The sequence below is a fragment of the Roseovarius confluentis genome (assembly GCF_002917925.1).
GTDB lineage: Bacteria > Pseudomonadota > Alphaproteobacteria > Rhodobacterales > Rhodobacteraceae > Roseovarius > Roseovarius confluentis.
The window spans coordinates 679917-789967 of sequence record NZ_PPFE01000001.1 but is presented as its reverse complement, the minus strand read 5'-3'; the positions used below and the strand labels follow the sequence as shown (position 1 = coordinate 789967).

At 64.4% G+C, this 110051-nt stretch carries 117 protein-coding genes and 1 pseudogene (1 of these 118 only partly in view); 73 read left to right on the top strand and 45 right to left on the bottom strand.

The annotated features are described in order from the left end of the window. Positions 1-37 precede the first annotated feature (37 nt). Positions 38-793, top strand: a complete 756-nt coding sequence (locus tag C2I35_RS03865) for a MipA/OmpV family protein (RefSeq protein ID WP_170067106.1) — start codon at positions 38-40, stop codon at positions 791-793. A gap of 17 nt (positions 794-810) precedes the next feature. Here C2I35_RS03865 and C2I35_RS03860 read toward each other — a convergent pair whose 3' ends face one another. The 5 genes from C2I35_RS03860 to ctaD form a co-directional block, all read right to left on the bottom strand. Further along, on the bottom strand, positions 811-1053 hold the full coding sequence (locus C2I35_RS03860) for a putative antibiotic biosynthesis monooxygenase (RefSeq protein ID WP_103761664.1): 243 nt from the start codon (positions 1051-1053) through the stop codon (positions 811-813). After that, a complete protein-coding gene (locus tag C2I35_RS03855) occupies positions 1050-1490 on the bottom strand; it encodes a MarR family winged helix-turn-helix transcriptional regulator (protein ID WP_103761663.1) in 441 nt (146 codons plus the stop codon). The genes C2I35_RS03860 and C2I35_RS03855 overlap by 4 nt, the downstream gene beginning before the upstream one ends. A gap of 12 nt (positions 1491-1502) precedes the next feature. Beyond that, positions 1503-1790, bottom strand: a complete 288-nt coding sequence (locus C2I35_RS03850; RefSeq protein WP_103761662.1) for a putative quinol monooxygenase — start codon at positions 1788-1790, stop codon at positions 1503-1505. Between the two features lie 226 nt (positions 1791-2016). Further along, positions 2017-4485 carry a 5'-nucleotidase C-terminal domain-containing protein gene (locus C2I35_RS03845; RefSeq protein ID WP_103761661.1) on the bottom strand — a complete coding sequence of 823 codons (2469 nt, stop codon included), beginning with the start codon at positions 4483-4485 and terminating at the stop codon, positions 2017-2019. Positions 4486-4736: 251 nt separating this feature from the next. Beyond that, complete coding sequence (ctaD, locus tag C2I35_RS03840) at positions 4737-6413, bottom strand: cytochrome c oxidase subunit I (RefSeq protein ID WP_103761660.1); 1677 nt, start codon at positions 6411-6413, stop codon at positions 4737-4739. A 368-nt stretch (positions 6414-6781) separates the two neighbouring features. On the opposite strand from ctaD, the gene C2I35_RS03835 reads away from it, so the two are divergent. The 5 genes and pseudogenes from C2I35_RS03835 (at position 6782) to C2I35_RS03815 (ending at position 10372) form a co-directional block, all read left to right on the top strand. Continuing rightward, complete coding sequence (locus C2I35_RS03835) at positions 6782-7414, top strand: ATP-dependent Clp protease proteolytic subunit (protein ID WP_103761659.1); 633 nt, start codon at positions 6782-6784, stop codon at positions 7412-7414. 193 nt (positions 7415-7607) lie between these two features. Beyond that, positions 7608-8870: an ATP-dependent Clp protease ATP-binding subunit ClpX gene (gene clpX / locus C2I35_RS03830; protein ID WP_103761902.1), complete on the top strand. Its 1263-nt coding sequence runs from the start codon at positions 7608-7610 to the stop codon at positions 8868-8870. Positions 8871-9118: 248 nt separating this feature from the next. Continuing rightward, entirely contained in the window at positions 9119-9502 is a 384-nt protein-coding gene (locus C2I35_RS03825) for an NADH:ubiquinone oxidoreductase subunit NDUFA12 (protein WP_103761901.1), read from the top strand. 27 nt (positions 9503-9529) lie between these two features. Then, a pseudogene (gene mlaD / locus C2I35_RS03820) lies at positions 9530-9998 on the top strand (outer membrane lipid asymmetry maintenance protein MlaD). Then, a complete protein-coding gene (locus C2I35_RS03815) occupies positions 9995-10372 on the top strand; it encodes a DUF2155 domain-containing protein (RefSeq protein WP_103761658.1) in 378 nt (125 codons plus the stop codon). The pseudogene mlaD and the gene C2I35_RS03815 overlap by 4 nt, the downstream one beginning before the upstream one ends. Here C2I35_RS03815 and aat read toward each other — a convergent pair. Then, positions 10336-10986, bottom strand: a complete 651-nt coding sequence (gene aat, locus C2I35_RS03810) for a leucyl/phenylalanyl-tRNA--protein transferase (protein WP_103761657.1) — start codon at positions 10984-10986, stop codon at positions 10336-10338. The two genes, C2I35_RS03815 and aat, sit on opposite strands and share 37 nt — an antisense overlap. A 95-nt stretch (positions 10987-11081) precedes the next feature. Between aat and C2I35_RS03805 the strand changes: the two genes are divergently transcribed. Continuing rightward, complete coding sequence (locus C2I35_RS03805) at positions 11082-11786, top strand: class I SAM-dependent methyltransferase (RefSeq protein WP_103761656.1); 705 nt, start codon at positions 11082-11084, stop codon at positions 11784-11786. A 217-nt stretch (positions 11787-12003) separates the two neighbouring features. Here the strand turns inward: C2I35_RS03805 and accC are convergent, their stop codons facing one another. Further along, entirely contained in the window at positions 12004-13356 is a 1353-nt protein-coding gene (gene accC, locus C2I35_RS03800) for an acetyl-CoA carboxylase biotin carboxylase subunit (RefSeq protein WP_103761655.1), read from the bottom strand. 10 nt (positions 13357-13366) lie between these two features. After that, on the bottom strand, positions 13367-13882 hold the full coding sequence (gene accB, locus C2I35_RS03795) for an acetyl-CoA carboxylase biotin carboxyl carrier protein (protein WP_103761654.1): 516 nt from the start codon (positions 13880-13882) through the stop codon (positions 13367-13369). A gap of 281 nt (positions 13883-14163) precedes the next feature. On the opposite strand from accB, the gene C2I35_RS03790 reads away from it, so the two are divergent. Next, a complete protein-coding gene (locus tag C2I35_RS03790) occupies positions 14164-15633 on the top strand; it encodes a class I adenylate-forming enzyme family protein (protein ID WP_103761653.1) in 1470 nt (489 codons plus the stop codon). 126 nt (positions 15634-15759) lie between these two features. Here C2I35_RS03790 and C2I35_RS03785 read toward each other — a convergent pair whose 3' ends face one another. Both C2I35_RS03785 and C2I35_RS03780 read right to left on the bottom strand, forming a co-directional pair. Beyond that, positions 15760-16176 (bottom strand): hypothetical protein, encoded by a 417-nt coding sequence (locus C2I35_RS03785; RefSeq protein ID WP_103761652.1) that lies wholly within the window; start codon positions 16174-16176, stop codon positions 15760-15762. Positions 16177-16225: 49 nt separating this feature from the next. Beyond that, positions 16226-17428: a pyridoxal phosphate-dependent aminotransferase gene (locus tag C2I35_RS03780; RefSeq protein ID WP_103761651.1), complete on the bottom strand. Its 1203-nt coding sequence runs from the start codon at positions 17426-17428 to the stop codon at positions 16226-16228. A gap of 99 nt (positions 17429-17527) precedes the next feature. Between C2I35_RS03780 and C2I35_RS03775 the strand changes: the two genes are divergently transcribed. From C2I35_RS03775 to C2I35_RS03765, 3 genes are all read left to right on the top strand, one after another. Then, a complete protein-coding gene (locus C2I35_RS03775) occupies positions 17528-17923 on the top strand; it encodes a helix-turn-helix domain-containing protein (protein WP_103761900.1) in 396 nt (131 codons plus the stop codon). Positions 17924-17931: 8 nt separating this feature from the next. After that, positions 17932-18189: an FAD assembly factor SdhE gene (locus C2I35_RS03770; protein ID WP_103761650.1), complete on the top strand. Its 258-nt coding sequence runs from the start codon at positions 17932-17934 to the stop codon at positions 18187-18189. A 108-nt stretch (positions 18190-18297) separates the two neighbouring features. Further along, positions 18298-18798 carry a MarR family winged helix-turn-helix transcriptional regulator gene (locus C2I35_RS03765; RefSeq protein ID WP_103761649.1) on the top strand — a complete coding sequence of 167 codons (501 nt, stop codon included), beginning with the start codon at positions 18298-18300 and terminating at the stop codon, positions 18796-18798. On the opposite strand, the gene C2I35_RS03760 is transcribed toward C2I35_RS03765, so the two are convergent. From C2I35_RS03760 to C2I35_RS03750, 3 genes are all read right to left on the bottom strand, one after another. After that, on the bottom strand, positions 18792-19538 hold the full coding sequence (locus tag C2I35_RS03760) for a DUF1194 domain-containing protein (protein WP_103761648.1): 747 nt from the start codon (positions 19536-19538) through the stop codon (positions 18792-18794). The genes C2I35_RS03765 and C2I35_RS03760 overlap by 7 nt on opposite strands. Beyond that, positions 19535-20239 (bottom strand): DUF1194 domain-containing protein, encoded by a 705-nt coding sequence (locus tag C2I35_RS03755; RefSeq protein WP_245890380.1) that lies wholly within the window; start codon positions 20237-20239, stop codon positions 19535-19537. Before C2I35_RS03755 ends, C2I35_RS03760 begins: the two co-directional genes overlap by 4 nt. A 109-nt stretch (positions 20240-20348) precedes the next feature. Next, complete coding sequence (locus tag C2I35_RS03750; RefSeq protein WP_103761647.1) at positions 20349-20777, bottom strand: VOC family protein; 429 nt, start codon at positions 20775-20777, stop codon at positions 20349-20351. A 340-nt stretch (positions 20778-21117) separates the two neighbouring features. Between C2I35_RS03750 and C2I35_RS03745 the strand changes: the two genes are divergently transcribed. The 4 genes from C2I35_RS03745 to C2I35_RS03730 all read left to right on the top strand — a co-directional run bounded on the left by C2I35_RS03745 (position 21118) and on the right by C2I35_RS03730 (position 23427). Next, entirely contained in the window at positions 21118-21909 is a 792-nt protein-coding gene (locus C2I35_RS03745) for a thymidylate synthase (protein ID WP_103761646.1), read from the top strand. Beyond that, positions 21909-22397, top strand: coding sequence for a dihydrofolate reductase (locus C2I35_RS03740; RefSeq protein WP_103761645.1), 489 nt, complete (start codon positions 21909-21911; stop codon positions 22395-22397). The genes C2I35_RS03745 and C2I35_RS03740 overlap by 1 nt, the downstream gene beginning before the upstream one ends. A 279-nt stretch (positions 22398-22676) precedes the next feature. Next, positions 22677-22955 carry a hypothetical protein gene (locus C2I35_RS03735; protein WP_211286106.1) on the top strand — a complete coding sequence of 93 codons (279 nt, stop codon included), beginning with the start codon at positions 22677-22679 and terminating at the stop codon, positions 22953-22955. 175 nt (positions 22956-23130) lie between these two features. Further along, on the top strand, positions 23131-23427 hold the full coding sequence (locus tag C2I35_RS03730) for a hypothetical protein (protein WP_103761644.1): 297 nt from the start codon (positions 23131-23133) through the stop codon (positions 23425-23427). Positions 23428-23460: 33 nt separating this feature from the next. Here the strand turns inward: C2I35_RS03730 and C2I35_RS03725 are convergent, their stop codons facing one another. Next, positions 23461-23667 (bottom strand): cold-shock protein, encoded by a 207-nt coding sequence (locus C2I35_RS03725; protein ID WP_103761643.1) that lies wholly within the window; start codon positions 23665-23667, stop codon positions 23461-23463. Positions 23668-23876: 209 nt separating this feature from the next. Here C2I35_RS03725 and C2I35_RS03720 point away from each other — a divergent pair, with 209 nt between their 5' ends. Both C2I35_RS03720 and C2I35_RS03715 read left to right on the top strand, forming a co-directional pair. After that, positions 23877-24188 carry an arsenate reductase family protein gene (locus C2I35_RS03720; protein ID WP_103761642.1) on the top strand — a complete coding sequence of 104 codons (312 nt, stop codon included), beginning with the start codon at positions 23877-23879 and terminating at the stop codon, positions 24186-24188. A gap of 18 nt (positions 24189-24206) precedes the next feature. After that, the gene (locus tag C2I35_RS03715) at positions 24207-24575 is read left to right on the top strand and encodes a hypothetical protein (protein ID WP_103761641.1); all 369 of its coding nucleotides are present in this window, start codon (positions 24207-24209) and stop codon (positions 24573-24575) included. A 76-nt stretch (positions 24576-24651) separates the two neighbouring features. On the opposite strand, the gene thrS is transcribed toward C2I35_RS03715, so the two are convergent. Then, positions 24652-26631 (bottom strand): threonine--tRNA ligase, encoded by a 1980-nt coding sequence (gene thrS / locus C2I35_RS03710; protein ID WP_103761640.1) that lies wholly within the window; start codon positions 26629-26631, stop codon positions 24652-24654. A gap of 331 nt (positions 26632-26962) precedes the next feature. On the opposite strand from thrS, the gene C2I35_RS03705 reads away from it, so the two are divergent. From C2I35_RS03705 to C2I35_RS03680, 6 genes are all read left to right on the top strand, one after another. After that, the gene (locus C2I35_RS03705) at positions 26963-27148 is read left to right on the top strand and encodes a hypothetical protein (RefSeq protein ID WP_103761897.1); all 186 of its coding nucleotides are present in this window, start codon (positions 26963-26965) and stop codon (positions 27146-27148) included. 24 nt (positions 27149-27172) lie between these two features. Next, a complete protein-coding gene (locus C2I35_RS03700) occupies positions 27173-28408 on the top strand; it encodes an MFS transporter (RefSeq protein ID WP_103761639.1) in 1236 nt (411 codons plus the stop codon). 164 nt (positions 28409-28572) lie between these two features. Continuing rightward, entirely contained in the window at positions 28573-28752 is a 180-nt protein-coding gene (locus C2I35_RS03695) for a hypothetical protein (RefSeq protein WP_103761638.1), read from the top strand. Positions 28753-28823: 71 nt separating this feature from the next. Next, a complete protein-coding gene (locus C2I35_RS03690; RefSeq protein WP_103761637.1) occupies positions 28824-29576 on the top strand; it encodes an alpha/beta fold hydrolase in 753 nt (250 codons plus the stop codon). Further along, on the top strand, positions 29573-30544 hold the full coding sequence (locus C2I35_RS03685; protein ID WP_245890379.1) for an alpha/beta hydrolase: 972 nt from the start codon (positions 29573-29575) through the stop codon (positions 30542-30544). Before C2I35_RS03690 ends, C2I35_RS03685 begins: the two co-directional genes overlap by 4 nt. Before the next feature lie 94 nt (positions 30545-30638). Beyond that, the gene (locus C2I35_RS03680; RefSeq protein WP_103761636.1) at positions 30639-31367 is read left to right on the top strand and encodes an alpha/beta fold hydrolase; all 729 of its coding nucleotides are present in this window, start codon (positions 30639-30641) and stop codon (positions 31365-31367) included. Positions 31368-31604: 237 nt separating this feature from the next. On the opposite strand, the gene phaZ is transcribed toward C2I35_RS03680, so the two are convergent. Beyond that, positions 31605-32903, bottom strand: a complete 1299-nt coding sequence (phaZ, locus tag C2I35_RS03675) for a polyhydroxyalkanoate depolymerase (protein ID WP_103761635.1) — start codon at positions 32901-32903, stop codon at positions 31605-31607. Between the two features lie 159 nt (positions 32904-33062). Between phaZ and C2I35_RS03670 the strand changes: the two genes are divergently transcribed. Both C2I35_RS03670 and C2I35_RS03665 read left to right on the top strand, forming a co-directional pair. Beyond that, positions 33063-34871: a PHA/PHB synthase family protein gene (locus C2I35_RS03670; protein ID WP_103761634.1), complete on the top strand. Its 1809-nt coding sequence runs from the start codon at positions 33063-33065 to the stop codon at positions 34869-34871. 160 nt (positions 34872-35031) lie between these two features. Continuing rightward, positions 35032-35490 (top strand): phasin family protein, encoded by a 459-nt coding sequence (locus C2I35_RS03665; RefSeq protein WP_103761633.1) that lies wholly within the window; start codon positions 35032-35034, stop codon positions 35488-35490. A gap of 176 nt (positions 35491-35666) precedes the next feature. On the opposite strand, the gene C2I35_RS03660 is transcribed toward C2I35_RS03665, so the two are convergent. The 6 genes from C2I35_RS03660 to C2I35_RS03635 form a co-directional block, all read right to left on the bottom strand. Beyond that, on the bottom strand, positions 35667-36947 hold the full coding sequence (locus tag C2I35_RS03660; RefSeq protein WP_103761632.1) for an amidohydrolase family protein: 1281 nt from the start codon (positions 36945-36947) through the stop codon (positions 35667-35669). Next, on the bottom strand, positions 36947-37891 hold the full coding sequence (locus C2I35_RS03655; RefSeq protein WP_103761631.1) for an ABC transporter permease: 945 nt from the start codon (positions 37889-37891) through the stop codon (positions 36947-36949). The genes C2I35_RS03660 and C2I35_RS03655 overlap by 1 nt, the downstream gene beginning before the upstream one ends. Before the next feature lie 3 nt (positions 37892-37894). Continuing rightward, positions 37895-38944 carry an ABC transporter permease gene (locus tag C2I35_RS03650; RefSeq protein ID WP_103761630.1) on the bottom strand — a complete coding sequence of 350 codons (1050 nt, stop codon included), beginning with the start codon at positions 38942-38944 and terminating at the stop codon, positions 37895-37897. Further along, positions 38934-40481, bottom strand: a complete 1548-nt coding sequence (locus C2I35_RS03645) for an ABC transporter ATP-binding protein (protein ID WP_103761629.1) — start codon at positions 40479-40481, stop codon at positions 38934-38936. The genes C2I35_RS03650 and C2I35_RS03645 overlap by 11 nt, the downstream gene beginning before the upstream one ends. Continuing rightward, a complete protein-coding gene (locus tag C2I35_RS03640; RefSeq protein WP_103761628.1) occupies positions 40482-41513 on the bottom strand; it encodes a BMP family protein in 1032 nt (343 codons plus the stop codon). It lies immediately after the preceding gene. Between the two features lie 301 nt (positions 41514-41814). Further along, on the bottom strand, positions 41815-42324 hold the full coding sequence (locus tag C2I35_RS03635) for a Hint domain-containing protein (RefSeq protein WP_103761627.1): 510 nt from the start codon (positions 42322-42324) through the stop codon (positions 41815-41817). A gap of 836 nt (positions 42325-43160) precedes the next feature. Here C2I35_RS03635 and C2I35_RS03630 point away from each other — a divergent pair. The 3 genes from C2I35_RS03630 (at position 43161) to C2I35_RS03620 (ending at position 45648) form a co-directional block, all read left to right on the top strand. Then, positions 43161-43868, top strand: coding sequence for a L,D-transpeptidase (locus C2I35_RS03630; protein WP_245890378.1), 708 nt, complete (start codon positions 43161-43163; stop codon positions 43866-43868). Positions 43869-44094: 226 nt separating this feature from the next. Further along, a complete protein-coding gene (gene phaR / locus C2I35_RS03625; protein WP_103761625.1) occupies positions 44095-44673 on the top strand; it encodes a polyhydroxyalkanoate synthesis repressor PhaR in 579 nt (192 codons plus the stop codon). Between the two features lie 9 nt (positions 44674-44682). Beyond that, on the top strand, positions 44683-45648 hold the full coding sequence (locus C2I35_RS03620; protein WP_103761624.1) for a LysR family transcriptional regulator: 966 nt from the start codon (positions 44683-44685) through the stop codon (positions 45646-45648). On the opposite strand, the gene C2I35_RS03615 is transcribed toward C2I35_RS03620, so the two are convergent. The 9 genes from C2I35_RS03615 to C2I35_RS03575 form a co-directional block, all read right to left on the bottom strand. Then, complete coding sequence (locus C2I35_RS03615; RefSeq protein ID WP_103761623.1) at positions 45645-46880, bottom strand: DegT/DnrJ/EryC1/StrS family aminotransferase; 1236 nt, start codon at positions 46878-46880, stop codon at positions 45645-45647. The genes C2I35_RS03620 and C2I35_RS03615 overlap by 4 nt on opposite strands. A gap of 189 nt (positions 46881-47069) precedes the next feature. Next, positions 47070-48374 carry an NAD(P)/FAD-dependent oxidoreductase gene (locus tag C2I35_RS03610; RefSeq protein WP_103761622.1) on the bottom strand — a complete coding sequence of 435 codons (1305 nt, stop codon included), beginning with the start codon at positions 48372-48374 and terminating at the stop codon, positions 47070-47072. Next, the gene (locus tag C2I35_RS03605; RefSeq protein ID WP_103761621.1) at positions 48371-49522 is read right to left on the bottom strand and encodes a hypothetical protein; all 1152 of its coding nucleotides are present in this window, start codon (positions 49520-49522) and stop codon (positions 48371-48373) included. The genes C2I35_RS03610 and C2I35_RS03605 overlap by 4 nt, the downstream gene beginning before the upstream one ends. Further along, positions 49515-50876 (bottom strand): glutamine synthetase family protein, encoded by a 1362-nt coding sequence (locus C2I35_RS03600; protein WP_103761620.1) that lies wholly within the window; start codon positions 50874-50876, stop codon positions 49515-49517. Before C2I35_RS03600 ends, C2I35_RS03605 begins: the two co-directional genes overlap by 8 nt. 1 nt (position 50877) lies before the next feature. Further along, a complete protein-coding gene (locus tag C2I35_RS03595; protein WP_103761619.1) occupies positions 50878-51555 on the bottom strand; it encodes a type 1 glutamine amidotransferase in 678 nt (225 codons plus the stop codon). Positions 51556-51759: 204 nt separating this feature from the next. After that, positions 51760-53076, bottom strand: a complete 1317-nt coding sequence (locus tag C2I35_RS03590) for a glutamine synthetase family protein (protein WP_103761618.1) — start codon at positions 53074-53076, stop codon at positions 51760-51762. Between the two features lie 91 nt (positions 53077-53167). Next, on the bottom strand, positions 53168-54061 hold the full coding sequence (locus C2I35_RS03585; protein WP_103761617.1) for a fructose bisphosphate aldolase: 894 nt from the start codon (positions 54059-54061) through the stop codon (positions 53168-53170). Positions 54062-54271: 210 nt separating this feature from the next. Next, positions 54272-55870 (bottom strand): hypothetical protein, encoded by a 1599-nt coding sequence (locus C2I35_RS03580; RefSeq protein WP_103761616.1) that lies wholly within the window; start codon positions 55868-55870, stop codon positions 54272-54274. A gap of 119 nt (positions 55871-55989) precedes the next feature. Further along, on the bottom strand, positions 55990-57174 hold the full coding sequence (locus tag C2I35_RS03575) for a phosphoglycerate kinase (RefSeq protein ID WP_103761615.1): 1185 nt from the start codon (positions 57172-57174) through the stop codon (positions 55990-55992). A 129-nt stretch (positions 57175-57303) separates the two neighbouring features. Between C2I35_RS03575 and C2I35_RS03570 the strand changes: the two genes are divergently transcribed. Genes C2I35_RS03570 through C2I35_RS03560 form a run of 3 tightly spaced genes read left to right on the top strand, consistent with a single transcriptional unit; the run spans position 57304 to position 59151 of the window. Then, the gene (locus C2I35_RS03570) at positions 57304-57810 is read left to right on the top strand and encodes a peptidylprolyl isomerase (RefSeq protein WP_103761614.1); all 507 of its coding nucleotides are present in this window, start codon (positions 57304-57306) and stop codon (positions 57808-57810) included. Continuing rightward, positions 57803-58348, top strand: a complete 546-nt coding sequence (locus tag C2I35_RS03565; protein WP_103761613.1) for a peptidylprolyl isomerase — start codon at positions 57803-57805, stop codon at positions 58346-58348. Before C2I35_RS03570 ends, C2I35_RS03565 begins: the two co-directional genes overlap by 8 nt. 5 nt (positions 58349-58353) lie before the next feature. After that, positions 58354-59151, top strand: coding sequence for a DUF4336 domain-containing protein (locus tag C2I35_RS03560; RefSeq protein WP_103761612.1), 798 nt, complete (start codon positions 58354-58356; stop codon positions 59149-59151). Between the two features lie 50 nt (positions 59152-59201). Here the strand turns inward: C2I35_RS03560 and C2I35_RS03555 are convergent, their stop codons facing one another. The 7 genes from C2I35_RS03555 to C2I35_RS03525 all read right to left on the bottom strand — a co-directional run bounded on the left by C2I35_RS03555 (position 59202) and on the right by C2I35_RS03525 (position 64405). Beyond that, positions 59202-60008, bottom strand: a complete 807-nt coding sequence (locus C2I35_RS03555) for an ABC transporter permease (RefSeq protein WP_103761611.1) — start codon at positions 60006-60008, stop codon at positions 59202-59204. Next, complete coding sequence (locus tag C2I35_RS03550) at positions 60008-60892, bottom strand: ABC transporter permease (RefSeq protein WP_103761610.1); 885 nt, start codon at positions 60890-60892, stop codon at positions 60008-60010. The genes C2I35_RS03555 and C2I35_RS03550 overlap by 1 nt, the downstream gene beginning before the upstream one ends. Before the next feature lie 138 nt (positions 60893-61030). Further along, positions 61031-61753: a transporter substrate-binding domain-containing protein gene (locus C2I35_RS03545; protein WP_103761609.1), complete on the bottom strand. Its 723-nt coding sequence runs from the start codon at positions 61751-61753 to the stop codon at positions 61031-61033. Positions 61754-61782: 29 nt separating this feature from the next. Continuing rightward, positions 61783-62559: an ABC transporter ATP-binding protein gene (locus C2I35_RS03540; RefSeq protein ID WP_103761608.1), complete on the bottom strand. Its 777-nt coding sequence runs from the start codon at positions 62557-62559 to the stop codon at positions 61783-61785. Positions 62560-62705: 146 nt separating this feature from the next. Continuing rightward, positions 62706-63446 carry a phosphate/phosphite/phosphonate ABC transporter substrate-binding protein gene (locus C2I35_RS03535; protein ID WP_103761607.1) on the bottom strand — a complete coding sequence of 247 codons (741 nt, stop codon included), beginning with the start codon at positions 63444-63446 and terminating at the stop codon, positions 62706-62708. Continuing rightward, complete coding sequence (locus C2I35_RS03530) at positions 63443-63880, bottom strand: tellurite resistance TerB family protein (RefSeq protein ID WP_103761606.1); 438 nt, start codon at positions 63878-63880, stop codon at positions 63443-63445. The genes C2I35_RS03535 and C2I35_RS03530 overlap by 4 nt, the downstream gene beginning before the upstream one ends. Before the next feature lie 57 nt (positions 63881-63937). Continuing rightward, positions 63938-64405: a tellurite resistance TerB family protein gene (locus C2I35_RS03525; protein ID WP_245890377.1), complete on the bottom strand. Its 468-nt coding sequence runs from the start codon at positions 64403-64405 to the stop codon at positions 63938-63940. Positions 64406-64600: 195 nt separating this feature from the next. Here C2I35_RS03525 and C2I35_RS03520 point away from each other — a divergent pair, with 195 nt between their 5' ends. Further along, positions 64601-65224: a hypothetical protein gene (locus tag C2I35_RS03520; protein WP_103761605.1), complete on the top strand. Its 624-nt coding sequence runs from the start codon at positions 64601-64603 to the stop codon at positions 65222-65224. Positions 65225-65288: 64 nt separating this feature from the next. On the opposite strand, the gene C2I35_RS03515 is transcribed toward C2I35_RS03520, so the two are convergent. The 4 genes from C2I35_RS03515 to C2I35_RS03500 form a co-directional block, all read right to left on the bottom strand. Then, a complete protein-coding gene (locus C2I35_RS03515; protein WP_170067105.1) occupies positions 65289-65861 on the bottom strand; it encodes an outer membrane protein in 573 nt (190 codons plus the stop codon). A 132-nt stretch (positions 65862-65993) separates the two neighbouring features. Next, on the bottom strand, positions 65994-67637 hold the full coding sequence (locus C2I35_RS03510; RefSeq protein ID WP_103761603.1) for a CTP synthase: 1644 nt from the start codon (positions 67635-67637) through the stop codon (positions 65994-65996). 170 nt (positions 67638-67807) lie between these two features. Then, positions 67808-68173: a preprotein translocase subunit SecG gene (secG, locus tag C2I35_RS03505; RefSeq protein ID WP_103761602.1), complete on the bottom strand. Its 366-nt coding sequence runs from the start codon at positions 68171-68173 to the stop codon at positions 67808-67810. Positions 68174-68298: 125 nt separating this feature from the next. Then, a complete protein-coding gene (locus tag C2I35_RS03500) occupies positions 68299-68697 on the bottom strand; it encodes a DUF6524 family protein (RefSeq protein WP_103761601.1) in 399 nt (132 codons plus the stop codon). A 140-nt stretch (positions 68698-68837) separates the two neighbouring features. Between C2I35_RS03500 and C2I35_RS03495 the strand changes: the two genes are divergently transcribed. Both C2I35_RS03495 and C2I35_RS03490 read left to right on the top strand, forming a co-directional pair. Then, positions 68838-70133, top strand: coding sequence for an adenylosuccinate synthase (locus tag C2I35_RS03495; protein ID WP_103761600.1), 1296 nt, complete (start codon positions 68838-68840; stop codon positions 70131-70133). 25 nt (positions 70134-70158) lie between these two features. Continuing rightward, positions 70159-70389, top strand: a complete 231-nt coding sequence (locus tag C2I35_RS03490) for a DUF2842 domain-containing protein (protein ID WP_103761599.1) — start codon at positions 70159-70161, stop codon at positions 70387-70389. A 1-nt stretch (position 70390) separates the two neighbouring features. Here the strand turns inward: C2I35_RS03490 and ribA are convergent, their stop codons facing one another. After that, complete coding sequence (ribA, locus tag C2I35_RS03485; protein WP_103761598.1) at positions 70391-71473, bottom strand: GTP cyclohydrolase II; 1083 nt, start codon at positions 71471-71473, stop codon at positions 70391-70393. Between the two features lie 172 nt (positions 71474-71645). On the opposite strand from ribA, the gene C2I35_RS03480 reads away from it, so the two are divergent. The 10 genes from C2I35_RS03480 to C2I35_RS03435 all read left to right on the top strand — a co-directional run bounded on the left by C2I35_RS03480 (position 71646) and on the right by C2I35_RS03435 (position 79750). After that, a complete protein-coding gene (locus C2I35_RS03480; protein WP_103761597.1) occupies positions 71646-72332 on the top strand; it encodes a response regulator transcription factor in 687 nt (228 codons plus the stop codon). Between the two features lie 201 nt (positions 72333-72533). Then, positions 72534-73520, top strand: coding sequence for an alpha/beta fold hydrolase (locus C2I35_RS03475; protein WP_103761596.1), 987 nt, complete (start codon positions 72534-72536; stop codon positions 73518-73520). A gap of 10 nt (positions 73521-73530) precedes the next feature. Then, positions 73531-74319 (top strand): exodeoxyribonuclease III, encoded by a 789-nt coding sequence (locus tag C2I35_RS03470; protein WP_103761595.1) that lies wholly within the window; start codon positions 73531-73533, stop codon positions 74317-74319. Between the two features lie 196 nt (positions 74320-74515). Continuing rightward, positions 74516-76003 carry an FAD-binding oxidoreductase gene (locus tag C2I35_RS03465; protein WP_103761594.1) on the top strand — a complete coding sequence of 496 codons (1488 nt, stop codon included), beginning with the start codon at positions 74516-74518 and terminating at the stop codon, positions 76001-76003. After that, the gene (locus C2I35_RS03460) at positions 76000-76413 is read left to right on the top strand and encodes a DUF4383 domain-containing protein (protein WP_103761593.1); all 414 of its coding nucleotides are present in this window, start codon (positions 76000-76002) and stop codon (positions 76411-76413) included. Before C2I35_RS03465 ends, C2I35_RS03460 begins: the two co-directional genes overlap by 4 nt. Continuing rightward, complete coding sequence (locus C2I35_RS03455; protein WP_103761592.1) at positions 76413-77477, top strand: hypothetical protein; 1065 nt, start codon at positions 76413-76415, stop codon at positions 77475-77477. The genes C2I35_RS03460 and C2I35_RS03455 overlap by 1 nt, the downstream gene beginning before the upstream one ends. Next, the gene (locus C2I35_RS03450; protein ID WP_146049953.1) at positions 77467-77763 is read left to right on the top strand and encodes a hypothetical protein; all 297 of its coding nucleotides are present in this window, start codon (positions 77467-77469) and stop codon (positions 77761-77763) included. The genes C2I35_RS03455 and C2I35_RS03450 overlap by 11 nt, the downstream gene beginning before the upstream one ends. A 209-nt stretch (positions 77764-77972) precedes the next feature. Next, the gene (locus C2I35_RS03445; RefSeq protein WP_103761590.1) at positions 77973-78887 is read left to right on the top strand and encodes a thioredoxin family protein; all 915 of its coding nucleotides are present in this window, start codon (positions 77973-77975) and stop codon (positions 78885-78887) included. Between the two features lie 27 nt (positions 78888-78914). Next, positions 78915-79559, top strand: coding sequence for an LON peptidase substrate-binding domain-containing protein (locus C2I35_RS03440; RefSeq protein ID WP_103761589.1), 645 nt, complete (start codon positions 78915-78917; stop codon positions 79557-79559). Next, entirely contained in the window at positions 79556-79750 is a 195-nt protein-coding gene (locus C2I35_RS03435) for a Trm112 family protein (protein WP_103761588.1), read from the top strand. The genes C2I35_RS03440 and C2I35_RS03435 overlap by 4 nt, the downstream gene beginning before the upstream one ends. Positions 79751-80039: 289 nt before the next feature. Here the strand turns inward: C2I35_RS03435 and C2I35_RS03430 are convergent, their stop codons facing one another. Then, positions 80040-80780 carry a FadR/GntR family transcriptional regulator gene (locus C2I35_RS03430; RefSeq protein ID WP_103761587.1) on the bottom strand — a complete coding sequence of 247 codons (741 nt, stop codon included), beginning with the start codon at positions 80778-80780 and terminating at the stop codon, positions 80040-80042. Between the two features lie 68 nt (positions 80781-80848). Here C2I35_RS03430 and C2I35_RS03425 point away from each other — a divergent pair, with 68 nt between their 5' ends. From C2I35_RS03425 to murD, 17 genes are all read left to right on the top strand, one after another. Next, entirely contained in the window at positions 80849-81652 is an 804-nt protein-coding gene (locus C2I35_RS03425) for a DUF2182 domain-containing protein (RefSeq protein ID WP_103761894.1), read from the top strand. 3 nt (positions 81653-81655) lie between these two features. Continuing rightward, the gene (locus C2I35_RS03420) at positions 81656-82360 is read left to right on the top strand and encodes a DUF1326 domain-containing protein (RefSeq protein WP_103761586.1); all 705 of its coding nucleotides are present in this window, start codon (positions 81656-81658) and stop codon (positions 82358-82360) included. A gap of 11 nt (positions 82361-82371) precedes the next feature. Next, positions 82372-82881 (top strand): DinB family protein, encoded by a 510-nt coding sequence (locus tag C2I35_RS03415; protein ID WP_103761585.1) that lies wholly within the window; start codon positions 82372-82374, stop codon positions 82879-82881. A gap of 4 nt (positions 82882-82885) precedes the next feature. Further along, positions 82886-83134 (top strand): hypothetical protein, encoded by a 249-nt coding sequence (locus tag C2I35_RS03410; protein WP_103761584.1) that lies wholly within the window; start codon positions 82886-82888, stop codon positions 83132-83134. Then, positions 83134-84237 carry a dimethylsulfoniopropionate demethylase gene (locus tag C2I35_RS03405; protein ID WP_103761583.1) on the top strand — a complete coding sequence of 368 codons (1104 nt, stop codon included), beginning with the start codon at positions 83134-83136 and terminating at the stop codon, positions 84235-84237. The genes C2I35_RS03410 and C2I35_RS03405 overlap by 1 nt, the downstream gene beginning before the upstream one ends. A gap of 210 nt (positions 84238-84447) precedes the next feature. Continuing rightward, positions 84448-85437, top strand: coding sequence for an acryloyl-CoA reductase (acuI, locus tag C2I35_RS03400; protein ID WP_103761582.1), 990 nt, complete (start codon positions 84448-84450; stop codon positions 85435-85437). Then, positions 85424-85930 carry a GNAT family N-acetyltransferase gene (locus tag C2I35_RS03395; protein ID WP_103761581.1) on the top strand — a complete coding sequence of 169 codons (507 nt, stop codon included), beginning with the start codon at positions 85424-85426 and terminating at the stop codon, positions 85928-85930. The genes acuI and C2I35_RS03395 overlap by 14 nt, the downstream gene beginning before the upstream one ends. A 45-nt stretch (positions 85931-85975) precedes the next feature. Then, a complete protein-coding gene (locus C2I35_RS03390) occupies positions 85976-86665 on the top strand; it encodes an imm11 family protein (RefSeq protein ID WP_103761580.1) in 690 nt (229 codons plus the stop codon). 740 nt (positions 86666-87405) lie between these two features. Then, entirely contained in the window at positions 87406-87909 is a 504-nt protein-coding gene (locus tag C2I35_RS03385) for a division/cell wall cluster transcriptional repressor MraZ (protein WP_103761579.1), read from the top strand. Between the two features lie 3 nt (positions 87910-87912). Then, positions 87913-88902 (top strand): 16S rRNA (cytosine(1402)-N(4))-methyltransferase RsmH, encoded by a 990-nt coding sequence (rsmH, locus tag C2I35_RS03380; RefSeq protein ID WP_103761578.1) that lies wholly within the window; start codon positions 87913-87915, stop codon positions 88900-88902. Next, positions 88902-89246, top strand: coding sequence for a cell division protein FtsL (ftsL, locus tag C2I35_RS03375; RefSeq protein ID WP_103761577.1), 345 nt, complete (start codon positions 88902-88904; stop codon positions 89244-89246). Before rsmH ends, ftsL begins: the two co-directional genes overlap by 1 nt. Beyond that, positions 89243-91027, top strand: a complete 1785-nt coding sequence (locus tag C2I35_RS03370) for a peptidoglycan D,D-transpeptidase FtsI family protein (RefSeq protein ID WP_103761576.1) — start codon at positions 89243-89245, stop codon at positions 91025-91027. The genes ftsL and C2I35_RS03370 overlap by 4 nt, the downstream gene beginning before the upstream one ends. A 24-nt stretch (positions 91028-91051) precedes the next feature. Beyond that, positions 91052-92551: a UDP-N-acetylmuramoyl-L-alanyl-D-glutamate--2,6-diaminopimelate ligase gene (locus tag C2I35_RS03365; protein WP_103761575.1), complete on the top strand. Its 1500-nt coding sequence runs from the start codon at positions 91052-91054 to the stop codon at positions 92549-92551. After that, positions 92548-93990 (top strand): UDP-N-acetylmuramoyl-tripeptide--D-alanyl-D-alanine ligase, encoded by a 1443-nt coding sequence (locus tag C2I35_RS03360; RefSeq protein WP_103761574.1) that lies wholly within the window; start codon positions 92548-92550, stop codon positions 93988-93990. The genes C2I35_RS03365 and C2I35_RS03360 overlap by 4 nt, the downstream gene beginning before the upstream one ends. Continuing rightward, positions 93991-95073 (top strand): phospho-N-acetylmuramoyl-pentapeptide-transferase, encoded by a 1083-nt coding sequence (gene mraY / locus C2I35_RS03355; protein WP_103761573.1) that lies wholly within the window; start codon positions 93991-93993, stop codon positions 95071-95073. Further along, positions 95073-95480, top strand: a complete 408-nt coding sequence (locus tag C2I35_RS03350) for an ACT domain-containing protein (RefSeq protein ID WP_103761572.1) — start codon at positions 95073-95075, stop codon at positions 95478-95480. The genes mraY and C2I35_RS03350 overlap by 1 nt, the downstream gene beginning before the upstream one ends. Before the next feature lie 70 nt (positions 95481-95550). Further along, a complete protein-coding gene (murD, locus tag C2I35_RS03345) occupies positions 95551-96948 on the top strand; it encodes a UDP-N-acetylmuramoyl-L-alanine--D-glutamate ligase (protein WP_103761571.1) in 1398 nt (465 codons plus the stop codon). Positions 96949-97095: 147 nt separating this feature from the next. Here the strand turns inward: murD and C2I35_RS03340 are convergent, their stop codons facing one another. Further along, positions 97096-98277, bottom strand: a complete 1182-nt coding sequence (locus C2I35_RS03340; protein ID WP_103761570.1) for a BaiN/RdsA family NAD(P)/FAD-dependent oxidoreductase — start codon at positions 98275-98277, stop codon at positions 97096-97098. Positions 98278-98404: 127 nt separating this feature from the next. Here C2I35_RS03340 and C2I35_RS03335 point away from each other — a divergent pair, with 127 nt between their 5' ends. The 12 genes from C2I35_RS03335 to ftsZ form a co-directional block, all read left to right on the top strand. Then, on the top strand, positions 98405-99349 hold the full coding sequence (locus C2I35_RS03335; RefSeq protein ID WP_103761569.1) for a phytanoyl-CoA dioxygenase family protein: 945 nt from the start codon (positions 98405-98407) through the stop codon (positions 99347-99349). Positions 99350-99459: 110 nt separating this feature from the next. Next, positions 99460-100626: a putative lipid II flippase FtsW gene (gene ftsW, locus C2I35_RS03330; RefSeq protein WP_103761568.1), complete on the top strand. Its 1167-nt coding sequence runs from the start codon at positions 99460-99462 to the stop codon at positions 100624-100626. After that, on the top strand, positions 100623-101726 hold the full coding sequence (locus C2I35_RS03325) for a UDP-N-acetylglucosamine--N-acetylmuramyl-(pentapeptide) pyrophosphoryl-undecaprenol N-acetylglucosamine transferase (protein WP_103761567.1): 1104 nt from the start codon (positions 100623-100625) through the stop codon (positions 101724-101726). The genes ftsW and C2I35_RS03325 overlap by 4 nt, the downstream gene beginning before the upstream one ends. Positions 101727-101755: 29 nt before the next feature. Then, the gene (gene murC / locus C2I35_RS03320; protein WP_103761566.1) at positions 101756-103153 is read left to right on the top strand and encodes a UDP-N-acetylmuramate--L-alanine ligase; all 1398 of its coding nucleotides are present in this window, start codon (positions 101756-101758) and stop codon (positions 103151-103153) included. A 107-nt stretch (positions 103154-103260) separates the two neighbouring features. Continuing rightward, positions 103261-104448 (top strand): APC family permease, encoded by a 1188-nt coding sequence (locus C2I35_RS03315; RefSeq protein ID WP_103761565.1) that lies wholly within the window; start codon positions 103261-103263, stop codon positions 104446-104448. Continuing rightward, positions 104445-104696, top strand: a complete 252-nt coding sequence (locus tag C2I35_RS03310) for a DUF2484 family protein (RefSeq protein WP_103761564.1) — start codon at positions 104445-104447, stop codon at positions 104694-104696. The genes C2I35_RS03315 and C2I35_RS03310 overlap by 4 nt, the downstream gene beginning before the upstream one ends. Then, a complete protein-coding gene (locus C2I35_RS03305) occupies positions 104693-104962 on the top strand; it encodes a DUF2484 family protein (protein WP_103761563.1) in 270 nt (89 codons plus the stop codon). Before C2I35_RS03310 ends, C2I35_RS03305 begins: the two co-directional genes overlap by 4 nt. Positions 104963-105029: 67 nt before the next feature. Then, positions 105030-105962, top strand: a complete 933-nt coding sequence (gene murB, locus C2I35_RS03300) for a UDP-N-acetylmuramate dehydrogenase (protein ID WP_103761562.1) — start codon at positions 105030-105032, stop codon at positions 105960-105962. A 96-nt stretch (positions 105963-106058) separates the two neighbouring features. Then, the gene (locus tag C2I35_RS03295) at positions 106059-106937 is read left to right on the top strand and encodes a D-alanine--D-alanine ligase (protein WP_245890376.1); all 879 of its coding nucleotides are present in this window, start codon (positions 106059-106061) and stop codon (positions 106935-106937) included. Next, entirely contained in the window at positions 106925-107803 is an 879-nt protein-coding gene (locus C2I35_RS03290) for a cell division protein FtsQ/DivIB (protein ID WP_103761560.1), read from the top strand. Before C2I35_RS03295 ends, C2I35_RS03290 begins: the two co-directional genes overlap by 13 nt. A 1-nt stretch (position 107804) precedes the next feature. Beyond that, positions 107805-109139 (top strand): cell division protein FtsA, encoded by a 1335-nt coding sequence (ftsA, locus tag C2I35_RS03285; protein WP_103761559.1) that lies wholly within the window; start codon positions 107805-107807, stop codon positions 109137-109139. A gap of 179 nt (positions 109140-109318) precedes the next feature. Next, positions 109319-110051: the 5' end (the start) of a cell division protein FtsZ gene (ftsZ, locus tag C2I35_RS03280; RefSeq protein ID WP_103761558.1), read on the top strand. Its footprint extends 917 nt past the window's final position; the window shows 733 of its 1650 coding nt (coding positions 1-733); it begins with the start codon at positions 109319-109321; the stop codon falls past the right edge of the window.

Genomic DNA, 110051 nt, shown 5'->3' with positions numbered 1-110051 from the left:
CCGCCTTTGCCCCCACCGCAAGACATTAGGACCGCATATGAAATCCACATTCCTGATCGCCGCCATGACGTGTGTTCCCGGCATGGCCCTGGCCCAGTCCGGCCCCAGCCTGTCCTTCTCGGCGGGCATCGGCGGGATTTACCAGCCCGAGTATTTCGGCTCGGACGACTACGAGGCGGACGTGACCGGCGGGTTCAAGTTCGGCCACCTCAAGATCGGCCGGCTGGAATTCGGCGACCCCGATCCCAACGCCGTCGATCTGGGATGGCGGCCCCGCGGCTCGCTTCGCGTGATCCGCGAACGCGACAGCTCGGACCACGTGGAACTTACCGGATTGCGCGACGTCGATTTCAGCCTCGAGATCGGCGGCGGCGTCGGCTACACCGCCGAGAATTTCCAGGCCTTCGCGGATGTGCGCTATGGCGTGGTCGGTCATGAAAGCTGGGTGGGCGAGCTGGGGGCCGACGCGATCTTCCGCCCCTCGGACGACTGGACCGTCACCGTGGGGCCACGGGTGCTGTGGGGGGCGGATGATTACACGTCGACCTATTTCGGCGTCACCCCGGCCGAAGCGGGGCTGTCGGCCTTTCCCGCCTACGCGCCCGGCTCGGGCATCGTCAGCGCGGGGATCGAGGTCGGCGCGCAGTATGAACTGTCGCAGAACTGGTACCTGGATGGCACGCTGGCCTGGAACCGGTATGTCGGCGACGCGGCGGACTCGCCGATCGTGCAGGACGATGACAGCTTTCAGCTGTCGCTGATCGCAATGCGGCGGTTCAACTTCGGGCGCTGACGCAAGGCATTGCGGTTTTATCTGTCAAAGGACCCCGGTGAAGCGGGGCTCTTTGCGTTATTGCCGGTGGAGCGGTCCAGTAGCCAGGCCACCAAGGGCGCGATCCCTAGCGAGATCAAGGGGACGAGTACGCCGGTCAGAACCAGCGTGCGCAGGGGCATTGGCCAGTCCGGGCCGATGGCCCGCAACACAGCCAACCCCACCATGACCAGCGGCCAGACCGCCAGCCACACCAGGAAGATCCGCAAAGCGGGCCTCATGGATCTTCGCCTTCCATCTCGTTCGCGATAATGCGGAAATAACCGGGCAGGATGGTCGTCAGCCTTTCCCGCCCCTCGGGTGTCAGTGCGATATGGCGGATGCGGCTGTCGTTCTTGTCCGTCACCTTGGTCACCAACCCATCGTCGAGCAGCGTCCGAAGGGTCCTCGCCACCACCGGGCCGGACACGTCCAGCCGCTCTGTGATCTCGCCCACGGTCAGGCTGTCGCGATCTTCCTCGCGGTCGATCACGATCAGGAACAGGAACCGAAGCTGCGAGAACCCATGCCGCGCGAAATAGGCGTCCAGCCGCCGGATCAGCAGGCTGGCCCGCCGCAGCAGGGTAAGCCCGTCGCGGATCGTCTCCGGGCCGGTATCATAATGGCCGGAATAGCTTTCGATCATGCGCCGCGTGGGCAGGTCCTTGAGAAAGAACATGGGCCGGCAGTCTCAGGCGATCGGGTGCATGAACGTGAGTTCGACGGGCGCGGCCAGCAACTGCTCGTAACGCTCGAACACTTGCCTCGTGTAGGGTTGAGCATGATGCGCGTCGAAGGCGGCCTGATCGTCCCAGATCTCGGTCAGGTGCAGGCTACCGCTGTCGACATTGCGGTGCAGGGTGAAATGCTGGCATCCTGCTTCGGCGCGGGTCTCGGACAGGATGCCCAGGATGGCATCGCGGGCCTCGTCCAGACAGTCTGGCTTGGGGTGGATGGTGGCGAAAACGCTGAGGGACATGAGGTGGCTCCTGTGATTCTGCATTTTTATTATCATGGTATGTATCATGCTAAATGTAAACCATTTCACATCGAGGCGTCATCCTCGGGCCTGATCCGAGGATCTCTTGCGCCATGAGATCCCGGATCAAGTCCGGGATGGGCCGGGGGCAGAGCGGCGGGCCGTGACGTGAAGATGAAAAAGGCCCCGGATTGCGCCGGGGCCTTATTGCTCGTTCTGCGGTGGATCAGGCGAAAAGGAAATCGTCCACGGCCGAATCCAGCGCCGCACCGTCGTGGAAGGCCAGGTTCTGAATGCGCATGTCATCCTCGGGGCCGGTATCGACCTCGGAAAACGCCGTGGCGGCGGTGTTGTGATTGTCCAGCAGATACTCGGCCAGCGCGTCCTGCTCGGTGCCGTCATCCGCGAAGGTGGCATCTCCGGTCTGGACGTCTTCCTGTTCGAGTGGCACGAAATCAAAGTCCTCGGGGAAGGGGTAGCCATCCCCGCCACCGATGAAACTGCCATCGTCGTCAAAGCGCGGCGCGGCCAGGAAGCCCAGCGTCACGACGCCGTATTCCTGGTCGGGATTCACGATCACACCGTCATCCACCAGCACCGCGCGGATCTCGCCGGTGTCGGGGCCGACAAAGGCCGCGTCGTCGATCCGCGCGCCCGACGGGGCATCGGGGTCAAAGCTGAACTCGACACCCGCCACCTGGATGAACTGGCCCGCAACGCCGGGCAGGGCGGCGACGCCATGTTCCAGAACCGCCACCAGCTCGGTCGCGGTCAACTGGCCGACCACAAGGTCGTTGTTGAACGCGAGCGTGGTCTGGATGTCGTTCTGGCTTATACCGCCCGTGGGCTTCACCACGGTGCCGTCGCTGTCGAGGATCTGCTCGTTCACGACCCGCACCGGCTCGGTCCCGCCGGCGGGCACCACCGTCTGGCCGATCGAGGCGCGGATACCGCCGCCGTTCTTGACCGACACCCAGATGTCGTCGCCATCACCGAACATCTCGTTGGCATAGTCCAGGTTGGCATCTGCCGTCAGGTTGCCCAGGTTGGTTTCCTGCGTGCGCACCCCGTCAGGGTCTTCGCCTGTGCCGGTGCCCGACCGGTTGCCGTTCAGGAATACCTCCGAGATACCGAATACATTGCCTTCGGTCGCCAGGATCTGGTCCTGGATCGCATCGGCGATGGCCTGTATTTCAGGGTCGATCAGCGCACCTGCATTCAGGTCCGCCACGCCCTGGTCGTCGGTGGCATAGGCGCCCGAGACATCCGCGTCATAGCTTTCGGGGATGATGTTGCCATTGGCGTCGAACTCGATCACCAGCCGGCCCACGTACTTGTAGCTGCCATCGGTGTTGACGACCGCCGTGGTGGTGCCGCCCGCGTTGTCGATGAAGGCCGGGTACTGGCCCTGATCGCTGTCCCCGTCGCGGGCACGGTCGTTGTCGTCGAATAGCCGGGTGTTCGAGCCGCCGGCGACGATGACGTCCACGTCGGTCAGGCGCTCGGCCAGTCCGAACTCGATGCCGATCTGCTGCATGTGGCCCAGCATGATCACCTTGTCCATGGTTGGGTTCGCGGCCAGCAGGGCGTCGACCTCGGCCTGGATCTCGGCGGCCAACGCATCCAGCTCGGCCTCGGTGGGGTCGGTGCCGGCCCAGCCGGGGGTGATGCCCACGTCGCCGGGCGACGAGATCGAGCCCAGCGTCGGCGTCGTGGCGCCGACGACGCCGATGCGCTCGCCGTCCTGTTCGATCACGGTCGAGGAGGTGACGACGTTTGCCTGCGGCGCCTGCCCACCCTCGACGGCCAGCGGTGCGAGGTTGGCATCGGTCGAGAAATCGAGGTTGGTCGACAGGTAGGGAAACAGCGCCCCGGCGAAATCCATGCCGTCCAGATCGGTGCCTGACAGGACGGCGAAATCCCCCTCCGCGTCGCCCGAGATCAGGTCGGCCAGCGTGCCGGTGCCGAAATCGAACTCGTGGTTGCCCAGGGCCACCGCTTGCACGCCCAGCTCGTTCTGGATCTGGATATCGGCGATGCCGGCCGAGCCGAAGACCTCTGCAGAGGCGTCATAGAACAGGCCGGGGATGAACGCGTCGCCCGAGGACAGCGTCAGCGTCGCGTCGGCGCCCACATCCTCGTCGCGCAGCGCGTTCAGCACAGCCGACAGGTTGGGCGCATCCTCGACCGCGGCGGCACCGGCCTCTTGGTCGGCGAAATGCAGCAGGTTCAGGGTGAATGTATCGTCGCGGTCCAGCATCTCGACCGAAACGCTGGCTTCCTCGCTTTCGGTCTCGCCGTTCGAGACGCGGTAGGTGAAATCCAGTTCGCCGTCGAACCACGGGAAGGCCTTGACCTTGACGGTGCCGTCCTTGTTGATCTTGACGAAGCCTTCAAGGTGGCCGCTGTCCTCGTCGCGCAGCAGCACCAGCTTGCGACGGCCCACATCCTGGCCGTTGATCTCTGACACGAAGAGGTCATCGGCATCGCTTTCCTCGCCCGGCAGGTCATTCGCCAGAAGGTCCAGCGTGGTCTTGCGACCAACTACGCGCGCCACGTCGTTCGTGGCGGTGGGTGCGGGTGCCGGGTCATTGTCCTCCTGCGGATTGGACCAATCCCAGAAGCCGGGAAACTTGTCTTTCCATGAAAACCCGCGGTTGCCCCACGGCGTACCGAAATCGTGTCTGAAAAACATCTGAAGACTCCCCTTGCCCGATTGGTTCCACGTCGCAGCGACGCGGCATCGGACAAAGAAAAGCCCCGCGTAGGTAACAGGGACGCAGCGGGGGTGTTAAATTTTTGTGAATGGCGACGGGCCGTGGCGAGGCCGGGCGCAACGGAAAGGTATCGGCACAACTCGAAACAGATGCGACGCCGCAGACGAAAGAGAAAGGCCCCGGATTGCTCCGGGGCCTTTCGAAAAGTTTCAGGCTGGTCAGCCGGCGCTTAGTGATGCGCGGGCTGCTTGTCCCAGTCTTCCCGCTTCGGCAGCTGCTCGAACGTGTGTTCGGGTGGCGGGCAGGGCAGGGTCCATTCCAGCGTGTCGGCATATTCGTTCCAAGGGTTGTTCTGGGTCACTTTCGCGCCGCGGAACAACGCGTAGAACACCACGCCGAAGAAGAAGAGGAAGCTGGCGAAGGACAGGAACGCGCCCAGCGACGACCAGTAGTTCCAGACCGCGAAGGCCTCGGGGTAGTCGATGTAGCGGCGGGGCATGCCCTGACGTCCCAGGAAGTGTTGCGGGAAGAAGGTCAGGTTCGCGCCGATGAACATCGCCCAGAAGTGCAGCTTGCCCATCCATTCGGGGATCATGCGCCCGGTCATCTTGGGGAAGTAGAAGTAGACCCCCGCGAAGATCGCGAAAACGGCACCAAGGCTCATCACGTAGTGGAAGTGCGCCACCACGTAGTAGGTATCGTGATAGGCCCGGTCGATGCCCGCTTGGCTGAGGACGATGCCGGTGACGCCGCCCACGGTGAACAGGAACAGGAAGCCGAACGCCCAGAGCATCGGCGTCTTGAACTCGATCGCGCCGCCCCACATCGTGGCGATCCAGCTGAACACCTTCACGCCTGTCGGGACCGCGATGACCATCGTGGCCAGCATGAAGTAGGATTGCTGGGTCAGCGACATGCCCACGGTGTACATGTGGTGCGCCCACACGACGAAGCCGAGGAAGCCGATGGCGATCAGCGCCCAGACCATCGGCAGGTAGCCGAAGATCGGCTTGCGCGCGAAGGTCGCGATCACGTGGCTGATGATGCCAAAGCCGGGCAGGATGATGATGTACACTTCCGGGTGGCCGAAGAACCACAGGATGTGTTGGTACAGAACCGGGTCACCGCCGCCCGCGGGGTCGAAGAAGGTCGTGCCGAAGTTGCGGTCGGTCAGCAGCATCGTGATGGCGCCCGCCAGAACCGGCAGCGACAGCAGGATGAGCCACGCGGTCACGAAGATCGACCACGAGAACAGCGGCACCTTGAAGAGCGTCATGCCCGGTGCGCGCATGTTCAGGAAGGTGGTGATCATGTTGATCGCGCCCAGGATCGAGCTTGCGCCTGACACGTGCACGGCAAAGATCGCCAGGTCCATCGACATGCCCGCCTCGTTGGTCGAAAGCGGTGGGTAGAGCACCCAGCCCACGCCCGAACCGAGCTGCCCATTGCCACCCGGCGCCAGTAGCGAGGCGACACCCAGCGACGTGCCGGTGACATAAAGCCAGAAGCTGAGGTTGTTGAGGCGCGGGAACGCCATGTCCGGCGCGCCGATCTGCAGCGGCATGAAGTAGTTGCCGAAGCCGCCGAAAAGGGCGGGGATCACCACGAAGAACATCATCAGCACACCGTGATAGGTGATCATGACGTTCCAGAGGTGGCCGTTCGGGGTACATTCGCCGGCGGCCGCCGCGGTGAACCGCGCGCCTTCCATGCACATGTACTGAACGCCCGGCTCCATCAGTTCGAGCCGCATGTAAACGGTGAACGCCACCGAGATCAGGCCGACGAATGCCGACGTGATCAGGTAGAGAATCCCGATATCCTTGTGGTTGGTGGACATGAACCAGCGGGTGAAGAACCCGCGATTGTCTTCATGTCCGTGGCCGTGAATGGCTGCGTCTGCCATCTGGGTGCCTCCTGCTGGTCATTTATACAGGGACACCGCATGGCGAAGGGGTCAGACAGACTCCCCCGCGACGTGTCCCGCAACACGAGAAAGGTTCTAGAATGACCCGCGACAATGAGCAATGCGCCAGATTGACATATGCGGATATTTTTTGTCGCAGCCGGACGGGCAGTGAAACGCGGCCAGAGCCCCGCAAAAATTAACGATTTCTTCACCAAAGCGGTGTTTCGGAGGCGCGGGCCAACGGGCCCCGAAGCCGCAATCGAAAATCGCCGGTCGCTCTTGAAGCCCCCCCGGCCCACGCATAAGGTTCACTCCGACGCGGGCCGATCCACGGTCCGGACCATGCGCATCAAGAGGCAGGCAACATGACAGACCCGATGGAAACCTACATGAACACGCTCGTCCCCATGGTGGTCGAGCAGACCAGCCGCGGCGAACGGGCCTACGACATCTTCTCGCGTCTGCTTAAGGAGCGGATCATCTTCGTGAACGGCCCGGTGCATGACGGCATGTCCAGCCTGATCGTGGCGCAGCTTCTGCACCTCGAAGCCGAGAATCCCTCCAAGGAAATCTCGATGTATATCAACAGCCCCGGCGGCGTCGTGACCTCGGGCCTGTCGATCTACGACACCATGCAATACATCAAGCCCAAGGTCAGCACGCTGGTCATCGGCCAGGCCGCCAGCATGGGCAGCCTGCTGCTGACGGCGGGCGCGGCGGGGATGCGGTTCTCGCTGCCCAACAGCCGAATCATGGTGCACCAGCCTTCGGGCGGCTACCAGGGCCAGGCGACGGATATCATGATCCACGCCGAGGAGACGCTGAAGCTGAAACGGCGTCTTAACGAAATTTACGTAAAACACACAGGACAATCGCTGAAGAAGGTCGAGGACGCGCTGGAGCGCGACAACTTCATGTCGCCCGAGGACGCGAAGGAGTGGGGCCTGATCGACGAAATCGTGGAAAACCGTGCAAAGGGTGAAGAAGACGGCAAGTGATCCGCCCGAGTGCGGTGGAAGGCGGGGCAGGAGCGATTTTGACATTGAGGTGCCAAACGCTCTGCCCTAAGCTGCTTCGAACGGACGAGAAACAAGGGACCCGCGCCAGGGCCGGCTGACCCGGTCGCATACATCCACAGTGGCGCAAATCGATGGGCCCAAAACGCGGCGCGACACGCCGAAAGGTGCAAGAATGGCGAATAATTCCGGTGGCGACAGCAAGAACACGCTCTACTGCAGCTTCTGCGGCAAGAGCCAGCACGAGGTTCGAAAACTGATCGCGGGTCCGACGGTGTTCATCTGCGACGAATGCGTCGAGCTTTGCATGGACATCATCCGCGAAGAAACCAAGACCGCCGGGCTGAAGGCGACCGACGGTGTGCCCACCCCGCGCGAGATCTGCGATGTGCTGGACGATTACGTGATCGGCCAGTTCACCGCCAAACGTGTGCTTTCGGTCGCGGTGCACAATCACTACAAGCGGCTCAATCACTCCGGCAAGAACGACATCGAACTGCAGAAGTCGAACATCCTGCTGATCGGCCCCACGGGCTGCGGCAAGACGCTCCTGGCGCAGACGCTGGCGCGGATTCTCGACGTGCCCTTCACCATGGCCGACGCCACGACGCTGACCGAGGCCGGGTACGTGGGCGAGGATGTCGAGAACATCATCCTCAAGCTGTTGCAGGCGTCGGAATACAACGTCGAACGCGCGCAGCGCGGCATCGTCTATATCGACGAGGTCGACAAGATCACCCGCAAGTCGGAAAACCCCTCGATCACCCGCGACGTGTCGGGCGAGGGTGTGCAGCAGGCGCTTCTGAAACTGATGGAAGGCACCGTGGCCGCCGTACCGCCGCAAGGCGGGCGCAAGCATCCGCAGCAGGAATTCCTGCAAGTGGACACGACCAACATCCTGTTCATCTGCGGTGGGGCCTTTGCCGGGCTCGACAAGATCATCAGCCAGCGTGGCAAGGGCTCTGCCATGGGCTTTGGCGCCGATGTGCGCGACGAGGAATCGCGCAACGTGGGCGAGGTGTTCAAGGACCTCGAACCCGAAGATCTGCTGAAATTCGGCCTGATCCCGGAATTCGTCGGCCGCCTGCCGGTTATCGCGACGCTGGAGGACCTCGACGAGGATGCACTGATCACGATCCTGACCCAGCCGAAGAACGCGCTGGTCAAACAGTATCAACGCTTGTTCGAGCTGGAGAACGTGACGCTCAGCTTCACCGACGATGCGCTGAGCGCGATTTCCAAGCGGGCGATTGCACGCAAGACAGGCGCGCGCGGTCTGCGCTCGATCCTCGAGGATATCCTGCTCGACACGATGTTCGAACTGCCCGGCATGGAAGATGTCGAGGAAGTGGTCGTCAACGAGGAAGCCGTCAGTGCCGAGGCCGCACCGCTGATGGTGCATGCCGAGGCCAAGAAGGAAGGCACCAGCGCGGGCTGACCCGACGGCGGGCCTTTGGAGGCACAAATTTTCACAAAAAATTTGGGCAAGAAAATTCGAATTTTCTTGCCCATTTTCTTTGAAAGAAAATGGTCCAGTGCCGGATCGCACGACAGGAATACGGCCCGGCGTCTCGTTGCCGGCCAACACCAACCAATGGCGAAGACAGGCCGGCAGGGCCGCGTCCGGGCTGGACCTTGGCGGCAATCTGCGGCATATCGGGACCAAGCATAGTCCGGAGGATCATGATGGGTCTGCTCACCTCGCTTCTGCGCGCCGTCACATGGTGGAACGGCGCCACGCTCAACACGATGATTCACACCCGCCGCAATGGCATGAAGGTCGGTGAGGACGATCAGGGCAACACCTTTTACCAGACAAGCGACGGCAAGCGCCGCTGGGTGATCTTCAACGGTGAGGCCGAGGCCAGCCGCGTCAGCCCCGAGTGGCATGGCTGGCTGCACCACACCTACAAGGAGCCGCCCACCGAGGCGCCGTTCAAGCGCAAGCCTTGGGAAAAGCCGCACGAGGAAAACCTTACCGGCACCGCGCTGGCTTATGCGCCCGCCGGCTCGATCCGCCGCGCCGATCCGGCCGAGCGCCGCGACTACGAGGCCTGGAGCCCCGAGTAACCCCGACCCACCAGCCAGGAGCCGCCCATGGCCAGCGAGAACATGACCGAGGTCGCCGTCGGCGGGGCCGTGCTGGCGATTGCCGCGGGTTTCGTGATTTATGCCGGACAAGTCAGCGGCTTTTCGGGCGCCGCGCCGGAGTACGAGCTGCGCGCCAGCTTTCGCAGCGCCGACGGCATAGACGTCGGAACCGATGTACGCCTGGCCGGCGTCAAGGTCGGCCGCGTCACCGACATGCAGCTCGACCCCGACACCTACCGCGCCCGCGCCGTCTTTACCGTGCGCGACGATATCGAGGTGCCCGACGACAGTGCGCTGGCGATCAGTTCCGAGGGTCTGCTGGGTGGCAATTTTGTCGAGATCATGCCCGGCGGTTCGCCCTTCCTACTTCACCGCTGGCGACGAGATCGAGTTCACGCAAGGCTCCGTCAGCCTGATCGCGCTTCTGACCAAGTTCGTGGCCGGAGACGACGACGGTGGAGATGCCCCCGAATGACCCCCTGGCACCGCAGCATCCCGGCCGCCGCCCTCATGGCGCTGGCCCTTGCCGCGCCCGCCGCGGCGCAGGAAGAGGTCGAGGTCGGCACCGGCGTCGTGCTGCGCTGGGTCGACAAGATCACCACCGAATCCGGCGACCTCGAGATCGCCAATGCCAGCGCTGCAAGTGTCGGTCGGATGCGCATCGAACTGGGCGAATGCCGCTATCCCGCGGGCAATCCCGCGGGCGATGCCTATGCCTTTCTCACCGTCCACCCCGAGGAATCCGCGCCGCCGATCTTTTCGGGCTGGATGCTGGCCTCGTCGCCCGCGCTCAACGCGGTGGAACATCAACGCTATGACATCTGGGTGTTGCGCTGCATGACCCAATGAGGCGCCGGGTCGAAAGGCGGGTGGTTGATATCCGCCTCCGCCTCCAGCGCGCGGGCCAGCTGCTTGCGGTAAGCCGCGCGTGGGATTTCCTGCGCGCCCAGGCTGGCCAGGTGCTCGGTCTGGAACTGCGTGTCGAAGAGCAGAAAGCCACAGCGCCGCAAATGCCCCGTCAGGTGCGCCAGCGCCAGCTTTGACGCGTCGGTGCGGCGCGAGAACATGCTTTCGCCGAAGAACGCGGCACCCAACGTCACGCCGTAAACCCCGCCGATCAGAAGGTCGTCCTGCCAGATCTCCAGAGAATGGGCGTGGCCCCTGGCGTGCAGTTCCAGGTAAAGCGACCGGATCTGCCCGTTGATCCACGTCTCCGCGCGGTCGGCGCAGCCGTCCACCGTGCCGGCGAAATCCGCGTTGAGTGTGGCATTATAGGCCCCGCGCCGCATCCGACGTGCCAACGAGCGTGAAACGTGGAACCCCGACAGCGGCAGCACACCGCGCATCCGCGGGTCGACCCAGAACAGGTCGGGGTCGTGGCGGGACTCGGCCATCGGGAAAATGCCCGCGGCATAGGCCTGCAACAAGAGGTCTGGATCAAGAGGCGGCTGACGGTCTGACATTGGCGTCCGGATGGCGGGGCAGGGCGGGGCGGCGTTTACGCTTCGTTACACCTCCCATGGTAAGCCTTTGCACGGTGCATGGCAAAGGAGATGACATGGACGGCCTGAACGATGCGCCCGCCGTGGGTGGGACTGATGGAAATTGCGCGGTGGAAGACACCCTGCGCCAGCGGGCCAACCGGCGTCAGGCGCGCTACGGCATGTTGTTCGATTGTTTTCGCCACGTCATCACCGACAGCAGTGTGCTCTACCTCGGTGCCGGCGACGGCAAGTGGTGCGCCGACCTCGCGCAGGCCGGCGCGTTGCAGGTTGTCGGGGTCGAGGCGCAAGCGGATCTTGTCGCCCGGTTCGAGGATTTGCCCGCGATCGGTGCCCGCGAACGGGTCGAGATGCGCCATGCCGACCCGCTCGATTTTCTGCAACACGCCGCCGACAGGGCCAAGCGGTTCGAACTGGTGGTCCTGATGGACGTGCTGCGCGATGTAAGCGACCTGCACGGTGTGTTCGCGGATGTCGCCATGCTGCGGCCCCGGATGGTGCTGGGCGACGGTGTCGTGGCGGGCTCACATGACCCGGTCCTGCGGCTGGAGCCGCGGCGCGCCACTGGCGGGCCGTCCCGTCCGCCGCACATGATCCCCAGCCGCGGCGCGATCACCCAGGCCGCCGAGGCGGCAGGCTACGAGGTGGACTGGACCGACTGGACGCAGCTGCCGCCTGGCTTGCGCGACGGTCTGTCGGATTACTACCGCACCGGGCCGATCGGACGCGCGAGCTTTACGCTGATCGCCAGGGACAGCTGAGCGTGCGGCGAAAGTCTGGCACCAGGGTGGCGCAGGTGCCGCCCGGTCAGCGACTTGGCAAAAGGGCGAGGCAAAGGCGCCCTCGGGGCCAAACCCGTCGAAATCGAGTTGCCCTGCGGCAAGGCTACGCGGACGCAGCACAGAGGGTTGGAAAGCCTGCGGCCTGGTCGACATCACGCGATGTACAGACCCGGGCACCGGCACATTGGGGCCGGGCTCAGCCGTCCTGCAGGTTGGTTTCCAGCCAATGTTCCAGCCAGTGAATGTTGTAGTCGCCCGAGTGGATGTCGGGCTCCTGCAGCAGAGCGTGAAACAGAGGTACGGTGGTGTCGACGCCGTCCACGATCAACTCGCCCAATGCGCGGTTCAACCGCGCCAGCGCCGTGGCACGGTCCTGCGCGTGGACGATCAGCTTGCCGATCAGGGAATCGTAATAGGGCGGGATCTTGTAACCGTCATAAAGCGCCGAATCCATCCGCACGCCCAGGCCGCCCGGCGCGTGAAACTGCGTGATCTTGCCCGGCCGGGGCGAGAAGGTCGGCAGTTTCTCGGCGTTGATACGCACCTCGATGGCATGGCCGTTGATCTTCAGATCCTCTTGGGTGAAGGACATCGGCAGCCCTTCGGCCACGCGGATCTGTTCCTGCACCAGGTCGACGCCGAAGATCGCCTCGGTGACAGGGTGTTCGACCTGAAGCCGGGTGTTCATCTCGATGAAATAGAACTCGCCCTTCTCGTACAGGAACTCGATCGTGCCCGCGCCGGCATAGTCGATCTTGGCCACCGCATCGGCACAAATCTGGCCGATCCGGGCGCGCTCTTCCTCGGTGATGCAGGGGCCGGGCGCCTCCTCGAACACCTTCTGGTGCCGCCGCTGCAGCGAACAGTCGCGCTCGCCCAGGTGGACCGCGCCACCTTTGCCATCGCCGAAGACCTGGATCTCGATATGGCGCGGCGTGGTCAGGTATTTCTCGATATAGACCTCGTCATTGCCAAAGGCCGCCTTGGCCTCGGACCGCGCGGTCATGAAGGCGTTTTCCATGTCGGCGGCGGTCTGCGCCACCTTCATGCCGCGCCCGCCGCCGCCCGCGGTGGCCTTGACGATCACCGGATAGCCCATCTCGTCACCAAGCGCCTTGGCCGCGGCGAGATCGGCCACCCCGCCCTCAGACCCCGGCACGCAGGGCACGCCCAACGCCTTCATGGTGTCCTTGGCGGTGATCTTGTCGCCCATCACCCGGATATGCTCGGCGGTGGGGCCGATGAAGGTCAGGTCGTGGTCCTCGACGATCTGCACGAAATTGGCGTTCTCGCTGAGAAAACCATAGCCGGGGTGAATGGCCTGCGCCCCCGTCACCTCGCAGGCGGCGATGATCGACGGGATCGACAGATAGCTCTCGGACCCGGGCGGCGGCCCGATGCAGACGGATTCGTCGGCCATGCGCACATGCATCGCGTCGGCATCGGCGGTGGAATGCACCGCCACGGTGCGGATGCCCATCTCGCGGGCCGCGCGGATCACCCTCAGGGCAATCTCGCCCCGGTTGGCCACAAGGATCTTGTCGAACATCGCGCTGCCCTTATTCGATGATCATCAGCGGCGCGCCGTATTCCACCGCGGCGCCGTCCTCGACCAGGATGCGCTTCACGGTTCCGGCACGGGGGGCGGGGATGTGGTTCATGGTCTTCATCGCCTCGACGATCAGCAGCGTGTCACCCTCCGCCACCTGCTGGCCGGTCGCCACGAAGGCGGGCGCGCCGGGTTCGGCCTGCATGTAGATCGTCCCGACCATGGGCGAGGTGACCGCGCCGGGATGGCTGGCCGGATCTTCGTTCGCGGGGGCGGCAGGTTCGGATCCTGAGGCGGCCGGTGCCGCGACGGGCGCGTGCGGCGCAGAGGGTGCCGCCGGGGCGGGGGCCGACATCTGCTGCACGACCTTCTGCTTGCGGCTGACCCGGACATTGAGCGTGTCGTCGTCGCCGTACTCGCGCTTGACCTCCAACTCGGTCAGGTTATTCGCGTTCAGCACTTCGGCAAGCGCCTTGATAAACGCCACATCCGCGTCGTGGTTCGTCTTGGAAGTCTTGTCCGGCATCCCGTATCCTCGAAGCTAGGGTCGCGGCCCACTGTCCCGTCCGGCCGCGCCTGTCTTGTTTTGCGCGCTTATAGGCCAGGATGGGCCTACTTGAAAGCGCCTATTTGCAAGGAAATCTGAGGCATTCGACACAGGATTGCGAGCGGAAAATCAAACGCGTCCCAAGCGGGTGGCTTTTTGCCTTCGAAAGTCCCCGCTGACGCGCGGTGACAGAGTTTGCGATTGAACTGGCCCGCGGTCGGGGAAACACTGGCCGCAACCCCTAGGCCGCGAGGATGCGCATGAACATCGCCCATTGGCTCCAGCGTCAGGCACAGGCAGGCGGGACCAAGCCGGCGCTGTTTCACGGCACGCGAAGCATCGCCGACTACGCCGGGTTTCACGCCCGCGCCGCCGCCTTCGCCGGCGGTCTCGTCGCGCGCGGCACCGGCCCCGGCGACCGCGTGGCGCTCTTCATGGCGAACCACCCCGATTATCTCGTGGCGCTTTTCGGCATCTGGATCGCCGGGGCCGTGGCCGTGCCGGTCAACGCCCGGCTGCACGGACAGGAAGTAACTTGGATCCTCGACAATGCCGAGGCGTCGCTCTGCATCGCAACCGGGGCGCAGGTCGAGGCGCTGGCGGCGACCGCCTGTCCGGTCGCCTCCCCGGACGAGGTCGCGGGCGATCCGCTGCCCCTCGTGCCACGCGCGCCGTCGGACCTTGCATGGCTCTTCTACACCTCCGGCACCACGGGGCGGCCCAAGGGTGTGCAGATCACCCACCGGATGCTTCAGACGATGAGCCTTGCCTACCTCGCCTCGGTCGACGCGGTCAGTTCCGAAGACGCCACGCTTTACGCCGCACCGATGAGCCATGGCGCCGGGCTCTACAGCCTCGTGCATGTACTGATGGGCGCCCGCCATGTGATGCCCGAAAGCGGCGGCGTCGACCCGCGTGAAATCCTCGACCTTGCGTCGCATTACGAACGGATGCACATGTTCGCCGCGCCCACGATGGTGCGCCGGCTGACCGATTACGCAAAAGATCACGACCGCGACGGGACCGGCCTGCGCAGTGTCGTCTACGGCGGCGGGCCGATGTACGTCTCCGATATCGAGGCGGCGCTGGATGTGTTCGGCCCGGTTTTCATCCAGATCTACGGGCAGGGCGAGGCGCCGATGGCGATCACGTCGCTGAGCCGCGAGGACGTCTCGGCCCGGCGCGCCCTCGCCACTGTCGGCCGCGCCCAGGCCGGGATCGAACTGCGCGTGGGCGACGCCGCGGGGCAAGCCCTTCAGCCTGGCGAGGTCGGCGAGATCATGGTGCGCGGCGACCTCGTGATGCCCGGCTACTGGCGCAACGAGACCGCCACAGCCGAGACCATTCGCGACGGATGGCTTTTGACCGGCGACACGGGGCATCTCGATCAGGCGGGATTTCTCACCCTTCAGGATCGCTCGAAGGACGTGATCATCTCGGGCGGCCAGAACGTCTATCCCCGCGAGGTCGAGGAAGCGCTGCTGACCCACGAATCCGTGTCCGAGGTGGCCGTGGTTGGGCGCAAGAGCGCCGAATGGGGCGAGGAGGTGGTGGCCTTTGTGGTCCCGAAGGACGGCACACTGGACGAGCCCGCGCTCGACGCTCATTGCCTGGACCGGATTGCCCGGTTCAAACGCCCCAAGGCCTATGTCGCTGTCGATGAGTTGCCCAAGAACAACTACGGCAAGGTGGTCAAGACCGCGCTGCGAGAGCGTCTGGCGCAGAGTTGATGGCGCGGGCGGAAATTTGCAAATTTCCGCAGCATTTTCTTGCAAGAAAATGGACCAGGATTTGCGTAAATCCTGACCCGGAAAAAACGTATTTTCCGGCCCGATCTCTGCGCAGAAATTGGTGGCTCAGCCGTCGTCCTTGTCCCCGGACAGTATCCGGTCCGCCTTCTTGCGCACCAGCACCGTCCGCAAGTCGTGCATCGCCAGCAGCAGGGCGTCGGTCACGTCCTCCAGTTGGTCGTCCGTGGCCCGCGACTGTGCCCAGTGGGTCGTCAGGTTCAGGTAATCCACCGCACGGTGAATATCGTCGATGTCCCGCTTGGCGAGCAGCTCGGTGCGCTCGTCCATCCACTCCTTGATGACCCGCGCGTCCTCGTCGCTGAGCTCCCTGTCACCATGGGGTTTGACCTGGCCGTTCTTGATGTTGATGACCGCGATCTGGTCCATCTCGATCCGCCGCTGGCGGTTCTCGGTGTCCACGCGAAACACGAAGGCCCCGTTCTCACGGACGCGGAAATAATAGTCTGGCAACTCGCCGCTCAAGCGGGTCTCCCATGCGTCTCGCGATGGTTTCGGTTAATCGCCTGACGCATTACGACAATTTCCCGCAAAAGTCCGCAATCCGGGCGCACGCCTCCTTCAGCGCGTCATCGGATGTGGCATAGCTGACACGGAAATAGGGCGACAGGCCGAACGCCGCGCCATGCACCACGGCGACGCCCGTCTCCTCCAGCAGCGCGGTCACGAAAGCCTCGTCACTGTCGATAACCGCACCATTCGCGCTGGTCTTGCCGATCAAGCCTTGAATGGACGGGTAAACATAAAATGCCCCCTCCGGCCGCGGGCAGGTGAGGCCCGGAATGCCATTCAGCGCGTCGACCACCAGGTCGCGGCGGCGGACGAACATTTCGTTATGCGGTGCCAGGAAATCCTGCGTGCCGTTCAGCGCCTCGACCGCGGCCCACTGGCTGATCGAGCAGGGGTTCGAGGTCGATTGCGACTGGATCTTGCGCATCCCGCCGATCAGCACCTCGGGCCCCGCGGCATATCCGATCCGCCAGCCGGTCATCGCATAGGCCTTGGAAACCCCGTTGCAGGTCAGCGTGCGCTCGTAAAGGCCCGGTTCGACCTGCGCAGGCGTGCAGAAGCGGAAATCGCCGTAGGCCAGATGCTCGTACATGTCATCCGTCATCACCCACACATGGGGATGCCGCATCAGAACGTCCGTTAGCGCCTTCAGGTCGTCCCACGAATACCCCGCGCCGGTCGGATTCGACGGCGAGTTGAAGATGAACCAGCGGGTCTTCGGCGTGATCGCCGCCTCCAGCGCCTCGGGTGTCAGCTTGAACCCGGTCTCGATCCCCGCCTCGACGATCACAGGCGTGCCGCCGGCCAGTGTCACCATGTCCGGATAGCTGACCCAGAAGGGCGCCGGGATCACCACCTCGTCGCCGGGGTTCAGCGTCGCCATCAGCGCGTTATACAGGATCTGCTTTCCACCCGAGGCGATGCTGACCTGAGAGCGCGTGTATTCCAGCCCGTTGTCCCGCTTGAACTTGGCGCACACCGCGTCTTTCAACTCGGGAATACCATCGGGCGCGGTATAGCGCGTCTTGCCGTCCTCGATGGCCCGAATACCCGCCGCGCGGATGTTTTCCGGCGTGTCGAAATCGGGCTCGCCCGCGCTCAGGCCGATCACGTCTTCGCCCGCGGCCTTCATTTCCAGCGCCTTGGCGGAAATTGCCATGGTCGGAGAAGGTTTCACGCGGGAAAGTGTCGCTGATAGCGGAGACATGTCGCACCTCTGGTGGTTTTTCGGCTGTGGTCTTCGTAGGTCATGGCTCGTATGCTAGGCAAGATGCTTTCGATGAGCCAAACCCCGGAAAGGAAGACCATGACCGCCGAGACGCAAAACGACTGGTTCGATCCCGATGCCACCACGTTCGGTGACCGGCTTGCGGGGGCACGCGAGGCGGCGGGCATGACGCAAAAGGAAATGGCGCAGCGGCTGGGCGTCAAGCTCAAGACCCTCCAGGGCTGGGAAGACGACGTGACCGAGCCGCGGGCGAACAAGCTTTCCACCGTGTCGGGCCTGCTGAACGTAAGCCTGCGCTGGCTGCTGATGGCCGAAGGCGACGGCCCCGAGGCCCCCGCCGACGCCGAGGACAACGCCGACGTGACCGCCATGATGACCGAGATCCGCGCCCTGCGTACGCAGATCGTCGGCAGCGCCGAACGCCTTGGCAGGCTGGAAAAGACCCTGCGCAAGGTGCTGCAGGACCGGGCCTGATCCGCGCCTTGACCGAATCTGCGGAAACACGGCTCAAGCGGCTGCGCATGCGGTCGATGCGGCGCGGCATCAAGGAGATGGACATCCTTCTGATGCGCTTCTCCGAGGCGCGTCTGGCCGCCCTGACGCCCGCCGAACTGGACCTCTACGAGGTGCTACTGGAGGAAAACGACCAGGACCTTTACCAGTGGGTCACGGGCCAGACCGATCCGCCCGAACACCTGGCCCCGCTGATCGGGCAGGTCCGCGCCGTCTCCGCCGGCTGACGCAAGCCGCGAAATGCTTCGCATTTTACACTGTATTTGCGGCATTTAACCGATTATTCGGCTTTCTTTGTCACATCAGTCTCCGAGCAGTTTCGCATGGAGACGAGGATGAGTTTTCAACAACAGGTGCCGGCCGCGGTGCGGTCGGACGGATTCATGACAGGGTATCTCGATGCGCTGTCTTTGGTGGAGCGGCTGCACCGGCTGCTTCTGGATGTCATCAAGGACGAGTTCGAGCGGATCGGCGTGTTGGAGATCAACGCGGTTCAGGCGCTTCTGCTCTTTAACGTCGGCGACAACGAGGTGACGGCGGGCGAGCTCAAGACCCGCGGTTATTACCAGGGCAGCAATGTCAGCTACAATCTCAAGAAACTGGTCGAGATGGGCTACATGCACCACCAGCGGTGCGAGATCGACCGCCGCTCGGTGCGCGTCCGGCTGACGCAAAAGGGCCGGGGCATCCGGGACGTGGTCGCCGGCCTCTTCGAGCGTCACGCCGAAGGGCTGCAATCGCGCGGTGTCATCACCCTTGACGGCGTCGACCAGATCACCGGCGCTCTGCGCCGGGTCGAACGCTATTGGACCGACCAGATCCGCTATATCTACTGAGGCAGGCGCAGGCGCGCGGGCTGTGACGGCACGAGCCGGGACAGGTTCGGCAGTTGCAGCTCGCGGATCAGCTTGCGGCGCATGGCGGCGGCGAAATCGGCATGATCCTCCGCCACCTCGGCAAAGGCGCCGGGACCGTGCAGGATGAAGGCCCGGTAATAACCTTCCAGCGATTTGACGTTATGCAGGTTCTTCGACGTGTTCGAGCGTGATTGCGGCCCGATTACCAAACCGTTGACCGTGATATCGCCAAGGTCGGTGTCGTTCAGGTCGCGCGGATGCAGCCCTATATTGGAGGGCCCGTCGCCCGAGATATCCAGCGTTCGGCGCAGGCAAGGATCCTGACGGTTCAGGGACGCCACGCCGAAAAGGATCGCTGCGCTGATCGCTGTCGTGGGATCGTCGCCATTGGCCTTGCGCGTCGCCCGCAGGCGGGAAGCGGCCTCGGCCAGACGCGCCGCGCTGTCGATCTCGGTCCAGTCCAGCAGCACGCGCTGGTCCTGCACCCCGCTCCATTCATAGATCATCAGGCGCACCGGCGCCTCGGGGACGGCCAGGAACGCCGCCTGCACGTCCGGCGCCAGCAGCGCTGCGGCCAGCCCGTCGGTCTGAAGCCGGTATTCTCCCGCATCGACCGATCCCGACACATCCATTCCCAGCGCCAGTGCCTGCCGGCAGTCGGCCTGGCCCAGTCCCGGCGACGCCGTGGCACAGGCCAGCACCAGCGCCCGCAACCTCATCCGTGCGGTCCGGGCCGCGTCACGCTGCCCAGGATGATGTCGTTGATTTCACGGTAAAGCTTCCGGGTCATCGCCTCGGTGAACTCGTCGAACCCGTTGGCCACGACCAAGAACGCCCCCGGCCCGTGCAACACCTCGGCCCCGTACCATGTCAGCACGCTGGGGTCCTCGCCCAGCACCACCAGCCCGTTTACCGTGACATCTTGCATCGGGAAATGCCGGTAGGCCTCGCGCGGGCCATAGCGATAGTTGTTCACCCCGTCGCCCGACACGTCGATCACCCGCCGCTCGCAAGCCGGCGCCTGCTGCAGCAATTGCGCGCCATACCCCAGCGCCGGCCCCATCGAGGTGGGAAACTCGTCATGGCTGCGGCGCATCTTCAGCAAGGTCTCGACCGCCGCGTCGATCGCCGCGGGGCTGTCCAGCACCGACCAGTCCAGTTGCAGCTTGTGCTGGTAAAACCCCGACCACTCGTAGACCGCCAGCGCCACATGCCCCGGTGCGCCCCGCAGGATCGCGTGCCGCACTTCCTCGGCATCCAATGCGGCGGCCAGCCCAACACGTTGCAGGTCGTACTCGGCGGCATCCACCGACGAGGACACGTCCACCGCCAGCACCAGCGCCAGCCGGCAGCCCTCGGCCCCGGCCCGCATCGGGATCAGTGCCAGCAGCACCACGGCCAGGGCGCGCCACGCGCTCACTGCGTCAACACCCGCAGACTGTCCCGCGCCGCGTCGTCCAGCGCGTCGGCCAGGGCAGGGGCGGTGGCCAGCACCGCCGCCGCGATCAGCGGAAGACGGTGCAGATCCATCACCAGTGTCCGGTACTTTCCATGCTGGCCCACGGCTCGGCGGGCTCAAGCGAGTCACCCTCCTGCAGCAGCTCGACCGAGATGTTGTCGGGGCTGCGCACGAAGGCCATGCGCCCGTCGCGCGGCGGGCGGTTGATGGTCACGCCGTTGTCTTGCAGATGCTTGCACATGTCGTAGATGTTATCGACGCGATAGGCCAGGTGCCCGAAATGCCGGCTGTCATCCGGCAGATCGTCATCGCCGTCCCAATTGTACGTCAGTTCGATCGGACAGTCCTCCTGTCCCGGCGGTGCCATGAAGATCAACGAAAAGCGGCCCTGTTCGCTGTCCATCCGCCGGGTCTCCTTCAGGCCAAGAAGTTCGTAGAAGGCCATGGATTTCTCCAGGTCCTTCACCCGGACCATCGTGTGCAGGTATTTCAGCGCCATAAGCGTGCGGCTCCTTTGATTTGGATTTTCCCACCACAGTTAGCCGAAAGCGCCGCGCTGTCCAGAGCGGGGCAGGACCCTCAGAATTCCGAGCGGATGCCGAAACTGACCGAGGTCTCGTCCACGTCGAACCGGCTGATGTTCGACTCCGTCGCCTCGGTATTCAACGACACCGTGGGTATAAAATCCATGCAGCTCGCCGAAACCGAAAAATCAGGGGTGTTGCTCTGCAACCGCCACCCGATCTGGAGGATTGTTTGCGCCGTCTCACAAGATATAGTGGGGTGCGACTCGCATTAGTTGTCCGCGCCCTGCAAATGCCCAAAGGCGGAAAGACCCGATGAAGCAATACCACGACGCATTGGCCCATGTGATGGCGCATGGCGTGCCCTCGACCGACCGCACCGGCACCGGCACGATCTCGGCCTTCGGTCTGCAATCGCGCTATGCCATGGCCGACGGCTTTCCGCTGGTGACCACCAAGAAATTGCACCTGCGCTCGATCATCCACGAACTGCTGTGGTTCCTCTCGGGCGAGACCAACATCGCCTATCTCAAGGAAAACGGCGTTTCCATCTGGGATGAATGGGCGGACGCGGACGGCGACCTGGGCCCCGTCTACGGACACCAGTGGCGCCACTGGCCGGGACCCGTGGGCGAGATCGACCAGATCGAAACCCTGATGGAGATGATCCGCGAAACCCCCGACAGCCGCCGCCTGATCGTTTCGGCCTGGAATCCGGGCGATGTGCCCGACATGGCGCTGCCGCCCTGTCACACGCTCTGGCAGGTGCGCATCGCGGGGGGCAAGCTGCACCTGCAACTCTACCAGCGCTCGGCCGACATGTTCCTGGGCGTGCCGTTCAACATTGCCTCTTACGCGCTGCTGCTGCACATGCTGGCCCATGTCACGGGCTACGAGCCCGGCGATTTCGTGCACAGCTTCGGCGACGCGCATATCTATTCCAACCATGTAGACCAGGTGAAACTGCAACTCTCCCGCACGCCCAAGCCTTTGCCGACGCTGCGGATCACCCGTGACGTCAAATCGATCTTCGATTTCCGTTTCGAGGATTTCGAGATCACCGGCTACGATCCCGACCCGCATATTTCCGCGCCGGTGGCGGTCTGATGATCTCGCTTGTGGTGGCGACCGACCGCAACCGCGCCATCGGGCGGCAGGGGGGTATTCCGTGGCACATCCCCGCCGACCTCAAGTTCTTCTCGCGCGAGACCTCCGGCACCGCCTGCATCATGGGTCGCCGCACGTGGGAAAGCCTGCCCGAACGCTTCCGCCCCCTGCCGAACCGCCTGAACCTGGTCGTGTCCTCGGGCATGCCCGACGGCGCCGAGCACGTCCACCGCTCCATCGACAGCGCGATCGCCGCCGCGCACGCCGCCGGCTACGCCCATATCTGCGGCATCGGTGGGGCGGGGATCTACGAGAGCCTCTTGCCCCGCGCCGACCGTCTGGTGATCACCGAGGTCGATCTGGCCGTCGAGGACGCCGACACGTGGTTCCCGGAGTATGACCCGGCGGAGTGGGAGGAAACCGTGCGGTTCGTGCTTCAGGAAGAGGGGCCGCGGTGTGAGGTGGTGGAGCTTTTGCGCAAACGCTGACCACGCGTCCCGCCCGGCTCTGCCGGGCCGCGCCCGACCTCCCCCCGGAGGGCGCGATGGTGAGGTCCTTCGCCCTATGACCGGCGTGCGGTCTTGTTCGCGGCACATTGACCACCCCGGCCAAAACGCCCTCCAGGTCGGGCGCGTCCCGCCACAGCCTTTGTCCAGGCATCCGCACCAATCGCTTTAACATTAGAAATTGACAGACCCCGGCCATCGCGTACCATATCTGGTATCCGTGGGACGGGCCGAAAAAAATTTATAACGAACGAGGACCTTATGCGCATTCTCAAACCCATTTTGGTCGCCCTGGCCGCGACCGTCACCGCCGGGCCGGCGCTCGCCGATGGCAAGCTTTATCCTTATCATTCCAAGGAAAACTATTGTCCCGGCGGCCTGCAACCGGTGTCGCTTGGCGGCATGATCTCCTGCGGCACCCCGAACCAATCGCAAAGCTATCGTCAGGTCATGCAGCACCCGGTGCCGAAGAAAAAGCACTATGTCCACAAGGTGCGCCGCTCCTACAACTGTCCCGAAGGGCAGAAGGGCTGTTTCTGAGCCGCAACCGACGGATCTGAGATTTTGGGAAAAGGGCGTACGCCGCGTGCGCCCTTTTTTCGTGCCTTATCAACGCCCCGAAATCCACAGCGTATATCCTGCGTATATACGGGGTCTATACGTGCTGTCGCAAATCTGTTACATCTCAGGTGCAGTCAACGACAGGAGCAGCCCCATGTTCAGGCATATCACCGGCCTTGCGCTGATCGCCCTCGGCGCCACGCCCGTGGCGGCGACCAGCCCGATCGCGGACATTCTCTGCGAACCCAGCCACACCCTGACGCAAAAGCTGTCGCGCCAGTTCGGCGTGACGCGCTTTGCCCGTGGCACGCAAGGGCCCGATCAAGTGATGGAGGTCTGGACGGATGAGAGCGGCGGCTGGACGCTCGTGGTGGCCTATGCCACCGGCACGTCCTGCATCGTCGCGATGGGGGAAAACTGGGATAAAGTTCAGGCCGAGAACCCGGCCTGAAAAAGTGCTGCGTCGCCAGGGCCTGCGGCGGGATCAGACCGCTTTGAGGTTGACCGCCATGGGACGACCGTCGCGGCCGTCCTGAAGCTCGTATTCGACCTTCTGATCGTCGGCCAGGCCGGTCATGCCGGATTGTTCCACCTGGCTGATATGCACGAAGACGTCATTGCCGCCTTCTTGAGGGGCGATGAATCCATAGCCCTTTGTCGTATTGAACCATTTCACGGTGCCGGTCGGCATTCCGCTTCTCCTTCTTGCCGTTGTCTTTCCCGGCTAAGCCGGGCTGTGCCGCCAAGGGGCCGCGTTCCCGCATGTCGGCCCAAAGGCCGCGGGACGCAGAACCAAGACCACGTACAAGAAGATTGGGCGCATCACGTAAAAAGCAAGTGAAACACGCCGCATGGATGCTTAGGTAGGGGAGAACTGATGAAAACGTGAGCGGAGCGAAAATGATCCTCTACGGGCTGAAAAACTGCGATACTTGCCGCAAGGCGCTGAAATCCTTGCCGAATGCCGAGTTGCGCGATGTCCGTGCCGATGGCGTGCCCGCCGATGTCCTCGCCCGGGCGCATGGACAATTCGGCGCAGCCCTGCTGAACACCCGCTCCACCACCTGGCGTGGCCTCGGCGAGGCCGAGCGCGCGGGCGATCCGCTGGACCTGCTCGCCGCGCATCCCACGCTGATGAAACGCCCGCTGATCGACGACGGCGGCACGCTCTACCTCGGCTGGGGCAAGGACGTGCAGGCGGCGCTGGCCTGACAGACAAAGGAGGCGACCATGCGCAACGCGGCACTTGTCTTGGGGATCATCGGCGGCTGCCTCGCCCTGATCGTGGGCTTCTTCAGCTTCGGCTATACTGAATTCATCCGCGAATACGGCGAAGTCGAGGGGCTGGCTTCCGCGCTCGATCGCGAGGGGCTGGTGCGCACCGCCAGTTTCGTCTCGCCGCTCCTGGCCATTGCCGGGGCGGCCATGGCCAAGGCGCGGGCGCTCTGGGGCGGTATCCTGATGCTGATCTCGGCGGGGCTGATGGCCTACACGTTCGGCATCGGCCCCTTCACGCTTTTCCCGATCGGCTTCGTCGGGCTGGCCGGTCTGCTGGCCATCGCCGCCGGCAAACCGGACGAGCCCAAGGCGCATTTCTGAAACGCCCGCTTGTGGGCGACACCGCCCCGGGTCAAGCCCGGGTCAAGCCCGGGGCGGGTGACCCCAACCGATACCGTCAGGCAAGGTCCGGCGGCGTCGCGTCCTTGGCCAGCGATGCCGTGACCTCCTCCAGGCTCTGCACGCTGGTCTGCTTTTCGCCCAGCCGCCGCACCGACACGGTCTTTTCCTCGACCTCGCGCATCCCCACGGCCAGGATCACCGGCACCTTGCCCACGGAATGTTCGCGGACCTTGTAGTTGATCTTCTCGTTGCGCAGGTCTGCCTCGGCCCGCACGCCCGCGGCTTTCAACTGTTCGACAACGTCCAGCACGTACTCGTTCGCCTCGGACACGATCGAGGCCACGACCACCTGCCTGGGGGCCAGCCAGAAGGGCAGCTTGCCTTCCCAGTTCTCGATCAGGATGCCGACGAACCGCTCGAACGATCCAAGGCAGGCGCGGTGCAGCATGAAGGGCCGGTGCTTTTCGCCGTCCGCGCCGATATACGTCGCCTCCAGCCGCTCGGGCAGGTTGGGATCCACCTGGAACGTGCCGCACTGCCAGACCCGGCCGATCGCGTCGGTCAGGTAGAAATCCAGCTTCGGGCCATAAAACGCGCCATCGCCCGGCTCCAGCGTATAGTCACGCCCCACCGCCTTGATCGCGTTCTCCAGCGCGCCCTCGACGTAGTCCCAGGACTCGTCGCTGCCCACGCGCTTTTCGGGGCGCGTGGCGAACTTGATCTCGAATTCCGGAAAGCCCAACTCGCGGTAGACATCCGCCAGAAAGTCGATGAACCGTGCGCATTCCTCCTGGATCTGCTCCTCGGTGCAGAAGATATGCGCGTCGTCCTGGGTGAACCCGCGCACCCGCATGATCCCGTGCAGCGCGCCCGACGGCTCGAACCGGGCACAGGACCCGAACTCGGCCAGCCGTAAGGGCAGGTCGCGATAGGATTTGAGGCCCTGGTTGAACACCTGCACGTGGCAGGGGCAGTTCATCGGCTTCAACGCGTTGATCCGCGTCTGGTCCTTGTTCTTGACGCTCGCGTCGTCATCCTCGCCGTCGCGGGACTCGTCCACTTCCACGATGAACATGTGATGCTGGTACTTGTCCCAGTGCCCGGATTTTTCCCAAAGCTTGCGGTCCACGACCTGCGGCGTGTTGATCTCGCGGTATCCGCCCGCGCGCTGTTTGCGGCGCATGTAATCCTGAAGCTGGGTATAGATCGTCCAGCCATTGGGGTGCCAGAACACCTGTCCGGGGGCCTCTTCCTGCATGTGAAACAGGCTCATCTCGCGGCCCAGCTTGCGGTGGTCGCGCTTCTCGGCCTCTTCCAGGAAATTCAGGTATGCCTTCAGCTTTTCCTTGCCGGTAAAGGCCACGCCGTAAATCCGCTGCAGCATCGGGCGGCTGCTGTCACCGCGCCAATACGCACCTGCGATGGACATCAGCTTGAACGCATCCGCCGGCACCTGTCCGGTGTGCTGCAAATGCGGACCCCGGCACAGGTCCTGCCAGTCGCCATGCCAATACATCCGCAAGGGCTCGTCGCCCGGAATGGCGTCGATCAGCTCCACCTTGTAGGGCTCGCCATTGTCCTTGTAGTGCTGCACCGCGCGGTCCCGCTCCCACACCTCGGTGCGCACGGGGTCGCGCAGGTTGATGATCTCGCGCATCTTCTTCTCGATGGCGCCCAGATCCTCGGGAGTGAACGGCTCTGCGCGGTCGAAATCGTAATACCAGCCATTCTCGATCACCGGGCCGATGGTGACCTTGGTCTCGGGCCAGATCTCCTGCACCGCGCGGGCCATGATATGCGCAAGGTCGTGGCGCACCAGCTCGTTGGCGGCCTCTTCGTCCTTCATCGTGTTGATGGCGATCTGCGCGTCGCGCTCAATGGGCCAGGCCAGATCCCAGTGCTTGCCGTCCACATGGGCCGAAATGGCCTTCTTGGCCAGCGAGGTCGAGATATCGGCGGCCACTTCGGCGGGGGTGATCCCGGCGTCGTATTGCCGCGCATTGCCATCGGGAAGGGTAAGGGAGATCTGAGCCATGTCTGGCCTCCTCGTCAGTTTGGCGCCCACGGAACGCCCGGTTGCGGGTTATGGTCTTGGCCCGGGTTTTGGCGCGGGCCAGGGGCCAAGTCAAGCACGCCCTGCCCAAAGAGTGCTTTCGGGGTAAGGGCTTGGCCTCCTTTGAGTGGATTCGGTGTGCAAATGCATGCGAATCCGGCATGCCGCGTCGCAGCAGGGCGTTTTGCAAGATATTGAAAAGACGAATGAAAATATACTTTACGACGTGGCGCGAACTCCTATATAACCAGTACGAAACGTGCATTTCGTTTTACTTATCGCATGCCGCGACAACGTTAAGGAGCAGATGAACATGGCCCGCTACAACGATAAATTCGAACTCTCCGTCGAAGACATGGAGCTGATCGAAAGCGCCCTGCACAGCTCGAAGGTCAACCAGCCCGAGCCGGTGACCCGCCGCATCCACGACCTGCTGGGACGGCTGCACAACCAGAAAATCTTTTACCGTCCCAAGTCCGCGCCCTATGTCGGAGGCTAACCAGCCTCAACGACAAGGTGCGCAGTGCAAGGCACATTCGAACGACTGACAGGACAGGAAAGTGACAAGGCCGAGGCCCGCAACGGGCTTCGGCATATCTTTTCTCTAAGCCTCACGAAAATCGCCGATGGCCTCATAGACCCCAAGCTGGTGCTCAGCTGGCTTCTGGGCGTGCTTGGCGCACCCGGCAGCCTCGTGGCGCTTCTGGTGCCGCTGCGCGAGGCCGGGGCGCTGCTGCCGCAGGTGCTGTTGGCGCCGTGGCTGGAACAGCGCAAGCAACGCCGCTGGATGTGGGTCGCGGGCAGCGCGGGGCAGGGGGCCATGGCCGCGGGCATCGCCGCCTCGGCCATTTTCCTGCAAGGCTGGGCGGCGGGCGTCGCCATGTGCGTGCTCTTGGCCACGCTGGCGCTCTTCCGCGCGGCCTGCTCGGTCTCCTACAAGGACATCCTCGGCAAGACCGTCGGCCAGACCAAGCGCGGCGCGGTCACCGGCATGGCAGGCTCGGCCGCGTCCATCGCGGTGCTGGTTTTTGCCGGGCTGATGCTCTCGGGGCTCATCCAGACCAAGACCGCCGTGATCGCCGCCATCGCCTTGGCTTCGTGCCTCTGGATTGCCGCCGCACTCATCTTCTCGACCCTCGATGAGGACGACAGCACCCCGCAAAACGACACCGGCTTGCACCGCTTTCGCGACGTGATCCGCGAAGATGCCAACCTGCGCCGCTTCATCCTCGTGCGCGGCCTGCTGACGGCCACCGCTCTCGCACCGCCGTTCCTCGCGGTTATGACCACGCAAGGCGACGACAACAACCTGCGCACGCTGGGGGCGCTGCTGGTGGCGTCCTCGGCCGCCGGCTTCGTCAGTTCCTACGCCTGGGGCTGGCTCGCCGACCGCTCCAGCCGCTTGATGCTGCTGGTGGCGGGGCTTCTGGGCGCACTCGCCATGGCGGCGGGCGTCGCCGTCAACCTTGCCGGATGGGCCCAGACCACCGCAATAATACCCGGCGTTCTCTTCGTGCTGATGGTGGCCTATCACGGCGTGCGGCAGGCGCGCTCGACTTACCTTGTCGACATCTCGCCCGAGGATCGCCGCACCGTGAATTCCGCCGTCGCCAACCTTGCCATCGGGATCATCCTGCTGCTGGCGGGGGCCTTTGGCGGCGCGCTCAGCTGGGTCGGTCCGAACGCCGCCCTGATCGGGTTTGCGGCCATGTCGGCCCTAGGCGGGCTGGCCGCGCTCGGCCTTCGCGATGTCAAATAACGGCATACATCTGCATACAATTGTATCGCGCCGTATTCTCCTGTATGCGAATGTTCACTGTAACATATTGTGACAAAAAGAGAATTTTCATTCTTCCATGACATGCTAGCTTCATTCACAGGCCTGATGGGCCACAGCGCGGAAGAAAACGAACGGTAACGAATATGACACGTCACGACACCAGCTCCGACAGCACCGGCGACTCCGGTGATGCGGATGATCCCGACCAAGCGGCGGGAACCACCTATCTCGGCTTCCCGGCCAGCGCCGTCGCCGACAAACCGGGGCGCGAACGGGAATACACGCTCGACCGGATCGAGCGCACCATCGGCTCCATTCTCTGACACGGCCCAAGCGGCTTGAAACGCCGCGCGTAGGGTGACAGGTTCCCGTCAAACCTCGAAGGGGAACACCGATGTCAGAGACAGAAACGCTTACCTCGCCCCAAGGGCGACGTCTGGCCTATCACAAGACCGACGGCGACGGGCCGGGCGTGGTCTTTCTCGGCGGCTTCAAGTCGGACATGGAAGGCACCAAGGCCATCCATCTGGAAGACTGGGCCAAGCGCACGGGCCGTGCCTTTCTGCGGTTCGACTATTCCGGACATGGACAAAGCAGCGAAGCCTTCACCGACGGCTGCATTGGTGACTGGGCCGCCGACGCGCAGGCCGTGATCGAAGAGCTGACCGACGGTCCGCAGATCCTCGTCGGCTCCTCCATGGGCGGCTGGATTGCCCTGCTCATGGCCCGCGCGATCCCCGACCGCGTCGCCGGCATGGTCACCGTCGCCGCCGCGCCGGATTTCACCGAGGACAGCATGTGGGCCGGTTTCACCGAGGCACAGCGGGCCGAGTTGAAGGCCAAGGGCCGCCTTGCCCTGCCCAGCGACTATGACGAGCCCTACATCATCACCCACCGGCTGATAGAGGACGGGCGCGACAACCTTGTCCTGCGCGCGGACCTCAAGCTGCCTTTCCCGGTGCGGTTCCTGCAAGGCACCGCAGATGCGGATGTGGACATGTCTGTGGCCCTGCGCCTGCTGGACCACGCCAAGGGCAAGGACATGCGCCTCACGCTCGTCGACGGGGCCGATCACCGCTTTTCCGACCCCGATTGCCTCGCGCTCATCACACGCTCCATCGAGGACGTGCTGGAGCGTCTTGGGTGAAATGGCTTACGCGGGTTCTGGGCCTGCTGGCGCTGATGATCGCTGCGCTCTGGCGCTTCTTCCCGCGCGAACCCGTGACGCTCAGCGCCGATTTCGACCCGCGCAGGGTCGGCGAAGGCATCGGCGTCTATCTTGAAAGCACCGAAAGCGGTGTCCCCAACCTGCGTCCCGCCGCCACCAAGCGCATCGTCTGGGCCGGGGATGCCGAGACGCGCACGGACCTCTCCATCGTCTACCTGCACGGTTTTTCCGCCAGCGCCGAGGAAATCCGCCCTGTCCCCGACCGCGTGGCCACAACTTTGAATGCCAACCTTGTCTTCACCCGCTTCACCGGCCACGGCCGCGATGGCGCTGCCATGACCGAGGCCAGCATGGCCGACTGGATGGCCGACGCCGCCGAGGCGCTGGCGCTGGGCCGCGCCACCGGCGACCGCGTGGTCGTGATCGCCACCTCCACCGGCGCCACCTTCGCGGCCCTTGCCGCGCTCGACCCCGACATGCGCAAAGACGTTGCGGGCATGGTCTTCGTCGCTACCAATTTCGGCATAAACAACCCAATGGCGCCGCTGCTGACATGGCCCGCCGCGCGGTACTGGGCGCCACTGCTTGCGGGGCAGGAGCGCAGCTTCGAGCCGCAGAACGCCAAACAGGCCGCCCACTGGACCACGCGCTATCCTTCCGTGGCCGCCTTGCCCGTGGCGGCCGCCGTGCAGGCCGCTGCACGTGCCGATTACAGCCAAACGACCATCCCCGCGCTGTTCTACTATGACGCCGACGACCAGGTCGTCGACGCCACGGCCACCGACGCCGTGCGCACAGATTGGGGTGGCCCCGTCTCGCTGGCGCGCCCGCCGAAAGGGCCGGGGATGGACCCGCTGGCCCACGTCATCGCCGGCGACATCCTTTCGCCCGCAGGCACCGGGCCCGCCGTCACGGCCATTCTCGATTGGATCGGCGGATTGCCGTAAAGTGCGCAACTTTTCTTGGTTTTCCGCAAAGCCTGTGGCAGAATCACCTTCATAAAACAGCGCAGAGCGCGCGGGCAGGTTAAGGAACAAAGCAATGAAAGACCCCTTGGTGTTTCTGCCGGGCATGATGTGTGACGCACGCCTGTTCGGCCCCCAGATCGCGGCGCTCAGCCCCGACCTGCCCGTGACCGTCGCGCCCATTTCCCACGGCGACCGGATCGAGGAAATCGCCTCGGGCCTGCTCGATCACCTGCCGCGTCGCTTTGCGCTGGCGGGGCTGTCCATGGGCGGCATCGTCGCGCTGGAGATCGTGCGCCGTGCGCCCGACCGGGTGACGCGCCTTTGCCTGATGGACACGAACTCGCTGGCCGAAACGCCCCAATCGGCGGCCAATTACGAGCCCATCGTGACCAAGCTGCGCGCGGGCTTCATCGATCAGGCCGTCTCGACGCTGCTGCGTCCAGACCACCTGGCTCCCAATGCCGACCGCACCTCGATTATGCACATGGTCACCAAGATGGCCGAGAACCTCGGGGCCGATGCGATCACCCGGCAGGTCCGGGCCCTGCAACGCCGCCGCGACTATCAGGCGACCTTGCGCAAGATCAGCGTGCCGACGCTGGTGATGTGCGGCGTGCATGACACGCTGACGCCGGTGAAGCGGCACGAATTCATGGCCGGCCTCATTCCCTATGCCGAATTGGCGTTGGTGCAGGAGGCCGGACACCTGCCGACGCTGGAAACGCCCGAGGCGGTGACGGCCGCGCTGCGCGTGTGGCTGAAACAGCCGCTGGTTCTGCAAAAGCGGGTCGAGGCGGGGTAGGGCGGGTCAACTCGGCACCCGACGTCGTCCCCGGCTCGATCCGAGTAGGTTCGAGGCCACGGGATCCCGGATCAAGTCCGGGATGACGGGCGTTTGACCAAGCCGAGCGATTGCCAAGCCGCGGGATGGCGATCGCGCGGCGGCGCGGCAGGGCCGCGCCTTTGTTCCGCGCGCCCCAACTGAAATCCCGTCGTCCCGGACTTGATCCGGGACCTCTCCGCCAGGGTTTGACCCACCTCACTCCGCCGCGATCTTCGCCTTCTTCCTGTTCTTGCGGGGCTTCGTGCGACTGCGCGCCGCCGGATCCTCGGAATTGGCGTCGATGAAATCCAGCACCAGCGGCCGGATGTTGTTGCGCCACGACCGGCCCGCGAAAATACCGTAATGGCCCGCCTCGGGCTCCAGGTGGCTGGCCTTCATGCTGTCGGGCAACCCGGTCAGCAGGTCCAGTGCCGCCACGCATTGGCCGGGCGCCGAGATATCGTCCTTGCCGCCCTCGACCGTCTTCACGGCGACCTTGCTGATCGCGCCGATATCCACCTTGTGGCCATCGACCACGAATGCGTTCTTGGCGATCTCGCCCGCCTTGAAGATGCGCTCGACCGTCGACAGGTAGAACTCCGCCGGCATGTCCATCACGGCCAGGTATTCGTCGTAGAACTTGTTGTGCGGGTCGCGGTCGCTGGCCTCGCCCTGCGCCACGCGGCTGATCTGGTTCAGGAAGGCCTGGCTGTGACGCTCGGCGTTCATCGACATGAACGACGACAGCTGCAACAGGCCGGGATAGACCTTGCGCCCCACGCCCGGATATTTGAAGCCGACGCGCTGGATCATCGTCTCCTGCAACTGGCCCATGGTCACGCTATGCCCGAAATCCGTCACCTCCGTCGGCGTCGCGTCGGGGTCGATCGGCCCGCCGATCAGCGTCAGCGACCGGGGCTGCGCATCGGGGTCCAACTCGGCAAGATAGGCGGTCGCGGCCAGGGTCAGCGGCGCGGGCTGGCACACGGCGATCACGTGCAGATCGCTGCCCAGCTCGCGCATGAAGTCCATCAGGTAAAGCGTGTAATCCTCGACATCGAACTTGCCCGCGCTGACGGGGATGTCGCGCGCGTTGTGCCAGTCGGTCACGTAAACCTCGCAATCGGGCAGCAGCGATTTCACGGTCGAGCGCAACAGAGTTGCGTAGTGTCCGGACATCGGCGCCACCAGCAAGACGCGGCGGTCCATCTCGTCCCGGCCCTGCACGTTGAAGTGAATGAGGTCGCCAAAGGGCTTGTCCACCACTGTCTCGATGCTGATCAGGTGGTCGCGCCCGTCCTCGCCGGTGATCGATTCGATCCCCCAGTCGGGCTTGGCGACCATGCGTTGGAACGTGCGCTCGGTGACTTCGCCCCAGGCGGCCAGCCATTGAAACGCGGGGTTTGGGGTCAGCGCGAAGATGGGGTAAGATGCCATGGAAAAGGCCGTCGCGCCCAGCCACTGGTTGGTGTTGCGGATGGTTTCCATCAGGTCGTAGGTGGCCATGTAACGCATTACTTACTCCTTCGGCCGGGCCGGCCGAGTTGGTTCCATTCGTCGCAGTCCCACAGGCTCGCAGGGCCAGTATACGCGGGGCGACGTTAACACATGCATACCAGACGCGGTTCCACCGCGCCATGCTGCATAGCAGAAAGAGTAGAGGATTTCGCAGAAATGGCAACGCCCGACACCGCCGAAGAAAAAAATCTGGAGCGGATGAACGAAAATCTCGAAAAGGTCGAGGCCTTGTCACAAAGGCTCGTGCAGGCACTGAGCCACCGAAATCCCCCCGCACCCGAGCTGAACGGCCCGGGCCAGGAGCTTTATGCACGCGCAGCAGCCTCCTACTGGCAGGCCCTGATGGAGAACCCGGGCAAGATCTACGAACAGCAGCTGGAATACTGGGGCAAATCCGTGCGCCATTTCATGGAGGCCCAGCAGGCGCTGCTGCAAGGCCACGCCCCGGCCGATGCCGGAGAGGACGACTCCGACCCGCTGGAAGGTGACAAGCGCTTCACGAATCCCCTGTGGAAGACGCACCCCTATTTCCGGCTGGTCAAAAAGCAATACGCACTCAACAAGCAGGCCGTGGAAAAGGCCGTGGCCGAGGCCGACGACCTCGATCCCAAGGATCGCAAGCGCCTGAACTACTTTGCCTCCCAGATCGTCGACATGATGAGCCCGACGAATTTCCTCGGCACCAATCCCGACGCGCTGGAACGCGCGCTCGAGACCGAGGGCGAAAGCCTGGTGAAGGGGCTGGAAAACCTCGTGTCGGACCTCGAGGCCAACAAGGGCGAGATGGTCGTGCGCCTGTGCGACGAGGACGCCTTCAAGCTGGGCGAGAACGTTGCCGTGACCGAAGGCGAGGTGGTCTATCGCAACCGCATGATGGAGCTGATCCAGTACAAGCCCACCACCGCGCAGGTCCACAAGACGCCCGTGGTGATCTTTCCGCCCTGGATCAACAAGTACTACATTCTCGACCTCAAGAAGGAAAACAGCCTGATCAAGTGGATCACCGATCAGGGCTACACGCTCTTCGTCGTGTCCTGGGTCAATCCTGACGCGTCCTACAGGGACGTCCTTATCGACGATTACATCGAGGAGGGGTTCCTGACCGCCATCCGCGAGGCCAAGGCGATCACCGGCGAGAAACAGGTCAACGCCGTGGGCTATTGCATCGCCGGCACCACCCTGCACCTGACGCTGGCGCTTATGGCCAAGCGCGGCGACAATTCGGTCAAGTCCGCCACCTTCTTCACCGCGCTGACCGATTTCGGCGAGCAGGGCGAGTTCGTGCCCTTCCTGCAGGACGATTTCGTCGACGGCATTGAAAAGGAAGTCGAAGAGCAGGGCGTGCTGCGCTCCTTCATCATGGGGCGCACGATGTCCTTCCTGCGCTCGAATGACCTGATCTACAAGCCCGCGATCCGCAGCTACATGATGGGCGAAACGCCCCCCGCCTTCGACCTGCTCTACTGGAACGGGGACGGGGCCAACCTGCCCGGCGACATGACCAAGCAATACCTGCGCGACCTCTGCCAGGCCAACGCCTTCGTCGACAAGGGCATGAAGGTGTGCGGCGAAACCGTGCATATCAGCGATGTCACCGTGCCGATCATGGCCGTCACCTGCGAAAGCGATCACATCGCCGCCTGGCGCGACTGCTACCGCGGCTTCATGCAGACCGGATCGACCGACCGCAGCTTTATCGTGTCCGAGTCCGGCCACATCGCCGGCATCGTCAATCCGCCGTCGAAAAAGAAGTACGGCTATTACATGAACAAGGACCTGCCGCCCACGCCCGAAGAGTGGCTGGCGGGCGCGACAGAGCGCGAAGGCTCCTGGTGGCCGATGTGGGAATCCTGGCTGCGCAAGCGCTCGGGGACCAAGATTAAGGCCCGCGAACCGGGCGATTCCGAGCATCCCAGCCTTGGTCCGGCGCCCGGAACCTACGTGCTTCGCAAGGCAAACGCCTGACGCGAAACGCTTTTTCAAACTGTGTGAAAGTTTTGCTGCAGCGCAGCAAAAGGGGTTGCAATGCTGCGTTGCGGCGTCTATATATGCTGCAGATGCAAACAGCGGATCAACCGCTTGCAAACAGAACACGACTGAAACCGAACACGTAGGAGCCGTACCAATGGCAAAAGCACAAGCACAAGACTTCAACGCGATGATGAAAGACGTGATGGGTGCATTCCCCGTCGACACCAAAGCGATGGAAGAAGCGTTCAAGAACCAAGCCGCTCTGAGCGAAAAAATGTCGGGCGTCGCCCTCGAAGCCGCCACCAAATCGGCCGAGCTGTCGGGCAAGTGGACCCAGGAAACCCTGACCAAGCTGCAAGACGTCACCAAGGCGAAATCCGAGCCGGCAGACTACGCCAAAGCCATGACCGACTTCGCGTCGGCCAACGCTGAAACGGCTGCCGAGCACATGGCTGCCTTCGCCGAGATCGCGAAGAAAGTCCAGATGGACACGGTCGAACTCATGATGGCTGCTGGAAAAGACTTCCAGGAAGACGCCACCAAAGCCGTGAAGAAAGCCACCGACGACGCGACCGCCGCGGCCAAGAAAGCCTCGACCGCCGCAGCCAAGTAAGCGCAGTCCGGTCACCGGTTTAACGAGTACGGGCCATCTTCCTCCCTTTTGGCCCGGAACACCGAAGGGCGAGCCTCCCGGGCTCGCCCTTTTTTTGCGTCCGTTGCCGGGGAGGGCAGGGACGGCAGATGGCATCGCATCCAGTCACGGCACTGCCCGTGCCGGGTCTGTCGCGGTCACCTGCCGGGATCGTGCCGCCGGCGCACCGTCGACGCGCGCCCCGGAAGGGAAAGCGCCGCATCCTCGCGCGGCATCCGGCTGACCAGCCTGCCGTTCGAGATCACCGCGAGGCGCGCGGGCCGAAGGCGCAACGCCTCGATCGGCGATGCGGCATCCAGCACGACCAATGAGGCGCGTTTGCCGGGCGCGATGCCATACCCCTCCAGCCCCAGGATTTGGGCGTTCTGGTGCGTGACCATGTCGAAACACCGCGCCATCTCTTCGGGGCTGGTCATCTGCGCCACGTGCAATCCCATGAAGGCGACGTCCAGCATGTCCGCTGTCCCCAGCGAGTACCACGGATCGAGCACGCAATCCTGCCCCCAGCCCACGGTGATCCCATGCGCCTGCATCTCCTTCACCCGGGTCAGGCCGCGCCGCTTGGGGAAGGTGTCGTGCCGTCCCTGCAGCGTGATGTTGATCAGCGGGTTCGGGACGGCGGCCACCCCGGCCTCGGCCATCAGCGGCAGCAGTTTCGAGACATAGTAATTGTCCATCGAATGCATCGAGGTCAGGTGACTGCCCGTGACCCGGCCCTGCAACCCCAGCCGCTGCGCCTCGAAGGCAAGCGACTCGATGTGGCGGCTCATCGGGTCGTCCGTCTCGTCGCAATGCAGGTCGACCATCAGGCCTCGGTCTGCGGCCATCTCGCACAGCTCGCGCACCGAGGCCGCACCATCGGACATTGTGCGTTCGAAATGCGGAATGCCGCCCACCACGTCAACGCCCATATCAAGCGCGCGGATCGTGTTTTCCCGCGCCGTCGGATCGCGGTAGAAACCGTCCTGCGGAAAGGCCACCAACTGCAGGTCGATATAGTCGCGGACCCGCTCGCGCACCTCCAGCATCGCCTCGACGCCCAGCAGGCGGTCATCGCAGGTGTCGACATGGCTGCGGATCGCCAGCAATCCCTGGCTGACCGCCCAGTCGCAATAGGACAGCGCGCGCTCGACCATCTCGTCCTGCGTGACGATTTGCTTCAACTCGCCCCAAAGCCCGATCCCCTCCAGCAACGTGCCCGACGCGTTGATCCGCGGCAGCCCATAGGACAGCGTCGCGTCCAGGTGGAAATGCGGATCGACGAAAGGCGGGCTGACCAGATCGCCCTCCGCCTCGATCACTTCGCGGGCCTCGGCGCCGGACAGGTCCTCGACCGCCTTGATCCTGTCGCCTTCGATCCCGATATCCGCCACGCGCCCGTCCGGCAGCGTGCCGCCCCTGACGATAAGATCGAACATCAGCGTTCCCCCTTGTTGAACGGCACCATCAGTGCCGCCGGCACCTCGGCCCGGCGCGACATGACGATCAGCGCCAGGATGGACAGGAAATAGGGCATCATCAGGAACACCTGGTACGGGATATCGGCCCCAAGCGGCGTCTGCTGCACCCGGATCTGCAGCGCGTCGAACGCGGCAAAGAGGATCGCGCCCAACAGCGCCTTGCCCGGTTTCCACGCGCCGAACACGACCAGCGCGATGCAGATCCAGCCGCGCCCGTTGACCATCTCGAAAAAGAAACTGTCAAAGGCCGACATGGTCAGGAACGCGCCGCCGACGGCCATCAACCCGCTGCCCACGATCACCGCGCCCATCCGGATGCCGGTCACCGACAGGCCCTGCGCCGCCACCGCCGCCGGGTTTTCCCCCGCCGCGCGCAGCGCCAGGCCCAGCGGCGTGCGATACAGCACCAGCGCCACGACGCCCACCAGGATGAATGCCAGGTAGGTCAGCGGCGTCTGCGCGAAGAGCGCCGGACCGATCAGCGGGATGTCGGACAACAGCGGAATCTCGAAAGGCTGGAACGCGTCGATCTTGGGCGGGCTCGTCACCTCGGGCAGCGCCAGGCGATAGGCGTAATAGGTCAGCGACGTCGCCAGCAGCGTCACGCCAAGGCCGACCACATGCTGCGACAGGCCGAAGGGCACAGTCAGCAGGCTGTGGATCAACCCGAACAGCATCCCCACCACCATCGCCACGGCCACGCCCATCCACAGCCCCGTACCGGAATAGACCGCCATCCAGCCGGCAAAGGCACCCGCCACCATGATCCCCTCGATCCCGAGGTTCAGCACGCCCGCACGCTCGCAGATCAGTTCTCCCAGCGTGGCAAAGATCAACGGGCTCGCGATGCGGATCGCGGCGGTCCAGAAGCTGGCGGAAAGCAGGATTTCGAAGATGTCCATGGCCTACTCCCTCACCACGCGGAACCGGGTCAGCAGGATCGCCAGCACCATCAGCAGCAGCGCCGTGGCCAGCATGATATCCGCAAGGTAACTGGGCACCTCGACCGCGCGGCTCATGCTGTCCGCGCCGACGAAAATGCCCGCCACGAACAGCGCCGCCGCCACCACCGCCAGCGGGTTCAGCAGGGCCAGCATGGCAACGATGATCCCGGTGTAGCCATAGCCCGGGCTAAGATCGAGCGTCAGGTTGCCCTTCAGCCCCGCGACCTCGGAAAACCCTGCAAGCGCCGCCAGCCCGCCCGACAGAAGCGCCGTCTTGATCAGCACCCGGTTCACCGGGATGCCGGCAAACCCCGCCGCCTCGCGGTTCAGGCCCACGGCGCGCATCTCGTAGCCCAGCGTCGTGCGCCGTTCGATCACCCAGACGACCACCGCCGCGATCAGCGCCAGCGCAAACCCCCAGTGCAGGCGCAGCCCCTCGACGATACGCGGCAGCCGCGCCTCGGCCACCAGACGCTCGGACTTGGGCCAGCCCATGCCCATCGGGTCCTTCAGCGGGCCTTCCAGCAGCATCGAGATGAACAGCAGGAAGATGAAATTGAACAGCAACGTCGTCACCACCTCGTCGACGCCGAACCGCACCTTCAGCAGCGCCGGCACCAGCAGCACCAGGGCCCCGGCCAGCATCGAGGCGAGCGCCAGCGCGGGCAGCAGGGCAAGCGCCCCCCATTGCAGCATCCCGGTGCCCAGAACCACGGTCATCAACGCGCCTGCATACAGCTGCGCCTCGGCCCCGATGTTCCACAGGCGTGCTCGAAAGGCGACCGCCACAGCAAGGCCGGTGAAGATCAGCGGCGTCGCCCGGTTCAGCGTCTCCAGCAGGGCGAATTTCGACCCGAACGCGCCCTTGAGGATCAGGCCGAGCACCGAGAACGGGTTGGCCCCTGCCGCCATCGCCAGCAATGAGGCGATCACCACGGTCGAACCGATGGCAATCGCGGGCGGCATGGTCGTGCGCCAAAGCGACGGGTTCGCGACCGGTTCAAGACGCATGGGCGGCTTCCTTTTCAAACCCCTGGCCGGCCATCCAGACGCCCAGCTCGGCGGGCGTCACCGACCCGCGCGCGAATCCCGGTGACAGGCGGCCTTCGGAAATCACGTGGATCACGTCCGACAGGGCCATGATCTCGTCGAGATCCTCCGAGATCAGCAGCACGGCCGCGCCCCTGTCCCGCGCCGCCAAAAGTTGCCCATGCACGTAATTGACCGCGCCGATGTCCAGCCCCCGCACCGGCTGGTTGGCAAGAATGATGCGCGGTCCGGCCTCCAGCACACGGCCAAGGATCAGTTTTTGCATGTTCCCGCCCGAGAGCAGCCGGATGCGCGTGCCCGGCCCGGGGCAGCGCACGTCATAGGTCTCGATGATCTCGCGGGTAAAGGCCTCGGCCCGGCCCCAGTTCATCAGGCCCGACCGGCTATAGGGCGGCTGGGCATAGGTTTCCAGGATCGCGTTCTCGGTCAGGTCGAACTCGGCGATGGTGCCGGTCTTGTGCCGGTCCTCGGGGATGCGGGCGATGCCCGATTGTACCGCCGCGCGCGGCGACCATGTGTCCAGCCGCGCGCTGTCCAGCTCCATCCGTCCCTCGGCTGGCGCGATCAGCCCGCCGATCAGGTCCGCCAAAGCCCCCTGGCCGTTGCCAGAGACGCCCGCCAGCCCAACGATCTGCCCCGCATGCAGCGCCAGCGACACATCCGCCAGCCCCGGCGCATTGCCGCGTGCGGGCGTCGTGACCGCATCCAGCCGCATCAGCACGTCACCGGGCCGCCCCGGCGCGACCTTGGGTGCCGACACGTCCGCCCCCACCATCAGCGAAGCCAGCGTTTCCTTGTCGACCTCGGCAATCGGCCGTTCGGCCACCAGCCGCCCATGCCGCAGGATCAGCACGCGATCCGATATCGCCATCACCTCGTGCAGCTTGTGGGAAATGAACACCACCGACAGGCCCAGCTTGATCGCCTTGCGCAGGGTGGCGAAAAGGTCCTCGGTCTCCTGCGGGGTCAGGACGGCGGTCGGCTCGTCCAGGATCAGGATGCGCGCATCCCGGTACAGCGCCTTCAGGATCTCGACCCGCTGGCGCTCGCCCACCGTCAGGCTGCCCACCTTGGCATCGGGATGGACCTGAAGCCCGAAATCCTGCGCCAGCTTTTCCAGCTTTGTGCGCGCCGCCCCACGGTCGAGGCGCGGCGACAAAAGCGGCTGGGTGCCGAGAATGACATTCTCCAGCACGGTCATGTTGTCGGCCAGCGTGAAATGCTGGTGCACCATGCCCACCCCGGCATCGAGCGCCGCACGCGGGTTGCCGGGCGGCAGGGCTTGGCCAAAAACCTCCACATTGCCCTCGTCCGCCGTGTACTGGCCGAACAGGATGTTCAGCAGCGTGGTCTTGCCCGCGCCGTTCTCGCCCAGCAGGGCGATCACCTCGCCCTCGCGCAGCGACAGGCTGACCGCGTCATTCGCGACCAGCTTGCCGAACCGCTTGGTAATGGAATCGAGGCGCAGGACCACCTGCGCCGCGCCGTCGCCTGCCATTCAGGACGACTTGGGTTCTTCGTCGTTGATCTCGACCGTGTACTCGCCGGACATGATCTCCTGCTTGCGCTGCTCGACAAGGTCCAGCGCCTCCTGCGGCACCTTGCCTTCGAACGTGCCCAAGGGCGCCAGTGACGAGCCGCCCTCCTTCATGAACGAATAGACGCCGTAATCGGCAGCAGTGAACGTGCCGGCCTTCACCTCGGCAATCGCCTTGTCCAGCGTCGGCTCGAAGTGCCAGATGGCCGAGGCCACGACCGTTTCGGGATATTCGGCTTGCGTGTCGATCACGTTGCCGATGGCCAAAACACCCTTTTCCTTTGCCGCGTCCGACACGCCGAACCGCTCCGCATAGAGCATGTCCGCCCCGTTCTCGATCATGGCGAAGGCCGTCTCCTTGGCCTTGGGCGGATCGAACCAGCTGCCGATAAAGCTGACCTGGAAGGTGATGTCGGGGTTCATCTCGCGCGCGCCCGCCATGAAGGCATGCATCAGGCGATTGACCTCCGGAATCGGGAAGCCGCCGACCATGCCGATATTGCCGGTCTCGGTCATTGCCCCCGCGATGATCCCCGTCAGGTAGGACGCGTCCTGGATGTAGTTGTCAAAGACCGCGAAATTCGGCAGCGCCTCGTCCTGCTTGAAGCTCGAGCCCATCAGGAAGGCGATATCGGGATATTCCGCCGCCACTTCGCGCGCCTCTTGCTCGACGGCAAAGACCTCGCCGATGATCAGCTCATAGCCCTGCTCGGCATATTCGCGCATGACGCGGGCGTAATCGGTGTTCGACACGTTCTCGGAAAAGACATAGTCGATATCGCCCCGCTCCTGCGCGGTGCCGGCGGCCTTGTGGATGCGGCTGACCCATTGCTGCTCGACCGGCACGGTGTAGATGCCCGCGACCTTCAGCGGCTCGTCCGCCTTCAGCGCCCCCGGCGCGCCGGCTGCCACAAGCAGCGCGGTGCCGGCTGTGGTGCTCAGGAACGTCCGGCGGGAAAGGCCGGTCGGGCTGGTTTTTCTGTGTTGCGTCATGGAACTTATCCCCCTGTTGGAACGTGGCGTGCCCAGAATGTTTGACCAAATGATAAAAAGAACCCGGGTGCCGGCCAATAGAAGATTGCGCGGCCCGAAAAGTCCAGAGCGGACGCCAAGGTTTTACGCATCGCGCCGAAGTCTGCCGTAAGAATAGGCAGTTCGTCAGGGGATCAAGGAAAGGCAGGGGCGAGGCGTGCGATAATTCGCCAAAACACCTCATGCAAAGCAGACCGCGAAGTCGTCTCCATTCTCGAAAGTCGTCGTTCCCTGGTTGCCCGGAACGCGCCGATTGCCGGTTTCACCGACCCGAAAGAAGAATGCTGCTGAGTGACTTCGAGATTTTTTCCGCATGAGTTCGCGTGCCGCGTGCCGGCGTTGCATCCGCCGATCCGACCTCAATTCCCTCAAGATAAAGGATATGCGGAGACGCGAACGAGATTTGAAACAGCACCTCTTCCCGAGGTTCCGTCTTCTCGATGAAGAGATTGTCCACGAGCAGAGCCGCTTCGACCAATGCGCAGTCTACCCCGAAGGCTTCTCTCGCCCTCCAGTTTCGGACCAGGACCGTCTGGTCTTGAGGGAGAACGAGATCCGAAGTGGGCCCCGTTTCATTCAGGGCATATGGCTTGAACCTGATGAAATTTGTTCGAAGGGTGCGCCGGGAGATGTTCGTCACGCGTGCAATTCCTGCATCTCGCGTTATGACACGATCACCGATTTCGATGAACTCGGCCGGTATTGGGCCATCGGCACAAAGAACCCGCGTTCCGGTGGCATAGCCTCCCTTCTTTCTTATCCGATCCATCATTACCCCTATTCCAGATTGCCAGAAGGTCGCGGGCGGTGCAGAACTCCAACTGTCCAAAGAACTGGTAAAAACTGAAATTTCCTTCGGTAGATTGATGCTTTGGTGACCTGAACTCCGCTTGTCGAAGGATCTTGAACTTGGTTATTCCCAAAGATCGCCAATAGGTGGCCTGAAGATGGTATTGCACAATTCTAGGGTGCATCCAAGCATTAAGGGGATCAATGCTGGCTGTGGAAGCGGTCCGTTTCAGGAGTGGAGCCAATCATATCTGCCATACGAAACAACAAACTGAACACACTTTTTAATTGGTCTCAAATACGCCCATGAGAATTTATGGCGCTCATCCAACTGAAATTACTGAGAAACAGTCTGGCTAAGGTTGAATCTGATTCGTTCGCCAGAGGATGCAAAAGAGTAGTCGGTGCCGCCTCTAACGATCGTTGGTGGCATTTGCATCGGGTAAGATCGTCCGGGGAAGACTGATACCATATTTGAATTCACCTGACTGCCCGACGCCATTGGGTCTCAGGTTTCATGACCCGGTCACCAGACCGTTCTTGCATCGCTGACCTTCGACGTTACTGCGGCACCGGTCAAACTGGGCTCCAGGCCGACTTTCGCCGGAACTCGTTCAAATGGCCGCTATCTGCTGATCGCGGACATGCATTTGTGACCGCGTAAGCACAATACGGGACCAATTGATTGCCATCAGGTGACAGTCCCATAAGGTGGCGCTGAACCTCAACGACTCATCGGACTGACACATGCCCTTTGCCGCGGTAAGATACTTCTTTCTTCTCACATGCAGCCTTCTCGTCGCTGCCTGCGCAGGACCGATGTCCTCGGACATGCCCGGCGGGGCAACTTACCCCGAGTACAGCCAGATGCAGGAGGGGCACATCACCATCGACGCCATCGAGCCGCAATACCTGCGCGAACCGAACCGTCGCACCTCGGTGACATATACCGGCGACGAGGCGCCCGGCACCATTGTCGTCGACCCCTATGCCAAGTTCCTCTATTACGTCCAAGGCCCCGAAAGCGCCATTCGCTACCCCGTCGCCGTTGGCCGTGAAGGGCGCGGTTTCAGCGGCAGAGCCACGATCGGGCGCAAGGCAGAGTGGCCGGGCTGGACGCCCACGGCCAACATGATCCGGTCCGACCCCGAGGCCTACGCCCCATTCGCCAAGGGCATTCCGGGCGGCAAGGCAAGCCCGCTGGGTGCCCGCGCGCTTTACCTCTACCGGGGCGGCCGCGACACCTATTACCGCATCCACGGAACCAATGACCCGGCCACGATCGGCAACCAGGGCAGCGCCGGATGCATCCGTCTCTTCAACCAGGACGTCATCGACCTGCACGACCGCGTGTCGGTCGGCGCTCCGGTCGTGGTCCGCAGCTACGAGGAATCCGTCGCGGCGGAAGGCGTCGAGACGGCCAACCGGGGCGGCGAAATGGTCCCGAAACCTGTCGATCCGGAAAGCGTCTATGCCTATGTCGAAGAAGAGGCGCAGCGCAAGGCCGAGTACGAAGCCAGCCAATAAAGGCCGGGGCGTCCGCGCGAGTCCAGCAAGGATGAGCGGCTGACGGGCGCCCTGCCGCATCCCGAGGACGGGACGCGATCCCGCCGATCTCCGGTGCGCATGGCGTAAAGGTCGCGTCCTCGTCCCATCGCGTTCCGGCCATGCGCCGCACAACCACACGCCCTTTCTTTTTGTTCTGCGCTGGCATAGGCTTTGCTGCAGTGCACGCATTCCGGGGAGGACACACGTGGCCGAAGACGAAAAACCGCTGCTGATCAAACGGTACGCCAGTCGCCGTCTCTACAACACCGAGACGTCCGACTACGTCACTCTCGAGGATATTTCCGAGTTCATCCGCGACGGCCGCGAGGTGCAGATCATCGACCTGAAATCGGGCGATGACCTCACCCGGCAATACTTGCTTCAGATCATCGCGGAACACGAAAGCCGTGGCGAGAACGTGCTGCCGATCAACGTGCTCACCGATCTCGTGCGCAGCTATACGACCCACGCCACCTCGATGGTCCCCGATTTTTTGTCTGCCAGTTTCGAGATGCTTCAGCAGGGCCAGTCGCAGATGATGGAGAACATGGCCAAGGCGAACCCGCTCGCCAGCTCCTTCAACCAGATGCCCGGGATGGACAGCATTCGCGCTCAGCAAGAGGCGTTCCTCAAGGCCATGACCGGTGGCGGTATGCCCGGTATGACCGGCAAGGCTCCCGAAGAGGGCGAGCCGGCCAAGCGCGCTGAAAGCGACGAGGGCCTGGACGACATCAAGAAGCAGCTGGCCGATTTGCAGGACAAGCTGTCCAAGCTCAGCAAGTAAGGCCCGGCCATGGTCGACAGCCCCGGCCGCATCACCCTGTGGGGGATCGAGGTGTTCATGGCCGCGGCCGACGAACGCTCGATCTCGGCCGCCGCCAAGCGTCTGGGCGCCAGCCCGTCTGCAGTCAGCCAGCAATTGACCAACCTCGAAGGCGCGGTGGGCGCCACGCTCCTGCAACGAAACGCAAGGCCGATCCGCCTGACGCCCGCGGGCGAGATCCTCAAACGCCGCGCCCAGGTCATCCTCAACGAGGCCGCACAGGCCCGCGCGGAACTCGCCATGTCCGACATGTCGATGCTGACGCGCTTCCGTCTCGGCATGATCGAGGATTTCGAGGCCGACGTCACGCCGCAGCTTCTGACCCATGTCGCGGGCGAGCTCAAGACCAGCCAGTTCCTGCTGGAAACCGGCGCCAGCCATTATCTCTACGACCTCCTGGAAAGCCGCACGCTCGACATGATCGTTGCCGCCGAACTCAACGCCGGCGACGACTGGACCGAGGTTCACCCGCTCTTGCGCGAAGGCTTCGTGGTGGCCGCCCCAAGGGGCCGGGTCGATCCCGACGGGGACGTGTTGCGCCAACTCAAGCGCCTGCCGCTCATCCAGTACACCCAGCGGCATTACATGGGCCGGCTTCTCTCGGCGCATCTCACCCGGCAGAAACTCAGCCTGCCACACCGGTTCGAGCTCGACAGCTACCACGCCATCCTGGCGCTGGTGGGGCAGGGGACCGGCTGGACCATCCTGCCCCCCTTGGCGCTCATGCGTGCCCGCCGATTTGCCGAACAGATCGACGTCATGCCGCTTCCGTTCGAGCCGCTTTTCCGCACGATCAGCCTGACCGCGCGCAAGGATATCCTTCAGGAGCTGCCGGCGCAGTTGGCCGAAACCCTGCGCCCGATCCTGCGCGACACGATCCTGAACCCGGCCCTGGCCGAGTATCCGTTCCTGGGCGACCGGCTGGAGCTGCTTTAAGTTCCGTAAACGCGCTCGGGCTCCATCGGCGGCGCCGCCGCCTCCGCCGCCGCGATCAATGCCTCGGCCACGAAATCGAGGTCGTCCCGGCTCAGCCGGGCGGGCAGCCGCACGTCACAGGCCCGCATCAGCATCGCCCGCGTCTGCGGCAGGTCCGGCGTCGGTCCCGGCAGGAACTGCCAGTTCCAGAAGGCCCGCGCATTATCCGCCGACATGCCGAAGACCTGCACCTTCACACCACGCTCCGCGGCGGCGTCGGCAAAGGCCCGCACCTCCGCATCGCTCATGTCCAAAAGGTTGAACTGGATCGAATCCGGCGCCCGTTCCTCAGGGCCCAGCTTGTCCGGCACCCGCATCCAGGGCGAGCTGTTCAGACGCCCGGCCACGTAATCGTGGTTGTCGCGCCCGTCGCGCACGCGACGCGCCACTTCCGGCAGTTGCGGTCGAATGATGGCGGCGCTCAGGTTGCCCATGCGCAGGTTGTAAAGCGGCAGACGGTTCTGCCAGTCGGCAAAGGCGGCCGCCAGCATCGGGTCGTCCCCCGCCATATGCTTGGCCCAGTTATGCTCATACGCGCCCGACATGATCACCGCCCGCGCCACCAGGTCGGCATCGTCGGTCACCAGAATGCCGCCTTCGCCCGCATTCACCAGCTTGTAGGACTGAAAGCTGAAGCACCCGACGCGCCCGATCGTGCCGATCTTGCGCCCGCCCCAGACGGTGCCCAGGCTGTGGGCCGCGTCCTCGATCACCGGGATGCCGCGCACGTCGCACAGCCCCATGACCTGGTCCATGTCCGATGTATGCCCGCGCATATGACTGACGATCACCGCGTCGATGCCGCTCTCCAGCTTCGCCTCGAAATCGGCCATGTCGATCCGGTAATTCTCGCCCACCTCGCACAGCACCGGCACGCAATCGGCATGCATGACCGACGACGGCACCGCGGCAAAGGTAAAGCCGGGGATCAGCACCCGCGCGTCCCGTGGCAGTCCCAACGCCTTCAGCGAAAGGAACAGAGCAGCCGAACAGGACGACACCGCCAGCGCATAGCGCGTGCCCATCAACTCCGCGAACTCCCGTTCCAGCAGGCTGACCGGCGCAGCTTCGGGCGCGGTATAGCGGAACAGGTCACCCGACTGCAGCAACCGGTCGATCTCGGCCCGGGCCGCCTCGGGGATGGGTTCGGCATCATAGACGTTGGGGACAGGGGGCGTGCTGGGCTGGGTCATGTTCGGATTTCCTGAAGCTCGTTTTTTGATTTTCCGAAAACCTTACACCAAATCGCCCGCCTCCCAAAGCAAAGTTTTCGTGACGGCAGGGCTCCGCCACCTTTTCCTCTGGCCATAAATATCCCGGGGAGCGCGAGGGGCTGGCCCCTCGCATCGGTCATACCCTGAACGTCGCGCAACTGCCCTGCGTCAGATCCCCAGCCGATCCCGCGTCGCGTACCACGTCATTGCCAACACCAAGAGCGGTGAACGGAACGCGGACCCCCCGGGGAACGTCTGTGCAGGCACCCGCGCCAGCGTGTCGAATCCCTCGGCCTCGCCCCGCACCGCATCGGCCATCAGCTTGCCCGAGAACGTGGCCATGCCCACCCCGTGCCCGGAATATCCCGAGGCCGACAGGATATTCGGCGCCACCCGTGCCAGGTAGGGCATCCGCTTCATCGTGATCGCCAGCGTCCCGCCCCAGGCATAGTCGATCCCGACGTCGCCCAGATGCGGAAAGATCTGCGTCATCGGCTTGCGCACCAGCGCCGCGATATCGTCCGGGAAGCGATAGCCATAAGTCTCGCCGCCGCCAAACAGCAGCCGCTTGTCGTGGCTCAGGCGAAAGTAATTCACCACGAATTTGCTGTCGGCCACGGCCACATCCCGCGTCAGCACCTTGTCCGCGTCGTCCCCCAAGGGCTCCGTCGCCACCACGAAATTGTTGATCGGCATCACCTTGGCCGCAACCTTGCGATTGAGCCCGCCCAGATACCCGTTGCAGCCCAGGATCACGTGCTCCGCCGTCACGCGCCCCGCATCCGTGGCCACCACGGCGGGCGATCCCTCGTCGATCCGGTGCACCTCGGCCCGCTCGTATATCCGCACGCCCGCATCCCGCGCCGCCCGGGCCAGCCCAAGGGCAAAGGCCAGCGGATGCAGATGCGCCGCCGACATGTCCAGCGACCCGCCCACGTATTTCGGCGAGGGGCAGAGCGCCTGTGCTTCGTCCCGGTCCAGCGTCTCCAACTGGTCATAGCCAAACCGGCGAAACAGGAACTCGGCATAGTCATGCCCTTCGCGCACCTCCGCCCTGGAAAAGCACATATGCGCGATCCCCGGCTTCAGGTGACAGTCGATCCCGTGCTTGACCACCAGCGCCTTCACCAGCGCCTTCGACCCTTCCGCCAACTCCCACAGCTTGGCCGCATCGTCGCGCCCCACCATCTTTTCCAGCGTCTGCTGGTCCTGCCGCTGACCTGACCCAAGCTGCCCGCCATTGCGCCCCGACGCGCCAAAGCCGACGCGATGCGCCTCCAGCAGCACCACGTCCAGCCCCGCTTCGGCCAGATGCAGCGCCGCCGACAGCCCGGTGAACCCACCTCCCACCACGCAGACATCTGCGGTCACCTCGCCCCTCAGCGGCGCGAACGGCTCCAAGGCCTGCGTGGTCGCGGCATACCAGCTGTCGGGGTATGTCCCGGGCTTGTCGTTGGAATAAAGCAGGTTCATTGCGGCACGATCCTGTAATGGCTCAGCGAAAATGACGGCGCGTCGAGCGTGTCCACCCGGATGCGGTCGACCGTCGCGACATCCAGCTCGATCTTGAAACAGTCGGGGCAGGGGCGACCCAGATGCGCCTCGGCCATCTCCGCCAGCCGGTCCGCAACGAAGGGCGGCTCGGGCGGCGCAAACGCGGGCATGTCGGCAAAGGCATCCTCGGCTTGCAACGCCTCGACCATGCGCTCGGTCAGATCGACCGTCAGCGTCGGCTCGATCACAATGATTCCGCCCAACCCGCGCAACGCGCCGTCGGCGTCGCGCAAATACCCGTCGATCCCTTCTCCCAGGACCGGCCAGCCCTGCAGCGACGGGTACTGCCGCCCGATCCGCATGGGATTCAACCGATAGGCATCGGTCTCGGGAAAGGCATGGGTGAATCCGGCGACGAATCGCGCCTCCAGCGCCGCTTCGTCAAACGGTTCCACCGGCTGGTGCCCGCTCTCGTCGGCCTCCAGCAGGATCGCGGGCAGGCTCAGCCTCACCCGCTTGGGAAACACGATCGTTCCCGGTGCGGGCAGGTTCGGCGGCTCGATCATCACCGCGTCCGCATCCTGCATCAGCTTGAACATCCGCGCCCGAGCCGTGTCGTGGTGGTCAAAGCTCTCGGTCACCAGTTCCACCGGCTCCGACGCCTCGACCAGCCCCGCCATGTCCCGCTCGTGTGGTGGATCGAAGGCCTCGTTCCCGGCACAAAAGGCCCGGTAACAGCGGTACGTCTCGACGGCCTGCTTGTCTTGCAGCACCGTCACGAAGGCACCGTCGGGCGGCATGCCCGGCGGGCTCAGGAACACGACCGACAGCAACGTCCGCTTCAGCTGCGCGCCCGGATTGTCGGTGTAATAGGCCTGCCCCTGCGCCGCCTTCAACGCGGCGGCATCCCGCACCACGCGCAGCCCGTCGCCGGTCACCTGATCGTGCAGCAACAGCGCATAGCCCCCTTCGTCCAGCGGCAGCCCCTCCAGAAAGGCATACCGCTCGATCCCGGAGGTGTCATCGGCAGCCGGCGCCGGCGCCGGGGCAGGGCCCTCGCGCAACGCCCATAGCCCCGCCACCAGCAGGGCCATCACGCCAAGGGCAAGTCCCGCCGCCTTAGACATTCATCAGCAGATGCTCGCGCTCCCACGGGGAAATCACCTGCAGGAACTCGGCATATTCCGTGCGCTTGACGATCGAATAGACCCGCGCGAACTCGGGGTGCAGGACCTCCTGCAACTCGGTCGCCTCGTCGAACAAATCCAGCGCCGCGCCCAGCCCGTCGGGGAAATCCGGCTCGCCCTCATAGGCGTCGCCGCGGTATTGCGGCTTGGCCCGCAGCTCGTTCTTGATCCCCAAAAGGCCACAGGCCAGGCTGACCGCGATCCCGAGATACGGGTTGCAATCCATCCCCGCGATCCGGTTTTCCACCCGCCGCGCCTCCGGCTTGGACAGCGGCACGCGGATGCCTGTGGTGCGGTTGTCGCGCCCCCATTCAAGGTTGATGGGCGCGGCGTTATCCTTGACGTAGCGGCGATAGGAATTGACGTAGGGCGCCATCACGCCAATCGCCGCCGGCATGTACTCCTGCAAGCCGCCGATGAAGTGATAGAACATGTCGGTCTCACCGCCCTGCGGCCCGGAAAACGCGTTCTTGCCGGTCTCCATGTCGATGATCGAGTGGTGGATATGCATGGCGCTGCCCGGCTCGGCGGCGATGGGCTTCGCCATGAAGGTGGCAAAGCAATCGTGCCGTAGCGCCGCCTCGCGGATCAGCCGCTTGAAATAGAACACCTCGTCCGCCAGCTTTACCGGGTTGCCATGTCGCAGGTTGATTTCCAGCTGGCCCGCGCCGCCTTCCTGCGTGATCCCGTCGATCTCGAACCCCTGCGCCTCGGCAAAATCGTAGATGTCGTCGATGACGGGGCCGAACTCGTCCACCGCCGTCATGCTATAGGCCTGCCGCGCGGCCGCCGGACGACCCGACCGGCCCACCATCGGCGCGATCTCCTGCCGGGGGTCCAGATTGCGGGCGATCAGGAAGAACTCCATCTCCGGCGCGACCACGGGCTTCAGCCCCAGCTTCTCGTATTGCTGCACCACCCGCTTCAGCACGTTACGCGGGGCAAAGGGGATGGGTTTGCGGTCGCGGTCATAGGCGTCGTGGATCACCTGCAACGTCCAGTCCCCGGTCCACGGCGCGGCGGTGGCCGTGCTCATATCCGGGGTCAGGATCATGTCGCGCTCGATGAACCCTTCGGCGCCGGCCGCCTCGCCCCAGTCGCCGGTGATCGTCTGGTAGAAGATCGAGTCGGGCAGGTGGAAATAATCCTGCCGCGCGAACTTGGTCGCCGGCACCGCCTTGCCCCGCGCGATGCCGGGCAGGTCGGCGACGATGCACTCCACCTCGTCCAGCCGCCGGTTCTCCAGATAGGCCTGCGCCGCCTCTGGCAGTCCGGTTGTCCAATCCTCGGCCATGTCAGGCCCCTTTCCTGAAATGCGCCGCCATGCGCGCGGCAAAGGCGGCGGCGTCCGTGGGCGTCTCGGCACTGGCGGTCGCTTGGGCCAGCTGGTCGTCGGGCACCACGCCCGCGCCGCGCTGGTCGATGATGGTCTGCAACACATGCGCGGTGAATTCCGGGTGGGGCTGGATCGTCAGGATCCTGTCGCCGATCATCAGCGCCGCGTTCTCGCAAAAATCCGAATGCCCGATCACCTCGGCGCCCTCGGGCACCTCGATCACCTGGTCCTGGTGCCAGGCATGCATCGCCACCGGCTTGCCCTCGATCTGGTACTCGGTGCGCCCCACCGACCAGCCGCCGGGAAATTTCACCACCTTGCCGCCCAGAGCCTGCGCGATGATCTGGTGGCCAAAGCACACCCCGATCAGCGGCTTGCCGGCGTCGCGGATATCCCGGATGAACGCCTCCAGCGGGGGGATCCACGGATGGTCCTCGTAAGCGCCGTGCTTGGAGCCGGTAATCAGCCAGCCATCGGCGTCATCGGGGCTGGCGGGGTAAACCTCGTCCACCACGTCGTAGCGCTCGAAGGTAAAGCCGTCCCGCCCCAGCAGGTCGGCGAACATCGCGTCATAGTCCCCCGTGCTCTCGATCAGGTCGGGCAGGGCGTGGCCGGTCATCAGGATGCCGATTTTCATGTCACACCAGAAATTTGATCAAATTTACGCTAGCCGAGCCAATCGGCCCGTTCAAGGCCGTTCTAGGCCATTTCCGGCGCCCACGCCACGGGGTCTCGGCGTTCGGCGTGTTAACGATTTCGGTTTTGGAAAAATACCGCCGCGATACCACCCGGATACCGACGCGATACCGACGTGGGTTTGCGGCGTTAACCTTTGAGTCGCTCAGACCGTCTCAAGGTAGACTTTCCAGTGCTCCGCCGGGTCCATCTCGGCGAAAAGCGCCAGCTCCTGCCGCTTGGTCATCACCAGGTTCTGGATCAGCATCGGGTCGAACACCCGTACCAGAATGGGCGCGGTCTCAAACAGGTCAATCGCGCTCTCCCAGTTCTCGCAAAGCTGCAAGAGGTTGAGATCATAGGCATTTCCCGTGATCGGCTCGGGCGGCTCCAGCCCGTCCTCGATGCCCGTCAGCGCGGCCCCCATCACGCCCGCAAAGGTCAGATAAGGGTTTGTATCGCCCCCGGCGACCCGGTGCTCGATCCGCCGCGCCTTGGGGCTGCCCCCCGGCACCCGAATGGCCGCCGTGCGGTTCTCATAGGCCCAGGCCACCCCCGTCGGCGCATGTGCCCCCGGCACCAACCTGTCATAACTGTTGGCATGGGGTGCAAACAGCAATGTGCTCTCCCGCATCGCCGCGATGCACCCCGCAACCGCCTGTTTCAAAAGGGATGTTCCCTCTTCCCCGCCATTGTCGAAGACGTTCTTGCCGTCCTCGTCCCAGACCGAGAAATGCAGGTGCATCCCGTTGCCCGCATCGTCGGCAAAGGGCTTGGCCATGAAGGTCGCGGCGAACCCGTGGTTGCGCGCCAGGTTCCGAATGAGCCGCTTGAACAGCCACGTGTCGTCGGCCGCCCGCATCGCGTCCTGATGGTTCAGCGTGATCTCGAACTGGCCCACACCGCTTTCGCTGGTCATGGTCTGCGCGGGAATTCCCATGGCCGCGCAGGCGTCGTAAAGCTCTGACAGGAAAGGGTCGAACAGGTCCAGCTGCGCCATCGACAGGATCTCTTCCGACCCGATCTCACGGCCCGTTAGGGGGTTCTTAACCGGGCTGAGCGTATCGTCGCTGTCATCGACCAGGGTGAATTCCAGCTCGGTCGCGGCCACCACGCGCCATCCCCGCTCGGCATAGCGCGTCAGTACGGCGTCCAGGGCATGGCGCGGGTCGCCTTCAAAGGGGCGGCCATCCTCGTGATACATGGCCATCGGCACCAGCGGCTGCTCGGTTTCCAGCCAGGGCAGGGGCAAGGCGCCGCGCCCGGTGGGCAGCAGGATGCCATCGGCATCGCCGGTCTCGAAGACCAGCGGGCTGTCCTCGATATCCGCCCCGAAGATGTCGAGGTTGAGCGCCGAGATGGGCATCCTGACCGCGCCCTTGTCCAGCTTGCCGGCATAGTCACCCGGCACGCGCTTGCCACGCATGCGCCCGTTAAGGTCGCACGCCGCCACGCGAAAGGTCTGGTATGTCGAAAGGTCCATGAGGCGCTTCTTTATCCAAGAAGAAAGCCGGGGGCCAGATACATTCGACCGCCCGGCTTTTTCTTGCTAAAAAATACTCGATTACAGTGGGTTACCCCGAAACTGACGCCCGGTGGATGCTGTCGATTGACGTTGCGATCGTGTCGTTGAACGCCTCGTCCGACTGCTGCGCCGACAGCCCCTCGGTCAGCGCGCGCGAGAAACTGGCGATCATGCCGGTGTTCTTCGACAGCCGGTCATTGGCCTCCTCCCGCGAATATCCGCCCGACAGCGCGACGACCCGCAGCACGCGGGGGTGGTCCACCAGCGACTTGTAGTGATTGGCGGTCTCCGGCAGCGTCAGCTTGAGCATCACCTCGCGGCCCTCGGGCAGGGTGTCGAGGTGTTTGGCGATCTCGTCGCGCAGGATCGTCTCGGCCTCGGCCTTGTCACTGATCGAAATCGTGACTTCCGGCTCTATGATCGGCACGAGGCCGTGGTCAAGAATGATGTTACCTATCTCGAACTGCTGGTCGACGACCGCGGCAATCCCCGAGGGCGAGGCCGCGTTGATCACCGACCGCATCTTGGTGCCGAAGATACCTGCATCATTGGCCCGGCCCAGCAAGCTCTCCAGATCAGGGATCGGTTTCATCAGCTGCACGCCGTCAGCTTCGTCCGCCAACCCCTTGTCAACTTTCAGGAAAGGCACAACACCGCGCTCTTGCCACAGGTACTGCGCAGACGGCTTGCCACCCATCTCGCGGTCCATGGTCATCTCGAACAGGATCGCGCCCAGCACCTTGTCGCCGGTAAAGGCGGGGGCCTGTGCGATACGGGTCCGCATGTCGTGGACCAGATCGAACATCTCTTCGTCCGAGCCATAGGCATTTTCCTCGACCCCATAAAGGCGCAGCGCCTTGGGGGTCGATCCTCCCGACTGGTCCAGCGCCGCGATAAACCCTTGCCCTGCGCGCACCTGCTCCGTTTGTTCAGCCTTCGACATGCCATCCCTCTTGCCGGTAAATCAGAATTTCCCGTTTCATACGTGAGCGCCGCGTGCCGCGCAATGCTCGGTGGCGCCTACGCGGCGGGTCTGCGCGCAGGTAGTGCATCGGTCGCCTTGATACGATGCAGCAAGTGCAGGCCGCAGGCGCGTCAGTTCAAGCCGTCAGCAGGATAGCGGGACGATGATGAATCAGAACGCGCCGCAAGCTCAGTCCGCTTTGGAATACCGGTCGGCCAGGTCACGCTCGATCCAGTCTGTCAGCGCGCGGGTCTGGATTTCGAACCGCAAGCCCGCCCATGCCGCGCTCACTTCGGCGCCGCGATTCTCGAAGCGGTTCTCGATATCTTCGCGGAGGGGACGGGCGCCGATATCGCCTGCGGCCTCGGCAATCAGAGCGAAGTAATAGGCTTGCCGGTACGAACGCGGCGCACCAAGCCCGGTGAAATAGGCCAGCGCTTGCGCCCGCACCGCGCGGATCTCGTCGCCCGGGGGCAAGTCGGCGGCAGCGCCCTGCACCTGAAGATGCGCGTCCTGCGCCGCGATGACCTGCATCGTGGTCAGCCGCTCTTCCAGCCGGTCCAGCATGGCAATCGCTCCGGGCTGTCGGCCCGCGGATGCGGTGAGCGTATTCCGGTAGGCGGCCGCCGGGTCGGTTCCGGCCTGCGCCTGTGCCGTCAGCAGCGCGGCCTCGGCGGCCTCGGCTCCGCCGCCCTCTACAAGCGGCGACAGGATCTCGGGCACCAGCGCCTCGGCGCGTGGCACACCGCTGCCGGTCAAAAGCGCGCGCGCCACGGTCAGACGCTCGGTCGCACTGACATCGCCGCTATCCAGCCGGGCCAGGATGTCGGCATCCAGCAGTTCGGATTGCGCCAGCGGCGCAGTGCGGGCGTCCGGCGCCAGCGCCTGCAACAGCTCTTCAGGTCTTTCGTAGACTTCAGGTTCCAACACGATGCCGCCTTCGGGCAGTTGCGCCTCGATCGTGATCTCGCCGGGCGCGCGCACGAAGCCGGCCACATGCTCCATCAGGTCGTCGATGAACCGCCGCTCGGTCGCGGTCAGGGCGCGGGTGCCGTTGTTGCTGAGCATGTTGGTCAGTTCCTCGGTACCAATGCCCTGGATCACCTCGGGCTGGCGCAGGTTCTCGGGGACCAGCGACGACAGTCGTTCCCACCCGCCCTGATCCTGCAGGCCCACGACGGCACGGCGCACGCGGATTGCCGGATCGCCCGGAAGACCGAACTGGTCCAGCCGCGGCAGGATCGCGCCGGCCGCCTCCAGGTCGAGGATCGCCAGATCGTTCACCGCCGCCGAGCCGTTGACCCGGATCTCGCCTGTGCTGTGCACGTACTCGGCCTCATAGGTCAGCCGATCCACCTCGATCGCGTTGTACCCGGCCGAACGCAGGCTGAGCCCCACATCACGCGGCACGCAGGCGATCGCGGCATTGGCCCCGACCATCGTGCTGGAAATCGTCGCCACGCCGAACGCCGCCGCGGGCTGACCCAGATCGACGCTGACCCGCTGCACCGTGATCTCGCACTGGCGGGCGCGATCGTGCGGCAATTGCGGGCGCAGCGTCACCCCGGTCAGGGCCACGGTGCCGCGCAGAATATCGGTCTGCAAATGCTCATACTCGACCTCCATCTGCGTGCGCAGCGCCGATATGGCGATGCTGGCCAGGCTTTCGGCGATACCGTCGACGGTGACAAGGTCAAGCAGGCTGGGCTTCGGGTCGCCTTCGGCACCGCCCGGCGTGGCTAGGCCAAGGCAAAGGACGGCGGCGAGGGCAGGTGTGAAACGGCGCATGATGGGCTCCCCCGGTGAAATCGTGCTGGGTCAGGCTAGGCCCGCATCGAACGATACCACAGTCCGGGATTCCATACCTTTGAAAAACGGTCCCCGACCCCGGGGCCGCAGGGACGGTCTCAGCCGCCCAGGGCGGCCACACCCGGCAGCGTTTTACCTTCCATCCACTCCAAAAACGCGCCACCGGCGGTGGAGATATAGGTGAAATCCTCTGCCGCGCCCGCCTGGTTGAGGGCTGCCACGGTGTCACCGCCCCCTGCGACCGAGGTCAGTAGTCCGTCACGGCTGCGCTTGGCGGCATGAGCGGCGGCGGCGTTGGTGGCCGCATCGAATGGCTCGATCTCGAAGGCACCCAGCGGGCCGTTCCAGATGAGAGTCCGCGCGGTGTCGAGCGCGGCGGTGATCCGCGCGACGGCCTGCGGCCCGGCATCCAGGATCATGGCATCGTCGGGGCAGGCATGGGCCGGAACCGTCTGGTGCGCGGCGCCTGCGCGGAATTCCTCGGCCACCACGACATCGGCTGGCAGCAGAATCTCGCAGCCCGCGCCACCGGCCTTGACCATGATCTCACGCGCCGTGTCCGCCATCTCGTGTTCGCACAGAGATTTGCCCACGCTCAGGCCCTGCGCGGCCAGGAAAGTGTTGGCCATGCCGCCGCCGATCACCAGCTTGTCCACCTTCTCGACAAGGTTGCCCAGCAGGTCCAGCTTGGTCGAGACCTTGGCCCCGCCCACCACAGCCACAACGGGCCGTTCGGGGTTGCCAAGCGCCGCTTCGAGCGCCGACAGTTCGGCCTGCATCAGCCGACCCGCGCAGGCGGGCAGGTGGCGGGCCAGCGCCTCGGTCGAGGCATGGGCGCGGTGCGCGGCCGAGAAGGCATCATTGCAATAGACATCGCCAAGACCGGCAAGGCGCGCGGCGAAATCGGGGTCGTTGGTCTCTTCGCCGGGATGAAAGCGGATATTCTCCAGCAGCAGCACCTCGGCCGCCTTGGCCTCGGCGGTGGGTTCTTCGGCCCCGTCCAGCGTTTCGATGAACTGCACGGTATGCCCCGTCGCCTGTTGCAGGGCGGGCACCACCTGGCGCAGTGACATCGCGTCGACCACCTTGCCCTTGGGACGCCCGAAATGCGCCAGCAAGAGCGGCTTGCCGCCTGCTGCGAGGATGGTGTCGATGGTGGGCTTGATGCGTACCATCCGCGTGGCGTCGGTGACGCGCCCGTTCTCGACTGGCACGTTGATATCCACCCGTGTCAGTACGGTCTTGCCATCGAGGTCCATGTCATCGAGCGTCTTCCAGGCCATCTCGTGATCTCCATTGGGTGGCAGTCGCGCGCCTTTTGGCGCGACGTTGCAGGGGCGTCAAGCTCTGGCTTGGCAATCCCGGGCTGAGCGCCTAGGTATTGCCCAACCCAAGTTAACAAGGAGGCCCGCATGGCCGAGATCAAAGACCCCGAGAACACGATCCTGATGGAGCTGAAGGATGGCACCGTGACGATCGAACTCCTGCCCGACGTGGCCCCGGGCCATTGCGACCGTATGAAGGAACTGGCGCGCTCGGGCCAGTATGACAACGTGGCCTTTCATCGGGTGATCGACGGCTTCATGGCTCAGACGGGCGATGTGGCCAACGGCAACATGGAAAAGGATTTCAATATCCGCAGCGCCGGCACGGGCGGCAGCGACCTGCCCAACCTCAAGGCAGAATTCTCGGGCGTTCCCCATGACCGCGGCACGCTGGGCGCGGCGCGCAGCCAGAACCCCGATAGCGCCAACAGCCAGTTCTTCATCAACTTCTCGGACAACCATTTCCTCAACCGGCAATACACGGTCTATGGCCGCGTCATCGAGGGTATGGAGCATGTCGACGCCATCACCCGCGGTGAGCCGCCCGCGAACCCCGACCGGATGATCAGCGTGAAGGTGGCCGCCGATGCTTAAGCTTTCTGCACTCTTCACCCTGCTGGCCGCACCCGCCCTGGCGACCGGCCTTGAAATCGAGGTCGCGGGCGAGGCCAACGGCACCATCACGGTTGACCTGCTGGAGGACGTGGCCCCCGGCCATGTCGAACAGATCACCGAACTGGCCCGGGAAGGCGCCTACGACAACGTCGTCTTCCACCGCGTGATCGACGGCTTCATGGCGCAGACCGGTGACGTAGAGTTCGGCAAGATGGGCGGCGACATGTCCATGGCCGGGCGCGGCGGTAGCGACCGCCCCGACCTGGCCGCCGAGTTCTCGGACATCACCTTTGACCGCGGTGTTGTCGGCATGGCCCGCAGCCAAAGCCCTGACAGCGCCAACAGCCAGTTCTTCATCATGTTCGCGCCGGGCCCGTTCCTGGACGGGGAATACACTGTCGTGGGCCGCGTGACCGAAGGGCTTGATGTGCTCGATGACATCAAGCGTGGCGAAGGCCCAAACGGGGCTGTCATCGGCGAGCCGGACCGCATGGTGTCCGTCACGGTGACGGAGTAAGACGCGTGACGACCACGGGGTACGAGCCACTGAATGTGCTCAAACCCGTGGCCGACCGCATTTGGATCATCGACGGTGCGCCGGTGACGGTGATGGGCTTTCCCTTTCCCACCCGCGCCACGGTGATCCAGCTAGAGAACGGCGACCTCTGGGTGCATTCTCCGACCCCGCTCACGAACGATCTGAAGGATGCCCTGGCGGTGCTGGGACCGGTGCGGCACCTCGTTGCGCCGAACCAGTTCCACTTTCTGCACATTTCCGAATGGGTGCATGCCTATCCCGACGCGGCTTTCTGGATGGCACCGGGTACGAAAGAACGTGCGGCAAAGCTCGGGCTCGACATGCCGGACGGGCAGGAATTGCAGCCCCGGGAGGCCGACGCGCCGTGGGCGGGCCAGATCGCCCAGCTTCTGGTGCGCGGCAGCCGGACGCACAAGGAACTCGCGTTCTTTCACAAGGCGTCAACCACGACCATCCTGACCGACCTGATCGAGGCTTTCGAGACCGACAAGCTGCCGGCGCGATGCCGGCCTTTCGTGTGGCTGAACGGGATCGGCGATCACGACGGCAAAACGCCGCCCCTGATCCGCTGGACCTTCCGCGACAAACAGGACTTTGCCGAAGATATCGAGACCATCGTCGGCTGGGGTGCGCGGCGCGTGATCATCGCCCACGGGCGCTGGTACGACCGCGACGGCACAGCAGAGTTGGAGCGGGCCTTTCGCAAGTTGCTGGCGCCGCGACAATGGGACCGCGCGATGCGGGACATGAAAGCCCGCGAAAGGGATGACGATCCGGCCTAGGCTAGGGCGGGCGCTGCGGCTTGGCGCAGTCCTGCAAAGCTGGATCAGTCTCAGCGAATGATGTTCGGGCGAAAACGAATGCGGGCGCGGCGTTCCCGGGGCAGGTGACGGTTCAGCCGCCGGTTCGCCAGTCCGAAGATCGAGATCACCACCAGCGTCAACAGGATGAAGTAGCCCGCCAAAATCGGGTAGGGCACGAACGGGTTGAACGTCTTGTCGGCAAAGTAATTCGCGTAATAAAGCGCGTCGCCCCGTTGCTGCCACGCCGGGAAGGCCGAGAAGAAGACCAGAGTGGTCGCGTGGAAAAGAAAGATCGCTTCGTTGGTGTAGGCGGGCCAAGCCAGACGCAGCATGGTGGGCCAGATGATCCGCCGGAACCGGGTGAACCCCGAGAACCCATAGGCATCCGCCGCCTCGACCTCGCCCTTGGGGATCGAGCGCAAGGCGCCGTAGAAGATCTCGCCCGAATAGGCGGCCGTGTTGAGGAAAAGCACGATCAACGCGCCCAGCCAAGCAGCGGTGAACGCATCGAAGACCGGGTAAACAGACTTGAGGTTCAGAAAGGCCGCGTAGGCGAAGAAGAACTGGATGAAGAGCGGCGAACCCCGGAAGATGTAGATGAACCAGGCCGACGGCTTTTGCAGCAAGCGGTTGGGCGAGGCCTTGCCCACGGCCACCACCGTGGCGAGGCCAAAGCCGAGGATGATCGCCAGCACGCCGAAATAGATATTCCAGATCATGCCGGAACCGATCAGCGTGACCTGCTGGCAAAGCGTAAAATCCTCACGCGGCAACAGGCGCTCACCCAGACCGATGGAGCGCAGCGCGTAATCCTGGATGGTCTGCCAGCAACTCATCACGCCGCCGCCTTTCGCAGCGCTTCGCCGCCCGTGGTGGCCTGGCCGTGCGACAGCTTGATCATCAGCCGGTCGAGCACGATCTCGGACACCCGCGTCAGGCCCAGGTAGAAGACCAGCAGTGCCAGGAAATACCACATGCGCCAGTCGCCATGCGGGTAATCGGTGAATTTCGGCAGGGCCGTACCCGCCAGCTCCCGCGCCCAGTAGACGATATCCTCAACGCCCAGCAGGAACAGAAGCGGGGTTGCCTTGGTCAGCACCATCCAGACATTGCTGAGACCGGGCAGGGCATAGACCCACATTTGCGGCACGAGGATCCGCCAGAAACTTTGTCGCGGGGTCATGCCATAGGCTTCGGCGGTTTCGATCTGGCCGCGGGGCACGGTGCGCATCGCGCCGTAAATCACGTTGCCCGCGAATGCACCGAACACCAGCGCAAAGGTCAGCACCGCAAGGAAGAAACCGTAGATCTCGTGCACCCACTGGTCCGCCTCGCCCAAGGGCATCTTGGCGGCCTGGCAGACGATGAAGTCGTTGCCCTGGCGGATGGGTTCGCTCCAGTCCGGGCATTTGACCTTGTGCCGGACCCATTCGACGCCCTGGTCGAGCGCGATGATGAAAAAGAGGAAAAATGCCGTGTCGGGCACGCCGCGCACGAGGTTGATGTACCCATGCGCCAGCCAGGCCAGTGGCGGAAATTTCGAGCGTGCCGCGGTTGCGGCGCCAAAGCCGAAGGCCAGTGCAGTCGGCGCAGTGATCGCCAGCAGGACCAGCACAAGGCCGACGGCGAAATAGAGATTGGCGTGTTTGGCGGTGGTGAGATAGCAGGCAAGCCACTGCACATCGCCAAGGGCCGAGGGGTCGGCGCAGAACTCAAACATCACGATCTCTCGCGGCCCGGCCCAAGGGCAAAGGCCCGAGCGTGACGCCGGGCACGAAGATAAGGGTGGTATCGGCCATAAGTCCCCGTCCGGCCTGAAGCGCGCGCCCCGGAATGCCCGGGGCGCGGCTGTTTCAGCTTATTCGAAAGTCGATGCGACTTCCCATTTCTTGATCAGCTCGTTCAGGCTGCCATCGTCCTTCATCGACTGGATGGCGGCATCGAACGTCTCTTTCAGCTCGGTGTCGGATTCGCGGACACCCATGCCGACGCCTCCGCCGAGCGCAACATCGTCGCCGACGAACATCATGTCGCTGTCCTCGGCCACGACCGGGGCAAGGAAGGACTTGTCGGCCAGAACCGCATCGGCCTCGCCGTTGCGGACGGCGGCGATGGTTTCCTCGGGCGTGGCGAATTCCACCAGTGTCGCACCGGATTCGGCGACATAACCTGCCTGGATCGTGCCGGTCTGGGCCGCGATCACGCCGCCTTCGACATCGACGCCTTCCGACATGCCGGCATAGGCCGAGGGATCGGGCGGCGTGTAGTTCTGGGTAAAGTCGATGACTTCGTCACGCTCGTCGGTGATCGACATGCCCGCGATGATGACATCATAGTTGCCGCCTACCAAGTTGGGGATGATCGAATCCCAGTCGTTCTTGACCCATTCGCAGGTTAGCTCGGCCCGCGCGCACAGCTCGTCGCCCAGTTCGCGCTCGAAGCCATCGATCTCGCCCGCGTCGTTGACGAAGTTCCACGGCGCATAAGCGCCTTCGGTGCCCAGGCGGATCGTCTTGTCCTGGGCCATCGCCATGCCGCCGGCAACTGCCAGGGCAAGTGTGGAAAGAACTAGCTTTTTCATAAGTGTCTCCCTTGCTTGGTTCTTTTGGTTCAGGCGGCCATCGTCGAGCTGAGAAACTGACGCAGCCGCTCGGATTTCGGGGACCCGAAGAGCGTCTCCGGATCACCTTCTTCTTCGATCAGGCCCTGATGCAGGAATATGACGTGGTCAGACACGTCATGGGCCATTTTCATGTCGTGGGTCACGATCATCATGGTCCGCCCTTCGGCGGCCAGGTCCTTGATCACGCGCACGACTTCCTGTTCCAGTTCGGGGTCGAGCGCCGAGGTGGGTTCGTCGAACAAGAGCGCCTCGGGCTCCATGCAAAGTGCCCGCGCGATGGCGGCGCGCTGCTGTTGCCCGCCCGACAGTTGCGCCGGGTAGACATCGCACTTGTCGCCGATTCCGACCTTTTCCAGGTACCCGCGTGCAGCCTGCTCGACCTCTGCCTTGGGGCGACCCAGCACGGTGACCGGGGCCTCCATCACGTTTTGCAGGATGGTCAGGTGCGCCCACAGATTGAACTGCTGGAACACCATCGACAGGTTCGTGCGAATCCGCAGCACCTGCTTGGAGTCTGCCGGGTGCCGGTTCAGGCCAGAGCCTTTCCAGGTCACCGGCTCGCCCTTGAACAGGATATCTCCCTGCTGGCTGTCTTCCAGCAGGTTGGCACAGCGCAGAATAGTGGATTTGCCTGACCCCGAGGAGCCGATGAGCGACACCACGCTGCCCTTGGGTGCCGTGATGTCGACGCCCTTGATGACCTCAAGGTTGCCATAGGCCTTGTGCAGATTGCGGATCTCGATGACGGGTTTTTCGTCAGGCAAAGGCAGCTTCCGGTTTGCAGGTCAGGCAGTCACACCGGACAATAGGGCAGCAATTTTGGGCCAATGCAACTTGCAAAACGAGGTTTTTTCGTCCGTTTCGTGCGGATTGCCCGGGTTTTGGGCGAATGCGGCGGGGTGCCGTAGCGTCAAGCGGGCGGCGGGGCCGGTGTCTGAACCGCCAGGTAGGCCTCGGGCGGAATTCGCACGATTCCGCGCAGGTCGAGGACGTCGCGGGTCTCACTTGGCAAGTCCTCGACCGCGGTCTGAAGGGCGGAGAAAATCGCGTCGGCATCCTGTCCGTTCGCCGTGATGAAGGGCAGGGCGGGTGTGGGCGATGTCGCGGCAATGACCTGCAGCTTGTCTGCGAAACTGTCGTAGCGCTGCATCAGCTGCCAGCTTTGCGCGTCGAGCGCGGCCAGATCGACCTGACCTTCCGCCACGGCTCGGGCCGAGGCCTGATGGCTGCCGGTGCGTCGCGTGTCGGTGAAGGCAAAGCCGCGCGCTTCGGCATAGGCGCCGGGCGCGGCCCAGCCGCTTTGCGACATCGGTTCGTTATAGCCAAAGGGCGCGGCAGAAAATTCAGCCGGATCGCTACGGGGATCTTGCTTGCGCGCCACGAAGACCGAGCGGTATTCGCCCGCCCCGCACCCGTCCAATACATAATGCGGCGTGCCGACGATTTGGACTTTGCCATGCAGGCGGGCGCGGTAGGGGTATCCGCAGGTCTGAGACAGCAAAAGATCCGGGGATTGCCATTGGTCCCACGGGTCGCCCTCGCGCGTAAGTGTGTCGGGGCCGCGTCCAAGCGCCTTGCGTATGGCCTGCCAGAAACTGTCCGTCGCGGCCCGAATCTCGGGCCGGTCGTACATCGGCAGGCTGGCAATCATTCCTTTTCCTGGCGTTGGCGGGCAAGGGCGCTGTCCATGTCGGTCACGCCGAGGAAGTTCGATGCCATCCGGATGATTGCGTCCTCGCTTGCATCGCGCTCGCCATCGGCCAGCGCCACCTGCCACAACGCCTCGACCACGCGAAGCCGGTCGTCATAGGCCACGGCGTCCTTGATGGCGCGGGTAAAGCGCATGGTGTCCGGCGCTTCGCCTTCCAACTGCTCCGCCTGCTCCAGCAACGCACCAGCATCCGCTTCGGACAACTGGTAGCGTGTTTGCGCGATGGCCAGGATGCGCTGCCGCTCCTCGGCATCGAAATGCCCGTCCGACCGAGCGATGCGCACCAGCAGAGCCGTCAGCGCCAGCCGTGCATCTTCTTGGGGCAGGGTTTCAGGGGTCGACTCGGTGAGTTTTTTCAGAAAATCAGCAAACATGAAGGGGATATAGGCAACCAGCTGGCTGCCGCCAACGAGAATCTGCGCGTCGGGACGCTATTGGCTGCCACCGAGTTCGGTTTCGGCCCGGGCGCGTGCGGCGTCGCTGTCGTCTGGTGACAGGCCCAGCGTTTGGCGCACATCTTCCAGCACTTCCAGTTCTTCCTCGTGCCGGACGCCATCGGCCAGCGTCACTTCCCACAGCGCTTCGAGAGCGTCGACACGCGCTGCAAAGCTGACGGTCTTGCGAAGGATGTCGCCGAATTCCTCGGTGTCGGGTGCGTCGCGCTCCAGCCGCTCGGAGGTCGCACGCATCTTGGCCGCCTCGATCGGCCCAAGCCCGAAAAGTCGGCCCAGCAGCAGGTCGATCCGATGCACCTCTGCAAACTTGTAGCTGTGATCCGACATCGCCACACGCACCATCAGCGCTCCAAGCGCCAGCTTTTCGTCGGGCGCGGGCAGGGGCGGGGGTTCGGGCGCGTCGAACGCATGCAGCAAACGATGAAGCAGCGAGGTTTTTTCCATGGGGCGGCTCCGTGTATCTAGGATCGTTTGGTCACGTTTACAGCGTCAGCGGTGAGCAGGAAAACAAAATCGCAGGCGCACATCCGCGCATTGGTGGCGGAGGCCGGAAACGTGACACATTTGCTCCCAACAAACGGCATTTTTGCGCGTCACGGTGCCCTCAACCACATGATATCCTCGAGTGTGAAGCCTGCCATGTCGCGCAACGTTGCAAAGCCTGTCGTCAACATTTCGACCGCCGCGCCGGAGGACCAGCTGGCCTATCTGCGCGGCTGCACGCATGACGAGGTGCGCAGCTTTCTCAGGGCCTACGACTGGTCGGGCGACCCGAGGCGCGTTCTTGGCTGGGGCATGGCGCAGAAGTTCATGGATCTGGGGACGGCACTGACCGTGTTCCTCAACGGCCAGCCTCATCGCTTCAACTACCTGACAAAGCGCGACATTCCCGAGGAACTGGCAGGCGCGGCGCTAATGCTGGACTCGATTTGTCTTCGGCTCAATTCCGGGTTCTACCTCGTATGGCCGGATCAGGATGTCGAGGATCGTTCGCGGATCCAGAGTTGGCTTGAGGCCCAGGCCGAGGATCGGCAGACAGGCAGGCAGGGCCGGTATATCTTGGACGAGCGGATCATCGCGACGCTTTTGGAGAACAAGTTGCGCCTCGACCGCGAGGCCGAGACGGCTGTCTACCACGAACGCCGTTCGCTTCTGAGAGATCTGTTCAGCCCGGTGCTCGAACTTGGCGTCTCGCGCCGGATGCTGCGGTTTCATCCCCCGCAGGAAGACCCGGCCGACGACCTGACGAATCTGCGGTACTGACGCAGACGGCAACCACATCAGGGCGCCCTGTGAAAGGCGCCCCGACAGAGTTGGTCCGCAAGGATCAGAACTTGTAGGCAACACCGACCGAGAAGGCGTCGACTTCGCCATTGCGTCCCCCGAGGCCGGGACCCGAGAAGTCGTAATTGGTGCGGGTATACTCGAACCGGGTGGTGATATTCTCGCTCAGCATCGTCTCAAGACCGATGCCGTAGGAGATGCCCTGACCCGATCCCGAGACGCCGGCTGCGGCCACGTCCCAGTCCGTCCAGCCATAGCCCAGGGAGCCGTAGAGCATCGAGTTGCCGAAGGCATAGCCACCGCGGCCACGCAGGTTGATGTTGTTTTCCAGGTCCAGCCCGGTGCCCATCACCGTATAGTCCAGCTTGCTGTCATAACCCAGTTCGGCGCCCAACACGAAGTTGGGGGCAACAGCGTAATTGTAGCCGCCGAACACACCGGCGTTGATTTCGGGGTCGATCCCGACAGGAACGCCCGAGATACCGAGATTCTGCATATTGACCCGGCCGCCGGCGTAGAAGCCTTCCCATTTCTCGGCGTCCTGGGCGATAGCGGTGGTAGTGATGGCCGCGGACAGGGTTGCGGCGGCGGTCAGGGATTTAAAGATCGTTTTCATTTTATACCTCATGTCTAAGCGCGACCCAGGACAATCCCGGGGCTCGGACATAGGTCGCGGCGACAGGAGGAACGGTTCAAAGCGGTCGTCAAAAAAATTTACGACCTGACTTTGTTCCTGATTTTTAAGGGCTTAAACGAGGCGCGAGGTTTCCACGGCCGCCCGCACGAAATCCGCGAACAGCGGGTGCGGCTTGAACGGTTTCGATTTCAGCTCGGGGTGAAACTGCACACCTATGAACCACGGATGATCGTTCCACTCGACGATTTCCGGCAAACGGCCGTCGGGCGACATTCCGGAAAAGACAAGCCCGCATTCCTCGAGCTGTTTGCGGTACTCGATGTCCACTTCATAGCGGTGGCGGTGACGCTCGTCGATGGCGGTGCCGCCATAGACCTCGGCCACTTTGGACCCTTCCTTGAGTACAGCGTCATAGGCGCCAAGACGCATCGTGCCGCCCTTGTCGTCGGTGACCTTGCGCTTGACCTTCTCGTTGCCCTGCACCCATTCCTTGAGGTGATAGACAACCGGGGTGAAGCGTTTTTTGCCGGCCTCATGGTCGAACTCTTCAGAGCCTGCGTCTTTCAAACCCGCCTTGTTGCGCGCGGCCTCGATCACCGCCATTTGCATGCCAAGGCAGATGCCCAGATACGGAATCTTGCGTTCGCGGGCGAATTGCGCGGCCTTGATCTTGCCCTCGGTGCCGCGCTCGCCAAAGCCGCCGGGCACGAGGATCGCGTGGTAGCCCTCGAGGTGCGGCGCGGCGTCTTCGCGGTCGAACACCTCGGCATCGACCCATTCGACGTTGACCTTGACCCGGTTCGCCATGCCGCCATGGGTCAGCGCCTCCTTGATGGACTTGTAGGCGTCTTCCAGCTGCGTGTACTTGCCGACGATGGCGATGTTGACCGCCCCGTCGGTGTTGTGGATGCGGTCGCCCACGTCCTGCCAGGTCGTCAGGTCCGGGCGCGGCGCGGGAGAGATGTTGAACGCATCCAGAACGGCCTGATCCAGCCCCTCGTGATGATAGGCGAGCGGGGCCTCGTAGATCGAATTGAGGTCATAAGCCGCGACCACGGCCTCCTTGCGGACGTTGCAGAAAAGCGCGATCTTCTCGCGCTCTTTTTCCGGGATCGGCTGTTCCGAGCGGCAGACGAGGATATCGGGCGCGATCCCGATGGATTGAAGTTCCTTCACGCTATGCTGCGTCGGCTTCGTCTTCAATTCGCCGCTGGCGGCGAGGTACGGCAGAAGCGTCAGATGCATGAAGATGCATTGCCCACGCGGGCGATCATGGCTGAACTGGCGGATCGCCTCGAAGAAGGGCAGGCCTTCGATGTCGCCCACGGTGCCGCCGATCTCGCACAGCATGAAATCCACCTCGTCATCGCCGATGCCGATGAAGTCCTTGATCTCGTTGGTGACGTGAGGGACGACCTGAATGGTCTTGCCGAGGTAGTCGCCGCGGCGCTCGCGTTCCAGTACGTTGGAATAGATGCGGCCCGAGCTGACCGAATCCGTCATGCGGGCGGGGACGCCGGTGAAGCGTTCGTAGTGACCAAGGTCGAGGTCGGTTTCGGCACCGTCATCGGTGACGAAGACCTCGCCATGTTCGAACGGCGACATCGTACCGGGATCGACGTTCAGGTACGGGTCCAGCTTGCGCAGACGGACCGAAAAGCCGCGCGCCTGCAAAAGTGCGCCGAGTGCCGCAGAGGCAAGACCCTTGCCGAGAGAGGAAACAACGCCGCCGGTAATGAAAATATAACGTGCCATGCGCTGGCAATCCCCCGTGATTGCGGCGTTTTACGCCTATTAGATGCGGTCGAATCGACGCCTCGCGCACCGCATTACCACGGGACTCGAGCCTTAAAGGATTCGGATGAAAGGCGCAATATGCTGTGACACGCGTATGCGCGTCCGCAAGCCTTAGTGGTGTTTCTGGATCAGTCCGCGGTAGGTGTCAAAGGAGCGTCATCGCCCGCCGACGGCGGCAGAAGTCCATCACCGCTGTCGTCCAGCGCAGGATCGCTTTCCTCGGCCGCGGGCCTGTCGTCGGTGATCCGGTCCAGAACCGAGGATCCGCCAGCGTTCTGTGCCGCGATGACCGTCAGGGTCAGCGTGGTGGCGAAGATCGACAGGCCGAGCACCCATGTCAGCTTGCCGAGCGCCGTGGTGCCGGACCGACCTGTGGACACGTTGCCGCCCCCGCCGCCCATGCCAAGGCCGCCGCCTTCGGAGCGCTGCAACAGCACGACACCGATCAGCGCGAGCGCCAGCAGCAGGTGAACAAGCAGGATGACATTTTCCATAAGACGTGGTCCCTCGGGTTCGGATGGGCGGTATCTAAGCAATTCGGGCGTCCCCCGCAACCCGCCGTTTTCAACCCTGATTGCATGGCCGAAGGTTCGGTTGGAAAGGCCGCGTCGGCAAGGGCCTACTCGTCCACGTCATCCATGTCGGATTGTCCCGACAGGCGGCGGCGCACGTGGCTCCAGCTGAGGCCGATGCCCAGGACCAGCGAAAGCGCCACAAGTCCCAGCCAGAGGTTCCGCGTCGGATCGTCGAGGTCGAGGAAGCCGTAGTCAACGAGCACCCACGCCAAGGCTGCTGCGATGGCGAGGATCAAGCCCATGCCGAACGCCCCGATCGAGCGCAGCGTGGCGCGCAGGTAAATGATGTAGCCCACCAGAAGCAGCAGCGCGAAGAGTACGGTCAGCGGCATTTGCGCGTCCCAGTTTTCCTTCGCCCAAGCGATGAAATTGTACGGTGTCGGGTTGTACGTCGCAGCCAGCAGGATGAAGGCCAATGCCCACCTCAGGATAAATCCGGTCATCTGTGCTCTCTTGGCTTGTGTCGCACAAGATGTGCCCGGCGCAGACGACAGTGTCCAGCCCGCGCGCGAAATTCCGGTTTCGCACGGCTGGCGGTGTGGGTATACGGGCGCGGGGTTCAACCACCGCCTGAGAGGTTTTCATGGCAAATGTCGTCGTTGTAGGCGCCCAGTGGGGTGACGAGGGTAAAGGCAAAATCGTTGATTGGCTTAGCGAGCGCGCGGACGTGATCGCGCGGTTCCAGGGCGGGCACAACGCGGGCCATACGCTGGTGATAGACGGCAAGGTCTACAAGCTGAACGCATTGCCGTCCGGCGTGGTGCGTGGTGGCAAGCTGAGCGTGATTGGCAATGGCGTGGTGCTGGACCCGTGGCATCTGGTCAACGAAATCGCCTCGATCCGCGAGCAGGGGGTCGAGATCAGCCCCGAAACACTGATGATCGCCGAGAACACGCCACTGATCCTGCCGATTCACGGCGAGCTTGACCGTGCCCGCGAAGAAGCGGCGAGCAAGGGCACCAAGATCGGCACCACCGGACGCGGAATCGGCCCGGCCTACGAAGACAAGGTCGGCCGCCGTTCGGTCCGCGTGGCGGACCTGGCCGACGACGCCACGCTGGAGGCGCGTGTGGACCGCGCTTTGCAGCACCACGATCCTTTGCGCAAAGGGTTGGGCATTGAGCCGGTGGATCGCGACAAGCTGGTGGCGCAGCTGAAATCCATCGCGCAGGAGCTTCTGCCCTATGCCGCGCCGGTCTGGAAAGTGCTGAACGATCAGCGCAAGGCGGGCAAGCGCATCTTGTTCGAGGGCGCGCAAGGGGCGCTGCTGGATATCGATTTCGGCACCTATCCGTTCGTGACGTCCTCGAATGTCATCGCCGGGCAGGCTGCTACGGGCGTCGGCATGGGGCCGGGCGCGATCGATTACGTGCTGGGGATCGTCAAGGCCTACACGACCCGCGTGGGCGAAGGTCCGTTTCCGAGCGAGTTGCAGGATGACGATGGCCAGCGATTGGGGGAACGGGGTCGCGAGTTCGGCACCGTGACGGGCCGCCAGCGGCGCTGCGGCTGGTTCGATGCGGCGCTGGTGCGCCAGACCTGTGCAACCTCTGGCGTGACCGGGATCTCGCTGACCAAGCTGGATGTGCTTGACGGGTTCGACACGCTGAAGATCTGCGTGGGTTACGAACTGGACGGAAAGCAACTGGATTATCTGCCCACGGCGACTGATCAGCAATGGCGCTGCAAGCCGATCTACGAGGAAATGCAGGGCTGGTCCGAAACCACCGAAGGCGCGCGCAGCTGGGCCGATCTGCCCGCCAATGCCATCAAGTACGTGCGCCGGGTCGAGGAGTTGATCCAGTGTCCCGTCGCTCTACTGTCAACCTCGCCGGAGCGGGAGGACACGATCCTTGTGACCGACCCCTTCGCCGACTGAGACCTACAGACCGTTAGAGAACCGCATGGCCCTGAGTTACAAAGCCCGCCGCCGCTGGTCGCTGGTGATCCTGCTGATTGCCCTGCCGCTTTACATCGTGGTGGCGGTCAACCTGACGGATTGGCTGCGGGTCCGGTATGATGTGGGCTTCCTGACCGAGCTGGTCGTGTTCATCGTGCTGGGTGTCGCCTGGATCCTGCCGCTGAAGCCCGTGTTTCGCGGAGTCGGGCAGCCGGACCCGGACGCACGGGACTAGGCTAAAGCAGGTGCCCTGACTTCGCGGCCTTGGTGGCAAGATAGGCGCGGTTGTGCGCCCCTTCGCCGACCTTGAGCGGCACGCGTTCCACCACGTCGATGCCGCAGCTTTTCATCATGTCGATCTTGGCGGGGTTGTTGGTCAGCAGACGCACCGCGCCGAAGCCCATGTTGCGCAGGATGTCGGCGCCGATGCGGAAATCACGCTCGTCATCCTCGAAGCCGAGCCGGTGATTGGCCTCGACCGTGTCAAAGCCCTGATCCTGCAAAGCGTAGGCACGCATCTTGTTGGCAAGGCCGATGCCGCGGCCTTCCTGGTTAAGATAGAGCAGCACGCCCGCGCCCTCGGTCCCCATTTGCGCCAGAGCCGCCCGAAGCTGGGGACCGCAATCGCATTTCAGGCTGCCCAGAAGGTCACCGGTGAAACAGGCGGAATGCAGACGCGACAAGACCGGTTCGTGCCGTGCGGGGCTGCCGATTTCTATGGCGTAATGTTCTTCGCCGCCGTCCTCTGGTCGCCAGATGTGCAGGCGTCCGGCCTCGGACACTTCGAGGGGCAGTCGGGCGCTGACCACCTTGTGCATGGGGCTGGCTTCATTCAGATGCGCGGTGATGTCGGCCACGTTGAGCAATGTCAATGCAGTGTCCAGCGTATCGGGCGGGATCGCCATGACAATCGCGGCAGGCAAAAGGCGCGCGGACTTGACCAGCAACAGAGCCGCGCGATGGGTGTCGGCCTTGCCCTCGCGCGCCGAGGTGAGCGGGCCCTTCATCGGGCTCCGAAGGTCGTCTGCGGGGTCTGCCACGGCCTGCACCCATGACAGGGGGGCCTCTTTTGGAACGACGACACGCGCGAGATCGCCGTCATAAGCGCGGGCCTTCAGCGTTGCGGCGCGGCGCGCCGAGATGGTGAGATGCAGTTCCAGACCTGCCGACTGCAACGCGTCGAGACGGGCCGGATCGCAGGTTTCCGCCGCCGCGACAATGGCAAGCGCGTTGCCATCGCGCAAGACCACCGGCACACCCATGCGAAGATCTGCGCGAGCCCGCGCGAGGAGTTCCGTCTTGTCGGGGCCAAGCTGCATCACGCGCCCTTCCTGTTCAGTGAAGTTACTTCGAGCGACTCGATTACAGGCTTTTGTAACCGAATGAAACATTTCACGCTCTGCCATAACTAGCCCGTGATTGACCTGTCACAGATCTTGTCCGGCGCGGCGTGGTGGCACAAGTAGTCTGCAAGCAACGAGGAACAACACGATGGCTCAGCTGAAGAAAATTCTGCTTGTGGACGATGACGAGGACCTGCGCGAGGCCTTGAGTGAGCAACTGGTGATGACCGAGGATTTTGACGTCCTCGAGGCCGGAAACGGGTCGGAGGCCATGGCGCATGCAAAGGACGGGATCTATGACATGGTGATCCTTGACGTGGGCCTGCCCGATACGGACGGGCGTGAGCTTTGCCGGTTGATGCGCAAGCAGGGCGTGAAAGCGCCGATCGTGATGCTGACGGGCCATGACGGGGATGCCGACACGATCCTGGGGCTTGATGCCGGGGCGAACGACTATATCACCAAGCCGTTCAAGTTTCCCGTTCTGTTGGCGCGTATCCGCGCCCAGCTTCGCCAGCACGAACAGTCCGAAGACGCGATTTTCCAGCTTGGACCCTACACGTTCAAGCCAGCCATGAAGATGCTGATCACCGATGAGGACCGGAAGATCCGTCTGACGGAAAAGGAGACCAATATCCTGAAATTCCTGTATCGTTCGCCCGAGGGCGTGGTCGCTCGCGACGTGCTTCTGCACGAGGTTTGGGGCTACAACGCCGGGGTAACGACGCATACTTTGGAAACCCATATCTACCGCCTGCGTCAAAAAATTGAACCAGATCCTGCCAACGCGCGTTTGCTGGTGACAGAGTCGGGAGGCTATCGCCTCCTCGCCTGATCCGGGGCAAGGCGTGCGTCCCGCGCCGCCCGGTATTATGACGACCAACCCGCCGCATACGGGCCTAAATCTATGCACCTCCCTGTTGGACTGACCCCGGCTTGGCCGGGGTCTTTTTTTGTCTGCGTCCATGAGGGTCAGGTTTTGCTGACCTTGTGAACCGGCCGCGACTGCATAGCCTTGGAAGCGGGAGGACCAGGGATGCGGTTCATAATCAAGACCCTCGTGAGCCTATTGGTTCTGGTGTCCGCCGTGCTGATCGCGGCGCGGCTGGCGGCGCATATGCGCGAGACCGAACCGCTGGAGGCCGTGGTTCCACAAGAGGGGCGGCTGATCGAAACAGCGTTGGGTGGCGTCTTCGTGCTTGAAGAGGGGGACGGGGATGCGCCTGTTGTGCTTTTCGCCCATGGCACGGCGGCCTGGTCTGGCCTGTGGCAGTCGGTGCTGAAAGAGATCGGTGCGGATGGGTGGCGAGCGGTGGCGTTCGACATGCCGCCTTTCGGCTTTTCCGAGCGGGCCAGGGATGGCGACTACAGCCGGACGCGGCAGGCGGAGCGGATCCTGGCGCTGGTCGAGGCGCTGGGAACCCGGCCGATACTGGTGGCGCATTCCATCGGTGCGGGGCCGGGAGTGGAGGCTGTCATGCAACGGCCCGACGCCTTTGCCGGGCTTGTCGTGGTGGATGGGGCGCTTGGCCTGAACAGCCATGAGAGCGGGAAGGACCTGCCGTTTCCACTGCGGTTCGGGCCGCTGCGCGAGGCGGTGACGGCGCTGACCATGAACAATCCGTTGTTGACGGGTACTTTCCTGCGCCAGTTGATACACGTGGATGAGGCGGCGACGGACGAGGTTCTGACCGTTCTGAAAGCGCCTTTCGTCCGGCAGGGCACAACGGCAAGCTATGCCGACTGGGTGCTCAGCCTGCTAGTTTCGCCGCAGGATGCGCTGAGCACGCGGCCCGTGAACTACGCCGCGTTGTCCCTGCCCTTGGTCTATATATGGGGCGAAGAGGACACCGTGACTCCGCTGGCTCAGGGCGAGGCGTTGGCCCGGTCGACGCCCGGCGCACGTCTGCTGACGATCCCGGACAGCGGTCATATCCCACAGATCGAGACGCCCGACACCTTCCTGCTTGTGCTACGCGATGCGCTGGGTTTTATATCCCCGGGACCCGATACGCCGAACTGACAGGAGCCTCATGTCCTTCACGCTTGCCACCTGGAACATCAACTCGGTCCGCCTGCGCGAGCCGATCGTGCTGAAGCTTTTGCAGGAGGAGGCTCCGGATATCCTGTGCCTGCAGGAGTGCAAGTCGCCGGTCGAGAAGATCCCGTTGGAGGGGTTCGCGGCGCTGGGCTACACCCACGTGATCGCGCGGGGGCAGAAGGGATATAACGGCGTGGCGATCCTGTCGAAGCTGCCGATCAGGGACGTGGGCGACATGGATTTCGCGGCGCTTGGCCATGCGCGGCACGTGGCGGGCGAGCTGGAGAACGGTGTGGTGATCCATAACTTCTATGTTCCCGCGGGCGGTGATGTGCCGGACCGCGAGGTGAACGTGAAATTCGGGCAGAAACTGGATTACCTGACAGAGATGCGCGATTGGTTCCGCAAGGATAAGCCCGGGAAATCCATTCTTGTCGGTGACCTGAACATTGCCCCGCGCGAAGACGACGTCTGGAGCCACAAGCAGCTTCTGAAAGTGGTCAGCCATACGCCTGTCGAAGTGGAACATCTGGGCGATGCACAGGAGGCCGGTAACTGGACCGATGTCACCCGTGCCGACATTCCGGAGGGGCAGCTATACAGTTGGTGGTCCTACCGGGCCAAGGACTGGGACGCGGCGGACAAGGGGCGGCGGCTGGATCACATCTGGGCCAGTGACGACATCAAGTCGTCGGCGCATTCCAGCCGGATCCTGAGGGCTGCGAGAGGCTGGGAGAAGCCGTCGGACCATGCGCCGGTCTTTGCGACCTTCGACCTTTAGTCAGGCAAGAAATCGCGGATTCTTTGGGCCAGAATTCCTCGAAAGCCCTGGTGCCCGCGTGATGGTAAGGGATGCGAGCCTGCCGGAAGCTTGTGCGTTTCCAAGGCGTTGCATGTCCGGGTATGGAAAACCGGACCTATGATTTCCCCTCGTTCCACCAAACATGAGATATTGGGGGAGCGGATAAGGAAATCTCATGCGCAAATTGTCCAGACGCGCGGTGTTGTTCGGGGGCGGGGCCCTTGTGGGCGGCGTCTTGACGTCCCGCCTGAGCGCGGACCTGCCGGGCTATGAAGGTGTGTCGTGGACGAGGCCCGAAGGTGCGGCGGGCACGCTGAACGACGCGAGCGGGCTGAGCGAGACGCCAGTGCACAAGCACCTCGTGATCGAGAAGGGGCGGGGCGATGCACTGGTTAGGGCGATCCGCGCCGAGATCAAGGAGGCGCGAGCCGCGGGCCGGCCGGTCAACGTGGGGGCTGCGCGGCATTCCATGGGCGGGCAGCCCATACCGCGCGACGGGCATGCGGTGACCTATCAAGGCGGCTTTGTGGAGCCTGACACCGAGGCTGGCACCTACCGTGTGCAGGCCGGCACACGCTGGTCGGAGGTGATCGCGGCGCTGGACCCGATCGGGTATGGTCCCAAGGTGATGCAATCGAACAATGATTTCGGCGTCGCCGCCACCTTCTGCGTCAACGCGCATGGCTGGCCGGTCAAGCTGGGGCCGATGGGGGCCACTGTGCGCAGCTTTGACATGGTGCTGTCCGATGGGGAGTTGCTGACCTGTTCGCGGGAGAAGAACGTCGACCTTTTCGGGCAGACGATGGGCGGCTATGGCCTGACCGGGGCGATCACCGAGATGGTGGTGGAGATGGCGCCGAACCGGCGGCTGGTACCGCAGTTCGAGGAGATGCGGGCCGAGGAGTTCGGGACGCGGTTCACCGAGGCGTTGACCGACCAGACCGTCAACATGGCCTATGGACGGCTGAACGTGGAGCGGGCGTCGTTCTTCGGCAAGGCGCTGATGATCACCTATCGGCCCGCCGAAGATCAGGAGGGACTGGAGCCTGCGGATGGGTCGAACATGGCGGCGCATGTCGCGGCGCGGGTCTATCGCTGGCAGTTGGGGAACGAGCCGTTCAAGTCGCTGCGTTGGTGGTTCGAAACCGAACTGGGCCCGGCGCTGGGCGGCGGGGCGGTGACGCGCAATGCGCTGATGAACGAGCCGGTAATCACGCTGGATGACCGCGACCCGAACCGGACGGATATCCTGCATGAGTACTTCGTGGCGCCCGAGCGGTTTGCCGAGTTCGTGGCGCTGTGCCGCGAGGTGATCCCGGCGTCCTACCAGGAGTTTCTGAACGTTACGCTGCGCTTTGTCGACCGGGACCCGGTGAGCGTGCTGGCCTATGCGAGCGTGCCGCGGATCGCCGCCGTCATGTCCTTCAGCCAAGAGATGACGGAGCGGGCCGAGGCGGACATGGCGCGGATGACCCGTGCTCTGATCGACGGGGTGACGGGGATCGGCGGGAGTTATTACCTGCCTTACCGGCCCCATGCCACGCCCGCGCAGATGGTGCGGGCCTATCCGCGGGCGGCGGCGTTCGCGGCCGCGAAGCGTGCGCTGGACCCGGACCTGACATTCCGCAACAACCTTTGGGACACGTATCTGGATAAGCTATGACATTGCTTGGTAAAATCTGTTTCTTCTACACGGCGGCGCTGCTGGCAGCGGCCTCGATCAATTACATTCCCGGGCTGACCGATGAGACCGGGTTGGCCTTCGGGATCTTCGCGCTCGATCCGTTCGACGATGCGCTGCATTTGGTTTCGGCGCTCTGGGCGCTGGCGGCGGGGATGATCAGCCACCGGTCGGCGAAAATTTTCCTGATTATTTTCGGCGCGCTGTACCTGGCCGACGGGATCTTCGGGATTTTCACAGCCTATGGCTTCCTCGATTTCGGAATCCTTACCAACCCGTCCGAGGGCTTTTCACTGTCGGTGCCGCGCATCCTTGCGAACCTGCCGCATATCGGGCTGGGGGGCTTTGCGCTCTTTGCCGGAACTGTTCTGGACCGAGGGGACCGCGCCTGATGCGGCGCTTTCTGAAATGGCTGCTGCGGCTGGGGCTGGTCGCGGTCGTGCTGACCGCGGGGCTGCTGTCGCCTGTGGCCTACAACGAACTGGTCTGTATCCCGCAGGCCAAGCCCGAAACCTATGAGCCGATCCTGCCGCCCGAGCATCGGCGCGACGAGTCGCGGACGCTGATGACCTATCCGGAATGGCATATCGTGCATGCCTACGACGATTATGCGCAGGTGATCAGCGCGGGTGATCCGCATGAATTCGGGTATATGCAAGCGATCGGTGGCTACTGGTCGAGCCTGTGTGCGCTAAGCCATGAGAGTGCGGAGCATGGCGGGTTCACCAGTGAGAGCAAGCAGACGATCTATGTGATCGGGGTAAGTTTCACCGCCGAGCTGCTGGCCAAGGCGTCGTATGAGGAAACATTGGGGCGGCTGGCCGCGTGGTGGCGTGGGCCGGAACGCGCGCCGCTGGATGATCTGTCAGCGGATCAAGCGCGGGCCTATGCACAGTTCCTGCAACAGGTGCCGTGGTACAAATGGGATTTCGACGGCGACCGAGAGGACCTTGCCACCAACGCCACCGACAGCCTGCGCGACCGCGAGCGGCGGTTTGCGCTTGGGGTCGAGTACGGCGCGAAGGCGGCGTATGCGCGGGTGATCGAGGACGCGGTGGCGCAGGTGGGGGCGGACGAATTGACCCTGCGGATGATCGTGGACGGGATATCCGAGGACGCGTTGCGGACCATGGGCACGGTCGAGGTGATCGGGCCGGTGAAAGGCGGGCTCGAGATCGAGACGCCGCGCTATCGCGAACTGACGCATATCCTGCAGCAGATGGCCGAAGCCGGCGCGGAATTCGTGGAGATCGCGGGCAACGACGAGATCATGTTCACCGCGCTGTCGCAGGCCGAGGAGGTGGGCGGGGCGATCCATTCCTTTGCGCGGCAGGGCTATGGGGATTCGCGCCACCTGATAATGGTTAACGTGACCGACCTGGCCGAAAAGTTGCGGCAGATGCAGGCCGCGACGGGCGTGGATCGTTTGCGGCTGGAACATATCCATGACTATTAAGCGCTGGGCGTTGGCGTTGGTCTGCGTGGTGGCGGGTTGGGTCGGGACGTTGATGCTGGTGATGGTGGCGACGGATGCGGCGCCGGGCGCTATCGTGCTGTTTCCAAATGATGATTTCGTAGCCAGCCTGCCCGATGGCGCGGCGGTGGTCGGCGGCGGCGGGGCCTGGGTGGCGGTGCGGGGCGACATGCCGGGGCTTGGATTGGCGCTGTACCGGGCCGGGGGGCGGGTGGTTCTGCCCGCCGGATTGCCGGGGTGTCTGCCACTGCCCGAGGGGCCGCGTTAACCGATTCGACGGCCTGGAATGCGACGTCGGTATTGCGTCGGTATTTGGGTGGTATTGCATCGGTGGCATTTCTCGTCCCGGACCAAGCCCCGGTTCATGAACCCGCCGCGCGCACAGGTAACGTCGGCAACGGGGCCGCCCCTTGCAACATGGGACCGCGTGCGCCATTTAGACGGCAACTTACATGCCCACGCGATGCGGAGGAACCGATGCTTGAACTTGGCGGCCAGACCCAACCCCAAACCGACCTGATCAAGGACGTCACCGAGGCGGACTTCATGACCGAGGTCGTCGAGGCCTCGCAGAGTGTGCCGGTGATCGTCGATTTCTGGGCGCCGTGGTGCGGGCCGTGCAAGACGCTTGGCCCGCAGCTGGAGGCGGCCGTCACCAAGGCGAACGGCGCCGTGAAAATGGCCAAGGTCAACGTGGACGAGAACCAGATGATCGCGCAGCAGTTGCGGGTGCAGTCGATCCCGATGGTCTATGCCTTCTGGCAGGGCCAGCCGATCGACGGATTCCAGGGCGCGGTGTCAGGATCGGAGATCGACGCCTTCGTGAGCCGCGTGGTGCAGGCCGCCGGTGGCGAGGCGGGCGACTCGGGCCTGGAAGAGGCGATTGCGGCGGCGCAGGAGATGCTGGAGCAGGGCGCGGCGACGGATGCGGCGCAGACCTTTGCCGCGATCCTGCAGGAGGACGACAAGAACGCCACCGCCTATGCCGGGCTGGTGTCGAGCCATATCGCGATGGATGATCTGGACCAGGCCGAGGCGATCCTGAACGGCGCGCCGGCGGAGATTTCCAAGGCGCCGGAACTGGAAGCGGCGGCGGCGCAGCTGGCGCTGGCGCGGCAGGCCGCCGATGCGGGGCCGGTGAGCGAATTGCGCGCAAAGGTCGAGGCCGACCCGGACGACCACCAGGCGCGGTTCGACCTGGCGCAGGCGCTGCACGCGTCGGGCCAGACGCAGGAGGCGGTGGACGAGTTGCTGGAGCTTTTCCGGCGCGACCGGGAGTGGAATGACGCGGCCGCGAAGACGCAGCTGTTCACCATCTTCGACGCGCTGAAACCGGGTGATCCGGTGGCCCAGGCTGGGCGGCGCAAATTGAGCTCGATGATATTTGCCTGACGCGTCGCGCGGGCTACGTCCCTGCACATGATATTACAGGGTGATCTGCCGGAGGTAATCCCGGTCTTTCCGTTGCCGGGTGCGCTGCTTTTGCCGCGCTCGCGACTGCCGTTGCACCTCTTCGAGCCGCGCTATCTTGCGATGCTCGACGATGCGCTGAAAGCGCCGCATCGCCTGATCGGTATGGTGCAGCCGGACCCCGGCGCGCGCGCGGGCGAGCACGGGCTGCACCGAATCGGCTGTGCGGGCAAGGTGACGCAATTCTCGGAAACCGAGGACGGGCGCTACATGATCACGCTGTCGGGTGTTTCGCGCTTTCGCGTGTCGTCGGAGGTGGAGGGGTTCACCCCTTATCGCCGGGCGCAGGTCACTTGGGACGGGTTCGAGCAGGACCTGGAGCCCGGCGACAGCGACCCGGGCTTCAACCGGGAGTCCTTCATGGACCTTCTGTCGCGCTATTTCGATGCGCGGGAGCTGTCGACCGACTGGGAGTCGCTGAAGGAAGCCGAGGACGAGTTGCTGATCAACTCGCTGTCGATGCTGTTGGGGTTCGAGCCCGAGGACAAGCAGGCGCTGCTGGAGGCGCCGAGCCTGTCGACGCGGCGCGAGACCTTGGTGACGCTGATCGAATACGATCTGCGCGGCGGCGACGAAAAGGAGATGATGCAATGAGTGACGCGGACATCACGGCACCTGAGTTCGACCGGCACATGCTGGAGGCGCTGATCTGCCCGCAGACGCATTCGGTGCTGGAATACGACGCGGAGGCGCATGAGTTGATCAGCCGCAATGCCGGGCTGGCCTTTCCGATCCGCTCGGGGATTCCCATCCTGCTGATCGACGAGGCGCGTAGGTTGGACTGAAGCCTTTCGCCTTTAACCTGAGGTATCATCTGAAGGCGAAACGCGCGCAACGATCGAGTGTCGCGTGGCGTGTCACGGGTAATCCGCACATCAAGGTTATCGCGAAACGCTTTGGCGGAGTGCGCGCGAGGCGCGCACGCTGGATGTCTCGGCGTCGGCCGGGGCGCCGGCCGCCTCGGGGCGGAGGGCGACGTGACGCTTTGCCCAAGTCGCTGCATGGGTGGCGCCGTCGGAGCCTCCGGCGGGGATATTTTGGGTCAGGGGAAGACGGGGTTGGCGCGGTTCGGCGTCACTTTCTCTTGTGCGCGCGGGTGGCCATCACGTCGCGGCCAAGGGTGAGGGTGTAGGCCTCGAGCCGGTGTAGGGCGGTGTTGGCGGCGGTGGCATCCTTGCGCCCCAGCGCGTCCGCAAGGGCGGTGTGCAGGCTGACGATTTCCTCGCGCGAGCGGGCGGTGAAGGTGATCATGTTCATCAGGGGCTGCATCGCCTCGACCGCGCCGGCCAATTGGTAGCTGAGCACGGGATTTCCCGCCGCGTCGACGAGGGCGCGGTGCAGGGCCACGTCGGAGGCGCAGAAGGCTTCATCCGAGAGGTCGGGTTGCGATTGGCGCGCGATCTCGGCGCGCATTGTGGCGAGGCTGTCGTCGGTGCGGCGCCGGGCGGCGAGAGGGGCGCAGGCGCGTTCGAGCGTGTAGCGCGCCTCGCAGGCGGTCTCGAAACTGACGGCGTTCATCGACAAGAGCAGCGTGGAGGTCGTGATCTGCTGGCTGTAGGCGTCGGTGTAGCTGAGCCGGTTGACGAAGGCGCCGCCGAAAGCTCCGCGCTGGGTGCGGATGAGGGATTGGGCGGCCAGCCGTTTGAGCGCCTCGCGCACGGTGGAGCGGGAGACGCCGAATTGCTCGGAAAGCTCGGCCTCGGAGGGCAGGCGTTCATCGACGATCATCCGGCCCTCGACGATGGCCGTGCGGACCGCCTCTGCGATCTGGGCGGAGAGGTCCTGGCGGGGTTCGGCAGAGCTGGCGGTTTTCATTTGTCAGACCTTTAATTGTCTGACATTCATAAGGGCAATCGTGACTCGAACCAAGGGTGTTCTTCGGCATGTCGGCTCTTTCCTTGCGATCCTTTGCCTGGCTGGCGTTTTTCGCGGCGATCCTGGCGGCGTGGGTGGTGATGTACCTGATGGCGACGGGGATGGACCTGGACCTCATCGGCCGGCCCGGGCCGATGGGGGAGAAGATGCGGGCCATGCAACCCGGCATGGAGATGGGCATGGGCGGCGGTATGGCGATGGACCGGTTCGGGCCGCTGTTCGCCATGTGGGCGATCATGATGGCGGCGATGATGCTGCCGACCATGGTGCCGACGTTGCGCTGTTACGATGACCTCATTCGCAGCGCCGATGGCACGACCGCCGGGTGGCTGGGCGTGCTGGCGGGGTATTCCATCGCCTGGCTCGGGTTCGCGGCGGTGATCGCGGGGGTGCAGGTGGCGCTGCTTTATGGCGGTGTGATCGATATGCTGGGGATCGCGAAGTCATCCGTGATTGCCGGGGGGCTGTTGATCGTCGTGGGGGCGTTCCAGTTCACCCGCGCCAAGGAAGTCTGTCACGGGGTGTGCCACAGTCCGATGACCTATTTCCTGGGGCATTGGCGCACCGGCTTTGGCGGCGGCGTGCGCATGGGGCTTGGGTTGGGCGCGTTCTGCGTGGGCTGTTGCTGGGGCTTCATGGCGCTGGGCTTCGTGGGCGGCGTGATGAGCCTGCTTTGGATGGGCCTTGCCACGCTATTCATGGTATTGGAGAAACTGCCGCAGGTCGGGCACCGGGTGATCCGGCCGATGGGTGTGGCGCTGATCGCGGGCGGGGTGGCGGTTCTGGCCGCGCCGCTGGTAACAGGAGGATAGAGCATGGCTTTGACACGCCGGAAAGACGCCGACAAGCTGCCGGTGTCGCAGCGCATCGACAACCGGATGGCCAACCCCAAGCGGCGCAAGATGACGCCGACCGACTGGGCCATCAAGGGCGAGCTGTTCCTGAACTGCTCTTGCACCGTGTTCTGTCCCTGCGTCGTGAGCCTTGGGGCGCACCCGCCCACCGAAGGGCATTGTCATGCATGGATGGCGATTGCGATCGACGAGGGCCATTACGAGGGCGAGGACCTGTCGGGTCTGAATGTCGGCCTTCTGGTGGATATCCCCGGGCGCATGGGCGAGGGCAACTGGAAGGTGGCGGCCTATGTGGACGAGCGCGCGAGTGGCAAGGCCTATAACGGGATCCTGCAGATTTTCAGTGGCGCGGCGGGGGGCACGACGGGCCTCTTCACTATGCTGGTGAGCGAGATCATCGGGGCGGAGCGCGAGAAGGTCGAGATCGTGCGCGACGGCAAGAAGCGGGGCCTTTACATCGGGCGCAAGATTCAGGGCGAGATCGAGATGATCGACGGGGCGAGCCCGGATCATCCTGTGATGGTGACGAACTCGAAATACTGGATGGGGCCGGACATCATCGCCGCGAAGGGCACGAAAAGCCGGGTGCGGGATTATGGCCGGGTCTGGGATTTCGGCGGCATGTCGGCGGAGGTGTGTCCGATCGACTGGAAAGGTCCGAAGTAGGGGCGCCTGCGATGATCACGCCCGAATATTGCCGCATGATGGCGCGGTACAACGCATGGCAGAACCGGCAACTGACCGAGTCGCTGGACGCACAGCCGCTGGAGGTGCTGACCGAGGATCGCGGGGCGTTTTTCGGCTCGATCCTGGGCACGCTGAACCATCTGCTGTGGGGTGACCGAATGTGGATGGCGCGGTTCGATCCGTCGGTGGAGGCGCCGAAGGTCGGCGTGAAGAAGAGCGTGGAGATGCATCCGACGCTGGGGGCGTGGAGTGCGGAGCGGTATCAGGTGGACGGCAAGATCGGGCATTGGGCGAAATCGTTGCGGGCGATGGACCTGACCGGCGACCTGCGGTGGTATTCCGGCACGCTGGGGCGGGACATGGTGACGCCGCGCGCCTTGTGCGTCACGCACATGTTCAACCACCAGACCCATCACCGGGGGCAGGTGCATGCGATGATGACCGCCGCCGGGCTGGAGGCGCCGGTGAGTGACCTGTTCCTGATGCCCGGGGAGGGCTGAGCCGATGCTGGCCTTTGTCCTGGCGCTGGTGGTTATCGTGGCCGTCGCCTTTAGCCTGGGGCGGGGGCGCATGGGTGGACGCCTCGGCGGACCCGGGAATAAGCCCGCCAAACGCGCGTGCAAGTGGAGCGAGACCGGCAACAGCAATGGCCGGTTCGTCGAGTATCGCTGTGCGGCCTGCGGGGTCGCGGCCTATTCCGCCACCGGCGAAGCGCCGGTGATCTGCAAAAGCAACCTGAAGGGATCTGTCTGATGCCGATGATTTCCCTGTCGCGCCGGTTGCGGCGCACGCCTTTTTCCGAGGGGGTCGAGGCCGCCGGGGTGAAAGGTTACACGGTTTACAACCACATGCTGTTGCCGACGGTCTTTCGGTCGGTCGAGGAGGATTACCGTCACCTGAAGGACGCGGTGCAGGTCTGGGACGTGGCCTGCGAGCGGCAGGTGGAGTTGCGCGGCCCGGATGCGGGGCGACTGATGCAGATGCTGACGCCGCGCGACCTGCGGGGGATGACGGCGGGGCAGTGTTATTACGTCCCCATCGTGGACGAGACGGGGGGGATGCTGAATGACCCGGTGTCGGTGAAGTTGGCCGAGGATCGCTGGTGGATCTCGATTGCCGACAGTGACCTGCTTTACTGGGTGAAGGCCACGGCACATGGCTGGCGGCTGGACGTGCTGGTGGACGAGCCGGACGTGTCGCCCTTGGCCGTGCAGGGGCCGAAGGCGGAGGAATTGATGGCGCGGGTCTTTGGCGAGGGCATTCGCGACGTTCGGTTCTTCCGCTTTGGCGTGTTCGACTTCCAGGGACGGGACATGGTGATCGCGCGGTCGGGCTATTCCAAGCAGGGCGGCTTCGAGATCTATGTCGAGGGAGAAGATATCGGCATGCCGCTTTGGAATGCGCTGATGGAGGCGGGCCGCGATCTGGATGTGCATGCGGGCTGTCCCAATCTGATCGAGCGGGTCGAAAGCGGGCTGCTGAGCTATGGCAACGACATGACCGACGACAACACGCCGCATGAATGCGGGCTGGGGCGGTTCTGCAACACGCAGAGCGCCATTGGGTGTATCGGGCGTGACGCGCTGCTCAGGGTGTCGAAGGAAGGGCCGGTGCAGCAGATCTGTGCGATTGCCATCGACGGCCCGAAGGTGCCGCCCTGTGACAGGTGGTGGCCGGTCACGGCGAATGGCAAGCGGGTGGGGCGGGTGAGTTCCGCCGCGTGGAGCCCGGATTTCAACACCAACGTGGCCATCGGCATGGTGCGGATGACCCATTGGGATGCAGGCACCGAGGTGCAGGTGGAGGCGCCGGATCAGGTCCGGCGCGGGGTGGTGCAGGAAGGTTTCTGGAACTGAGCGAGATCTGACGGCGGAGCGAGGGGCCAGCCCCTCGCGCTCCCCGGAGTATTTCGCGAACAGTGAAAGCGGCGCGCGCCGGCCGGACCCAATATGCCTTGCGGGCGTTTTGCCTATGAGGCGGGAGATGCGCTCAAGCCCTGGGAGGCTTGGGTGTTTTTGGAACGATGAAAGCGGGGGAGCCTCGCTAAGCAAGACAGGAGATTGGACATGTTCAACGCATTGGTTGTCGAGAAGGACGAAGAGAGCGGCAAGACCTCGGCGGAGGTCAAGCAGATCGGGATCGACGACCTGCCAGAGGGCGAGGTGACGGTCGCGGTCGAGTATTCGACGGTGAATTACAAGGACGGGCTGTGTATCGGGCCGGGCGGCGGGCTGGTGCGCAAGTATCCGCACGTGCCGGGGATCGATTTTGCCGGGACGGTCGAGGAGAGCTCTGACGGCCGGTACAGCCCCGGTGACAAGGTGGTGCTGACCGGATGGCGCGTGGGCGAGGCGCATTGGGGCGGTTATGCCCAGAAGGCGCGGGTCAAGGCCGACTGGCTGGTGCCGCTGCCCGACGGCCTCGATACGCGGCAGGCGATGGCCGTGGGCACCGCCGGGTTCACCGCGATGCTGGCCGTCATGGCGCTGGAGGACCAGGGGCTGAAGAAAGGCCCCGTGTTGGTGACCGGCGCCGCGGGTGGCGTGGGCAGCGTTGCCACGGCGATCCTGGCCAAGCTGGGGCACGAGGTGGCGGCTGTCACCGGGCGGCCGGAGCAGGAGGGCTATCTGAAGGGCCTTGGGGCCAGCCAGATCGTGCCGCGCGAGGAACTGACCGAGGTCACCAAGAAGCCGCTGGAGGCGGAAGCCTGGGGCGGTTGCGTCGACGCGGTGGCGGGTGCCATGCTGGGCCGGGTGCTGAAGCAGATGGAATACGGCAGCTCGGTCGCGGCCATTGGCCTTGCCGGGGGCGCGGCCATCGAGGGCGCGCTGATCACGCCGTTCATCCTGCGCGGTGTGAACCTGCTGGGGATCGATTCTGTCATGCAACCCTATGACAACCGGCTGCGGGCTTGGGAGCGGATCGCCAAGGACCTGCCGATGGACAAGCTGGAGAGCATGGTGCAGCCCGCGACCCTGTCGGACCTGCCGGGGCTGGGCCGCGACATCCTGAAAGGCCAGGTCAAGGGCCGCGTCGTCGTCGATGTCAACGCGTGATGATCTAACCATCAGGCTGGTGCGCGACGGCGATGCCGACGCGCTCTGGCCGATCCTGCGCGACGTCGTGCGCGCAGGCGACACCTATGCCATCGAGCCGGACCTGTCGCAGAGCCGGCTGATGGAATATTGGTGCGAGGCCCCGCGAGCGACTTACGTGGCCGAGTCGGGCGGAGAGATTCTGGGCACCTATTACATCAAGACGAACCAGGCGGGGGGCGGGGCGCATGTGTGCAATTGCGGCTACATCACCGCGCCCGCCGCGCGGGGAAGAGGTGTGGCACGGGCGATGTGCGAGCACAGCCAGGATGTTGCGCGGGAGCTGGGATATGCGGCGATGCAGTTCAACTTCGTCGTGACCAGCAATGTGGGGGCCATCGCGCTGTGGACGAAGCTGGGCTTCGAGACGGTGGGGCGGCTGCCTAAGGCGTTCCGGCATCCGAAGCAGGGGCTGGTGGATGCGTTGGTGATGTTCAAGTGGCTGGGGAGCTGAAGTGGCTTGCTCTCTGCGCGCTCGGTCGAGAGGCGGCGGTTGACGATGAAGTGCTACTTGATCGCGAGCAATTACGGCACGCCGGATTTCCTGGATTACGTGTTCGCGCGTGCACCGGACTATGGTGAGCGGATCCATTATGACGATTATGAAGACGAATGGGTCCCTGGCCGCGATATGAAGTACGAACACGGCGGGCCATTGTCGTATGGTGCCACGGTCAAGGGTGGTAGGTTTACCGACAAGACCCGTGCCGAGTTCCAGAAGATCTGGTGCGTGAGCAGGCCCAAGGCAGAGCGGACATTCGATGTCATCAAGCCGTTCGGTGAAAGCCTCAAGGCCATCCCTTTGTTTTCAGAGCGTCTCAAGGACGCGATCGAGGCGGTCGATCCTGCTTTGTTCGAATTCGTGCGCATGGAGCGCACTTGGGATGATGTCCACAAGACGCCGATCGCGGGCGGACCGTTTTATCTGGCCAATCTTCTGGCCCGCCGGGACTGCTGGGATCAGGACCGCACGCGGATCGTGCCTCAGAAGCGTGGCGACGGCAGCTATTTCAATACGATTTCGGGGTCCGGGCGCGCTGTGCTGCGGTCTCGTGTGAAAGTTGCGCTGATCTGGCGTGATACCCTGACCAAAACCGTCGTCTGCACCGATGCGTTCAAGGGGATGGTTGAAGCCGTTGGCTGCAAGGGCTGGTGGTTTCGGGAAATCGCCGTGACGGACGACAGGTAGGGCTGTTCCAAGGAGTCCAAGCCCGGTAGTTGGTGCGCGACGGGGGGGACGCAGGCGGGTTGCACCTGGAAGCGCGTGGGTTTTCACCCACCCTACGGCACGGATGGCGTTTCATTTCGGGAAATCATGGGACCGCCGGACCGGGATCCGGGAAATCATGGACCTATAGGCGGATTCGTGCGAATCGCGCCATGGAACCGCGCCGGATTCGGAGGTGGATTCGGTGAATCCGTACCCTGTGCCCCCGTATTTGGATCGCATTGGAAGAAAATTTTGGGAAAACGTGGGAAAAATGCGCTCGGGTAAGTTCATACCATATATTGTGTTAGGTTTTGTCAGTTCCGCTAGGTTGTGCGTCAAAATGGCTTTTATCGGCACATGATGTTGTTTGAGCGGGGGTCCAAAATCAATATCCTGTAGCTAAACGCGTCACTTTTTCATTGAGTTCCATAAAGTACCATGTCATACCTTTAACCACGATGAGGACGGACACAGGGGCACACAACGACCCCGAATAAAACAAAGACCAGAGCAGGTTTCATACAGGCACCCGCTTCATCAGAACGAAGAGATCCGGCGCGCGGGCGAGCAGACATCCCCCCAGGTGGCGCGCGCAGCTGGACACCCCGCGAGAGTGGGACGAGGGCGGCGGATTGGGCAGTGGCAGCAGCTCAATCCGCCGTTTCGTGTTTCGGACGGTACTTTTTTGAAACGCGGGGGGACGAGGGACGGGCCGGACAGTGGTTCTGAGCTTCAGAGGCGAGTTCAACCAGAAGGTTGACGGCAAGGGTCGGATGTCGATCCCTGCCGATTTTCGCGCTGTGCTGGCCGATGGCGATCCGCGCTGCCCCGAAGCCCCGTTGCCGCGTGTCGTCGTGCTGCACGGGCCGCATCTGAAAAATTGTCTTCACGCCTACACGATCGATGCCATGGCCGAGATCGAGGAAGGCATCCGCAAGCTGCCGCGCGGGTCGGATGCGCGCAAGCGCGCCAGCCGCATGATCCTTGGGAAATCCTGGGACACGGAAGTGGACAAGGATGGGCGTATCGTGCTGCCCCAGCGCCTGCGCCAGCAGATCGGGCTGGAAGGCGAGGCGGTGATGGTCGCGATGGGCGACTATTTCGAGATCTGGAACGCGGCCACCTATGACGAGGTCGAGGCGGCGGAAACCGCGGCCTTCCTGGAAGAGCAGGACGGCGATTTCGATCCGCTGACCCTGATCGATCCGCCCGGGGAGGACTGAACGATGGGGAGTGCTGCCGCAAACAATCCCCATGTTCCCGTTCTGATAGAGCCGATCCTGCGCGCCGTGGCGCCCGTGGCCGGCACGTGGCTGGATGGAACGCTGGGCGCGGGTGGCTATACCCGCCGCTTGCTGGAAGCCGGGGCCGACAGGGTGATCGGCGTGGACCGCGACCCGCTGGCGATTCAAATGGCGGCGGACTGGGCGGACGACCGGGTGGAACTGGTGCAGGGCACGTTCTCGAAGCTGGATGAGTATGGGCAGGACCTGGATGGCGTGGTGCTGGACCTTGGCGTGTCGTCGATGCAGCTGGACCGGGCCGAGCGGGGGTTTTCCTTCATGAAGGACGGGCCGCTGGACATGCGGATGAGCCAGGACGGGCCGAGTGCCGCGGATATGGTCAATTCCATGGAAGAGGCGGAGCTGGCCGATATCCTGTTTCTTTACGGCGAGGAGCGGGCCAGCCGGCGGATAGCAAAGGCCATCGTGAAGAAGCGCGAGGACGTGCCGATTGTCACGACGCTGCAACTGGCGGAAATCATCGAGGGATGCCTGCCGCGCCCCAAGCCGGGGCAGGTGCATCCGGCGACGCGCAGCTTCCAGGCGATCCGCATCGCGGTGAACGACGAGTATGGCGAGCTGGTCGAGGGACTGGAGGCCGCCGAGCGCGCGCTGAAGCCGGGCGGGCATCTGGCCGTGGTGACGTTTCATTCCATCGAGGACCGTATGGTCAAACGCTTTTTGGCCGAGAAGACCGGGAACACCGGCGGCGGCAGCCGGCACGCGCCGGTGGTGGAGCGCGACCCGCCGACATTTCGGCAGGACACGCGCAAGGCCATCGGGCCGGATGACGCGGAGCTGGCCGATAATCCGCGGGCGCGCAGTGCCAAGCTGCGCGTGGCGCAGCGCACGGAGGCCGCGGCGCGGCCGGTGGACAGGGGCAGCATCGGGATGCCGATGCTGAAGACGCATAATCGACGAGGGGACAGGTAATGCGCAGTTTCTTCTACGTTTTGACCGCCGTTATGGTCATCGGTCTGGCCTTCTGGGCCTACCGCGAGAACTATGAAACGCAGGCCGCGCAGTCGCGGTCGGAAGCCGTGCAGCAAAAGATTGCCGACCAGCGGCAACGCTTGCGGGTGCTGAACGCGGAATGGGCCTACCTGAACCGGCCGGACCGCCTGCGCGACCTGGTGGAGATCAATTTCGACCAGCTGGGGCTTTTGCCGTTCCAGCCCTACCAGTTCGGCAAGATCGACCAGGTGTCTTATCCGACCGAGGGCGAATTGCCGATTTCCAATGTCATCGACGTGATGGAACGGGAGCAGCAGCCATGATCCGCACACCCCTGCGCCCGCTGGCGCGTATCCTCAAGGCCCGGGAAGCGGGCGAGAACCCCGATGCCATCGAGCGCGAGAACATCCGGCTGCGCCATGAAGAGATGCGTGACCGGGCCCGGATGCGGGCCGAAGGGCGGCTGTTGGTCATGGGGGCGTTCTTTGTCTGCGCCTTTGCCGTGATCGGCGGGCGGATGGGCGTGCTGGCCAATTCCGAGCCGGCCGAGCCGCGCACCGGGATCGCCGGTGCCGATATCCTGGCGCAGCGGGCCGATATCGTGGACCGCGAGGGGCGTATCCTGGCGACGAATTTCGAGACCTACAGTCTGTATGCGCAACCCCAGCAGATGGTCGAGCCCGAGCGCGCCGCCGAGGAACTGGCCGCGATTTTCCCCGACCTGAAAATCGAGCGCCTGAAGAAGGATTTCACCGGCAAGCGCAAGTTCCTTTGGGTGAAGAAGAAACTGAGCCCCGAGCAGCGCCAGGCGGTGCATGACATCGGCGAGCCGGGGCTGCTGTTCGGCCCGCGCGAGATGCGGCTTTATCCCAATGGCAAACTGGCGGCACATCTGCTGGGCGGCGCGAGCTTCGGGCGTGAAGGCGTGCACGCCGCCGAGGTGATCGGCGTTGCGGGTGTCGAGAAATATTATGACAAGCGACTGCGCGACCCGAGTATGGGCCACAAGCCGTTGCAACTGTCTATCGACCTGTCGGTGCAGTCCGCGGTCGAGCGGGTATTGCAGGGCGGCATGATGCTGATGAATGCCAAGGGCGCGGCGGCTGTGCTGATGGAAGTGCAGACCGGCGAGGTCGTGGCGCTGGCCAGCTTGCCGGACTTCGACCCCAATGACCGTCCGCGCCCGCCGATCAAGGGCGAAAAGCCGGGCGACAGCCCGCTGTTCAATCGGGCGGTGCAGGGGGTGTACGAGCTGGGCTCGGTCTTCAAGGCGTTCACCATCGCGCAGGCGTTGGACCTTGGGCTGGTGAACCCCGCGACGATGATCGACACCAAGGGGCCGCTGCGGTTCGGCAAGTACCGGATCCGGGATTTCCGCAATTACGGCAACGAGTTGGACGTGAAGACGGTATTGGTCAAGTCGTCGAACATCGGCACCGCGCGGATCGCGCAGATGATCGGGATCGACCGGCAGCAGGATTTCCTCAAGTCGCTTGGCTTTTTCGAGCCGACGTCGTTCGAGATCGTCGAGGCAGAGAGCGGCAAACCGCTGTTGCCCAGCAAATGGACCGACCTGTCGCTGATGACGATTTCCTATGGGCACGGTCTTTCGTCTAGCCCGCTGCACCTGGCGGCGGGTTATGCCACGATTGCCAATGGCGGCCGGTTGGTGAAGCCGACACTGATCAAGCAGCCCAAGGGCCAGATGGCGCCGCGGGTGATGTCGGAGCGGGCGGCGGGACAGACGATGCAGATGCTGCGCAGCGTGGTGACCGAGGGCACGGCGTCTTTCGCCGAGGTCGATGGCTACGCGGTGGGCGGCAAGACCGGCACGGCTGACAAGCCCAAGCCCAGCGGCGGGTATTACGAGGACAAGGTGATCGCCACCTTTGCCAGCGTGTTTCCCGCGCACGATCCGCGCTACGTGCTGGTCGTGACGCTGGACGAGCCGGTGGAGACGACGGGGTCCGAGCCGCGCCGCACGGCGGGCTGGACCGCGGTGCCGGTGGCGGCAGAAATCACACGTCGCGTTGCACCGCTTCTGGGGCTGCGACCCGAGATTGAACCCGCGCCATTAACAGGTATAACGCTGACATCGAATTGACGGGTTGAGACAAAGGCCGACGGCGTGGGGCAGAGCAAATCCTTGGCAGAGCTGGGCTTGACCGCCCAGGGGGGCCGGCGGGCCGAGATCAGCGGGCTGGCGGTGGACAGTCGCGAGGTAAGGGACGGGTTCCTGTTCGCCGCGCTGCCCGGCAGCCGCGTGCATGGCGGCGAGTTCATTTCCTACGCGCTGCGGATGGGGGCGGGGGCGATCCTGACCGATCCGGAGGGCGTTGCGCTGGCGGCCGAGGAGCTGGCGGCAAGCGAGGCGGCGCTTGTGGTGGCCGAGGACCCGCGCCAGACGCTGTCTTTCGCGGCGGCCCTGTGGTTCGGCGCGCAGCCCGAGACGATGGTGGCTGTCACGGGGACCAACGGCAAGACATCGGTGGCGAGTTTCACGCGGCAGATCTGGATGGCGCTGGGGCTGGAGGCAGTCAACCTTGGCACCACGGGGGTCGAAGGCGCGTGGGAGGCACCGCTGGCGCATACCACGCCCGAGCCGATCACGCTGCACCGTGTGCTGGCCGAGGCCGAGGCGCAGGGCATCACCCATGCCGCTATGGAAGCGTCGAGCCACGGGCTGGCGCAGCGGCGGCTTGACGGCGTGCGGCTGGTGGCGGCGGGGTTCACGAACCTCAGCCAGGATCACCTGGATTACCACGCCGATTTTGACGACTATTTCAACGCCAAGGCCGGGCTGTTCGAGCGGGTGCTGCCCGAGGACGGCGTGGCCGTAATCAACGTGGATGATCCGCGCGGGCCGGGCATGGCTGACGTGGCTTACGGCCGGGGGCAGGATGTGCTGGCCGTGGGCCGGGCCGAAGGGGCGGACCTGCGGATCCTGAACCGGGTGTTTTCGCCCACGGGGCAGACCTTGCGGTTTTCGTGGCGGGGGCAGGTGCACCAGGTGGAATTGAACCTGATCGGCGGCTTTCAGACCGACAACGTGATGCTGGCCGCGGGGCTTGCCATCGGCGCAGGGGCGGACCCGGACCGGGTGTTCGCGACGCTGCCGGTGATGCGCACGGTGCGGGGCCGGATGCAGCTGGCGGCGACGCGCTCCAGCGGGGCGGCGGTGTTCGTGGATTACGCGCATACGCCCGAGGCGGTGTCGACCGCGCTTTACGCGCTGCGCCCGCATGTGCTGGGCCGGATGGTGGCTATCGTGGGCGCGGGCGGCGACCGGGACCGGGGCAAGCGCCCCCTGATGGGCCGGGCGGCGGCGGAAAATGCCGACGCGGTGATCGTGACCGACGACAACCCGCGCAGCGAGGCGCCGGGCGACATTCGCGCCGCCGTGATGGAAGGCGTGCGCCAGGCGGGGGGCGAGGACCGGGCCATCGAAGTGGGCGACCGGGCCGAGGCGATTCTGCGCGGCGTCGACATGCTGGGGCCGGGCGATGCGCTGCTTATTTGCGGCAAGGGGCACGAGACCGGGCAGGTCGTGGGCGACGATATCTTTCCCTTCGACGATTGCGAACAGGCCAGCGTTGCGGTCTCGGCCCTGGACGGGGGCGTGGCGTGAGCGACTTGTGGACAGCGCAGGAGGCCGCGGCGGCCACGGGCGGGCGCAGCACCTGCGACTGGACCGCGACGGGCGTGTCGATCGACACCCGGACGCTGGCGCCGGGCGATCTGTTCGTGGCGCTTAAGGATGTGCGCGACGGGCATGACTTCGTGGCGCAGGCGCTGGAAAAGGGCGCGGCGGCGGCGCTGGTCGACCGTGTGCCTGAGGGCGTGGCCGAAGACGCGCCGCTCTTGATCGTGGACGAGGTTTTGCCGGCGTTGGAGGATCTGGGCCGAGCGGGTCGGGCGCGCACCGACGCGAAGGTCGTGGCGATCACCGGGTCCGTGGGCAAGACCTCGACCAAGGAGATGATGCGCGCGGCCCTCAAGGGGCAGGGGCGGACCCATGCCGCGGAGGCCAGTTACAATAACCACTGGGGCGTGCCGCTGACGCTTGCGCGGATGCCGCGCGACACCGAGTTCGCGGTGATCGAGATCGGGATGAACCACCCCGGCGAAATCTCTCCGCTGGCCGTGATGGCGCGCCCGCATGTTGCGCTGATCACCACCATTGCGGCGGCGCATCTGGAGGCGTTCGAGAATATCGAGGGGATCGCCAGGGAAAAAGCCGCGATCTTCGACGGGTTGGAGCCGGGCGGTACAGCGGTGATCAATGCCGATGTGGGCACGGCGGATATCCTGTTTCAGGCCGCGAAGGCCAAGGCGGGCACGATCGTGCGGTTCGGCACCGCGGAGGCGGCCGAGTTGCGGCTGACTGACGTGACAGTTCATGACGCCGCCACGGTGGGCAAGGCAGAGGCCGGGGGCGAAGACATCCTGTTCAAGGTCGGCACGCCGGGACGGCATTTCGCGCTGAACGCGCTGGCGGTGATCGCGGCGGCCGAGGCGATGGGGGCGGACCGCGACGTGGCGGTCTGCGACCTTGGGCTGTGGCGACCCTTCGAGGGGCGCGGCACGCGCGAGACGCTGGTTCTGGACGCGGTCGAGGAGGCGATGTCGATCGAGCTGATCGACGACGCGTTCAACGCAAACCCCACCTCGATGGCCGCGGCGCTGGAAGTTTTGGCGGCTGCCCGTGTGAAAGATGACATCGGCCGGGTGGCTGCGGGGCGCAGGATTGCCATCCTGGGCGACATGCTGGAACTGGGCCCGGACGAGGCGCGGATGCACCGCGAGATTGCCGACCTGCCGTTCGTCAGGGATGTGCAGGTCATCCATTGTGTCGGCCCGCGCATGAAAACGCTTTACGAGGCGTTGCCGGAGGCGCAAAGGGGCCGCTGGACGGAAACCGCCGCGGAGCTTGCGGCAGAGGTGCACCGGCTGGTGGATGCGGGCGACGTGATCCTGGTGAAAGGCTCGAAGGGCAGCCGCGTCAGCGAAGTTGTCACCGCGCTGCGCCGTCTGGCGCAGGCCGTCGCGGAAAAAGAGGACGTTTGAATGCTCTACTGGTTAACCGAATTGTCGGATGGCGGCGATGTCTTCAACCTCTTTCGCTACATCACTTTCCGGTCGGGCGGGGCGTTCCTGACGGCGCTGGTATTCGGTTTCATCTTCGGGCGACCGCTGATCAACGTGCTGCGCAAGACCCAGGGCAAGGGCCAGCCCATTCGCAATGACGGGCCAGAGGGGCACCTGGCGAAGTCGGGCACGCCCACCATGGGGGGCTTGCTGATCGTGGGGGCGCTGCTGACCTCGACCCTGTTCTGGGCACGGTTGGACAACCCGTTCGTGTGGCTGGTGCTGTTCGTGACCATGTCCTTCGGCCTGATCGGGTTCTGGGACGATTACGCCAAGGTCAGCAAGCAGAACCACAAGGGCGTGCCGGGCAAGGTGCGGCTGGGGCTGGGTTTTCTGATCGCAGGCATCGCAGCCTATTGGGCCAGCATGTATCACCCAAGCGAGTTGCAGTATCAACTGGCACTGCCGGTGTTCAAGGACACGCTGATCAACATGGGGCTGTTCTTCATCCCCTTCGCGATGTTCGTGATCGTCGGCGCGGCCAACGCGGTGAACCTGACCGATGGCCTCGATGGGCTGGCGATCATGCCGGTGATGATCGCGGCCGTGACGCTGGGGATCATCGCCTATGCGGTGGGGCGCGTGGACTTCACCGAGTACCTGGACGTGCATTACGTGCCGGGAACGGGCGAGATCCTGGTTTTCGTGGCGGGGCTGGCCGGGGGGGGCCTCGGGTTCCTGTGGTATAATGCGCCACCGGCCGCCGTCTTCATGGGCGACACCGGGTCGCTGGCCCTGGGCGGGGCGCTGGGGGCCATCGCGGTGGCGGCCAAGCACGAGATCGTGCTGGGCATCGTCGGCGGCATCTTCGTGGTCGAGGCGCTGTCGGTCATCATCCAGGTGTTCTATTTCAAGCGGACGGGCAAGCGGGTGTTCCTGATGGCGCCGATCCACCATCACTACGAGAAGAAGGGCTGGGCCGAGCCGCAGATCGTGATCCGGTTCTGGATCATCGCGATCATCCTCGCGATGATCGGTCTGGCGACGCTGAAGGTGCGGTGATGGCGACGGTCCGTGACACTACTGCGATGATCGCCGGGATGGCGCCGGTGCGCGACCCCGAGACATGGCATTTCTGCACGACGGACGACCGGGAGTTGGCGGCACGGGCGCGGCCCCATGCGCTGGCGGTGTTTGGCGAGGAGGAGGGCACCTCGCTGATCCTGCCGGACGAGGCGGCGCGGGATCTGGGCTTTGCGGTGGAAATGCCGATGAGCCGGATCACGTTGTCGGTGCATTCGGCATTGGATGGAGTGGGGCTGACGGCGGCGGTGGCGACTGCGCTGGCCGGCGCGCATATCCCCTGCAACGTGGTGGCGGCCTATCACCACGATCATGTCTTTGTGCCCGAGGAATTGGCAGAGGACGCGGTAGCGGTCCTTCGGGATGTGGCGCGGGGCGCGGAGTGATCGCGGGATTCTGGTCAAGGGCCACGGGATCGGGTAGCGAAAGGCAGACACCAATCAGGAGGCGTGCGGCGTGATTCCGGTTCGGGGAGTGGAAGGGCAATGCGTGGCGGTGCTGGGCCTCGGGCGGTCGGGCCTGTCGGCGGCACGGGCGCTGAAGGCGGGCGGCGCGGACGCGTTGTGCTGGGACGACAATCCGGCGGCGCGGGAAGGCGCCGTCGAGGAAGGGTTCGACATCCGGCAGTTCCGGTCGGCCGCGGATTTTGCCGATGTGGGCAGCCTGATCGTCAGCCCGGGCATTCCGCATCTTTACCCTGAGCCGAACAAGGTGGTGGCCGCAGCCCAGGAGGCGGGCGTGCCGGTGGACAACGATATCGGCATGTTCTTCCAGTCGCTGGCGACCAAGGAGTGGGACAGCTTCGACACGCCGCCGCGGGTGATCGCCGTGACCGGGTCGAACGGGAAATCGACGACCTCGGCCTTGATCCACCACATTTTGGAGGAGGCGGGGCGCGAGGTGCAGCTGGCCGGGAATATCGGGCGCGGCGTGCTGGATATCGACCCGCCGGGGGATGGTGGCGTGGTGGTGCTGGAACTGTCGAGCTACCAGACCGAGCTTGCCCGGGCGCTGACGCCGGACGTGGCGGTGTTTACCAACCTCAGCCCCGATCACCTGGACCGGCATGGCGGGCTGGGCGGCTATTTCGCGGCCAAGCGGCGGCTGTTCGCGGAAGGCGGGCCGGATCGCGCCGTGATTGGCGTGGACGAACCGGAGGGGCTGTTCCTGGCCGGGCAACTGGCGGAAGGGCCGGGCGATGACCGGGTGATCCGGGTGTCGGTGGACCGCAAACTGACCGGGCCGGGATGGCAGGTCTTTGCACGCAAGGGGTTTCTGTCGGAATACCGCAAGGGGCGGCAGGTGGCGTCGATCGACCTGCGCCGGATCAAGGGCCTGCCGGGGGCGCATAACCACCAGAATGCCTGTTGCGCCTTTGCCGCGTGCCGGACGCTGGGGCTGAACCCCAAGGTGATCGAGGCCGCGATGCAGAGCTTTGCGGGCCTGCCGCATCGCAGCCAGCTGGTGGCCGAGAAGGACGGTGTGAGTTTCGTCAACGACAGCAAGGCGACGAACGTGGATGCGGCGCTGATGGCGCTTTTGGCGTTTGATCGGATCCGCTGGATCTGCGGCGGGCTGGAGAAAGAGGGCGGGTTGGCCGGGTTGAAGGACGGTCTGCCCAATGTCGCGAAGGCTTATGTCATCGGGCGCGAGGCGGCGGGGTTCGCGCTGCAACTCGGTGATGTCGATGCGGAGGTCTGCACGACGATGAGCCATGCGGTGATGCGGGCGATGGAGGATGCGCAGCCCGGTGAGATCGTTTTGCTGGCCCCGGCGGCGGCGAGTTTCGATCAATATGACAGCTTCGAGCGGCGGGGCGAGGATTTCATCGCCGAGGTCAAGGCGCGGCTTTGACAGGACGCCCCGAGAGGGAGGTCCCCCGGGTCAAGCCCGGGGCAGGCAGGGCCGCCCGGGACGGGGTGGTTCTGGTGTGAGCGTCGCGCCGGCGAGGGGCCAGCCCCTCGCGCTCCCCGGAATATTTTTGGCCAGAAGAAGAGCGCGTCAGGTGGCGGCGGCGATGGCGGTGCCGGCGGCCCAGCCCGAGGACCAGGCCCATTGAAAGTTGTAGCCGCCGAGCCAGCCGGTGACGTCGACGGCCTCGCCGATCATGTAGAGGCCCGGGACGTCGCGGCTTTGCATGGTTTTCGATGAAATGCGGTCGGTGGCGATGCCACCAAGGGTGACTTCGGCGGTGCGGTAGCCTTCGGAGCCGGTGGGCTTGAGCTGCCATTGGCGCAGGGCGTCGGTGATTTCAGTAAGACGCGCGTCGGACTGGTCCGCGAGATTGCCGTTGAGGGCGAGCGCGGGGGCGAGGTGGTCGATCAGGCGGGTGGGCAGGTGACGGGCAAGCTCGGTGGTGAGAGCGCGGCGGCCCTCGGTCTGGCGCTGGGTGCGCAGGGTGTCATAGAGCGTCGCGTCGGGGTCGAGGTCGACGATGATGGCATCGCCTTCGTGCCAGTAGGAGGAGGCTTGCAGGACCGCGGGCCCTGAGAGGCCGCGATGGGTGAAGAGGACGGCCTCGGTGAAGGCGGTGTCGCTTGCCGTGACGCGGGCAGGCGCCGCGACGCCGGAGATGGGGGCGAAGCGCTGGTCGGAGAAGGTGAGCGGGACGAGGGCGGGGCGCGTGTCGGTCACGGTGTGGCCGAACTGGCGTGCGATATCGTAGGCGAGGCCGGTGGCGCCCATGGCGGGGATCGACTTGCCGCCTGTGGCCAGCACGAGGTTGCGCGCGGTGACGCTGTGGCGCGTGCCCTCGCGGTCGAGGGTGACGGTGAAGCGGGCGCCGTCATGGGAGATTTCGCCCACGGCGGTTTGCAGCCACAGATCGGCGCCCGCCGCGGTCATCTCGTCCCGCAGCATCTGGATGATCTGGGGGGATTTGCCGTCGCAGAAAAGCTGGCCCAGCGTCTTTTCGTGCCAGGTGATGCCGTGGCGGGCGACGAGGTCGATGAAATCCCACTGGGTGTAGCGGCTGAGTGCGGATTTGTGGAAATGCGGGTTTGCCCCGAGGAAATTGCCGGGCGCGGTGTGCAGGTTGGTGAAATTGCAGCGCCCGCCGCCGGAGATGCGGATCTTTTCGCCCGGCGCCTTGGCGTGGTCGACGACCAGCGTGTCGGGACGGGCATGGGCCGCGCACATCATGCCGGCGGCGCCGGCGCCGAGGATGAGGGTTTTGACGTTCATTTTGTTCCCGTGCCCCAGCGGGGGGCGGGCGTCAAGGTGGCGGTGCTGGGTACGGTTCCTGTCATTGGAACGCCGCGCGCTCGGGGGGTGTTGACGTCTCGCAACCCAAGACAAACGGAGGAGTCACATGAACATCCAGACACGACACGATATGCTGACTGCTCAGGACGAGTATCCGACCCGTGTGCCGGGCGAGGAACGACTGAGCCAGCGCAAGGACCCTGTCCTGTGGTCGGACTGGTCGGAAGACGCGCCGATCGGCAAGGACGAGGCGGAGCATTATGCCGAGAACGGTTACCTGGTGCGCCGCGACATGTTCGACGCGGACGAGCTGAAGGTGCTGACCGAGACCGCGGACATGCTGCGCGAGGGCGGCGGGGACATTCCCGACGACGACCTGATCCGCGAACCCGACAGCGAAGCGGTGCGCACCGTCTTTCGTCTCGACGAGCATTCCAAGGCATTCCGCCGTCTGGCCTGCGATCGCCGCCTGGCTGGCGTGGCCGAGTTCCTTCTGGGCGACGCGGTGTACCTGCACCAGTCGCGGCTGAACTACAAACCGGGGTTCGCCGGGAAGGAGTTCTACTGGCATTCGGATTTCGAGACCTGGCATGCCGAGGACGGGATGCCGCGGATGCGCGCGGTGTCGGCCTCGGTTTTGCTGACGCCGAACGGGCCGCATAATGGCCCGCTGCTGCTGGTGCCGGGTTCGCAGGACGTGTTCATCAGCTGCGTGGGCGAGACGCCCGAGGATAACCATGCCACCTCGCTGAAGGAGCAGAAGGTGGGCGTGCCGCAGCCCGGCACGATCGACCGGATGGCGCAGGAGGCGGGCGGCATTGCCTCGGCGCAGGGGGACACCGGCACGGTGATCTTCTTTGACTGCAACACGCTGCACGGCTCGAACGGGAACATCACGCCCGATCCGCGGGCCAACGCGTTCTTCGTCTATAACGCGATGTCGAACGCGCTGACCCGGCCCTATGCGGCCCGCGGTCCCCGGCCCGATTTCCTGGCCAACCGCGAGACGCCCGAAGCGATCCGCACGGTTTCGGGCAAACTGACCGGCTAAAGACGGCCCGGTGGGGTGCAGAACGCTTCCCACCGGGCAAAACTGCTGCTATACTGGACAGAACGCCCCCGGTCTAAAGAGGGGCAAGAGGCAGTGTTCGGCGGATTCAAATGACAGAAATGGTGTATGGTGCGGCCCCCGTGCAGGGTGGCGAACCGATCCTCCCCAAATGGTGGCGGACCCTCGACAAGTGGTCGATCTCCTGCGTGCTGATCCTGTTCGGGATCGGGCTTTTGCTGGCGCTGGCGGCGTCGGTGCCGCTGGCCGAGAAAAACGGGTTCGAGCAGTTTCATTACGTCAAGCGGCAGGCGGCGTTCGGCTTCATGGCGCTGGCGGTGATGCTGCTGACGTCGATGATGAGCCCGCTTCTGGTGCGGCGCCTGGCGGTGCTGGGCTTTGTCTTGGCGTTCGCGGCGATGGCGATGCTGCCGTTTTTCGGCACGGATTTCGGCAAGGGCGCGGTGCGTTGGTACAGCCTTGGGTTCGCCAGCCTGCAGCCATCGGAGTTTCTGAAGCCCGGTTTCGTGGTGGTGGCCGCGTGGATGATGGCGGCCAGCAAGGAGATCAACGGCCCGCCGGGGATACGGCTGAGCTTTGTGCTGGCGGTGCTTATCGTGCTGATGCTGGCGATGCAGCCGGATTTCGGGCAGGCCTGCCTGGTGCTGTTCGGCTGGGGCGTGATGTATTTCGTGGCCGGGGCGCCGATCTTGTTGCTGGTGCTGATCGCGGGCGTCGTGGTGTGCGCGGGCTCGCTGGCCTATTCCAACTCGGAACACTTCGCGCGGCGGATCGACGGGTTCCTGAGCCCGGACGTGGACCCCAACACGCAGCTTGGCTTTGCCACCAACGCGATCCGCGAGGGCGGGTTCTTTGGCGTGGGCGTGGGCGAGGGGTCAGTCAAGTGGTCGCTGCCCGACGCGCATACGGATTTCATCATTGCCGTGGCGGCCGAGGAGTATGGCCTGATCCTGGTGCTGGCGATCATCGCGCTTTATGGCAGCATCGTCGTGCGGTCGTTGAGCCGCCTGATGCGGGAGCGTGATCCGTTCATCCGGCTGGCCGGGGCGGGCCTTGTGGCGATGTTCGGCGTGCAGGCGATGATCAACATGGGCGTGGCGGTGCGGCTGTTGCCGGCAAAAGGCATGACGCTGCCCTTTGTCAGCTACGGCGGGTCGTCGCTGATCGCCACCGGCATCGCGGTGGGGATGCTGTTCGCCTTTACCCGCAGCCGGCCGCAGGGCGAGATCAACGACATCCTGAGAGGCCGTCCGAGATGAGCGAACGGCAACCCCTTCTGGTCATTGCCGCGGGCGGCACGGGCGGGCACATGTTTCCCGCGCAAAGCCTGGCCGAGGCGATGCTGCGGCGGGGGTGGCGTGTGAAGCTGTCGACCGATCCGCGGGGCGCGCGCTATACCGGCGGGTTCCCGCATTCGGTTCAGATCGAGCAGGTGGCGAGTGCGACCTTCGCCCGGGGCGGGATCTTCAACAAGCTGGTGGCGCCGTTTCACATTCTTGGCGGGGTGCTGGGCGCGACGCTGCGCATGATGCGCGACACGCCGGACGTGGTGGTGGGATTCGGCGGGTATCCGACGATCCCGGCGCTGAGTGCGGCGATCCTTCTGCGGCGGCCGCGGATGATCCATGAACAGAACGGCGTTCTGGGGCGGGTGAACAAGCTGTTGGCCAAGCGCGTCGACAAGGTGCTGTGCGGCACGTGGCCGACGGCCTTGCCCGAGGGCGTGGAGGGCACCCATGTAGGCAACCCGGTGCGGCTGGCCGTGCATGAACGCGCGGGCGCGGGATACATTCCGCCGGGGGATTACCCGATGTCGATCCTGGTGATCGGCGGCAGCCAGGGCGCGCGCATCCTGAGCGACGTGGTGCCGCCCGCGATAGCGAACCTGCCGATGGAGGTGCTGCGCAACATCCGCGTCAGCCACCAGGCGCGCGACGAGGATGGCGAGCGGGTGGCGAAGCTTTATGCCGAGAACGGGATCGACGCCGATGTGCAGCCATTTTTCCGCGACGTGCCCGCGCGGATGTCCGAGGCGCAACTGGTGATAAGCCGGGCGGGGGCGAGCAGCGTGGCCGATATCTCGGTCATCGGGCGGCCCGCGATCCTGATCCCCTTTGCCGCCGCCACGGAAGACCACCAGACAGCGAACGCCAAAGGCCTGTCCAAGGCCGGCGGCGCGATCGTGATCCCGGAATCTCGGCTTGAGGTCGACGCGCTTTCGGAGCAGATAGCCTCGGTGCTGACGAATCCCCAAGGGGCGAGCCAGATGGCACAGGCGGCGTTGAGCGTTGGCATGCCCGACGCGGCGCAGGCGCTGGCGGATATAACAGAAGAACTGGCACGGAGCAGACAGTCATGAGGGACCTTTCATTCGAAGGAGCCAAACCGATGAACGCGGCATTGAAACTTCCCGGCGACGTGGGGCCCATTCATTTCGTGGGTATCGGGGGTATCGGCATGTCGGGCATCGCCGAGGTGCTCTTGAACCATGGCTATACCGTGCAAGGCTCGGACCTGAAGACATCCAAGATCACCGACCGGCTGGAGAAGGCCGGCGCGACAATCTTCGAAGGGCAGGAGGCGGCGAACCTCGACGCGGCGCAGGTCGTGGTGATCTCGTCCGCGATCAAGCCGGGCAATGCCGAGCTGGACGAGGCGCGGCGGCGCGGATTGCCGGTGGTGCGTCGGGCCGAGATGCTGGCCGAGTTGATGCGGCTGAAATCCAACGTGGCCGTGGCGGGGACCCACGGCAAGACGACCACGACGACGATGGTCGCGGCGCTGTTGGACCATGGCAAGTATGACCCGACGGTAATCAATGGCGGGATCATCCACGCTTACGGCAGCAATGCGCGCGTGGGGCAGGGCGAGTGGATGGTCGTGGAGGCCGACGAGAGCGACGGCACCTTCAACCGGCTGCCCGCCACGATTGCCATCGTGACCAATATCGACCCCGAGCACATGGAGCATTGGGGCACCGAAGAGGCGCTGCACCAGGGGTTCCTGGATTTCGTCTCGAACATTCCGTTTTATGGCCTGGCGATCTGTTGCACCGATGACCCGGATGTACAAACGCTGGTGGGCAAGATCAGCGACCGGCGTGTGATCACCTTCGGGTTCAACGCGCAGGCCGACGTGCGGGCGATGAACCTGACCTACGAGGCCGGCGTGGCGCATTTCGACATCGCGTTGCAGGCCGAGGGCACGGTGATCGAAGGCTGCAGCCTGCCGATGCCGGGGGACCATAACGTGTCGAACGCTTTGAGTGCTGTGGCGGTGGCGCGCAGCCTGGGGATGAAGACCGACGAGATCCGCGAGGCGCTGGCGTCCTTCGGCGGCGTGAACCGCCGCTTTACCCGCGTGGGCGAGGTGAACGGCGTGACCATCATCGACGATTACGGCCATCACCCGGTGGAGATTGCCGCGGTGCTGAAAGCCGCGCGGCAGGCCACGAAGGGCCGGATCATCGCGGTGCATCAGCCGCACCGGTATAGCCGCTTGCATTCGCTGTTCGACGATTTCTGCGCGTGCTTCAATGATGCGGACGTGGTGGCCATTGCCGAGGTATACGGCGCCGGCGAAGACCCGATCGAGGGCGCCAGCCGCGACGATCTCGTGGCAGGGCTGATTGCCCATGGCCATCGACACGCGCGGGCAATCCTGGGCGAGGATGACCTGGTGCGGTTGGTGCGCGAGCAGGCGAAACCGGGCGACATGGTGGTCTGTCTTGGCGCCGGTACGATCAGCACCTGGGCGAACGGGTTGCCGGAAAAGCTGAAAGGGTAGCGGGCTGGTGACCGGAATTTTTCGAAAATTCCGGAATAGAAAATATGCATTTTCTATTCCGTTTTCTGCGCAGAAAACGGTCGTGACTCCAGGCGGGAGGCATTGAGATGGCCGAGGCCCTGAAACGCCGGATCGGGTTGGGTCTGCTGACGGCTTATGGCGTGGGCGTCATGGTGGGGGCGGGCATCTACGTGCTTGTCGGCGCCGTCGCCGCCGATGCTGGGGTTTGGGCGCCGCTGGCGTTTCTGGTCGCCGGGATCGTGGCCGCGCCGACCGCTTTGTCCTATGCCGAGTTTTCCACGCGCCTGCCGGAAGCGGCAGGCGAGGCGGTTTTCGTCGAGAAGGGGCTGGGCGTGGGCGCGCTCGGAATCGTGGTCGGGCTGGCAATCGTGGCCGCCGGGATCGTTTCCGCCGGGGCGGTGTTGCGCGGTGGCACAGGTTACCTCACGTCGATCACCGGATTGCCGTTCGAGGCGACGGTGGCGGTGATGGGGCTGGCGCTGGTCGCGGTGGCGGTGATCGGCGTTCTGGAAAGCCTTGCGCTGGCCGCGGTGTTCACGGCGGTCGAGCTTTTCGGGTTGGGGCTGGTGATCTTCGCGGGCGCCACGGCAGAGCCCGTCGTGAGCTTTTCCGCCGCGCCGCCGGTCGTCTGGTCGGGCGTGGCGGCGGGGGCTGTGCTGGCCTTTTTCGCCTTTATCGGGTTCGAGGACATCGTGAACATGGCCGAGGAAGTGCGCGATCCGCACCGGACCCTGCCGCGGGCGATCCTGTTGTCGCTGCTGATCACCAGCCTGCTTTACGCGCTGGTATCCTTTGCCGCCGTGCGGGCCGTGCCGCTGGAACGGTTGGCTGTGTCGGAGCAACCGCTGGCGTTGGTCTGGCAGGAGGCACGGGGCGGAAGTGCCGCGTTCCTGTCGGTGATCGCGGTGGCGGCGGCCCTCAACGGTGTGCTGGCGCAGATCGTGATGGCGGCTCGGGTCCTTTTCGGGATGGGCAAGCGGCACGGGGCGCTGGCGATGTTCCACCGCGCGCATCCGCGGCTGGCCACGCCGGTTCTGGCGACGTTGCTGGTGGGCGCAGGTGTGATCGCGGGGGCGCTGGCCCTGCCGGTCGCCGATCTGGCCGAAGTGACCTCGGCCATCCTGCTGTCGGTGTTCGTGCTCGTCAACGCGGCGCTGATCGCGATGAAGTTCAAGAGCCCCGAGGCGCCGTTCCGGGTGCCCATGGCCGTACCGGTCTTCGGGCTGGTCGCGGCGCTGGCCGCCTTTGGCGTGACGATTGGAGGTGTCGTGTGACCGTAGTCTTGCTGGCCTGTCTGTGGGTGGTTGCGGGATCGCTCGTGGCGTTTCTGCCGATGCGCCATCAATACGCTCCGGGGATCGCGCTTTTGGTGCTTGCCCCGGTGTTGATCTGGATGGTCGGGCAGGAGTATGGCGTCGTGCCCGCCGCGCTGGCGGTGCTGGCGTTTGTGTCGATGTTCCGCAATCCGCTGCGCTATTTCGCGCGGCGCCTCGGAGGTGAAAGACCGGAGATACCGAAATGAGCCTGTCCCTTGTTCTTGCCTGTATCTGGGCCGTGGCGGCCAATCTTCTGGCGATGATCCCGAGCCGGGACAATCACTGGCGGCGGGCCTATCTGTTGGTCGCCGTGGGTATCCCGATCCTGGGCTATGTCACCTGGCAGAACGGGCCCTGGGTCGGTCTGTTCGTGCTGGCGGCGGGTATGAGCCTGTTGCGCTGGCCGGTGATCTATCTTGGCCGCTGGGCCCGGCGGTCTGTCGGCGGGGACGTGGCCCGCGATGGGGATTGAGTATTTTCGGCAAGAAAAAGCGCGGTCGGTCTTTTATCCCGGAACAGGGTGAGGCAATAGCGGGCGCATGAGCGATTTTCCCGAGGTACGTGGCCGGTTGAGCGAGAAGCGGATGCTGGCCGATCTGACCTGGCTGCGTGTGGGCGGGCCGGCGGACTGGTTGTTTCAGCCGGCCGATCTTGACGATCTGGCGGCGTTCCTGCGCGATCTGGAGCCAGGCGTGACGGTCTTTCCCATGGGGGTTGGCAGCAACCTGATCGTGCGGGACGGTGGCTTGCACGCCGTGGTGATCCGGCTGGGACGCGGGTTCAATTCCATCGAGGTCGAGGGCACGCGCGTGACCGCCGGGGCGGCGGCGCTGGATGCGCACGTGGCCCGCCGGGCCGGCGAGGCGGGGGTCGACCTGACCTTTCTGCGGACCATTCCCGGCGCCATTGGCGGGGCCGTGCGCATGAATGCAGGCTGTTACGGCAGTTACGTGGCCGATCATTTCGTCGAGGCGCAGGCGGTCAGCCGCGCGGGCGAGGTGGTGACGCTGAGCGCCGATGATCTGAAGTTCCAATATAGACAGACCGATCTGCCCGAGGGCTGGGTCATCACGCGGGCGACGTTCGATGGCGTTGCGGGCGATCCTGAGGACCTGGCCATGCGAATGGAAGCGCAGCTGAAGAAGCGCGACGAGACGCAGCCGACCAAGGATCGCACGGCCGGAAGCACCTTTCGCAACCCGGCCGGGTTCAGCAGCACCGGGCGGGCCGACGACACCCATGACCTGAAGGCGTGGAAGGTGATCGACAACGCCGGGATGCGCGGCGCCACGCGGGGCGGGGCGCAGATGAGCGAGAAGCATTCCAACTTCCTGATCAATACCGGGGGCGCCACGGCGGCGGACCTGGAAGGTTTGGGCGAGGAAGTGCGAAAAAAGGTTTTCCAAGACAGCGGAATAGAGTTACATTGGGAAATCATGAGGGTCGGCGAAACGGCCCCTTCCGCGGATTGAGGCGGACACAATAAAACAAGGGTCGATAACGACCCGGGACATTGAGGCAGTAAGGTGGTTTCTTCGAGCGGAAACGCCCCGACTGTTGCGGTGATAATGGGTGGCCCCTCGGCCGAACGCGAGGTGTCCCTCTCGTCAGGACAGGAATGCGCCGCAGCACTCCGGGAGGCAGGCTATGAGGTAGTCGAGGTCGATGCCGGCCGCGACCTTGCCGTGGTTCTGGCAGATCTCGAACCCGACGTGGTGTTCAACGCCCTGCATGGCCGCTGGGGCGAGGATGGCTGCGTGCAGGGTTTGCTGGAATGGATGCAGATCCCCTATACCCATTCGGGCGTTCTGTCCTCGGCGCTGGCGCTGGACAAGCAGCGCACCAAGGCGGTGTACCGGGCCGCGGGCCTGCCGGTGGTCAACAGCATCATCGTGGACAAGGACGAGGTGGCCAAGGCGCATGTGATGCCGCCGCCCTACGTGGTGAAGCCAAATAACGAAGGCTCGTCCGTGGGCGTCTACATCGTGCACGAAGCCGCGAACGCGCCGCCGCAGCTGTCCGAGGACATGCCGCGATCGGTCATGGTGGAGGCGTTCGCGCCCGGGCGGGAACTGACGACCTCGGTGATCGGCGACCGGGCGCTGGGGGTGACGGATATCATCACCGATGGATGGTACGATTATCATGCGAAATATGCCGCCGGTGGGTCGCGCCACGTGATCCCGGCCGACATTCCGCGGGAAATTGCCGAGGCCTGCGAGGATTACGCGCTGCGGGCGCATGAGGTGCTGGGCTGTCGCGGTTTGAGCCGCACGGATTTCCGCTGGGACGAGGCGAAAGGGCTGGACGGCCTGATCCTGCTGGAGACCAACACCCAGCCCGGCATGACCCCCACATCGCTGAGCCCAGAGCAGGCGCAGGCGGCGGGCATGAGTTTTCCGCAATTGTGCGACTGGCTGGTGAAGGACGCGTCATGCAACAGGTGAAACGACTGGAGCCCAAGGCCGATCCCGCGCCGTCGCGTTGGTCCTATCGCTATCAGCGGCTGATGCTGACGCCGCTGTTTCGCAAGCTTCTGCGGGTGGGGGTGCCGTTCTGCCTGGCCTTCGGTCTGGGCACTGCGTATTTTTCGGACCCCGAGCGGCAGGAGGCAATCGCGCTGGCGGTGGCCGATATCCGCGAGCAGATCGAGACGCGGCCCGAATTCATGGTGAACCTGCTGGCCGTGGAAGGCGCCAGCGGCACGGTCGAGGAGGATATTCGCGAGATTTTCCCGCATGACCTGCCGGCCAGTTCCTTTGACATCGACCTTGACGCGGTGCGCGTGTCGATCACCGGGCTTCCGGCTGTGGCCAACGCATCTGTCCGCGTGCGGCAGGGCGGTGTGCTGGTGGCGCAGGTGGAAGAGCGCCAGCCGGTGGCGATCTGGCGGTCGCGCGATGGACTGGGCGTGGTGGACGTCGAAGGCGTGGTGATCGGCGATATCGCGCAGCGGGCGGACCGCGCCGACCTGCCGGTGATCGCCGGCACGGGCGCGAGCGAGGCGGTGCCCGAGGCGCTGGAGATCCTGAAGGCGGCGGCGCCGCTGCGGTCGCGGCTGCGCGGGCTGGTGCGCATGGGCGAGCGGCGCTGGGACGTGGTGCTGGATCGTGACCAGCGCATCCTCTTGCCGGAAACCGATCCGGTGCGCGCGTTGGAGCGCGTGATCGTTCTGGCCGAAGTGCAGGACATGCTGGAGCGGGATGTTGCGGCGGTGGACATGCGCCTTGCGTCCCGGCCGACCATAAGAATGAACGAAAACGCGGTGTCCGAGTGGTGGCGCGTGACAAACATGACCGTAGGGGCGGAATAAGATGATCGAGCTTTATGAATCGCAAAGGGCGATGCGGAACATGCGCCGGGCGGCGATGCAGCGCGGTGTCGTGGCGGTTCTGGACGTCGGGACCTCGAAGATCGCCTGCCTCGTGCTGCGTTTCGACGGCAGCGACCGGCTGCGCGAGACCGAGGGTGTGGGTGCTCTGGCCGGTCAGGCCGGGTTCCGGGTGATCGGGGCCGCGACGACGCGGTCGCGCGGCGTGCGATACGGCGAGATCACGACGATGGCCGAGACCGAGCGGGCCATCCGCACGGCCCTGCAGGCGGCGCAGAAGATGGCCAATATCCGCGTCGACCACGTGATTGCCTGTTTCTCGGGGGCCGAGCCGCGCAGCTATGGCCTGGCGGGCCAGGTGGAACTGGAAGCCAGCACCGTGTCCGAGCAGGACATCAGCCGGGTGCTGTCGTCCTGTGACGTGCCCGATTTCGGCGAAGGGCGCGAGGTGCTGCATGCCCAGCCGGTGAATTTCGCGCTGGACCACCGCTCGGGACTCAATGATCCGCGCGGGCAGCTGGGACAGGACCTGGCGGTGGACATGCACATGCTGACGGTCGATGGCGCGGCGGTCCAGAACCTGGCGCATTGCGTGAAACGCTGCGACCTGGAACTGGCGGGGCTGGCAAGCTCGGCCTACGTCTCGGGGATTTCGTCGCTGGTCGAGGACGAGCAGGAGTTGGGTGCGGCCTGCATCGACATGGGCGGCGGCAGCGCCGGCGTATCGATCTTCATGAAAAAACACATGATCTATGCCGACACGGTGCGGATCGGGGGCGAACATGTCACCGGCGATATCTCTATGGGGCTGCAGGTGCCGCATGCCACGGCGGAGCGGATCAAGACCTTCTATGGCGGCGTCGTCGCCACGGGCATGGATGACCGCGAGATGATCGAGATCGGCGGCGAGACCGGCGATTGGGAGCATGACCGGCGCACGGTGAGCCGTGCCGAACTGATCGGCATCATGCGGCCTCGGGTCGAGGAGATCCTGGAGGAAGTGCGCGCGCGGCTGGACGCCGCCGGGTTCCAGCATTTGCAGAGCCAGCAGATCGTGCTGACCGGCGGCGGCAGCCAGATCCCCGGCCTTGACGGGCTGGCGACGCGCATCCTGGGGCAACAGGTGCGGCTGGGCCGGCCGTTGCGGGTGCACGGGTTGCCACAGGCGGCGACCGGGGCGGGGTTTGCCAGCGCGGTGGGCATGTGCCTTTTCGCGGCGAATCCCCAGGACGAATGGTGGGACTTTGAAATTCCGGTGGATCGCTACCCGGCGCGGTCCCTCAAGCGGGCGGTAAAATGGTTCAAGGACAACTGGTGATCGCAAAATCTGGGGGTTTCGGCGAAATCCCGCGTGAAAGCGTGAAAAAACACCCATATTTTGTGGCATTTCCTTGTTTTTTGGGTGACGTAACGGCGACGGGACGGTACTGTTAATACAATTTAGGCGGATTAAGCCTGCGCAAGGCGGGCACAACAGCAGGCAAAGAAGGCGGAGCAATGACACTTAATCTCAGCATGCCAGGTCAGGGACAGGACCATGAACTCAAGCCGCGCATCACCGTTTTCGGTGTCGGCGGGGCAGGCGGCAACGCCGTCAACAACATGATCGAGAAACAGCTGGAAGGCGTCGATTTCGTCGTCGCCAACACCGATGCGCAGGCGCTGTCCCAGAGCAACGCGCCGAACCGCATCCAGCTGGGTGTGAAAGTCACCGAAGGTCTTGGCGCCGGCGCGAAAGCCGCCGTGGGTGCCGCGGCCGCGGAAGAGAATATCGAACAGATCGTCGACCAGCTGGCGGGGGCGCACATGTGCTTCATCACCGCCGGCATGGGCGGCGGCACTGGCACCGGCGCGGCCCCGATCATCGCTCAGGCAGCGCGTGAACTTGGCGTGCTAACCGTCGGCGTCGTCACGAAACCTTTCCAGTTCGAAGGCGCCAAGCGGATGCGCCAGGCCGAGGAAGGCGTGGACATGCTGCAGAAGATGGTCGACACGCTGATCATCATCCCGAACCAGAACCTTTTCCGTCTGGCGAACGAGAAAACGACCTTCACCGAGGCGTTCTCGTTGGCCGATGACGTTCTTTACCAGGGTGTGAAGGGTGTGACCGACCTGATGGTGCGCCCGGGCTTGATCAACCTCGACTTTGCCGACGTGCGCGCGGTGATGGACGAGATGGGCAAGGCGATGATGGGAACCGGCGAGGACGACAGCGAAGAGCGCGCGATCC

What these genes read in the sequence shown, in the direction of transcription:
- C2I35_RS03835 (WP_103761659.1), top strand. Translation starts at nt 6,782, where the DNA reads ATGACAGACCCGATGGAAACCTACATGAACACGCTCGTCCCCATGGTG.
- C2I35_RS03520 (WP_103761605.1), top strand. Translation starts at nt 64,601, where the DNA reads ATGTCGCGCAACGTTGCAAAGCCTGTCGTCAACATTTCGACCGCCGCG.
- C2I35_RS03370 (WP_103761576.1), top strand. Translation starts at nt 89,243, where the DNA reads ATGATCCGCACACCCCTGCGCCCGCTGGCGCGTATCCTCAAGGCCCGG.
- C2I35_RS03815 (WP_103761658.1), top strand. Translation starts at nt 9,995, where the DNA reads ATGACCCCCTGGCACCGCAGCATCCCGGCCGCCGCCCTCATGGCGCTG.
- C2I35_RS03655 (WP_103761631.1), bottom strand. Translation starts at nt 37,891, where the DNA reads ATGGACATCTTCGAAATCCTGCTTTCCGCCAGCTTCTGGACCGCCGCG.
- C2I35_RS03420 (WP_103761586.1), top strand. Translation starts at nt 81,656, where the DNA reads ATGGCTTTGACACGCCGGAAAGACGCCGACAAGCTGCCGGTGTCGCAG.
- C2I35_RS03825 (WP_103761901.1), top strand. Translation starts at nt 9,119, where the DNA reads ATGGGTCTGCTCACCTCGCTTCTGCGCGCCGTCACATGGTGGAACGGC.
- C2I35_RS03725 (WP_103761643.1), bottom strand. Translation starts at nt 23,667, where the DNA reads ATGCCGACCGGCACCGTGAAATGGTTCAATACGACAAAGGGCTATGGA.
- C2I35_RS03790 (WP_103761653.1), top strand. Translation starts at nt 14,164, where the DNA reads ATGAACATCGCCCATTGGCTCCAGCGTCAGGCACAGGCAGGCGGGACC.
- rsmH (WP_103761578.1), top strand. Translation starts at nt 87,913, where the DNA reads ATGGGGAGTGCTGCCGCAAACAATCCCCATGTTCCCGTTCTGATAGAG.
- C2I35_RS03610 (WP_103761622.1), bottom strand. Translation starts at nt 48,374, where the DNA reads ATGAACCTGCTTTATTCCAACGACAAGCCCGGGACATACCCCGACAGC.
- C2I35_RS03405 (WP_103761583.1), top strand. Translation starts at nt 83,134, where the DNA reads ATGCCGATGATTTCCCTGTCGCGCCGGTTGCGGCGCACGCCTTTTTCC.
- C2I35_RS03525 (WP_245890377.1), bottom strand. Translation starts at nt 64,405, where the DNA reads ATGGAAAAAACCTCGCTGCTTCATCGTTTGCTGCATGCGTTCGACGCG.
- secG (WP_103761602.1), bottom strand. Translation starts at nt 68,173, where the DNA reads ATGGAAAATGTCATCCTGCTTGTTCACCTGCTGCTGGCGCTCGCGCTG.
- C2I35_RS03630 (WP_245890378.1), top strand. Translation starts at nt 43,161, where the DNA reads ATGTCCTCGGACATGCCCGGCGGGGCAACTTACCCCGAGTACAGCCAG.
- C2I35_RS03465 (WP_103761594.1), top strand. Translation starts at nt 74,516, where the DNA reads ATGCGCAAATTGTCCAGACGCGCGGTGTTGTTCGGGGGCGGGGCCCTT.
- C2I35_RS03470 (WP_103761595.1), top strand. Translation starts at nt 73,531, where the DNA reads ATGTCCTTCACGCTTGCCACCTGGAACATCAACTCGGTCCGCCTGCGC.
- C2I35_RS03745 (WP_103761646.1), top strand. Translation starts at nt 21,118, where the DNA reads ATGAAGCAATACCACGACGCATTGGCCCATGTGATGGCGCATGGCGTG.
- C2I35_RS03690 (WP_103761637.1), top strand. Translation starts at nt 28,824, where the DNA reads ATGTCAGAGACAGAAACGCTTACCTCGCCCCAAGGGCGACGTCTGGCC.
- C2I35_RS03440 (WP_103761589.1), top strand. Translation starts at nt 78,915, where the DNA reads ATGATATTACAGGGTGATCTGCCGGAGGTAATCCCGGTCTTTCCGTTG.
- C2I35_RS03295 (WP_245890376.1), top strand. Translation starts at nt 106,059, where the DNA reads ATGGGTGGCCCCTCGGCCGAACGCGAGGTGTCCCTCTCGTCAGGACAG.
- murC (WP_103761566.1), top strand. Translation starts at nt 101,756, where the DNA reads ATGAACGCGGCATTGAAACTTCCCGGCGACGTGGGGCCCATTCATTTC.
- C2I35_RS03490 (WP_103761599.1), top strand. Translation starts at nt 70,159, where the DNA reads ATGGCCCTGAGTTACAAAGCCCGCCGCCGCTGGTCGCTGGTGATCCTG.
- C2I35_RS03305 (WP_103761563.1), top strand. Translation starts at nt 104,693, where the DNA reads ATGAGCCTGTCCCTTGTTCTTGCCTGTATCTGGGCCGTGGCGGCCAAT.
- acuI (WP_103761582.1), top strand. Translation starts at nt 84,448, where the DNA reads ATGTTCAACGCATTGGTTGTCGAGAAGGACGAAGAGAGCGGCAAGACC.
- C2I35_RS03740 (WP_103761645.1), top strand. Translation starts at nt 21,909, where the DNA reads ATGATCTCGCTTGTGGTGGCGACCGACCGCAACCGCGCCATCGGGCGG.
- C2I35_RS03705 (WP_103761897.1), top strand. Translation starts at nt 26,963, where the DNA reads ATGGCCCGCTACAACGATAAATTCGAACTCTCCGTCGAAGACATGGAG.
- C2I35_RS03605 (WP_103761621.1), bottom strand. Translation starts at nt 49,522, where the DNA reads ATGTCTAAGGCGGCGGGACTTGCCCTTGGCGTGATGGCCCTGCTGGTG.
- C2I35_RS03580 (WP_103761616.1), bottom strand. Translation starts at nt 55,870, where the DNA reads ATGCGCCGTTTCACACCTGCCCTCGCCGCCGTCCTTTGCCTTGGCCTA.
- C2I35_RS03480 (WP_103761597.1), top strand. Translation starts at nt 71,646, where the DNA reads ATGGCTCAGCTGAAGAAAATTCTGCTTGTGGACGATGACGAGGACCTG.
- C2I35_RS03545 (WP_103761609.1), bottom strand. Translation starts at nt 61,753, where the DNA reads ATGAAAAAGCTAGTTCTTTCCACACTTGCCCTGGCAGTTGCCGGCGGC.
- C2I35_RS03535 (WP_103761607.1), bottom strand. Translation starts at nt 63,446, where the DNA reads ATGATTGCCAGCCTGCCGATGTACGACCGGCCCGAGATTCGGGCCGCG.
- accB (WP_103761654.1), bottom strand. Translation starts at nt 13,882, where the DNA reads ATGCCGGACAAGACTTCCAAGACGAACCACGACGCGGATGTGGCGTTT.
- phaZ (WP_103761635.1), bottom strand. Translation starts at nt 32,903, where the DNA reads ATGCGTTACATGGCCACCTACGACCTGATGGAAACCATCCGCAACACC.
- C2I35_RS03555 (WP_103761611.1), bottom strand. Translation starts at nt 60,008, where the DNA reads ATGAGTTGCTGGCAGACCATCCAGGATTACGCGCTGCGCTCCATCGGT.
- C2I35_RS03635 (WP_103761627.1), bottom strand. Translation starts at nt 42,324, where the DNA reads ATGATGGATCGGATAAGAAAGAAGGGAGGCTATGCCACCGGAACGCGG.
- C2I35_RS03850 (WP_103761662.1), bottom strand. Translation starts at nt 1,790, where the DNA reads ATGTCCCTCAGCGTTTTCGCCACCATCCACCCCAAGCCAGACTGTCTG.
- C2I35_RS03645 (WP_103761629.1), bottom strand. Translation starts at nt 40,481, where the DNA reads ATGGCAGGCGACGGCGCGGCGCAGGTGGTCCTGCGCCTCGATTCCATT.
- C2I35_RS03460 (WP_103761593.1), top strand. Translation starts at nt 76,000, where the DNA reads ATGACATTGCTTGGTAAAATCTGTTTCTTCTACACGGCGGCGCTGCTG.
- C2I35_RS03570 (WP_103761614.1), top strand. Translation starts at nt 57,304, where the DNA reads ATGGCCGAGATCAAAGACCCCGAGAACACGATCCTGATGGAGCTGAAG.
- C2I35_RS03760 (WP_103761648.1), bottom strand. Translation starts at nt 19,538, where the DNA reads ATGAGGTTGCGGGCGCTGGTGCTGGCCTGTGCCACGGCGTCGCCGGGA.
- ftsL (WP_103761577.1), top strand. Translation starts at nt 88,902, where the DNA reads ATGCGCAGTTTCTTCTACGTTTTGACCGCCGTTATGGTCATCGGTCTG.
- C2I35_RS03500 (WP_103761601.1), bottom strand. Translation starts at nt 68,697, where the DNA reads ATGACCGGATTTATCCTGAGGTGGGCATTGGCCTTCATCCTGCTGGCT.
- C2I35_RS03550 (WP_103761610.1), bottom strand. Translation starts at nt 60,892, where the DNA reads ATGTTTGAGTTCTGCGCCGACCCCTCGGCCCTTGGCGATGTGCAGTGG.
- aat (WP_103761657.1), bottom strand. Translation starts at nt 10,986, where the DNA reads ATGTCAGACCGTCAGCCGCCTCTTGATCCAGACCTCTTGTTGCAGGCC.
- C2I35_RS03415 (WP_103761585.1), top strand. Translation starts at nt 82,372, where the DNA reads ATGATCACGCCCGAATATTGCCGCATGATGGCGCGGTACAACGCATGG.
- C2I35_RS03595 (WP_103761619.1), bottom strand. Translation starts at nt 51,555, where the DNA reads ATGAAAATCGGCATCCTGATGACCGGCCACGCCCTGCCCGACCTGATC.
- C2I35_RS03585 (WP_103761617.1), bottom strand. Translation starts at nt 54,061, where the DNA reads ATGTCGAAGGCTGAACAAACGGAGCAGGTGCGCGCAGGGCAAGGGTTT.
- C2I35_RS03715 (WP_103761641.1), top strand. Translation starts at nt 24,207, where the DNA reads ATGCGCAACGCGGCACTTGTCTTGGGGATCATCGGCGGCTGCCTCGCC.
- ftsA (WP_103761559.1), top strand. Translation starts at nt 107,805, where the DNA reads ATGATCGAGCTTTATGAATCGCAAAGGGCGATGCGGAACATGCGCCGG.
- mraY (WP_103761573.1), top strand. Translation starts at nt 93,991, where the DNA reads ATGCTCTACTGGTTAACCGAATTGTCGGATGGCGGCGATGTCTTCAAC.
- C2I35_RS03495 (WP_103761600.1), top strand. Translation starts at nt 68,838, where the DNA reads ATGGCAAATGTCGTCGTTGTAGGCGCCCAGTGGGGTGACGAGGGTAAA.
- C2I35_RS03860 (WP_103761664.1), bottom strand. Translation starts at nt 1,053, where the DNA reads ATGAGGCCCGCTTTGCGGATCTTCCTGGTGTGGCTGGCGGTCTGGCCG.
- C2I35_RS03410 (WP_103761584.1), top strand. Translation starts at nt 82,886, where the DNA reads ATGCTGGCCTTTGTCCTGGCGCTGGTGGTTATCGTGGCCGTCGCCTTT.
- C2I35_RS03395 (WP_103761581.1), top strand. Translation starts at nt 85,424, where the DNA reads ATGTCAACGCGTGATGATCTAACCATCAGGCTGGTGCGCGACGGCGAT.
- C2I35_RS03390 (WP_103761580.1), top strand. Translation starts at nt 85,976, where the DNA reads ATGAAGTGCTACTTGATCGCGAGCAATTACGGCACGCCGGATTTCCTG.
- ftsW (WP_103761568.1), top strand. Translation starts at nt 99,460, where the DNA reads ATGACAGAAATGGTGTATGGTGCGGCCCCCGTGCAGGGTGGCGAACCG.
- C2I35_RS03510 (WP_103761603.1), bottom strand. Translation starts at nt 67,637, where the DNA reads ATGGCACGTTATATTTTCATTACCGGCGGCGTTGTTTCCTCTCTCGGC.
- C2I35_RS03680 (WP_103761636.1), top strand. Translation starts at nt 30,639, where the DNA reads ATGAAAGACCCCTTGGTGTTTCTGCCGGGCATGATGTGTGACGCACGC.
- C2I35_RS03450 (WP_146049953.1), top strand. Translation starts at nt 77,467, where the DNA reads ATGACTATTAAGCGCTGGGCGTTGGCGTTGGTCTGCGTGGTGGCGGGT.
- thrS (WP_103761640.1), bottom strand. Translation starts at nt 26,631, where the DNA reads ATGGCTCAGATCTCCCTTACCCTTCCCGATGGCAATGCGCGGCAATAC.
- C2I35_RS03600 (WP_103761620.1), bottom strand. Translation starts at nt 50,876, where the DNA reads ATGGCCGAGGATTGGACAACCGGACTGCCAGAGGCGGCGCAGGCCTAT.
- ctaD (WP_103761660.1), bottom strand. Translation starts at nt 6,413, where the DNA reads ATGGCAGACGCAGCCATTCACGGCCACGGACATGAAGACAATCGCGGG.
- ribA (WP_103761598.1), bottom strand. Translation starts at nt 71,473, where the DNA reads ATGCAGCTTGGCCCCGACAAGACGGAACTCCTCGCGCGGGCTCGCGCA.
- C2I35_RS03430 (WP_103761587.1), bottom strand. Translation starts at nt 80,780, where the DNA reads ATGAAAACCGCCAGCTCTGCCGAACCCCGCCAGGACCTCTCCGCCCAG.
- C2I35_RS03515 (WP_170067105.1), bottom strand. Translation starts at nt 65,861, where the DNA reads ATGAAAACGATCTTTAAATCCCTGACCGCCGCCGCAACCCTGTCCGCG.
- clpX (WP_103761902.1), top strand. Translation starts at nt 7,608, where the DNA reads ATGGCGAATAATTCCGGTGGCGACAGCAAGAACACGCTCTACTGCAGC.
- C2I35_RS03665 (WP_103761633.1), top strand. Translation starts at nt 35,032, where the DNA reads ATGGCAAAAGCACAAGCACAAGACTTCAACGCGATGATGAAAGACGTG.
- C2I35_RS03340 (WP_103761570.1), bottom strand. Translation starts at nt 98,277, where the DNA reads ATGAACGTCAAAACCCTCATCCTCGGCGCCGGCGCCGCCGGCATGATG.
- C2I35_RS03660 (WP_103761632.1), bottom strand. Translation starts at nt 36,947, where the DNA reads ATGTTCGATCTTATCGTCAGGGGCGGCACGCTGCCGGACGGGCGCGTG.
- murB (WP_103761562.1), top strand. Translation starts at nt 105,030, where the DNA reads ATGAGCGATTTTCCCGAGGTACGTGGCCGGTTGAGCGAGAAGCGGATG.
- C2I35_RS03730 (WP_103761644.1), top strand. Translation starts at nt 23,131, where the DNA reads ATGTTCAGGCATATCACCGGCCTTGCGCTGATCGCCCTCGGCGCCACG.
- C2I35_RS03615 (WP_103761623.1), bottom strand. Translation starts at nt 46,880, where the DNA reads ATGACCCAGCCCAGCACGCCCCCTGTCCCCAACGTCTATGATGCCGAA.
- C2I35_RS03780 (WP_103761651.1), bottom strand. Translation starts at nt 17,428, where the DNA reads ATGTCTCCGCTATCAGCGACACTTTCCCGCGTGAAACCTTCTCCGACC.
- C2I35_RS03750 (WP_103761647.1), bottom strand. Translation starts at nt 20,777, where the DNA reads ATGGCGCTGAAATACCTGCACACGATGGTCCGGGTGAAGGACCTGGAG.
- C2I35_RS03590 (WP_103761618.1), bottom strand. Translation starts at nt 53,076, where the DNA reads ATGGACCTTTCGACATACCAGACCTTTCGCGTGGCGGCGTGCGACCTT.
- C2I35_RS03290 (WP_103761560.1), top strand. Translation starts at nt 106,925, where the DNA reads ATGCAACAGGTGAAACGACTGGAGCCCAAGGCCGATCCCGCGCCGTCG.
- C2I35_RS03445 (WP_103761590.1), top strand. Translation starts at nt 77,973, where the DNA reads ATGCTTGAACTTGGCGGCCAGACCCAACCCCAAACCGACCTGATCAAG.
- C2I35_RS03650 (WP_103761630.1), bottom strand. Translation starts at nt 38,944, where the DNA reads ATGCGTCTTGAACCGGTCGCGAACCCGTCGCTTTGGCGCACGACCATG.
- C2I35_RS03670 (WP_103761634.1), top strand. Translation starts at nt 33,063, where the DNA reads ATGGCAACGCCCGACACCGCCGAAGAAAAAAATCTGGAGCGGATGAAC.
- C2I35_RS03855 (WP_103761663.1), bottom strand. Translation starts at nt 1,490, where the DNA reads ATGTTCTTTCTCAAGGACCTGCCCACGCGGCGCATGATCGAAAGCTAT.
- C2I35_RS03530 (WP_103761606.1), bottom strand. Translation starts at nt 63,880, where the DNA reads ATGTTTGCTGATTTTCTGAAAAAACTCACCGAGTCGACCCCTGAAACC.
- C2I35_RS03425 (WP_103761894.1), top strand. Translation starts at nt 80,849, where the DNA reads ATGTCGGCTCTTTCCTTGCGATCCTTTGCCTGGCTGGCGTTTTTCGCG.
- C2I35_RS03335 (WP_103761569.1), top strand. Translation starts at nt 98,405, where the DNA reads ATGAACATCCAGACACGACACGATATGCTGACTGCTCAGGACGAGTAT.
- C2I35_RS03845 (WP_103761661.1), bottom strand. Translation starts at nt 4,485, where the DNA reads ATGTTTTTCAGACACGATTTCGGTACGCCGTGGGGCAACCGCGGGTTT.
- C2I35_RS03640 (WP_103761628.1), bottom strand. Translation starts at nt 41,513, where the DNA reads ATGACGCAACACAGAAAAACCAGCCCGACCGGCCTTTCCCGCCGGACG.
- C2I35_RS03805 (WP_103761656.1), top strand. Translation starts at nt 11,082, where the DNA reads ATGGACGGCCTGAACGATGCGCCCGCCGTGGGTGGGACTGATGGAAAT.
- C2I35_RS03775 (WP_103761900.1), top strand. Translation starts at nt 17,528, where the DNA reads ATGACCGCCGAGACGCAAAACGACTGGTTCGATCCCGATGCCACCACG.
- C2I35_RS03455 (WP_103761592.1), top strand. Translation starts at nt 76,413, where the DNA reads ATGCGGCGCTTTCTGAAATGGCTGCTGCGGCTGGGGCTGGTCGCGGTC.
- C2I35_RS03720 (WP_103761642.1), top strand. Translation starts at nt 23,877, where the DNA reads ATGATCCTCTACGGGCTGAAAAACTGCGATACTTGCCGCAAGGCGCTG.
- C2I35_RS03315 (WP_103761565.1), top strand. Translation starts at nt 103,261, where the DNA reads ATGGCCGAGGCCCTGAAACGCCGGATCGGGTTGGGTCTGCTGACGGCT.
- C2I35_RS03865 (WP_170067106.1), top strand. Translation starts at nt 38, where the DNA reads ATGAAATCCACATTCCTGATCGCCGCCATGACGTGTGTTCCCGGCATG.
- C2I35_RS03695 (WP_103761638.1), top strand. Translation starts at nt 28,573, where the DNA reads ATGACACGTCACGACACCAGCTCCGACAGCACCGGCGACTCCGGTGAT.
- C2I35_RS03735 (WP_211286106.1), top strand. Translation starts at nt 22,677, where the DNA reads ATGCGCATTCTCAAACCCATTTTGGTCGCCCTGGCCGCGACCGTCACC.
- C2I35_RS03575 (WP_103761615.1), bottom strand. Translation starts at nt 57,174, where the DNA reads ATGGCCTGGAAGACGCTCGATGACATGGACCTCGATGGCAAGACCGTA.
- C2I35_RS03565 (WP_103761613.1), top strand. Translation starts at nt 57,803, where the DNA reads ATGCTTAAGCTTTCTGCACTCTTCACCCTGCTGGCCGCACCCGCCCTG.
- C2I35_RS03765 (WP_103761649.1), top strand. Translation starts at nt 18,298, where the DNA reads ATGAGTTTTCAACAACAGGTGCCGGCCGCGGTGCGGTCGGACGGATTC.
- C2I35_RS03475 (WP_103761596.1), top strand. Translation starts at nt 72,534, where the DNA reads ATGCGGTTCATAATCAAGACCCTCGTGAGCCTATTGGTTCTGGTGTCC.
- C2I35_RS03620 (WP_103761624.1), top strand. Translation starts at nt 44,683, where the DNA reads ATGGTCGACAGCCCCGGCCGCATCACCCTGTGGGGGATCGAGGTGTTC.
- C2I35_RS03435 (WP_103761588.1), top strand. Translation starts at nt 79,556, where the DNA reads ATGAGTGACGCGGACATCACGGCACCTGAGTTCGACCGGCACATGCTG.
- C2I35_RS03325 (WP_103761567.1), top strand. Translation starts at nt 100,623, where the DNA reads ATGAGCGAACGGCAACCCCTTCTGGTCATTGCCGCGGGCGGCACGGGC.
- accC (WP_103761655.1), bottom strand. Translation starts at nt 13,356, where the DNA reads ATGTTCGACAAGATCCTTGTGGCCAACCGGGGCGAGATTGCCCTGAGG.
- C2I35_RS03350 (WP_103761572.1), top strand. Translation starts at nt 95,073, where the DNA reads ATGGCGACGGTCCGTGACACTACTGCGATGATCGCCGGGATGGCGCCG.